Consider the following 97,138-nt stretch of genomic DNA (forward strand, 5'->3'; position numbering starts at 1 on the left):
CCCCCCCCCCCCCCCCCCCCCCCCCCCCCCCCCCCCCCCCCCCCCCCCCCCCCCCCCCCCCCCCCCCCCCCCCCCCCCCCCCCCCCCCACCACGGCGGCCACCAGATAGAGCGCGCCCCAGAGGATCGTGGCGACGGTGGTGGAAGGTCGGTTCAGCGGCACCCGGGGCTTCCCTCGGTGGAAACAAAAAACCGCGCCGGCTTGGGTGCCGTGCGCGGTTGGTGATGCGATCGCAACCGGTTTGGCGGGCGCTTACACGACCGGCAGGGCCAGCACTTCCTGCGCTGCGCGTCGATCGCGCAACGCCGCCATCCAGCGCTCAAGATGGGGCCGGGCAGTGCGGTCCAGCGGCAGGCCGAGCCAGCGATGGGCGGCGCAGCCGCAGGCAATGTCGGCCATGGTAAAGCGCTGGCCTGCCACATAGGGCTGCTTGGCGAGCACGGCGTCAAGGATGGCGCTCATGCGCTCGGCCGCCTGGCGCGAGCGTTCAATGCGTGCGGCGTCGCGCTGGTCTTCTGGCGTGCGCACGAGCTGCATGAACGCATCCACCATCGACGGGCTGTATGACGTGGTCTGCCAATCCATCCAGCGGTCGGCATCGGCGCGCTCGTGCAGTTCGAGCGGGTAGAGGGTGCCCGGGCCATAGCGCGCCGACAGGTAGCGCACGATGGCGTTGGATTCCCACAGCACGAAGCGCGTATCGGCGGAATCGTTCAGACCGTCCTCGATGACGGGGATCATGCCGTTCGGGTTCATCGCCAGGAACTCCGGTGTGTCGACGCCCCCGAAGGCGCCGCCGACGTCGATGCGCTCATGGTCCAGCGACAGCTCGCGCGCGCACCAGACCACTTTCTGTACATTGACCGAAGAGAGTCTTCCCCAGATCCGCAGCATCGACGACAGCTCCTTTCTTGAATGGCTAGATTAACGGTGATGGAATTCAGGCGGCCTTGGGCGTGAGCACGGCGATTTCCGAGCGGATCAGCTCGCCCAGCACGGCAATGCCTTGCTCGATGCGCTCCGGTGGCACCGTCACAAAGGCCAGGCGCAGCGTATTGCGACGCGGCGCATTGGCATAGAACGGCGCGCCCGGCACGAACGCCACATTGCGCGCGACGGCCTTTTCCAGCAGCGCCATCGTGTCGATGCCTTCCGGCACTTCCACCCAGATGAACATGCCGCCTTCCGGGCGGTTCCAGTGCACGCCGGCCGGCATGTGGCGCGTGAGCGAATCGAGCATCGCTTCGCATTGCTTGCCGTAGAGGGTTCGGATGCTCGGGATGTGCGTGTCGAGCAGCCCGGTCTTCAGCACCTCGTACGCCACGCGCTGCGTGAAGCTGGGCGTGTGCAGATCCGATGCCTGCTTGGCCTGTACGAGTTTGAAGTGGATGTGTTCGGGCGCGATGATGTAGCCCAGGCGCATGCCCGGTGCCAGGATCTTCGAGAACGAGCCCATGTAGATCACGCCGTCCGGATTGAGCGAGCGCAGCGACGGCAGGGCGTCGCCGGTGTAGCTGAGTTCGCCGTACGGGTCGTCTTCGACGAGCAGCACGCCGAGTTCCTTCGCGCGGGCCACCAGGGCCTGGCGGCGGTCCAGCGGCAGACGGCGGCCGGTCGGGTTCTGGAAGTTCGGGATCGTGTAGAAGAAGCGTGCGCCGGCAGCCAGTTCCGGCGTGAGCGCGTCGGGCATCAGGCCCTTGTCGTCGGTGGCGATGGACGTATAGGCCGGCTCGAACAGCGAGAACGCCTGCAGCGCGCCCAGGTACGTCGGCGTTTCGACCAGCACCTTGCTTTGCGGGTCGATGAAGATCTTGCCAAGCAGGTCCAGCCCCTGCTGCGAGCCCGTGGTGATCAGCACGCGCGAGGCGGTGGTGCCATGACGCTGGGCAATCCACTCGCGCAGCACCGACAGGCCTTCGGTTGGCGTGTACTGCAGCGAGGCCTGCGGGTTGTCGGCAAACATGCGGGCGCACGCCGCCTGAATCGCTTCGACCGGGAAGGTGACCGGCGCGGGCAGGCCGCCGGCAAACGAAATGACCTCAGGACGTTCGGTGATCTTGAGGATTTCCCGGATCGCCGAGCTGGTCAGTTTCTGAGCACGGCTGGAGAAGGTGCAGGCGGTGTGGTCCATGGTGTGGTCCTAGTGTTGCGGCGCCCACCTCGTGAGCGGGCGCCGTGGGTGGGCAAAGCGATGAGGATAGCAGGCAACGCCCCCGATTTGCAGGGTCCGAGGGGCGGTAAATGCGACGCTTACGCGACTTCAGCGATCAGCTCGATTTCGACGCAGGCGCCCATCGGGATCTGCGCGACGCCGAAGGCGCTACGGGCGTGCTTGCCGGCGTCACCGAACACTTCTGCCAACAGTTCCGAGGCGCCGTTGGTCACCAGGTGCTGCTCGGTAAAGTCCTGCGTCGAGTTGACAAGGCTCATGACCTTGACGATGCGCCTGACACGGTTCAGATCGCCACCCAGATGGGTAGACAGCGTCGCCAGCAGATCGATGGCGATCGCGCGGGCGGCGGCCTTGCCTTCTTCGGTGGTCATGTTGGCGCCCAGCTTGCCGACCCACGGCTTGCCGTCTTTCTTGGCAATGTGGCCGGAGAGGAACACCTGGTTGCCGGTCTGCGCGGCCATGACGTAAGCGGCGGCGGGGGCGCCGGCCGCAGGCAGTTCGATGCCCATTTGCTTGAGCTTGGCCTGGACGTCGTGCGAGGCGGTCATGAAGACTCCTTGATGAGGTACGGTGAACAAAACGGAACAGACGCTGCTATCGGCGTACCGATGTCCGCCGGCCGATGCCGACTACGGCAATCACAGCCAGCGCAAACAGCACGGTCGGCGCGTCGAGCGATTCGCCCAGCAGCAGCCAGCCGCCGATCAGCGTCATGAAAGGCTGCAGCAATTGTATCTGGCCGACCCGCGCCACACCGCCCGCCGCCAGCCCCGAATACCAGAACAGGAAGCCGATGAACATGGAGAAGGCCGACACGTAGGCCAGCCCGAACCACGCGCGGGACGACGCCTGCGCCAGCGCCTCGGCCTGATGTGTGGACGGCAGCCATGCCAGCGCCCCGACCAGCGGCAGCAGCACGGGCAGGGAGACGACCAGCGCCCAGGCAATCGTCTGCGTGCCGCCCAGATCGCGCGCGAGCCTGCCGCCGGTCGCATAGCCGAGGGCGCCGGTCACCATGGCGGCGAACAGTAGCCAATCGGCACGGTGCAGCGTCCCCGCTCCTTGCAGCAACGCAAATGAGACGACGAGCACACTGCCCGCCACTGCGCACAGCCAGAACCCCATGGACGGCCGCTCGCGCCCGAACCACGCGGCAAAGATGGCCGTCGCGAGCGGCAGCAGGCCGGTGATGATGGCGCCGTGGGCGGCCGGCACATCGCGCATCGCCAGCGATGAAAACAGCGGAAAGCCCACCACTACACCCATCGCCGTCACCGCGAGTTGCCACCATTGATTGCCGCGCGGGCGCTTGCCGGCCGAGAACGCGCCCGTGACCGCGAGCAGCACCAGTGCCAGCACGCTTGCCAGCACCGCGCGCGCCAGCGCCACGAAGGTGGCATCCAGTTCGGCCACGGCCATGCGCGTGAACGGCAGCGTCTGGCTGAAGATGGCCACGCCGATGAAGCCGAGCAGCAAGCCGCGGCGTTCAGCGTGGTCTGGCGCGTGGCCCAGGGGCAGTACGGCGGATTTGGTCATGGTCAACGGGTCAATCGGCAAACGCCACGGCCACGCGGCGGTTCTGGCGGCTCTTCTTTTCGATCTTGGTGACGACCATGCGGCCGATCTCGCCGGTGGCGCGTACGTGGGTGCCGCCGCACGGCTGGCGGTCGATGCCTTCGATATGGATGATGCGGATGGCCGATGCACCCGCCGGCGGTGCGGCGCCGATGGTGCGTACCAGCTCGGGCTGCGCGGCCAGCTCTTCAGGCGTGATGAGGTCGACGCGCACGGGCGTGTTGCGGCCGATGAGTTCGTTCAGTTGCGTGGCCAGCGTGTCACGTTCGAGCGTCGATTCCGGCAGGTCGAAATCGATGCGGCCCGAGTCGGGCGAGATGCCGCAGCCCGTGACGGGCACCGGGATCAGCGAGCCCAGCAGGTGCAGGCACGTATGCAGGCGCATCAGGCGGTGTCGGCGCTCCCAGTGGATGGCGGCGCTGACCGGTGTGCCGGGCGCGAGCAGCGTCAGGTCTGCGTGGTCGGCAGGCACATGGAAGACGGTCTGACGATCGGGGCCGTAGACGGTGTCGGCAATCGCAATCGTCTGGCCATCGTGCGCGCCCCGCAGGACGAGCGTGCCGGTGTCGCCGGCCTGGCCGCCGCTGCGGGCGTAGAAGACGGTCTGGTCCAGCTCGATGCCTTCCGGATGCACGGCGACGACGGTGGCGTCGCAAGCGGTGCGGTAGGCATCTTCGTCAAAGCATTTGCGCGTTGGCATGGCGGGGCTCCGGGGCAGTGGACAGGGCTGGGGGGCGGAAATCCGACCTTGATCCTACCGAAGTGTGTCTGTACAGTACCTGTACACTTCAACGTGGCGCTTTCTGTACAGTTTTCCGGCCGCTTTTCACCCGCTTGGTCATGAGTTCTTCGTCCCACATCGTCAGTCTCGACGCCCGGCGCGCTGCCGCCCGGCCAGTAGCGGAGCAATTGCCCGACCCGATTCCGTCGGCGCAGATGACGCTGGTCGACCAGCTGACGGAGTGGGCGCGCATGCGTATTGACGAGCGCGTCTTCCGGGCCGGCATGCGCATGCCGTCGATCCGGCAACTGGCGCAGGAAAAGAGCATCTCGCGGTTCACGGTGGTCGAGGCGTATGAGCGGCTGGTGGCGCAGGGCTATCTGGAATCGCGCCGTGGCTCGGGCTTCTACGTGAAGGAGCGGCATGCCCCGCTGCCCGAGGAACCGCCCGCGCCGCCGGCGACGGCCCGCAAGATCGACGTGGCCTGGCTGCTGCGCAACATGTTCCACTCCGCCGAGCCACGCAAGGCGCCGGGCATCGGCTTTCTGCCCAACGGCTGGCTGGACGGTGAACTGATCACGAACGCGCTGCGCACGCTGGGCCGCCAGAATGCCAACCAGTTCCTGGCCTGGGGTTCACCGCAGGGCTTTCTGCCGCTGCGACAGCAGTTGCAGACGCGGCTGGCGGAGCTGGAAATCGGGGCACGGCCGGACCAGATTGTCATGACCTCGGGCATCACGTCGTCGCTGGATCTCATTGCGCGCCAGTACGTGCAGCCCGGCGATACCGTGCTGGTGGGCGATCCTGCGTGGTTCCTGATGTTCGGCCGCTTTGCCGCGCAGGGCGCGCAGGTGATCGGGGTGCCTTACACCACCGAGGGGCCGGACCTTGCCGCGCTGGAAGGGCTGGTGCAGGTGCGGCGGCCCAAGCTGCTGGTCATCAATTCGATCCTGCACAACCCGACGGGCACGTCGCTGTCGGCGGCCAAGGCGTTCCAGCTGCTGCGGCTGGCAGAGCAGTACGGTTTCCTGATCGTCGAGGACGATATCTACGGCGATCTCGCGCCGCCTGGGCACCCTGGCACGCGGCTGGCGAGCCTGGACCAACTGCGTCGCGTGATCTACCTGAGCAGCTTTTCCAAGACGCTGGCGGCCAACCTGCGCGTGGGCTTCATCGCCTGTCATCCGGAGCTGGCCAAGAATCTCACCGACGGCAAACTCCTGGCGGGCCTTGCCACGCCTGAGATCAACGAGCGAGTGCTGTACAAGATCCTCACCGAAGGGCAATACCGCAAGCATGTCGAGCGCGTCCGCGCGCGCCTCGACCGCGCGCGCGACGGCGTGCAGCGCAGCCTCGAGCGCATGGGCCTGAAGCTGTTCGCCCAGCAGGGCGCAGGCATGTTCCTGTGGGCTGATACCGGGCAGGACACCAACGCCATCGCCCGGGCCGGGCACGAGCAGGGCTATGTGTTTGCGCCCGGCAGCCTGTTCTCGCCGTCGCAGATGCCGTCCACCTGGATGCGCTTCAACATCGCCACCAGCACCGATCCGGAGATGCTCCGCTTCCTGGCGAAGCAGCTCGAAAAGGCCTGACGTGGTTTAGGCGCGCCGTTGCTTCAGCCAATTCCAAGTAGTCAGCGCCAAAAATGTGGCTGAACCGATTAAGGTGAGGGAAGCCAGCCAACCAAACAAAAGACTGGCTTCAGCGATGTCTTCTGGCGTTTTGGCGCCGGAAACCGTCACTATCCATCGCCCCACAGAGTCGGGTAGCGGTGGGAAGTTATCGGGACGGTAATACCACGTATAGCCGAGGATCAATGAGGCGCCGAAGAGCCAAGCTGCTAGCAGAGATCTCTTGATGTACGTTTTCATTTGACGAGAACCTTGCCATAAGCCTGCAAGGTTTTCCCATCCGCAGCGCGCAGAGACAGGATGGCACTACTCTTCAGCGTGGCCCGTATACGAGCGAAATTGTGAGGTTCGGCAATCGTAATGCAGCCTTGGCTGATTCCGGCGCCGGTTTTGGGGTGCAGGCGGAAGTTGCCACGCAGTACTTGGTTGCAGTATGTCTGGTCGTCCATTCGACCGTCGATGGCATACAACGCGAACCAATCGGCGTGACCTCGGACCTGGTCCCATAGCCAGCCGAGCCGCCCGCCGGATTGACGGTCAATGATGTAATACGAGCCCGTCGGGATCGGACCGAGATTTGGCAGACACATCGATGCGCGTTTGTTGATATAGGCGCCGTAGCCTGAGAACGCCGGAAAACTGGCAGTCCCGACTTTGAAGGTGCTCATCGGTTGATCGTTCAGTTCAAAGCTGCACTCGAACATGGAATCGCTCCAGCGGATTGAAAGCGTCGATTCCAACAGTGCTCTGTCATACCGCACAATCAGCCGATTCTGATCGCCCCCCTTACGCGGGGCTTGAAAACTCAACCCTACACCCTATCTAGCCTCACAAATTCATGCGGGCGCACGCGCTAGGTGTAGCCCGCTTCTCTTCCCACTTTCCAGACTTTTTATGCACACCATGAGCGCACCGCACGAGAAGATGGCTTTCCAGGCAGAAGTGAAGCAGCTTCTGCATCTGATGATCCACTCGCTGTACAGCAACAAGGAAATCTTCCTGCGGGAGCTGGTTTCCAATGCGTCGGATGCGGTGGACAAGCTGCGCTTTGAGGGCATCGCCAATCCGTCGCTGCTGGAGGGCGGCGGCGAGCTTGGCATCCGCATCGGCTTTGATGCCGCCGCGCGCACCATCACGATTGCCGACAACGGTATCGGCATGAGCCGCGATGAAGCCATCCGCAACCTCGGCACCATCGCCCGCTCGGGCACGCGCGAGTTCTTCAGCCAACTGTCGGGCGACCAGCAGAAGGATGCCGCGCTGATCGGTCAGTTTGGCGTGGGCTTCTACTCGGCGTTTATCGTGGCCGACCGCGTGACGGTGGAATCGCGCCGCGCCGGCGTGGCCGCCAATGAAGGCGTGCGCTGGGAAAGCACGGGCGACGGCGAATTCACGGTCGACACCATCGAACGCGCCGAGCGCGGCACCACCATCACGCTGCACCTGCGCGAGGGTGAGGACGATTTCCTCTCTGCCTGGCGCGTCAAGTCGGTCGTGCAGAAGTACTCGGACCATATCTCCCTGCCGATCCAGATGCGCAACGAAGCGTGGGACGAAGAGAAGAAAGCGATGGTCGCCCAGGACGAATGGGAAACCATCAACCAGGGCAGCGCGCTGTGGGCCCGCCCGCGCGCAGACGTGACGGACGATCAGTACATCGCGTTCTACCAGCACATCGCCCACGAAAATGGCAAGCCGCTCGCCTGGACGCACAACCGCGTGGAAGGCCGCAGCGAGTACACGCAACTGCTGTACCTCCCGACCAACGCGCCGTTCGACCTGTGGGACCGCGAGCGCCGCAGCGGCCTGAAGCTTTACGTCAAGCGCGTCTTCATCATGGACGATGCCGAACAATTGCTGCCGGGCTACCTGCGCTTCGTGAAGGGCGTGATCGATTCGGCAGACCTGCCGCTGAACGTCTCGCGCGAAATCCTGCAGGAAAGCCGCGACGTGAAGGCCATCCGCGAGGGCTCGACCAAGCGCGTCCTGGGCATGCTCGAATCGATGGCCGAGTCGGATGACGCGGCCGAGAAGGAGAAGTACGCCACGTTCTGGCAGCACTTCGGCCAGGTGCTCAAGGAAGGCATCGGCGAAGACCACGCCAACAAGGATCGCATTGCCAAGCTGCTGCGCTTTGCTTCCACACACAACGAAGACAGCGCCCAGACCGTCTCGCTGGCGGATTACATCGGCCGCATGAAGGAAGGCCAGGACAAGATCTACTACGTGACCGCGGAAAACTGGACGGCCGCCAAGTCGAGCCCGCATCTGGAAATCTTCCGCAAGAAGGGCGTGGAAGTGCTGCTGCTGACCGACCGCGTGGACGAGTGGATGCTGTCGTTCCTGCATGAGTTCGAAGAGAAGGAACTGGTGTCGGTGGCGCGCGGCGATCTCGACCTGGGCGCCTTGGAAGACGAAGCCGAGAAGGCCGAGCACGCCAAGGTGGAAGGCGAATTCAAGCCGCTGGTCGAGCGCGCCAAGGCGGTGCTGGGCGACAAGGCCAAGGACGTGCGCATCACGCATCGCCTGACCGATTCGCCATCGTGCCTGGTGGCCGATGAAGGCGACATCAGCGGTACGCTGGCCCGTCTGCTGAAGCAGGCCGGCCAACAGGCGCCCGACAGCAAGCCGGTACTGGAGCTGAACCCGACGCATCCGCTCGTGCGCAAGCTCGCGCTGCTGGAAACCGTGACCGGCAACGAGGCGGATCGTGCGGCGTTTGAAGACCGCCTGCATGTGCTGTTCGACCAGGCGCTGCTGGCCGAGGGCGGGTCACTCGCCGATCCGGCCGCCTACGTGCAGCGCGTGAACCGTCTGCTGGCCTGATCGCTGCCCGGCTGCCGCCAGTGACGCTCAAGCGATGCTTTCCGCCCGTGGTCGATGCACATACACGTGTGCTGATCCTGGGCAGCCTTCCGGGCGAGGCGTCGCTTGCGCAAGCGCAGTACTACGCCTACCCGCACAACCAGTTCTGGCGGCTGGCCGGTGAGGTCATCGCTGAAGACCTGCCTGGCATGGCGTATCCGGAGCGTCTGCGGGCGCTGCTCGCCCATCGCATTGGCTTGTGGGATGTGGTGGCCGAGGCTCGCCGCGAGGGCAGCCTCGACAGCAAGATTCGCGACCACGCCGGCAACGACCTGGCCAGCCTGATCCACACGCTCCCCGAGCTGGCGGCGATTGCCTTCAACGGCAAGACCGCCGCGCGCATCGGCATGAAGGCACTGGGCGAGATGGGCGATCGGCATGCCGTGGTCCATCTGCCCTCCAGTAGCCCGGCCTATACCGTCGCGTATCCGCAGAAGCGCGAAGCGTGGCTGGCATTGCGTCCTTGGCTGTCGCCGCGCTAGCGGGACGGCATCTGCCAGCGGTTCTGCGGTACCGGGGCCGGCCCCTGCCTGTGCCCCGCAGCTGATCTGCCCGGATCACGTGAGCCGACAACGTGGCGGATCAACTGATCCATCTCGTGGATGATGTCTGCCAGAACCGTGGTGATCACCGAAAACTCCTTCCCGTATGGGCCGGCACGCGCCGCTGAGACGCGTGCATTCATGGCGACGATGTTGGCTTGCATGGAAATGCGGCCGAGATGTTCGGCGATTTCGGTCTGGCCTTTGCGAATTGCGATTTCGCACACGTGCATTTCGTCCTGGTAAGCCTGCGTGATGGTCTGCAGCAGTTCGAGGATGGGCGTGGCCTGCGCTACGAGGGCGTCGACGGACGCGGCTCGGCGCGCCGCGCTGGCGGTCTCGACGTCCATGGTGGCTTTGGCCAAGGCGATGAACTCGCGGATGCGCGCATCGCCGCGTGCGCTGCCGAAGTACAGTTGCTGCAGGGCATTGGAGAATGCGCCAGGCAAGCGTCCGCTGCCCTTCACCAGGTCCGTGTGCGCAGACTCGAACGCCGCGAGGCAGTTGCGCGCGATCGCGTGCGCGCCAGAGTCACCCTGCGCGGCCAGCAGCATCTGCAGCACGATCTGCTGCGAGAGCATGCGTTGCCGCCCCGAAAGGTTGATCAGCTCGCCAATCGTCTCGACGGACACGTCGGCGGGAGGGGTCGGGGAAGAGGAAGCGCTCATGTCATGCCTTGCAGGTCGTATCAACGAGGGAAGGGTGAAGCCGCGTCGCCCAAGAAAAAAGCGCCCCGAAGCGAAACGCGCAAGCCGGTCGTCCGGATTGCTGCTGCCTCGCCTCGGAGCGCCGTTGCCCCGGATGCCCCTTTCGGAGCATGTCTTCGCGATGTGCCACTGTGGCCGAAGTGAAATGGGGCCGCCGTTGGCCCGTGCCTGACCATGCAATAGCCATGCCACGCGCGTTCATTGCGCCGGGTCCTGTCGGCGCGATCTGGCTGCACCATTCCCGTGCCCCTTGCCTCATGGCGAGGCGCGACTCCGCGCAGCGATGAGCAGTGTTCGGGCCGCCGCCCTACACTGTGCGCTGCGCAAGAGCGCACCGCCCGGCGACCGGGAACCCTCAACCGATATCCAGGGGATCACGACCCATGACCACACCTTCGATGTACGCGTTTTTTGTCCCGAGCGTGAACCGCATGCTCGGCAACCTGACGGCGCTGCTCGACAAGGCCGCCGCCCACGCCGAGGCGCGGAAGTTCGACCCGGCCAACCTCCTGAACGCCCGCCTGGCGCCCGATATGCATCCGTTCACGCGGCAGGTTCAGATCGCCTGTGACCAAGCCAAGTTCGGTGCCGCCCGCCTGACGGGTAGCGAACCCCCGCCGCATCCCGATGTCGAGACGACCATCCCCGAGTTGAAGGCACGCATTGCCAAGACGCTGGAGTACGTCAACAGCTTTGGGCCGGACGCGTTTGCCGGCAGCGAAGACCGCGAGATCACGTTGAAGACGCCATCGCGCGAACTGCACTTTTCCGGCATTGATTATCTGCGCAGCTTTCTGCTGCCGAATTTCTACTTTCACGTGACGACGGCGTACGCCCTGTTGCGCCACAACGGCGTGGAGATCGGCAAGCTGGATTATCTTGGCCGCGCTTGAGCGTGTTCCCCGTCCTGGGAGCACGAGGCGGACGCTTTGAAGGGCGGCAGCGCCGTACTTGATACCCGGCCTGCGGCGGCCTGGCGCGAAAACCGTTGGGTCTCGGGCGCATCTGTCACAATCGCGCCCGTGGCCGGCGCTGGGGCGCCGGCGTTTCATTACCGGGCCCTTACATGCCGTTTCTTGGAATCGGATTTCACGTCATCGTTGCGTTGTTCTTTGCCGTGCACGTGGTGCGCAGCAACCAGAACATGTATTGGCTGCTCATCCTGTTCGCGTTTCCGCTGTTGGGCAGCGTGGTCTATTTCTTCGCCATCTACCTGCCGGAGATGCGCCACTCCCGCGGTGCCCGCGTGGCGAGTCGCGCTGTGACGCAACTCATCGATCCCAACCGCGCCGTGCGCGAAGCCCGCAACGATTTCGATCGCGCGCCGACCGTCCAGCACCGCTTGCGCCTCGGCGAGGCCCTGCTGGAAGCCGGCGATGCCAAGGAGGCGCGCCTGCATTTCGAGCAGGCTGCCACCGGGCCGTTTGCTGGCGACCAGGCAGTGCTGCTGGGGCTCGCCCGTGCCCAGTTCGCCACCGGCGATGCGGGGCTTGCCAAGGACACGCTCGACCGGCTGTTTGAAGCGCACCGCGTGACACGCCAGCAGCCTGACCCGACGCTGCTCTACGCCCGCGCGCTGGCCGCCATCCACGCGCCCAACACGCGTGAAGCGTTCGAGCAGGCGCTGACCTGCGCCAATGACGCCGCCGCCCGCTGCCTGTTTGGTGAATGGCTGCTGGCGCAGAACAACGAGGCCGACAAGCAGCGCGCCCAGGCGTTGTTTGACGATATCCTGCGCGACGCCAAGCACTGGACGCGCTATGCCAAAGACCACAATCGCGAATGGCTGCAGCGCGCACAGGCTGCCCAGTCTTCTTCCCGTTGATCCGCTTTATGACCCTGCTCAAACGCAAATCCATCGAGGCCGTGGCCTCACGCCGCCCCGCGCGCGCCAAGCGCGAAGATCGCCTGGATCGTGACGACCAGCCGAAGCGCATGACTCCGCGCTTTGCGCCCGTCACTTTCTCCGAACTGGCGGGCGTGCGCTACCTGCACTTCGGCACCGAGTGGGTGCAAGGGGCCATGCGCCTGTCCAAACCCGACGCGATCGAGCTGGAATACGCGCAGCAGATGATGGCGTGGCTGCTGTTTCTCGACCCGGCGGCACGTGCGGATTTCCATATCGTTCAACTCGGGCTCGGTGCCGCGGCGCTCACCAAGTTCTGCCATCGCCAGTTTGCCCCCGCACGGGTGACGGCGGTCGAGCTGAACCCCTCGGTCATCGTCGCGGCGCACAGCATGTTCAACATGCCATTCAACGATGCCCGCCTTACCGTGCTCGAACAGGACGCCTATGACTGGGTGACGGACGCCGCTCACCATGGCACGGTCGATGCCTTGCAGATCGACCTGTACGATGCCACCGCGCGCGGGCCCGTGCTCGATACGCCGGCGTTCTACAAGGCTTGCCGACAGGTCCTGCGCTCGCCGGGTGTGATGACGATCAACCTGTTTGGCGACCACACCAGCTTCCCGCGCAATATCGAGCGCATTTGCGACGCGTTCGACAACCGCGTGCTCGTCTTCCCCGAAGTGCACGATGGCAACGTGATCGCGCTGGCGTTCAACGGGCCGCCGCTGTATGTGAGCTGGGACGCCGTGCAGGCGCGTGCCGCTGCGCTGCAGGCCTCGCTCAAGCTGCCGACCAAAGGCTGGGCAGAAGGACTGCGCAGTGCCAATGCCGGCCAGGAAGACGCGCTGTCCATCTGATCTTTGCATGCCTCAATGCAAAACGCCCCGGCATTGCGGGGCGTTTGCTTTTTGTGCAGAGGCGCGCTCAGGCGGCGTCGCCCATGCCGGGCATCTGGTCGATGAAGCCGATCACCGCGTGCATGCGGGCATCTTCAATGCGCACAAAGTCGGTGCCCTTGACCAGCGCCTGGCCCTCGGGGCCGAGCGTCCAGCGGAAGCGGATCGTGTCCTGCACAACATCCACGCCGCCGTCGCGCGCAAAGCGGAAACCGGGGAACTTGGCCTGCACGCCGGCAATGAGGGCATCGATGCCATCATGTCCGGCGCCTTGCATGAGCGGATCGACATACGTGGCGCCTTCTGTCCAGGTCTGCGCGACGAGCGTGCGGCGCCGGGTGGCGTCCGTCGCGTTCCACGCGGCGATGTAGCGGTCGACCAGCGTATCGGCAAGGGTTTCGTTGGCAGCGAGCCGGGAGGCAGTCATGGCGTTTCTCCGTTCGAAGAGGGGTAGCGAAATCGGGAAGCTCTGCGGCACGGTGATGCGCTTCCGTGCGGCAAGGCTTCATCTTCGGTGTCGGCGTGGATGGTGTCGATTACGCGGCAGGTAATCACCACTTCCATGCCCGGAGAAACGAGAGGCGGGATCGTTATTTGGACAAGAGCCGCATTGCCGATTCCAACCCGGCGATGGTCACCGGATACATCCGCGTCTTCACGATCTGGTTGATGACCGAGATCGACTGCCGGTATTGCCACAGCCCCTCCGGTTCAGGATTGAGCCAGACGAACTTCGGGAATTGCTCGATCAGCCGCTGGAGCCAGACTGCCCCGGCTTCGGCGTTGTTGTATTCGACCGAGCCACCGGCCTGCAGGATCTCGTACGGGCTCATGGTCGCGTCACCCACGAAGATGAGCTTGTAGTCGGGCGGGTACTTGCGGATGACATCCCAGGTGGAGAAGCGCTCGGCGTGGCGGCGCCGGTTGTTCTTCCACAGCCATTCGTACACGCAGTTGTGGAAGTAGTAATACTCGAGGTGCTTGAACTCGGTCTTGGCGGCGGAAAAGAGTTCTTCCACGCGTTTGATGTGGTCGTCCATCGAGCCGCCCACGTCCATCAGCATCAGCACCTTGACGTTGTTGTGCCGCTCGGGGCGCATCTTGATGTCGAGCAGGCCGGCGTTGGCGGCGGTGGAGTGGATCGTGTCGTCCAGGTCCAGCTCGATATCGGCCCCGTCACGCGCGAACTTGCGCAGGCGGCGCAGCGCCACCTTGATGTTGCGCGTGCCGAGTTCGACGGTGTCGTCGTAGTCCTTGTAGGCACGTGCTTCCCACACCTTGACTGCTGTGCGGTTGCCCTTCGATGGCCCGCCGATGCGAATCCCTTCCGGGTTATAGCCGCCGTGCCCGAACGGCGATGTCCCGCCCGTACCGATCCACTTGCTGCCGCCTTCATGCCGCTCGTGTTGTTCGTTGAGTAGTTCCTTCAGGCGCTCCATCAGCTTGTCGAGGCCGCCCATGGCTTCGATCTTGGCCTTCTCTTCCGCTGAAAGCTCGCGCTCCAGCTTTTTGATGAGCCAATCCAGCGGGATGTCCGCGCGCCAGTCGACCGCGCCCTCTACACCCTTGAAGTAGGCGCCGAACGCCTGATCGAACTTGTCGAAGTGCTTCTCGTCCTTCACCAGCGTCATGCGCGCCAGGAAGTAGAACTCGTCGAGCGACGGCGCGATGACTTGTTGCTTGAGCCCTTCGAGCAGCGTCAGGTATTCCTTGACCGAGACCGGCACCTTGGCGTGCCGCAGCGTGAAGAAGAAATCGATGAGCATGGTGGTCCTCCGGCGCTCAGGCGCGCGGTTGCTCGAGCTTGTATTGCAGATGGCGTTTCACGGTCAGCCATTCCGATTCGATGATCGAAAACACGACCGTGTCGCGGAAGCTGCCATCCGGCATGCGTTGGTGATTGCGCAACACGCCGTCCTGCTTGGCGCCGAGCCGGGCGATGGCCGCACGGCTCTGGTGGTTCATCCAGTGCGTGCGGAATTCGACCGCAATGCAGCGCAGTGTTTCGAACGCGTGCGTGAGCAGCAACAGCTTGCTTTCCGTGTTGACAGCCGTGCGCTGGACGGATTTTGCGTACCACGTATGGCCAATTTCCAGCCGGCGGTTGGCCTCGTCCACGTTGAAAAAGCGCGTTGCTCCGACCACCTTGCCGGGCTGCCCATCGTGCATCTCGCGAACGACGAAGGGCATGGCGCCCAGCCGCTCCCGCATGTCCAGTGCGACGGCCAACCAGTCACCAGTCTTGTCGGGCGAGGGCACGGACGTGTACCAGAGCTTCCACAGCTCGCCGTCGGCGGCCGCGGCGCGCACGTCATCCAGATGCTCTGGCCCGAGCGGTTCCAGCCAGGCGTGCTGGCCGGACAGCGTGACGGGCTCGATCAGGCGCGGCATGGTGTGGGCTTGCTCAGCGATTGGCGCGGTTCATGAACACCAGGCGCTCGAACAGGTGCACGTCCTGTTCGTTCTTGAGCAGTGCCCCGTGCAGCGGCGGAATCGCGGCGCTCTTGTCCTGGCTGCGCAGCGATTCCGGCGGAATGTCTTCGGCCAGCAGCAGCTTGAGCCAGTCGATCAGCTCAGATGTCGACGGCTTTTTCTTCAGCCCCGGCAGGTTGCGCATCTCGTAGAACGCATCGAGCGCAGCCTTGACCAGCGCGGGCTTGATGCCCGGGTAGTGCACGTCGACGATGGCCTGCATTGTCTCGGCATCCGGGAACTTGATGTAGTGGAAGAAGCAGCGGCGCAGAAAGGCGTCAGGCAATTCCTTCTCGTTGTTCGAGGTGATGATCACCAGCGGGCGGTGCTTGGCGCGGATGGTTTCGCGCGTTTCGTACACGTAGAACTCCATGCGATCCAGCTCGCGCAGCAGGTCGTTCGGGAATTCGATGTCGGCCTTGTCGATCTCGTCGATCAGCAGCACGACAGGCTTATCCGCCTCGAAGGCCTGCCACAGCACGCCCTTGACGATGTAATTGCGGATGTCGTGGACCCGGTTGCTACTTTCCTTGTCGCCCAGTTGCGAGTCGCGCAGACGGGAGACCGCGTCATATTCGTACAGGCCCTGCTGCGCCTTGGTGGTCGATTTCACGTGCCACTGCAGTAGCGGCATGCCCAGTGCGGCAGCCACTTCCTCGGCCAGCATGGTCTTGCCGGTGCCCGGCTCGCCCTTGATGAGCAGCGGGCGCTGGAGCGTCATGGACGCATTGACGGCGAGCTTGAGATCGTCGGTGGCGACGTACTGGTCAGAGCCTTCAAAGCGCGAGCGCTGGTCGGATGTGGCAGGCGAGGTGGTGGTCTTCATCGTGCAAGCCTACTGGGCGGTAAAAGAATCGGAAACGGCCAGTATAAGAGAGTTTGACCGTTTGCCGCCGAGCGTTCCCCGGTACGCCGTTCCTCCCTGTCAAGTCACGGGAGCCCTAACTGGACTGGCAAAAAACCGGTGCGGTACAATGCGCCGGTTTGACGCATCTCAAACGACCGTCTTATGGCACCTTGCCAGCAGCCGGTGGAAGGCGCCCAGAGAGACAGCCGGCGGACAGTGAAGCGGGCAGGGCGAGCAGGATTCTGAAACTCCACGCTTAAGAACGAGATGAAAAAGATCCTCACCATGGTGGCCGCGTTTGGCGCTTTCGGCGCGCTGGCCGCGTCAGCCGCCGCAGCCGACGTTCAGGGCAACGCGGCTGCGGCCGAGAACAAGGTTGCCATGTGCATCGGCTGCCATGCCATTCCCGACTACAAGACGTCGTTCCCCGAGGTGTACCGCGTGCCCTATCTGGGCGGCCAAAACGCCAAGTACATCGAAAGCGCACTGCATGCATACCAGAAGGGTGATCGCAAGCACCCGACCATGCGCGCCATCGCCGGTTCGCTGAACGATCAGGACATCGCCAACCTGGCGGCGTACTACTCGCAGCAGACCGCTGCCACTCCCAACAATCCCCAGAAGTGACGAGGACGAACATGAAGAAGATCTCGCTCGCAATCTCGTCTGGCCTGGGCGTGCTGATTCTCGGTGCCGCAGTGTCGGTGCAGGCTGCCGATCTCGAAAAGGGCAAGCAACTCGTCGAGAAGGGTGGCTGCGTGGCGTGCCACGGTGTCGGTCTGAATGCCCCCATCTCGCCGGACTATCCGAAGCTCGCCGGCCAGCACGGCGACTACATCTATCACGCGCTGCTTGCCTACCAGACCAGCAACAACCCGTTGGTCGGCCGTAGCAACGCCATCATGGCGGGGCAGGTCAACGGTAGCCCGGCCACCATCGGCGCCGATGGCAAGCCGCGTCCGTTCACGCAGGCGGAGCTGATGGACATTGCTGCGTACATCGAATCGCTGCCGGGCTCGCTGGTGCTCAAGAAGTAACCGGCGGTCTGCGGGCCTGCAGGCTAAGAAATACCGCTCTTCGGAGCGGTTTTTTGTTGGCGTCGGATTCAGCGGGCAGTGGCGCGCTTGCGCACGCATTCAATATAGGCCTCGCCGTCGGGCGGCAGGCCGGTGCGTTGCGACGTCCACAGCATCTGGCCGAGGCACTCCATCACCTGATGCTGAGCCTCGTGCGGTGAATCGAGCCGCCGGGCGAGCGCTTCATACGCGGCGCGGATGCCGCGAGGCTGGTCCACCGACACCTGCTCGCTGATCGACAGGTGCATCGAGAGATGCAGGAACGGATTGCTCTGCCCGCTTTCAGGCGTGTAGTCGCGGACGAGGGCCTCTTCGCCAGCTTCCAGGGTGTCGTGGTATTCGGGATGCTGCTGCATCCAGTCGACCGCCATGGCTTCGAGCGGCGTGAGGATGTCTGCCTGACGGTGCTTGCGCCAGGCGCCGCAAAAGAACTGGCGGACTTCGTCGCGGGAGGGATTGAACATGATCCCGCGATTGTACCGGCCTACCCGATGGTTCGCTGGCCTGCGCAAGCGATGCCGACGCTACAATGACGCCCCATCCCGCAGACGGCGGCCGAACAAGAACGCCGCACATCATGAGACAAGCCGCCGATCCCTCCCTCGCTGCGCGCGCTGCCGACAAGCTGCTCGGCGTGCTGTTGATCGCCATCTCAGCCGCGTCATTCGGCGCGATGGCGATCTTCACGCACTACGCCTATGCAAGCGGCGCCAATGTGGTCGGCCTGTTGACGGTGCGCTTCGTGATCGCGGCCGCGGCGCTGATGGTGGTGATGCGTGTTCGCCGCATCGGCATACCGCCTTGGTCGCGCGTGGCGGGGCTGGCGGCCATGGGCGGCATCGGCTATGCCGGGCAGTCGTTCGCGTTTTTTACTGCGTTGAACTACGCGCCGGCCAGCCTGGTGGCGCTGCTGCTGTATCTGTATCCGATGTTCGTGACGGTGCTGGCGGCGATTTTCCTGCGCGAGCAGTTGACCACCACGGCGATCATCGCGCTGGTGCTGTGCTCGGTCGGGGCGGGGCTGACGGTGGGTGGAGCAGGCCTGTCGGGTGGCAGCCTCCTCGGCATTGGGCTGGGTGTGGCCTCCGCGGTCATTTACTCGATCTACATCACGGTCGGTGCACGGGTCACGCGCGGGCTGGATCCACTGGCGTGTACGACCGTCATCTGTACTGCGGCGGCCGTCGTGTATACGGGGATGGCGTTGCTCGGCGCGCCGGCGCATCTGCCCGGCACGTTTGGTGGCTGGGTAGCGGCACTGGCAATCGCCGGCTTGTCGACGGTGGTGGCAATCCTGACGTTCTTCGCCGGCTTGCAGAAGTTGGGGGCCGCGCAGGCTTCGATGCTGTCGACGCTGGAGCCGGTGGTGACGGTGCTCCTGGCGGCATTGCTGCTCGGCGAGTCGATCGCGCCCATGCAGATGACCGGCGGCGCGCTGATCCTGGCGGGCGTGCTGTGGCTCACGCGTGCGGACGCGAAGCCTGCCGGTCACGGCGTGGATGACATGGCCTGAAGCCGAATCCTCGCTCCAACAAAAAACCGCCCAGCGTGAACTGGGCGGTTTTGCTTTCTGCCTTGAGGCGATTACTTCTTCTGCCCCGCCGGAAGGCGTTGCAGGCTCTGCACCCGCATCAGGGCCGGACGATCAGCCATCACGCCATCGTAGAACGAAGCCAGGTCACCCTTGAGCGCGGTGCGTGACGCATCGTTCAGATAGATCATGTGGCCCGACGGGTAATTCCTGATCGTCAGGTTCTTCGCCTTGATCGTCGGGTCGAGCGGCATTTGCGCCAGCGTCAGCTCGGTCTGGTGGAACGGCGTGACCGCGTCGAAGTAACCGCTGGCCTGCAGCACTTTCAGGTCGGGGTTCAGGCTCATCGTCGAGGCGAGGTCGCCGGCGGTGTACAGCGTGTTGCCGCCGCCCTTGTTGGCGCCCGTCGGGTCGATGTGGCTGAAGTCCCAGTTGTTGAACACGGCGTCGTTCAGGTCCACGAACGACGAGGTCGACGTGTACTTGAGCTGGGTGTTCAGGTAGCTGTTCCACAGCACCGTATACGCGCCGCCGATGTTCGAGATCGACGGATCGTTGCTGCCCGAGTTCGGCAGGATGAACGGCGCGATGCCCTGGCCCGTGTAGTTGGCGCGGCCGTCATACTGGCCGATCTGGATGCCTGGGTTCAGCGTCAGGAAGAACGTGTACGGCGGATTGTTGTTCTGCGACGGCACGTTGCCCAGCGCCGCCGGATTGCCAAACGTCTGGATCAGAGAGACCGGATCGGTGCCGATGTACGAGCCCATCGTCTGTGCCGTCGCCAGATTCAGGTTCAGGCGCACGTTGACGAAGCCGCCGTCCGCGGCGCTTGGCGCTTGTGCCAGCGGTGCGAGCGTGTTGTCGGCGTAGTTGCGGGCCTGGACCATGTAGCTGTCGAGGTCGGTCGGCGCAGGGTTGAGCGTCGTCTTCTTCCAGTAGAAGGCGTCTGCCGCCAGGGTCGGGAAGGTGCCCACGGCCGAGAGCGCATTCGCATAGTCGAGGATCGACGATTGCAGCGTGATCCCGTTCAGCTCGATGCCGTCTTCGTGGAGCAGCCACGAGAGCACCGCGCTGCGGGCTGTGCCATACGACTCGCCGTACAGGAACTTGGGCGAGTTCCAGCGCGAGTTCTTCGTCAGGTAGCGCTGGATGAAGCGGTCGATGGAGCGCGCGTCCTGGTCGGTGCCCCAGAAGTCCTTGTTCTTGGCCGGTGCAATGGCGGCCGAATAGCCGGTGCCCACCGGGTTGATGAACACGAGATCGGAGCGGTCGAGCAGGCTGTCCGGGTTGTCGGGCAGTTTGTACGGCGCCGGCGGCGTGAAGTTGGGGAACGACGACTGCAGGCGCTTAGGCCCGAACGAGCCCAGCAGCAGGAACACCGACGACGAGCCCGGCCCGCCGTTATAGAAGAACGTCACCGGACGCGGCTTTGTCGGATCGGGATTGTCCTGCGTGTACGCCACGTAGAACATCGTCGCGTTCGATTGCGACGTAACCGGGTCGATGGTTGTCAGGTGGCCGGCGGTGGCCGTGTAGGCGATGCTCTTGCCACCGATCGTCACCGTGTGGTGCGTGATGGCCGCGCTTTCGCCCGGATCGGCGGCCAGAGCGTCGTTGGGCCCGGTGCCGTAGACGTTCGGATCGACGTAAGGTTGGTCGGGCGGCACGGCGGCCGTCACCGGTTGCGTGGTTGCGTTGCCGGCGTTGGTGGCAACGCCGCTGGGGTTGTTGGCCGCGGCGGACGAGTCGCCGCCGCCGCAACCCACCAGCAGCACGGCGGACAGCGCTGCGGCCGCAAACGATACACCAAGGGTCCGGGACAATCCTGCAAAATCACTGGTCGATAACCTGGATTTTTTCATCGCGATAATGGCCTTCTTCAGGGTGACGAACGCCATCACTTAAAACGAATGGTTTTAAGTGGGCTCCATATTCGATTTGCGTTTTGTAATTTCGGTGCGACGCGAACCAAATATTATGATTTCCCGCCGTGTCAGCGGAAGCTAATTCAACTGGTTTTTATTTGGTAAAAGAAGCCCCTGAAATCCGATTGGATTTCAAAAAGAAACGACGTTGGGTTCAGGCCCGTAGGGTGTTTGCGCAAAGTCTGGCAAGGGCTGTGCGAAAACGTGGGGATGATTGCAGTCGCGCGCCTGGTTTAAAACAAGGCGCGAATCCGATACGTCCAACCCTGCGGGTAATACAATGACGAACAAAAAAGTAGTTCGTAAGCAAACCGTTGTAAAGGGCTCTTTTTCATTGCGCGCGATGCGGTGTAAAAATGACCATGCCAATACCATGGCGTATCGCAATAGGTGCGATTAAATACAAACAAGGCATGCCGATTTTTATAAAGTCTGTGTGCGGCTGACGGGTGCCGGATGTCCATTCGGTGTGTGCAGGTGTCCCGCGCGCGCGGAACCGGCGCATTACAATGCGCTCCTCAACTCTTTCCGGAGCCCCCCGCAATGCCGATGCTTGAACCGTCCGCGCTGGACCAACTGTTCCACGAAGCCCGTACTCACAACGTGTGGCTGGACAAGCCGGTCGACGACGAACTGCTGCACACGCTGTACGACACCGTGAAGTACGGCCCGACGGCGGCCAACAGCACGCCGGCCCGCTTCGTGTTCGTCAAGAGCCCCGCGGCCAAGGATCGGCTCGTTCCCTGCATGTCGGCGGGCAACCAGGAGAAGACCCGCCAGGCACCCGTGACCGTGATCGTTGCTTACGACACGCAATTCCACGAGCAGTTGCCGAAGCTGTTTCCGCATACCGACGCGCGTTCGTGGTACGCGGGCGACCAGGCCAAGATCAATGCAGCCGCGCTGATGAACAGCTCGCTGCAGGGTGGCTACCTGGTGATCGCAGCCCGCGCGCTGGGCCTGGATTGCGGCCCGATGGCCGGTTTCGACGCCAACAAGGTCAACGAGACGTTCTTCCCCGATGGACAGTGGAAGGTCAACTTCATCATGAACATCGGCTACGGTGATGCGCAGAAGCTGCACCCGCGCAACCCGCGCCTGTCGTTCGAGGAGGCGTGCAAGATCGTTTGATCGACAACTGGTCGCGCAAAGAAAACGGGGACTCGCATCAGAAGCTGCGGTCCCCGTTTTTCATTCCTTCGGTGCCGGCGTCTTCGGCCTGAATTCGCACAGTGGCTCGATGGCGCAGTGCCAGCATTCGGGCTTGCGCGCCTTGCACACGTAGCGCCCGTGCAGAATCAGCCAGTGGTGCGCGTCCTGGCGAAACTCCTCCGGTACCACCTTCAGCAGCTTGAGCTCGACTTCGAGCACGTTCTTGCCGGGCGCCAGCCCGGTGCGGTTCGCCACGCGGAAGATGTGCGTATCCACGGCGATCGTCGGCTCGCCGAAGGCCGTGTTCATCACCACGTTGGCGGTCTTTCGGCCCACGCCGGGCAGCGCTTCGAGCGCAGCGCGGTCGCGTGGCACTTCACCGCCATACTGGTCGAGCAGGATATGGCACGTCTGCAGGATGTGCTTGCACTTGGTGCGATACAGCCCGATCGTCTTGATGTACTCGGTGATGCCTTGTTCCCCCAGCGCCAGCATCTTGGCCGGCGTGTCCGCCACGGGAAAGAGTTTGCGCGTGGCCTTGTTCACACCCACGTCGGTCGCCTGTGCGGAGAGCAGTACCGCAATCAGCAACTCGAACGGCGTCGTGTATTCCAGCTCGGTGGTGGGCGTCGGGTTGTTCTCGCGCAGGGTCTCGAAGATGGCGCGGCGCTTGGCGGGATTCATCGGCGGGGCGGGGCAGCGGACGGTGTCAGGGCGTCGGTATCGGGTTTGGCGAGATCGGCAAGACGCTTGCGGCGCGCTTCGGCCTCATCGATCTGCGCCTGCACGTCTGCCGAGACATCCGTCACATTGCGCGGACCTTGCCCGCGTGCAGCCATCTCGGCCTGCTTCTGCCGGGCGCGTTCGATGGCCGCCTGGATGATCGCCTTCTTGCGCGCCTGTGCTTCACGTTCGGCATCGCTGGCGGGTTGTTCTGCGCTCACTGCCGCCAGCTTGGCTGCGGCTTTGGCCGCCAGGCGCGCTTCGTTCTCGGCTTGTTCGCGCTTGAGCCGGGCGTTTCGGAACGTGTAGCGATCGCGGGCGAGGTCGGCCTGTTCCTGGCTCCAGGCATCCCACCCCGTGCGGTCCCCTGTTACGGGCACCATGTCGATGCAATCGACAGGGCAGGGAGGCACGCAAAGGTCGCAACCCGTGCACCAGTCTTCGAGCACCACATGCATTGCCTTGGGCGCGCCGACGATGGCGTCGACCGGGCAGGCCTGGATGCACAGCGTGCAGCCGATGCAGCGCTCCGGGTCGATGACGGCCACGGCGCGGGGTTGCTCCACGCCGTTGGAGGGATCCAGCGGCAGCAACCCGCCTGTCCGCCCCAGCGCTGCACTGAGACGGCGAATGCCTTCCTGGCCGCCAGGCGGGCAGCGGTTGGGCAGCGCCTCGCCGCAGGCCATGGCTTCTGCGTAAGGGCGGCAGCCGTTGTAGCCGCACTTCGTGCATTGCGTTTGCGGCAGCAGACGTTCGAGCCGGTCGGCCAACTCACCGGCCTGGGACGGGGCCAAGGAAGCCACGATGGGATTTGTCGTTTGAATAGTTTGCCATTATCGCCGATTTGTTGGGGGCGCAAGCGGTGCATGCCCTGACATCGCTTGCGGCAGGTCACGCGTTGACCGTATGACATAATCCTTGCGTTCCAAACGGACCGACGTGCCATGCCGTCTCACCCAGTCGCGCCGCTCGCCGACATTGATCCGGTCGAAGTCCAGGGCGATTCCGCCGCGCCCCGCGCCCGTCGCGACCCCGCTGGCACGCGCCGGCGCATCCTGGCTGCGGCCGTCGAAGAATTCTCGCGTGGGGGCTATGCGGGTGCCCGTGTCGACGCCATCGCGCGTCGCGCCGAAACCAACGAGCGGATGCTGTATTACTACTACGGCAGCAAGGAGAAGCTCTTCCTGACCGTGCTCGAACACATGTACTTCCGCTTCAAGGACGCTGAAGAGCAGGTGCAGATCGAGTCGTCGGACCCTCGTGAGGCGGTCATCCAGCTGGCGCGTTTCGTGTGGGATTTCTATTACGAGAACCCCGAATTCATCCGCCTGCTCAACAGCGAAAACCTGCACGAGGCGCGGCATCTGAAGACATCGCCGCACTTGGTCGAACTGGTCAACCCCGTCATTGAAGTGCTGCGCGGGGTGGTCGAGCGCGGCCAGCGCAGCGGCATCTTTCGCGCTGACGTCGATGTGTTGCGTCTGTACCTGACGATCTCGGCGCTGGGCTATTACGTGCTGTCCAACCGCTATACGATCAGCGCGGTCGTGGGCCGCGACATCGCCTCGGCGGACGAGCACGAGGCGTTCGCGCAACTGCATATCCAGATGCTGCTGGCCTACCTGGAGCGGCCCGAGCGTTGAAGCCAGGGCCGCATCAAACGAAAAAAAGCCTCGCGATCGCGAGGCTTTTTTCATCGGTAGCCATGGTCAGGCGACGGCCTTGATGCGCGGTGCGTTCTCGTCGTATCGGCGGATGAAATCGCGCAGCTGCGGATAGACTTGCTCGCGCCAGCGGCGGCCCGAGAAGATGCCGTAGTGACCGCACTTGGGTGCCGTCAGGTGCTGCTTGCGCGCTTTGGGGATGCCGGTGCAGAGCGCATGCGCAGCTTCGGTCTGACCGCTTCCGGAGATGTCGTCGAGCTCGCCTTCGATGGTGAAAAGCGCGGTGCCCTTGATGTCCTGCGGGCGTACGGGCTTGCCTCCCACCACCCACGTCCCGTTGGCCAGGTGGAACTCCTGAAACACGTCGCGGATGGTTTCGAGGTAGTACTCGGCCGCCATGTCGAGCACGGCGTTGTACTCGTCGTAGAACCGCACGTGGGCTTCTGCGTCTTCCGTGTCGCCTTCAATCAGGTTCAGGTAATAGTCGTAGTGCGAGGAGACGTGGCGATCAGGATTCATCGCCACGAAACCGGCATGCTGCAGAAAGCCCGGATACACGCGGCGGCCATGTCCAGGGTAATTGGCGGGCACCGTGTAGATCACGTTGTTCTCGAACCAGCTGTGCGCCTTGTTGGTTGCCAGCGAGTTGACGGCCGTCGGGCTTTTGCGCGCGTCGATGGGGCCACCCATCATCGTCATGGTGCGCGGCGTCTTTTCGCCCTCCGAGGCCATGAGCGAAATGGCGGCGAGCACCGGCACGGTCGGCTGGCAGACCGAGATCACATGCAGCTTGTCCGCCCCGATATGGTTGATGAACTCGCGGATGTAGCTGATGTAGTCCGCCAGGTGGAAGGCCCCTTGCTCGATCGGCACCATGCGCGCATCGATCCAGTCGGTTACGTACACCTTGTGGTCCTGCAGCAGCGTGCGCACGGTATCGCGCAGCAGCGTGGAGTGGTGTCCCGACAGCGGCGCGCACACCAGTACCACCGGTTCATCCTTGAGCAGCTTGATGGTCTCGGCGTCGTCCGCGTAGCGCTTGAAGCGGATCAGGCGGCAGAACGGCTTCTCGATGATGGTTTGTTCGACGATCGGAATATCGCGCCCGTTCGACTTGACGGAGCGGATGCCGAATTCCGGTTTTTCGTATTCCTTGCCCAGGCGGTACAGCAGTTCATAGCCTGCCGCATAGCGTTGTGCACCCGGCAGCAGCGACAGCGGGCTCAGCGGGTTGGTGAAAGTCTTGGCGGTTGCCTGAGCCCAGGCCGTCATCGGGCTGAGCATGGCACGCTGGAATTCATGGAGCTGATAAAGCATGGCTGGACCGGTTCGTGGTGGCGGGATCAACCCAAACGATTATGCACCTCAGTGCAGGATACTGCGATGCAGCACAAACCCTGATAAGGGTATGTAGCGAGGTTTGTATGATGCGCCTGTGTCAGCCTGGCGGCATGCAGCAAAAAAGCGGCCGAAGCCGCTTTTCTTTTTGCAATTGCACCTAAGGCGTGACGCCTACGGCACCTTACAGAACGTCGGCGATGGCATTCACCACGGCGTCGATGTTGTGCGTGTTCAGCGCGGCCACGCAGATGCGGCCGGTCGACACGGCGTAGATGCCGTGCTCGTTGCGCAGGCGATCCACTTGCGCGGAGGTCAGACCCGAATACGAGAACATGCCGCGCTGGGCCTTCACGAACGAGAAGTCGGTCTTCACGCCCTTGGCGGCCAGCTTGTCGACCAGTGCATTACGCATCGACTTGATGCGGTCACGCATTTCGCCCAGCTCCTGTTCCCACATTGCGCGCAGCTCGGGGCTCGTCAACACGCTGGCGACGATCGTGCCACCGTGCGTCGGCGGGTTCGAGTAGTTCGTGCGGATCACGCGCTTGACTTGCGACAGCACGCGGGTCGCTTCGTCCTTGCTGGTCGTCACGATCGACAGCGCCCCGACGCGCTCGCCGTACAGCGAGAACGACTTCGAGAACGAGCTGGAGACGAAGAACGGCAGGCCGGATTCGGCAAACAGGCGCACGGCCAGGCCATCTTGCTGGATGCCGTCGGCAAAGCCTTGGTAGGCCATGTCCAGGAACGGAATCAGGTTCTTGGCCTTGATGACTTCCACGACCTGCTTCCACTGCTCGGTGGTCATGTCCACGCCGGTCGGGTTGTGGCAGCAGGCGTGCAGCACGACGATCGTGTTCGGCGCGTAGCTGTTGAGCGAATCCATCATGCCGGCGAAGTTCAGGCCGTGCGACGGGGCATCGTAGTACGCGTAGTTGACCACTTCGAAGCCGGCCGACTCGAACAGCGCGCGGTGGTTTTCCCAGCTCGGGTCGGAAATGGCGACCTTGGCGTCCGGGTACAGGCGCTTGAGGAAGTCGGCACCGATCTTCAGTGCGCCGGTGCCGCCCAGGGCTTGTGCGGTGACCACGCGGCCTTCGGTGATCAGGGGCGATTCAGCGCCGAACAGCAGCTTCTGCACGGCCTGGTCGTAGGCGGCAATGCCTTCGATCGGCAGGTAGCCACGCGGGGCAGAGGCAGCCAGGCGGGCCTTCTCGGCTTCCTGCACGGCGCGCAGCACCGGGATTTTCCCTTCGTCGGTGAAGTACACGCCCACGCCCAGATTCACTTTGGTGCTGCGGGTATCGGCGTTGAAGGCTTCATTCAGGCCCAGGATGGGATCGCGCGGGGCCAGTTCGACGGCGGAGAAAAGCGACATGATGTCTCTATCGGTTGGTTCGGGATTCGGTGGGATCTTCAGGCGGTGCGGCGCGGATTCCGGGGCGGATTGCCGGGCGCGGCTGGCACGACTCCGAATTGTACCGAATACGGGCTCTAATCGCCCGAAAAATCCCTGCAGAACAGCGGCTTGAAGCGTTTGAAGGACCGCTACAGTTGGGCGAGACCCCGCGCTCAAACGATTGCCGGAGCAGCACGCTACACTACAAGGCCGGTTGCATTCGCCGCTGCCGCCCCAACTTGCAAGGAGCGTGAGCGTCACTTTGCCGAGTGCTTGCGTTGCCATCCCCTCCGCCGCCATGACCGATCTGAGCCAAGTCCCCAGCCCGTACGACGAATCGAAGTTTGTGACGTTCGAGGGCTCGCCGTTCCAGTTGTACCAGCCGTATCCGCCGGCCGGCGACCAGCCGGAGGCGATCCGCCAGCTGGTCGAGAACATTGGTGATGGCCTGTCGTACCAGACGCTACTGGGCGTGACGGGTTCGGGCAAGACGTTCACCATGGCGAATGTGATCGCGCAGGTGGGGCGGCCGGCCATTGTGTTTGCGCCGAACAAGACGCTGGCGGCGCAGTTGTATTCGGAGTTTCGCGAGTTCTTCCCGCGCAATGCGGTGGAGTACTTCGTCTCGTACTACGACTACTACCAGCCCGAAGCCTATGTGCCCCAGCGTGATCTTTTCATCGAGAAGGATTCGTCGATCAACGAGCACATCGAGCAGATGCGGCTGTCGGCCACCAAGAGCCTGCTGGAGCGCCGCGATGTGGTGATCGTGGCCACCGTGTCGGCCATCTACGGTATCGGCAACCCGAGCGAATACCACCAGATGATCCTGACGCTGCGCGCGGGCGACAAGGTCAGCCAGCGTGACGTGATCGCGCGCCTGATCGCCATGCAGTACACGCGTAACGAGACCGATTTCCAGCGGGGCACGTTCCGTGTGCGCGGCGACACGGTCGACATTTTTCCGGCTGAGCACGCAGAGATGGCCGTGCGCCTGGAACTGTTCGACGACGAGGTCGAATCGCTGCAGTTGTTCGATCCGCTGACGGGCCGCGTGCGGCAGAAGATTCCGCGCTTCACGGTGTACCCGTCGAGCCACTACGTGACGCCGCGCGAGACTGTGCTGCGCGCCATCGAGACCATCAAGGCCGAGTTGCGCGAACGGCTCGATTTCTTCTACAAGGAAAACAAGCTGGTGGAAGCGCAGCGGCTGGAGCAGCGCACGCGCTTCGACCTGGAGATGCTGCAGGAGCTGGGCTTCTGTAAGGGCATCGAGAACTATTCGCGACACTTGTCCGGCTCCGCGCCGGGCGAGCCGCCGCCGACGCTGGTCGACTACCTGCCGCCCGATGCGCTGATGTTCCTCGATGAATCGCACGTGCTGATCGGTCAGCTCAACGGCATGTACAACGGCGACCGCGCGCGCAAGGAAACGTTGGCCGAATACGGCTTCCGTCTGCCTTCCGCGCTCGATAACCGGCCGCTCAAGTTTGCCGAGTTCGAGACCAAGATGCGGCAGGTGACATTTGTCTCGGCCACGCCCGGCGATTACGAAAAACAGAAGGCGGGCACCGAGGTCGTCGAGCAGGTCGTCCGGCCAACCGGTCTGGTCGATCCAACAATCGAAGTGCGCCCGGCCACGACACAGGTCGACGATCTGCTCTCGGAAATCCACCTGCGCGTGGAAGCCGGCGAGCGTGTGCTGGTGACGACGCTGACCAAACGCATGGCCGAGCAGTTGACCGAGTTCCTGTCGGAGAACGGCATCAAGGTCCGCTACCTGCATTCGGACATCGACACCGTCGAGCGCGTCGAAATCATCCGCGACCTGCGCCTGGGCACGTTCGACGTGCTGGTCGGTATCAACCTGCTGCGTGAGGGGCTGGACATTCCCGAGGTATCGCTGGTGGCAATCCTGGATGCGGACAAGGAGGGCTTCCTGCGCGCCGAGCGCTCGCTCATCCAGACGATCGGGCGCGCGGCCCGCAATGTCAATGGTAAAGCCATTCTCTACGCCGATCGCATCACCGATTCGATGCGCAAGGCCATCGATGAGACCGAACGCCGCCGCGCCAAGCAGATCGCCCACAACGCGGCGCACGGCATCACGCCGCGCGGCGTGGTCAAGCGCATCAAGGACATCATCGACGGCGTGTACAACGTCGACGACGCACGCGCCGAACTCAAGGCGGCGCAAGAGGCCGCCAAGTACGAGGACATGAGCGAAAAGCAGGCGTCCAAGGAAATCAAGCGCCTGGAAAAGCAGATGCTCGACCACGCCAAGAATCTCGAATTCGAAAAGGCGGCAGCGGTGCGGGATCAGCTTGCGAAACTCAAGTCCCAGCTCTTTGGCGCCAGCGGGGAAGACCATATCGTTCCGGCCGCCTGAACCGCACGGCCGTCTATCGGCAAGCCATGCCGGACCTCCTGCGAGGGGGGCGGCGCTTGCTGTTGAAACACGTTCAGATCAGATTGGGGCGCAGTGCGCCGCCTGATTGGCGAACCAGGACACGGTGCCGCCCACGGGCGCGTGTGTCCGTCATCAAGGGAGTTCGATGTTTGATTTTCTGCTCAGTCCGTGGCGCAAGTGGCGCGCTTCCCGGCACGCCAGCCATCAGCTCGACGCCATCCTGGCGCAGTTCGAGCCTGCACGCAGCCTGGCCGAACGCAATGAATGGCTGATTGAACTGGCTTACTGGCTGCGCCGTACCGATCGGCCAGAGGGCGCTGCTTCGGAATCGTGGCGCTATGCGCGTCTGCGCTATCTGCTGCAGGTGCTGGAAAACAATCCCGCGCTGGCTGAACGGGTTGGTCGGACGCTGCGCAGCATTGCCGAAGATAACGATCCGGTGTCGCTGCTGTGTGATACGGGCCTGTCGTCGCGAGCCGGTTTCTGGGGCGAGCTGATCGACCGGTGGCAGGCGCGCTTCTTGCCGCCCGCGCCGAACGAACCCCAGCTGGCAACGCTGTTCGCACTGTTGTTCGTCGGCCCCCACGATGCCGCGTGGGTCGACGGCCTGGACGACGAACTGGTGATACGCCTGCGTGCCCTGTTGCGTGCCGGTCTGGGTGATACGGACGAGACCCCCGGCCAGACGCGGCTGGAGCGCAGCCTCGGCATCAGCATTCAGATCCTGGTCAGCCAGGTGCGGGCGGCGGGGCTGTCGCGCGCGATTCGCACCCGCATGGACCATGCGGATGTCACCGAGCTACCGTTCTACCGGCTTGCCGACGCGGCCAACGCGATCTTCCTCGAACGCGAGGGTGAAGGCCCTGTCAGCCCTGAGCGCTTCGCGCAGCGCCTCAATTACTTTCGCGCCATGCTGGATGAATGCCGCACGGCCACGGCAAGCGTCTATCAGCATCTCGACGAGAATGGTGTCTCGGTCGAAGTCGTGTTCCAGGTCGAGCGCATGAAGGCGTGGCTCGGCCGTATCGACCTGTTGCTCACGGCCTGGGCCGACACACGAGCCACGCGTCGCTTCACGCACCTGACGGCGGAGCTTGTCTCGGCAAGTCAGCATCGCCGCAGCGTCGGCTACCTCGTCCGTTCTACGTTTGCCGATCTGGCGCGCAAGGTGGTCGAGCGTTCCGCCGAAACCGGTGAGCACTACATCACCCGGGACCGTCAGGAATACGGCGCCATGGTGAGGGCGGCGGCTGGCGGCGGGGTCATCACGGCGGCCACGGTGTATCTGAAGTTCTTCATTACCGGCGCGCACCTGACACGCTTTACCGAAGGCCTGTTGGCGTCAATCAATTACGCAGTCAGCTTTCTCGGCATTCACTTCGCGCATTTCACGCTTGCGACCAAGCAGCCGGCCATGACCGCGCCCGCGCTGGCGCACCGGCTCGATCAGGTGGGCCGCCCGGAGGGGCTGGACCGCTTTGTCGACGATACCGTCGCCATGATCCGCTCCAACGCGGCAGCGATTGCCGGGAACCTCCTGGCGGTGGCGCCGGTGGCGTTCCTCGTGCAGTGGGCGGCGGCGCGGCTGCTGCACACGAACCTGATTACGCCCGAAAAGGCGGTAGCGACCATCGATTCGTTCACGATCCTTGGGCCGACGCCGTTGTATGCCATCTTCACAGGGGTGTTGCTGTGGGCATCGAGCCTGGCCGCAGGCTGGGCCGATAACTGGTTCGCATTACATCGCGTGCATGATGTGATCGCCTACCACCGGCGCTTGCGCTTCATGGTGGGCGGGCGGGGTGCCCAGCGCCTGGCCGCGTTCTGCAAGCGCAATCTCTCGGGCATTGTCGCCAACGTGTCGCTGGGCTTCATGCTCGGGTTGGGGCCGGAGATCGTGTCGTTTTTCGGGCCGCATGTGGAGGTGCGGCACGTCACGCTGTCGACCGGCGCCGTGGCTACCGCCGTGGGCGTGCTCGGGGCTGGCGTGATGCACACCGCTGCGTTCTGGCTGGCCGTCGCCGGCATTGCGCTGATGGGCGTGCTCAACGTGCTGGTGTCATTTGCGCTGGCGTTCAACATGGCGATGCGTTCGCGCAATCTGCGCGGGCTGGATCGCAAGCGCATCACGCGTGCGATCTGGCGACGCATCCTGCGCGATCCGCTGTGCCTGCTCGTGCCGCGTGCCGCCACCGCGGCCATGCCGCCTGGCAGCAGTTCCGCAGCCTGAGTGTGCCGGGCGGGAGGGACGCCCTGGCTCAGGGTGCGTGGGCGGCCAGCAAGCCCAATTCGCTGCGGAAGGGGATGGACGGCTGCGCACCCAGCCGCGTGACCGACACGGCCGCCGCCGCCTGCCCAAACTGGATAGCCGCGTCCGGCGTCGCCCCTTCCGCCAGTGCCGTGGCCAGCGCACCGACGAACGTGTCGCCCGCGGCGGTGGTGTCGATGGCGTGAGCGCTGGGAGCGGCCATGAGCAGCCGCCTGGTGGCGTCCACATAGGCAATGCCGCGCGCACCCAGCGTGACAATCACGCGCCGCGCGCCCTGCGCGTGCAACTCGGCGGCGGCATCCAGGGCGGCTTCGGGAGAGTCGACCGGCCGGGTCGTCAGGAGCGCGGCTTCGGTCTCATTCGGGATCAGATAATCGCAGGCGGCCAGCCACGGCGTGGGCAGCGGGCCAATGGCCGGTGCCGGATTCAGGATGACCGTCTTGCCCAGCTGCTGGCCGAGCTTGAGTGCGTACTCGACCGCGTCCGGCGGGGATTCCAACTGGCAGACGACCACGCGAGCGCGCTCGAACGCAGCGCGCTGCGCTTCGATCATGGCGGGTGTGAGCAACTGGTTGGCGCCCGCAACGATCACGATGGTGTTCTGACCGTTGTCGGATACCGTCACGCAGGCGATGCCCGTGGTGACCCCGGGATGGGCAGACACCATCGACGTATCCACGCCCTCGCGTCGCAAGCCGTCGCGCAGGGCCATGCCGTGCGCGTCATCGCCCACGCAGCCCAGCATGGCGACCCGGCCACCCAGCCGCGCCGCAGCCACCGCCTGATTGGCGCCTTTGCCGCCCGGAATGGTCTCCAGGGCAGGTGCTGAAACCGTTTGTCCGGGGCGCGGCAAGCGCGGCGTGCGGATCACGAGATCCATGTTGAGGCTGCCGACGATCAGCACGTCGGCAGCTTCGAAGGCGGAAGGGCGCTTTACCACCATGGCGGGACTACGTTGAGGAAGGATGGGCAGATCGGGGTCAGGCAGCACGTGCCGGGCGCGCCGGCTCGGCGGTCGACTCGCGCAGCGACAGCCGCGGCGGCAGCACGATACGGCGGGCCTGGCGCTCGTCGGTAGGGTGGCGCAGCGCCGCGTCGTTCAGTTGCTCGAGCAGCGTGGTGGCAGTGGTCTCGCCCAGCTGCCGGATCGACTGTCCAACGGTGGACAGGGCCGGATACACGTAGCGGCTCAGCTCGATGTCGTCAAAGCCGATGATCGATAGTGCTTTCGGCACCGGGATGCCCAGTTCGGCGGCGGCACGCAGGGCGCCGATGCCCATCAGGTCATTGCTGGCGAAGATGGCGGTAGGCTGTTCGCCTTCGGTCAGCAGTTGTCGCGCGGCGCGGTAGCCGCCGGGGCTGGTGAAGTCGCCCTCTGCCACGCGGACAGACGCCTCCGGTACACCGGCCTCACGCAGCGCGCGGTGAAAGCCGGCCAGGCGCCCTGCGGTCACGCTCAGCTCCGAGGGGCCGCTGATGCAGGCGATGCGCCGGTGGCCAAGCTCCAGCAGATGCTTGGTGGCAAGGTAGGCGCCTTCCTCGTGGTCGACCTGTACCTGGTCGGCCTGGATGCCCTCGGTAGGCCGGTCGACCATCACCACTGGCAGGGCGGATTCTCCCAGGGCCTCGATCAGCGCATTGTCCGGCCCCGCGCTGCTGACGATGATGCCGTCGACACGCTTCTCCATCAGCACGCGCAGGTAGTCACGCTGCTTGCGCGGATCGTCGTCGGAATTGCACAGGATCACGCTGTAGCCCGCTGCGGCACAGACATCCTCGATGCCGCGGGCAAGCTCGGCAAAGTACGGATTGGTGGCAGTGGGCACGAGCACGCCGATGGTGCGCGTGGTGCGGTGCTTGAGCGACCGCGCCACGGCGCTGGGCACGTAGCGCGTCGCGCGGATGGCTTCTTCCACGCGCTTACGCGTTTCGGCATTGACGGGTCGCGTGTTGTTGATGACGTGCGAGACGGTGGTGAACGAAACCCCGGCCAATGCGGCGACGTCCTTGATGGTTGCCATGCTGAACTCCTCTGTCTCGATTAATGCTGTTTGGCGCGGTTGCGCCGACTGCGATAGGTATCCATGACCACGGCCGCGACGATGACCGCGCCCGTGATGATTCGTTTGGTGGGCTCGGACGCGCCGATCTGCGCAAGGCCCGACTCCAGCACCGAGATGATGAGCACGCCGAACAGCGTGCGCGCCACCGAGCCGCGTCCGCCCATCAGGCTGGTGCCACCGATCACCACGGCAGCGATCACCTGCAGCTCCATGCCGACACCGGCGTTCGGGTCGGCGGCTTCCAGCCGCGACACCTGGAACAGCGCGGCCAGGCCCGATAGCAGGCCCATCAGCGCGAAGACGGCGATCTTGTAGGGGCGCGGGTTCACGCCCGCCAGCCGCACGGCTTCTTCATTGGTGCCAATGGCGACGAGGTAGCGTCCGAACACCGTGCGCACCAGCACGATCTGCCCGGCCACCGTGATGACAACGGCAATCAGGAATGCCGGCGCAATCCCCAGCGCAATCGGGTTGGCCAGCCAGTCGACCGCGCTGCCGATGTAGACCGTGCGCGAATCCGTCAGGCTGTAGGCCAGGCCGCGTGCCATTTCCAGCACGCCCAGCGACACGATGAACGACGGAATGCCCCAATGCACCGTCACCGTGCCGGTGAGCATGCCGGCCGCCGTGGCAAGTGCCACACCCGCCAGCGCCGCCGGCAGCAGACCCCAGCCGAACTGCGTCATGGCGACCGACAGCACCGACGCCGCGAGCGCCAGCACCGAGCCCACCGACAGATCGATGCCGCCGATCATCAGGATGAACGTCATCCCCACGGCCATCACGAGCAGGTCGGGGATCTCGTTTGCGATGGTGGTGAAGGTGGATACCGTGAGGAACGTGGACGACAGCGACCCGAACAGCACCAGCATGGCGACGAGCGCTGCGAGCAGTCCCCCGATGGCGCCGAGCGACATGCCCAGCGCCGAGCGCGCGCTGGCTACCGTCGTACCGGGTGCAGGTGGCAAGGTGGAATCAGAGCGCATCGGCGATCTCCGGGGAGGACTTGGGAGGCAGCGGATCGGATTCCCCCGATTCGCCGAACGCAGCCGCCAGCAGGGCGTCCTGGCTCCAGCCGTGGCGCGGGAAGATGTGTGTCAGGCGGCCCTCACGCATGACGCCAATGCGATCGCATAGCTGCATGAGTTCGCGCAGGTCGCTGGAGACCACCACAAGCGCCTTGCCACGTGCGGCCAGCGCGCCGAGCAGCGTGTAGATGTCGAACTTGGCGCCCACGTCAACGCCGCGTGTGGGCTCGTCGAACAGCAGGACAGGCGTGTCGCGCTCGAGCCACCGGGCGATCGCCACCTTCTGCTGATTGCCGCCCGAGAGTTCGCCCACGGGTTGATCCGGTCCGGCGCAGCGAATGCGCAGCGCGCCAATGTGGCGTTGCGCCAGCGCACGTTCGCGTGCCGGTTGCAGCCAGCCGTGGCTTGTCACAGCCGGCATGTTGCCCAGCGCCATGTTGGTCGCGATCGGCAGACCGAGCAACAGGCCCTCGTCCTTGCGGTCTTCGGTGAGCAGGCTGATCCCGTGGCGCACCGCATCGCCCGGGGATTTGATGCGTACGGGCCTCAGTGGCGAGCCCACCTCGACGGTGCCTGCGTCCGCGCGATCCGCGCCGAAGATCAGCCGCAGCAGCTCTGTGCGACCTGCGCCCACCAGTCCCGCGATACCGAAGATCTCCCCCCGCGCCACATCGAACGACACGCCGCGCACGGCGGGCACACGCGTGAGCCCTGTCACGCGCAGCGCGGGGGCGCCATCGCCTGGCGACGACTCGCGGGGGGCGCGTCGGGTCTCGGGCGAAGCGGGCACGTCTCGGCCGATCATCGCCTGGATCAACGCGTCCTGCGTGACCGTTGCCGCGGGCGCGTCCGTGATGAGCCTGCCGTCGCGCAGCACGACGATGCGGTCCGCAACGCGCGCGAGCTCGTCGAGGCGGTGAGAGATGTAGAGGATCGCCACTCCCTCGCGGCGCAGCGCGTCGATGCGCCGGAACAGCGTGGCGCTCTCGTGCGCGCTCAGCATGGCGGTCGGCTCATCGAGGATCAGCACGCGGCAGGCACTCGCCAGGGCGCGTGCAATTTCGATCATCTGCCGATGGCCGATGCCGAGTGTGTGCACGGGCGTCCACGGGTCGAGGTCCAGGCCGACGCGCGCAAGCGCTTGCTCGGCCCGGCGGCGCAGGGTGGTGCGGTCAACAAAGCCCAGCCGGCGCGGCAGCTCTCCGATCAACAGGTTTTCCGCCACGGTAAGCGTGGGCACCATGCTCAGTTCCTGCAGCACCATGCGCACACCCAACGCCTCAGCGGCATGGCGCGAGGCCGGCGCGTACGCGGTTCCGCCTAACGTCATCGAGCCGGAAGTCGGCGTCTCGAGTCCGCAGAGGATCTTGGACAGCGTGCTCTTGCCCGCGCCGTTCTCCCCGGTGAGCGCGAGCACTTCGCCCGCTTGCACGTCGAGATCGATCTCGCGCAGCACGGGAGCGGCGTAGTGCTTGCTGATGGCAGAAGCGCGCAGCAGGGGAGGGCGCGGTTCGTGGGCGGCTGGCATGGCTGGCGGCGGCTGGCCTGTCTGGGGCGTTACGTGCGCGTGACGAGGTTGACCGGCGTCTCGACGACACCCGACAGCTTCGCCTGCGGCGTCTTGGCCGCCAGCGCCCTCAGGGCGGTCTCGATGCCATAGACGGCCTGCTGGTCGGCGTGCTGGTCTGCGGTGGCTGCCACGCGCCCGTCGGCCAGCATGGCCTTGATCGCGTCGATGTTGTCGTACCCGCCGATCAGCACCTTGCCGATCTTGCCCGCCGCCCGGACGGCCGACACCGCGCCGATCGCCATGTTGTCGTTACCGCACAGCAGGGCTTTCAGGTCAGGCTGCGAACGCAGCATGGCTGCGGCGACCTTGTTGCCCTTGTCGATCTCCCATTCGCCTGATTGCACGCTCACGATCCTGAGCTTGGCCGCCTCTGCTGCATCCTTGAAGCCGGCGGTGCGCTGCTGGGCGTTGGTGGTGGTCGGAATGCCTTCGATGATGGCCACTGCGTCGCCCGGCTTGAGCGACTTCGCGATGAAATCGCCGACCAGCCGTGCGCCCTTTCGGTTGTCAGGGCCGACGAAGGGAACATGCAGCCCCTTCTCCTGGAGCGCGTCCGGGTCCAGCCGGTTGTCGATGTTGATCACGAGAATGCCTGCATCCACGGCCTTCTTGACCACCGGAACCAGCGCCTTGGAATCGGACGGCGCCAGCACCAGCGCATCGACGCGCGAGACGATCATCTGCTCGACCAGGCGGATCTGGCCACCTGTATCCGTTTCATCGCGAATGCCGTTGGCCAGCAACGTGTACTGCGCGGCATGCGCCTTCTGGTGAGCGCGGGCGCCGTTCTCCATGGTCAGGAAGAACTCGTTGGCCAGCGACTTCATCACCAGCGCGATCTTCGGCGGCTGATTGGCGGCACGGGCCAGGGAAAACGACAGGGGCAGTGCAAGTGCAGCAGCTGAGCCCGCGCCAAGTTGCAGGGCGCGGCGACGGCGGATATCCATGGTGTCTCCTCCACGAAGGGACCGATCTGGGCGGGTGAGTGCGGACGTCGTTGCCCAGAGGCATAAGGGCAATCGCGCCACGCCGTTCGCAAACGTTTGCGTATTCGACAGTCTCGTTTGCCACGTAACAAAAGTCAATGAATTTGGATCGGATTCTGCATAAGGGAAAACCCGCGGCCGTTGATTTCCATGCCGGAGACGGGCCAGGGTGCGCTGCGATACCCCTATCGGGCATGGTTGATTGAATTAGTCCACAATACGCTCTGCCGCGCGGCAGCCCGAACACTCGGGCCCGGTAAAGCCCCTTGTTGCGGCGCGGAATCTCCCGACACCTTAGTTGACCGATTTTGTCGGGTTCCTTTATACTTGAGCAAAACGATCAGGTATTTCCCCGACGCCATGAGATTGACCACGAAAGGCCGCTTTGCGGTTACCGCCATGATTGACCTGGCGCTGCGCCAGGAGCATGGGCCGGTCACGCTGGCCGGCATCAGCCAGCGCCAGAAGATTTCGCTCTCGTATCTGGAGCAGCTCTTCGGCAAACTGCGCCGCCACGAGATCGTGGAAAGCGTGCGCGGCCCCGGTGGCGGCTACAGCCTCGCGCGCCGTGCCGATGACGTCACCGTTGCCGACATCATCATCGCCGTGGACGAGCCTCTCGATGCCACGCAGTGTGGCGGCAAAGGCAATTGCGGCGGCGAGGAACACACCGGCCGCTGCATGACGCATGACCTCTGGGCCACGCTCAATCAGAAGATGGTGGAGTACCTCGATTCGGTTTCGCTGCAGAACCTGGTCGATCAGCAACGCGAGCGTCAGCCCGAAGTGCTGCAGGACATGCGCGACGCGCGTCCGGCGCGCCGGGAACGCACCCCGGCCCGTGCGCGTGGCGCCGATGTGCCGGCCGGGCCCGTGCCGGCTGAGCCGGTCAAGCGAGCGCCGCTGGTCAATTCGGTTTTCAGCCTGGCGCAGTCATGATTGCATGATGGCGCGAGCGTGAGGCCTGGCCAGACGAGCCGGTCCCGCATATGGAACATCGCCCCCACACAAGGCAGATAAGACAATGAGCACCCTGCATCTTCCCATCTACATGGATTATTCCGCGACGACGCCGGTGGATCCGCGCGTCGTCGACAAGATGATTCCGTACCTGCGCGAGCACTTCGGCAATCCGGCTTCGCGCAGTCACCCGTTCGGCTGGGAAGCTGAAAAGGCCGTCGAGACGGCGCGTGAGCAAGTTGCCGCGCTGGTGAACGCGGACCCGCGCGAAATCGTCTGGACCTCGGGTGCGACCGAGTCGAACAACCTGGCGATCAAGGGTGCGGCGCACTTCTACAGCAGTAAGGGCAAGCACATCATCACCGTCAAGACCGAGCACAAGGCTGTGCTCGACACGACGCGTGAACTGGAGCGGCAAGGCTTTGAGGTGACGTATCTGGACGTGCAGGACAACGGCCTCATCGACATCGACGCCTTCAAGCAGGCCATCCGCCCGGACACCATCCTGGCGTCGGTAATGATGGTCAACAACGAGATCGGCGTCATTCAGGACATCGAGCAGATCGGCGAGATCTGCCGCGAGAAGGGCGTGATCTTCCACGTCGATGCCGCACAGGCCACGGGCAAGGTGGTGATCGACCTGCAGAAGCTGAAGGTCGACCTGATGTCGTTCTCGGCACACAAGACGTACGGTCCGAAGGGCATTGGCGCACTGTACGTGCGTCGCAAGCCGCGTATCCGCATCGAAGCGCAGATGCACGGCGGCGGCCACGAGCGCGGCATGCGTTCGGGCACGCTGGCCACGCATCAGATCGTCGGCATGGGTGAGGCCTTCCGCATTGCCAAGGAAGAGATGGCGACCGAGAACGAGCGTATCCGCATGCTGCGCGATCGCCTCTATCGCGGTCTCAACACGATGGAAGAGGTGTACGTGAACGGCGACATGGAGCATCGTGTGCCGCACAACCTCAATATCAGCTTCAATTTCGTGGAAGGCGAGTCGCTGATCATGGCGATCAAGGATGTCGCCGTGTCGTCGGGCTCGGCCTGCACTTCGGCCTCGCTGGAGCCGTCGTATGTGCTGCGCGCCCTGGGCCGCAACGACGAACTGGCACACAGCTCGATCCGCTTCACGGTGGGCCGGTTCACCACCGAGCAGGAAGTCGACTACGTGATCGAGCTGCTCAAGAACAAGATCGGCAAGCTGCGCGACCTGTCCCCGCTGTGGGAGATGTACAAGGACGGCGTGGACCTGAACAGCATTCAATGGGCGGCGCACTGAGCGCGGCGTTTGAGAACAACGGCGCCCCCGCGCCAGCCAACGATTGAAAGAGGTGTGATATGTCTTACAGCAACAAGGTTCTGGATCATTACGAAAACCCGCGCAACGTCGGCTCGTTCGAAAAGGGCGACGATACGGTCGGTACCGGCATGGTCGGCGCGCCGGCCTGCGGCGACGTGATGAAGTTGCAGATCAAGGTCAACGAGCAGGGCGTGATCGAAGACGCAAAGTTCAAGACCTACGGCTGCGGCTCGGCCATCGCCTCGTCGTCGCTGGTGACGGAGTGGGTGAAGGGAAAGACGCTGGATCAGGCGCTGGAGATCCGCAACACGGCCATCGCTGAAGAGCTGGCCCTGCCGCCGGTCAAGATCCACTGCTCGATCCTGGCTGAAGACGCCATCAAGGCAGCGGTTGCCGACTACAAGGAAAAGCACGGCACGGCCGAGCAGAAGGCGGCCTGAGGCCGATCGACACGAGAGGACGTCGCATGATCACCCTCACAGACAAGGCTGCGCAGCACGTCTCACGTTACCTTGCCCGCCGCGGCAAGGGCCTGGGGCTGCGCGTCGGCGTAAAGACGACCGGTTGCTCCGGTTTGGCGTACAAGCTCGAGTATGTCGACGAGATCGCTTCCGAAGACCAGGTCTTCGAATCCAACGGCATCAAAGTGATCGTCGATCCGAAGAGCCTGCCCTACATCGATGGCACCGAACTGGATTACGCACGCGAAGGGCTGAACGAAGGCTTCCGCTTCAACAACCCGAACGTGAAGGACGAGTGCGGCTGCGGCGAGTCGTTCCGCGTGTGAGCGGGGCAGCTTGAAGCAGTCGATTGTCGGTTTCGAGCGGGACGAGGAGGGCCATTGGGTCGCCCGTCTCGCTTGCGGACACGGGCAGCACATGCGCCATGATCCGCCCTGGCAGTTGCGGCCCTGGACAGAAACCGAGGGCGGGCGTGCCAGCAAGATCGGCGTGGTGGTGGAATGCCTGAAGTGCGATCGGGGTGAACCCGTCGAGTAGCAACACCGAGGCGGCGCGGCCGCTTTTTTTGTTCATGAACCCCAGCGATACGCATTTTTCCCTCTTCGGCCTGCCCGAGCACTTCGAGGTCGACGACGACGCACTGAATGCTGCGTACCGCACCGTGCAGTCGCAGGCGCACCCGGATCGCCATGCGCATGCCGGCGACGCTGAACGCCGGGTCGCCATGCAATGGGCCACGCGCGCCAACGAGGCCTATCAGACGCTTCGCGACCCGCTCAAGCGCGCGACCTATCTGCTGCACCTGCGTGGCATGGATGTGCAGGCGGAAAACAATACGGCCATGCCGCCGGCCTTCCTGATGCAGCAACTGGAGTGGCGCGAGTCGCTGGGCGATGCCAGGGCTGAACGCGACGTCGATGCACTGGACGCGTTGCTCGGCATGCTGCGCAAGGAAAAGCGCGCGCGGTATGCAGCGCTGGCCGGGCTGCTCAATGGCGCAGGCAACGACGCAGCAGCCGCTGATGCCGTACGCCAATTGATGTTCATCGAGAAGATCGAACGTGATACTGCCGAGGCCATTGACCGGCTGGAAGACTGAAACCCAGATTTTGTGACAACGGCGGGCTTGCCAAGACAGGCCGTCCACCCGCGCAATCGAGACACCTCCATGGCTTTACTGCAGATTTCCGAACCCGGCGAGTCGCCAGCACCCCACCAGCGCCGACTGGCGGTCGGCATAGATTTAGGGACCACCAATTCGTTGGTGGCAGCCGTGCGCAGCAGCGTGCCGGAAGTGTTGCCTGATGACCAGGGCCGTCCGCTGTTGCCCTCGGTGGTGCGCTATCTGCCGTCCGGCGGCGCGCACATTGGCTATAAGGCCCAGGCCGAGGCCGTGCGCGATCCGAAGAACACCATCGTCTCGGTCAAGCGTTTCATGGGCCGCGGCCTGAGGGATGTCGCCCACATCGAGAACACGCCGTACGACTTTGTCGACGCCCCCGGTATGGTGCAACTCAAGACCGTGGCAGGCGTGAAGAGCCCCGTGGAAGTGTCGGCCGAGATTCTGGCCACGCTGCGCCAGCGTGCGGAAGATACGTTGGGCGACGAGTTGGTCGGCGCTGTGATTACGGTGCCGGCGTATTTTGACGATGCCCAGCGCCAGGCCACCAAGGACGCCGCCAAGCTGGCCGGCCTGAATGTGCTGCGCCTGCTGAACGAACCCACCGCCGCAGCTATCGCCTATGGCCTGGACAATGCCGCTGAAGGTATTTATGCGGTCTACGACTTGGGCGGCGGTACGTTCGACATCTCCGTGCTCAAGCTCACCAAGGGCGTGTTCGAAGTGATGTCCACGGGCGGCGACTCTGCTCTCGGCGGGGACGATTTCGACCAGCGGATCGTCTGCTGGATCGTCGAACAGGCCGGCCTGCAGCCGCTGTCGGCCGAAGACACGCGCCTGCTGCTGAACAAGGCGCGCGCGGCCAAGGAGTGGCTGTCCACTGCCGATAGCACCGAGGTGGATGCGATGCTCTCCAGCGGAGAGACCGTGCATCTCGTGCTCACCGCCGAAACCTTTGCAGACCTGACGGCAAACCTCGTGCAGAAGACGCTGGCGCCGGTGCGCCGCGCGTTGCGCGATGCGGGCGTGACGGTCGAAGAGGTCAAGGGCGTGGTGCTGGTCGGGGGGGCGACGCGCATGCCTATCATCCGCCGTGCCGTCGGCCAATTGTTTGGCCAGACGCCGCTCACGAACCTCGATCCCGACCAGGTGGTTGCCATCGGTGCGGCCATGCAGGCCAACTTGCTGGCCGGTAACCGTGCGCCGGGCGAAGACTGGCTGCTGCTCGACGTGATCCCGCTGTCGCTGGGCGTTGAGACGATGGGCGGCCTTGTCGAGAAGATCATCCCGCGCAACAGCACGATTCCTGTCGCGCGCGCGCAGGAGTTCACCACGTTCAAGGACGGCCAGACCGCCATGGCCATCCACGTGTTGCAGGGCGAACGCGAGTTGGCCGGCGATTGCCGGTCGCTCGCCCGCTTCGAGTTGCGCGGCATCCCGCCGATGGTGGCCGGCGCCGCACGCATTCGCGTGACGTATCAGGTCGATGCCGATGGCTTGCTGTCGGTCTCGGCGCGTGAAACCGTTTCCGGCGTTGAAGCGTCGATCACCGTGAAACCGTCGTACGGTCTGGGCGACGATGACATCGCGCGCATGCTGCAGGAAGGGTTCCAGTCCGCCGAAGACGACATGCGCCGGCGTGCCCTCGCCGAAGAGCGTGTGGAAGGCGAGCGCCTGCTCGAAGCACTGTCGCATGCGCTGGAAGCCGACGGTGACCTGCTCTCGGCGGAAGAGCGCAACGCCATCGACACCGAAATGGCGGCGGTGCGCTCCACCATGCAGGGTGAAGACCACCGCGCCATCAAAGACGCCGTGGACGCGCTCTCCCGCGGTACCGACGACTTCGCCGCGCGCCGCATGGATCGCAGCATTCGCAATGCGCTCGCCGGCAAACGCATCGAGGAGCTCGGCTGATCGCTGTCGCCGTGCCCATCCACCTTTCATCGAACGAGTTTTTCATGCCACAAATCGTCGTCCTTCCCCACGTCGAATACTGCCCGGAAGGGGCTGTGATCGAAGCCAAGACCGGCACGAGCATCTGCGATGCGCTGCTGGATGCCGATATCGAGATCGAGCATGCCTGCGAGAAATCGTGCGCTTGCACCACCTGCCACGTGATCGTGCGTGAGGGCTTCGACTCGCTGGAAGAGGCCTCCGAGAAGGAAGAAGATCTGCTCGACAAAGCCTGGGGCCTGGAGCCGAATTCGCGCCTGTCTTGCCAGGCCAAGGTGGCCGACGAGGACCTGACGATCGAGATTCCCAAGTACACGATCAACCACGCCAAGGAAAACCACTGACCCGGCACGGCCGTCGGTGGACAGGGAGCCCATCATGAAATGGAACGATATCCAGCAAATTGCCGAAGCGCTGTACGACAAGTACCCAGACGATGATCCGACGCGCTTGAACTTTGTCGACCTGCATAACAAGGTCGTCACGCTGGAAGGCTTTGACGACGACCACAAGCGTGGCGGCGAGAAGTTTCTCGAAGCCATCCAGCAAGCCTGGATCGACGAAGCGGAATAAACGCGTAGCCTCCAACGCGTACGCATGAAAAAACCGGCCCGAGGGCCGGTTTTTCTTTTGGGTCGAAGGCGACGGCGGATTAACCAGCCACCAGCGTACCGTTCTCGATATGGACGCGTTCGCCTGCCTGGAAGCCCGGGGCAGCCTTGTACGTGAAGCTGCGGTTCGTACCGTTGTCCATGCGCACGTTCACACGGTATTGGGTGTCGCGGCTGTAGTAGTTCTCCGCCACATGGCCGCCGTAACCGCCTGCCACCGCGCCGCCGACCGTCGCAAGCGTACGGCCATTGCCGCGGCCAATCTGGTTACCCAGCAGCCCGCCCACCACAGCGCCACCGATCATGCCCAGGCCAGTTTCCCTGCCTTGCGTGGTGATGGGGGTGACAGACGTCACATGGCCGGCATAGGGGCTGGCCGACTGACGCGGCTGGGTTTGCGCATAGCTCCGGCTCGTCGACGGTGCGCGTTCCGCGTAGTACGGCTCGCGAGCTCGCGTTGGAGCGGGCGCCACGTTCTGTGCCGGATACGGAGCCGCGTGATTTGGCTGTGTCGTTTGACCCGGTGCAGCCAGCGCCAGCGGGGCTGAAGCGCCCGGCATGGCCGCTGCCGATTGCGCGGCGACATTCGGGTCGTTGCTGCCCTGCGTTGCCTTCGAGGTCGGCAGCACGCCGGTGATGGCGGCCACAGCGGTCAGGCTGGCGATGATCACGGCCACAGCCGCCGTGGTCATCAGCGGATGCATCCGTCGTGACGACGACGGCACCTGACCCGGCGAGGTGCCACCGTATTGTTGACCTTGGTTCGGTTGGATGTTGTTCGTCATCTTCGTTCTCCTGCGGCCCGTGATTGGTTCGTTGTTCGGCCCTTCGATGATCACAGTGTGGTCCATCGCCCAAACGGATGCCGTTTTAATTTGTAAGCATCTGTACTCCAATTTTTCTATTGAAAATCAGATACTTGGCGGTATTTGATACACGTTGTCAAAGCGAGGCGATGTTACAAATGGCAGGGTAGGCGCGGGATTTGCCGATGCGCGGGCAACAAAAAACGCCCCCGAAGGGGCGTTTCTTTATAGGGGAAGCTAAGCCGATCAGTCTTCCCGGCGCAGGTGCGGGAAAAGGATCACGTCGCGGATGTTCGGGCTGTCGGTGAGCAGCATCACCAGGCGGTCGATGCCGATGCCGCAGCCGCCGGTCGGAGGCATGCCGTATTCCAATGCGCGGATGTAGTCGGCGTCATAGAACATGGCTTCTTCGTCGCCGGCGTCCTTCTGTTCGACCTGCTTGCGGAAGCGCTCGGCTTGGTCTTCCGGGTCATTCAGTTCGGAGAAGCCGTTGGCGATTTCGCGGCCGGTGATGAACAGCTCGAAGCGCTCGGTGATGCCCGGCAGCGTGTCGGAGCCGCGCGCCAGCGGCGACACTTCGACCGGGTAGTCGATGATGAACGTCGGCTCCCACAGTTGCGACTCGGCGGTTTCTTCAAACAGCACGAGCTGCAGCGTGCCAACGCCGGCGTTCAGGAATTGCGGCGCGTTCGTGTCGATCTTGAACTTCTTCAGCTCGGCGCGCAGAAAGTCGACATCGGCAAGTTGCGCGTCGGTGTATTGCGGCGCGTACTTCTGGATCGCCTGGCAGATGGTCAGGCGATGGAACGGCTTGGCCAGATCCAGCTCGCGGCCCTGGTAGGTGAGCGTGGCGGTGCCCGAGGCGTCGATCGCAGCTTGGCGGATCAACTGCTCGGTGAAGTCCATCAGCCAGCGGTAGTCCGTGTAGGCCGCGTAGAACTCCATCATCGTGAACTCGGGGTTGTGTCGCGGAGACACGCCCTCGTTACGGAAGTTGCGGTTGATCTCGTACACACGCTCGAAACCGCCCACGATCAGGCGCTTGAGGTACAGCTCCGGCGCGATGCGCAGGAACATCTGCATGTCCAGCGCATTGTGGTGCGTGATGAACGGCTTGGCTGCCGCGCCGCCCGGGATCGGATGCAGCATCGGCGTCTCGACTTCCATGAAACCGTTGCCGGCCATGAAGTTGCGCAGCGAGGCCATGGCCTTGGTGCGGGCGCGGAACGTGTCGCGCGTTTCCTTCGAGACGATGAGATCGACGTAGCGCTGGCGATACTTCTGTTCCTGATCGGCCAGGCCGTAGTAGTCGCCCGGCAGCGGACGCAGGCTCTTCGAGAGCAGGCGCAGCTCCGTCACAGCCACAGACAGTTCGCCGGTCTTCGTCTTCATCAGCGTGCCGCGCGCAGCCACGATGTCGCCCAGGTCCCACTTCTTGAAGCTGGCGTAGACGTCTTCGCCCACTGCATCGCGGCTGATGTAGAACTGGATGCGGTCGGTGCTGTCCTGCACGGTGGCAAAGCTGGCCTTGCCCATCACGCGCTTGAGCATCATGCGGCCGGCGATGGCCACTTGCACCGGTTCGGCTTCGAACGCAGCCTGTTCCAACTCGCGGTATTTCGCTTGCAGATCACCGGCATGGTGCGTCGGGCGGAAATCATTGGGAAACGCGACGCCTTGCTGGCGGATCTCGGCAAGCTTCTCGCGGCGCTCGGCGATGATCTTGTTGTCGTCCTGCGCCGGCACGGCGGCCGCGGTATTCGATTCGGCCGGGTTGTTCTGTTCGGTCATGATGGTGAGGAGAGGAATGTCGGTTCAGGCGATGTTGCGCAGGTCGTCCAGCTCGGTCGCGCCAAAGTCGGGGCGGACGAGGTAGGCGGCGATGCGCGCAGCGGCGTCTTGCGGCGAGACCAGCTCGCCATGCGCGTGCAGATCGCGGAAGCGCTGCACGCCGGCAAAGTCGGCGCCACGGATGGTGCGTTGCATGTCGGTGTCGATCACGCCTGGGGCAAGCGCCACGGCGCGCACACTGGCGTCGCCATCGGCGTTGATGGCGCGCACGAACATGTCGAGCCCCGCCTTACCCGTGCAATACGCAGCCCAACCGGCGATCGGCCGGCGTGCTGCGCCCGACGAGATCGCCAGCACGCGGCGCTGCGCGTTCCACTCGGCGGTGCCACGCAGCAGGGCAGCGGTCAGCGCCATCGGGCCGGCCAGGTTCAGCTGCAGGTGCGGCAGCAGCGTATCGGCACGCAGCGTGTCGATGGTGCCAATCGGCTCGACCGCGCCGGCGTTGAGCACCAGCGTCACGTTGGCAAAGGCGGGCAGGGCGGCAAGCGTCTTGGTCATCCACGCCTCGGCGGCATGCGCGTCGGACAGGTCGACCTGGTGCCAGTCGAGTGTCACGCCGGCGGCTGCCGCCTGCGCGCGCAATTCGGCGTTATCGCCGCGTGCCACGCAGATCAGGCGGCGACCGGGCTGCATCAGCGCCTGGGCCAGCGCGGCGCCCAGGCCGCGCGAGGCACCGGTCAGGATGAACAGGGACGTGTCGGACATGGCAGTCGCTCGGGTGTGGCTCGGATCAGACGCCCTGCTTCAGGCTGGCTTGGATAAAGGGATCCAGGTCGCCGTCCAGCACCTTCTGCGTGTTGGAGATTTCCACGTTCGTGCGCAGATCCTTGATGCGGCTTTGGTCCAGCACGTAAGAGCGGATCTGATGGCCCCAGCCCACGTCCGTCTTGGCGGCTTCCTGTGCGTCGGCAGCGGCCTGACGCTTGCGCAGTTCGTGCTCGTACAGGCGCGACTTCAGCATCGTCATCGCTTCGGCACGGTTGCGGTGCTGCGACCGGTCGTTCTGGCACTGCACGACGATGCCGGTCGGAATGTGCGTAATCCGCACGGCCGAGTCGGTCTTGTTGATGTGCTGACCGCCCGCGCCCGAAGCGCGATACGTGTCGACACGCAGATCGGCCGGGTTGACCTCGATCTCGATCGAATCATCGACTTCCGGATACACGAAGATCGACGAGAACGATGTGTGGCGGCCGCCCGCCGAGTCGAACGGCGACTTGCGCACCAGGCGGTGCACGCCGGTCTCGGTGCGCAGGAAGCCAAACGCGTATTCGCCCTCGACCTTGATCGACGCGCTCTTGATGCCGGCCACGTCACCTTCAGACTCTTCCAGCACTTCGGTCTTGAAGCCCTTGCGCTCGCAGTACTTCAGGTACTGGCGCAGCAGCATCGACGCCCAGTCGCATGCTTCGGTGCCGCCGGCGCCGGCCTGGATGTCGATGAAGCAGTTGGCAGCGTCCATCGGGCCGGAGAACATGCGGCGGAATTCCATGTCTTCGACAATGGCGCGCATGCCCGCGGTGTCAGCCTCGATGGCTTCGATGGTGTCGTCGTCACCCTCCTCGCGGGCCAGCTCGAACAGCTCGGCGCCGCCGGTGAGGTCTTCGTCGAGCTTGGTCAGGGCCAGTACGACGGTTTCAAGCGACTTCTTTTCGCGACCCAGCTCCTGGGCGCGTTTGGGATCGTTCCAGACCTCGGGGTTCTCGAGTTCCTTGTCGACTTCAACTAGACGTTCAGATTTGACGTCGTAGTCAAAGATACCTCCGAAGGTCGTCGGCGCGCGACTTCAGGTCGGCCAACGTGTTCTGGACGGCATTGAGGCGTTCTGCTTCCATGGTGCAAAAATCCGGTCGGAAACCGGAAATTATAGCGGAATCAAGGGGTTTTCCGGCTGCGCTGCCGGGCAAAAGACGGGTATCGGAAGAGATTGATGCGCCTCGTCTGGCGCGCGGCGTCGCTTCGGTTAGCATGGCGCTCCATCTCCGTGGCTTTTGGCGCCGTCCCGATGATCATTCGCTCGCTGCTCGATACCGACCTGTACAAATTCACGATGATGCAGGTGGTCTTGCATCACTTTCCCGGTGCGCACGTTGAATATCGGTTCAAGTGCCGGAACCCAGGCGTCGACCTGGTGCCGTTCATTGACGAGATTCGCGCGGAAATCCGCCACCTGTGCACCCTGCGCTTTACCGATGCCGAGCTCGATTACCTGCGCGGCATGCGCTTCATCAAGAGCGATTTCGTCGATTTTCTCGGCCTGTTCCATCTCAACGAGAAGTACATCGAAGTGCGACCGGCGCCCAGCAATGATGGCCAGATCGAGATTGTCATCGCTGGACCATGGCTGCACACGATCCTGTTTGAGGTGCCCGTACTGGCCATCGTCAACGAGGTGTACTTCAGTCGCACGCAAACGCATCCGCAGTGGAAAGAGGGCAAGCGCAGGCTGACCGAGAAGCTGCGGTCGCTGATGCGTCCGGGTCTGGAAGACTGCCGCATTGCCGATTACGGCACGCGCCGCCGTTTTTCGCACACCTGGCACGAACATGTGCTCCTGGAGGCGCGCGCGCAACTGGGCGCCCAATACGCCGGCACCAGCAATGTGTACTTCGCGATGAAGCATGGCATGACGCCGCTTGGCACCATGGCGCATGAGTATCTGCAAGCCTGTCAGGCACTCGGCCCGCGCCTGCGCGATTCCCAGACCTTTGCCCTGGAAACCTGGGCCAAGGAGTACCGCGGCGATCTCGGCATCGCGCTCTCGGACACGTACGGCTTTGACGCCTTCCTGCGGGATTTCGACATGTTCTTCTGCAAGCTCTTCGACGGCGTGCGGCACGATTCCGGCGATCCGTTCGAATCGGGCGAGCGCATGCTCAAGCATTACGAAGATTTGCGCGTCGATCCGAAGTCGAAGGCCCTTATCTTTTCTGACAGCCTGGACATGCCCAAGGTCATCGGTTTGTATGAGCGCTTCCATGATCGCTGCAAACTGGCGTTCGGCGTGGGGACCAACCTCACCAACGATCTGGGCTACACGCCGCTGCAGATCGTCATCAAGATGGTCCGTTGCAACGGCCAGCCGGTGGCCAAGCTGTCGGATGCGCCCGAAAAGACCATGTGCGACGACCCGGCCTATCTCACGTATCTGAAGCAAGTCTTCGGCGTGCAATAGCCCGGGGTGCAATTGGGCTCACGCGGGCGTCGAATAAGTTTCACCGGCGCCGGACGATGGCCGCGCAGGCGGCTCGTATAATCGACCGATCTTTCGGAGCCGCCATGGACACACGACCGGATACCCCCGCCGACCCGCTCGATACGACCCGTGCACGCGATGCGATCTTCGCGCGCATCCGCAACGCGCAGCATCGCCCAGAGCAGCCGACGCCGGGCGAACATGACGCGGTAGCGGATTACCTGAAGCGCCATCCGGCCGGCCCGCGCCCTCCGATGCCGGACGATCTTGTCGCGCACTTCGCCGAGCAGGCATTGAAGATGGCGTCCACGCTCGATACCGTGGCCACGCTCGCGGAGGTGCCCGCTGCCGCGGCCCGGTATCTGGCGGGGTTGGGCCTCAAGCCGCAGGCTGTGGCCTGGACGACGCTGCAGCCGCTCGATTGGGCGGCGGCTGGCTTGGCCGTCGAGTTCCGGCCGCCGGTGCGCGAGCCGCATGCCGATCAGGAACACGGTGACCTCGTCGGCATTACCGGCTGCTTCTGCGCCATTGCGGAGACAGGCTCGCTGATGCTGCTGTCCGGGCCGGACAACGTGGCGTCCACGGCGCTGCTCCCGGAGACGCATATCGCCGTGGTGCCGCAGTCGCGCATCGTCGCCGGCCTCGAAGATGCCTACGCGCTGATGCGCGCGGAGCGAGGCGAGCTTCCCCGTGCCACCAACGTCATCAGCGGCCCGTCACGCACGGGCGATATCGAGCAGACCATCGTGCTCGGCGCGCATGGCCCATACCGTGTGCACGTGATCGTGGTGTCGGGCGCCTGACCGGCGAGCCATCGCCCGGGCCCCGGGCGTTTACACTGGCGTCTTTATCCGTGAGGCGCGCCTGGCTTCTCAGCGCGCCGATGCTAAGGAGAACGCCTGCGTGAAACGGCTCTGGCCCCTTGTCTTCCTGTTTGTCTGCGGTCTCGCACGCGCCGCCGATGTGAATGGCGCTGAGCTTCCGCTGTGGTGGGGCATGCCGTTCGCGGGCATTCTGCTGTCGATTGCCATGGCGCCGCTGGTGGTGCCGAGGCTCTGGCACGATCACTACGGCAAGATCGCGGCAGCCTGGGCACTTGCACTTCTGGTGCCCTTCGGCATCGGCTTCGGCACCGAGGCGGCTGTCGCCTCCGTCGTGCACGCCGCGCTTGCTGAATACATCCCCTTCATTGCGTTGATCGCGGCGCTGTACGTGGTGGCGGGCGGCATCTGCATTCGCGGCAACATCCATGGCACGCCCAGGCTCAACACGGGCCTGATCGCGCTGGGCACCGGCCTGGCCAGCATCATGGGGACGACGGGTGCGGCAATGCTGCTGATCCGGCCGCTGCTGCGCGCCAACGAGGCCCGGCGCCACCGGTCGCACGTCGTGGTGTTTTTCATTTTCCTGGTGGCGAATGCGGGTGGCGCGCTCACCCCGCTGGGCGATCCGCCGCTGTTCCTCGGCTTCCTGCAGGGTGTCGATTTTTTCTGGACCGCGCAGCATCTTTGGCGCCAGACGTTGACGATGTGGGTGTTGCTGCTCGTCCTCTTCTACATCCTCGACAGCTACCTCTATCACACGGGCAAGGAAGCGCTGCCCAACATCACCGACGCCACGCCCGATGAGGCAGGCCCGCTGCGCTTCGAAGGCAACGTCAACTTCGTGCTGCTCGCAGGCATCCTGGGGCTCGTGCTGATGAGCGGGCTGTGGAAGCCAGGCATCGTCTTCCACGTGATGGGTACCGAGGTGCTGCTGCAGAACGTGCTGCGCGACATCGGGCTGGTGTCGATTGCATGGCTGTCGCTCTGGGCGACGCCCGCCAGTGCGCGCGAGGGCAACGAATTCAACTGGGAGCCCATCCTGGAAGTCGGCAAGCTGTTCGCCGCCATCTTCATTACCATCGGACCCGTCATCGCCATGCTCAAGGCTGGCGTCGATGGGCCATTCGCGGCGGTTGTGCGTCTGGTCAACGATGGTGCCGGGCAGCCCAACAACGCGATGTACTTTTGGGCAACGGGGCTGCTGTCTTCCTTCCTCGATAACGCGCCCACGTATCTGGTCTTCTTCAACACGGCCGGCGGTGACGCGCGGATGCTGATGAGCGAGGGCGTCGCCACATTGGCAGCCATCTCTGCCGGCGCCGTGTTCATGGGCGCCACCACCTACATCGGCAACGCTCCCAACCTGATGGTCAAGGCAATTGCTGAAAGCCGTGGCCTGCAGATGCCGAGCTTCTTCGGCTACATGCTGTGGTCGGTGGGCATCCTTGTCCCGATCTTTGTCTTGATGACGTTTGTCTTTTTCCGCTAACTGAACGGTGTTGGAACGTATGAAACCCGGAATCCTCGTGACGCGCGCGCTGTTTCCTGAGGTGCTGGAGCGCCTGCGCGAGACCTTCGATGTGATCGACAACCAGGCCGACGTGACGTATCCACCTGAAGCGCTTGCCGAGCGTCTGCAGGGGCGCGTAGGCCTGCTGGCCAATGCAGCGGATACCATCAACGCAGACTTGATCGCCCGTGTGCCGACGCTGCGCGCGGTTGCAAACATGGCGGTCGGCTACAACAACCTGGATCTGCCGGCGATGACACGCGCTGGCATTCTGGCCACGAATACACCCGATATCCTCACCGAGACGACTGCCGACTTCGGCTGGGCGTTGCTCATGGCCGCCGCGCGCCGTGTGCCGGAATCGGAACGCTGGCTGCGCGCTGGGCAGTGGAAGCGGTGGACATACGATATGTTTCTCGGCGCCGAGGTGTATGGCAGTACGTTGGGCATCCTGGGGATGGGCCGTATCGGGCAAGCCTTGGCGCGGCGCGCGAGCGGGTTCTCGATGCGCGTGATCTATCACAACCGCAGCCGGCTCGTGCCGGAAGTCGAGCAGGAGACGCGCGCAACCTACGTCAGCAAGGAAGCGCTGCTGAAGCAGTCGGACCACCTCGTGCTGGTGCTGCCGTATTCTGCGTCCAGCCACCACGCCATTGGTGCGGCGGAGCTGGCGCAGATGAAGCCGACCGCCACATTGGTCAACCTCGCGCGCGGCGGTATCGTGGACGACGCGGCCCTGGCGCAGGCGCTGGCAGAAAAGCGTATCTTCGCAGCGGGCCTCGATGTCTATGAAGGCGAACCCCATGTGCATCCGGACTTGCTGGAAGCGGAGCATGTCGCACTGACGCCGCACATTGCGAGCGCCACGCATGGCACGCGCCTGGGCATGGCCAACCTGGCCGCCGACAACCTGATCGCTGCGCTCGGCTTTGGTCCGCATGCCGGTCAGCCGCCCAATTTGTTGAACCCAGATGCGCTGGCAGTGCGGCGCACGTCTGCCTGACCGGATTCTCTTATGGACTGGATCGCATTATTCACGCTGCTGGGCGTGGCCCTGGTGGTCGTGCTGTGTGTGTTGATCTGGCGCGGCGTGTCGCGCGGCCAGATGAATGACCTATCACCGATGCTGGCACCGCTGCGCGACGAACTGACTCGCGGCAATGAACGCATCGAGCGCGAGCTGCGCGCGGAAATCGCCGAGACGGCGCGCATCGGTCGCAGCGATGTCACACAACAGCTCGGCCAGTTTCAGCAGGTGCTGGCCACGCAGCTCACAAGTGTCGCCACGCTGCAGAACAACCAGATCGACACGTTTGCCCAGCAGCTCACCAAGCTGACGGAGACGAACACCCAGCAGCTCGAAGCCGTGCGGCAAAGCCTGCAGCAACAGGCGCAGCAGGCGCGCGAAGAGCAGGGCAACGCGCTGCGCCGGTTCGGCGAGGCGATGCAACAGCAGCTCGCCCAACTGGCCGAAGGCAACGAGCGCCGCCTGGCGGAAGTGCGCGCCACGCTCGAGCAGAAGCTCAAGGACATCGAAGCCAACAACGCCACCAAGCTCGACGAGATGCGTCGCACCGTCGATGAGAAGCTCCATGCCACGCTGGAGCAGCGGCTGGGCGAATCCTTCAAGCTGGTATCTGAGCGGCTTGAGCAGGTGCATCGCGGCCTGGGTGAAATGCAGGCGCTGGCGCAGGGCGTGGGCGATCTGAAGAAGGTGTTGACCAATGTGAAGACCCGCGGCACCTGGGGCGAGGTTCAGCTTGAGATGCTGCTGGAGCAGATGCTGATCCCCGAGCAATACGACAAGAACGTCGAGACCGTGCGCGGAACCGGCGCACGCGTTGAATTCGCTATCCGCCTGCCGGGCAAGACCGATGCCGATCACGAAGCGACGGTGTGGCTGCCGATCGATGCCAAGTTTCCGAAGGAGCAATACGAACGCCTGCTGGATGCACAGGAACGTGCGGATGCCGAAGCCGCCGCGGCCGCCAGCCGTGAACTCGAAGTCGCGGTGCGCAAGGAAGCCCAGACCATCCACGAAAAATACATCGCGCCACCTGCCACGACCGACTTCGCGATCCTCTTCCTGCCGACCGAAGGCCTTTACGCCGAGGTCCTGCGCCGCTCCGGCCTGACGGATGAGTTGCAGCGCAAATTCCGCGTGACCATCGCAGGGCCGACCACGCTCACGGCGATCCTGAACAGCCTGCAGATGGGTTTCCGCACCTTGGCGCTGGAGAAGCGTTCCAGCGAAGTGTGGCAGGTACTCGGCGCGGTGAAGAGCGAGTTCGGCAAGTTCGGCGACGTGCTGGCTGCGACCAAGAAGACGCTGGAACGCGCCGTCAGCAATATCGAGCAGGCCGAGGTGCGCACACGTCAGATGAACCGCAAGCTCAAGGCCGTGGAAGCGTTACCGAGTGAGGCTGCCCAGAGCGTGCTGGGGCTGGAAACAGCCTTGCCGCAGGAGGATGAGACCGAGGTCGAGTAGGCGGCCCGTTGGTATCCGTCAAAGAAAAGGGGCGGAAGACTCCGCCCCTGCTTCGTGGATCGCCGGTGAGCTATCAGGCTTCTTCCGGCACGTCACGCAGAACGATCTCGATTCCGCCGAAGCGCGCAGCGACCCAGTTGTATGCGCGGCACGCGAGCCACAGCGCGCCAAAGCCGACCAGCGCATTCAGGATCAGGCCGCTGAGCACGACCACTGTCGGCAGTTCGCCGTAGCGGACAAAGCCGACGAAGAAGAACAACCCTACGACCGGCAGCGAAAAACACAAATACACCAACACCAGCGCACGCGCGGTGTGGGCCGGGTGAAGATAGGCAATCTCCTTGGTCATCATGGCATTACTCAAGCTCAGGCAAATCCGAAACGATCAAACTGGCGCAAAGTGTAGCGAATCGACCGAGGCGCCGATACCCGCGCCCGGCAGGTGACGCAAAAAACCGACAGCACGCTTCCACGATGTGTCCGCAACGCGTCCGAAGGTCGCGGCGGCCATGCCGCGCCGCCGATGCGGTCACTAGATCAAGCCATCGAACAGGATCACCTGCACGGCGTCGCCCGCGTTGACCTGGCCTTGCTCATGCGCGAGCACGACAAAGCAGTTTGCCTCGCTCATGGAGCGCAGCACCCCCGAACCCTGCTGGCCGGTCAGGCGCACTTCCAACTGGCCCTGGCTGTTCAGGGTCGCGATGGCGCGCTGGTATTCCGTGCGGCCCGGGCGCTTGCGAATGGGCGCGGCGCTCACCGCCGGCACCAGCGGCGCACCGGCTTCGGCGGCACCCATCATGCGCAGCAGCGCGCCGCGCACGAAGTGATAGAACGTCACCATCACCGCCACCGGATTGCCCGGTAGGCCAAACAGGAAGGCGCTGCGGCCGTTCGACGTGATCCGGCCGAAGGCCATCGGACGGCCCGGGCGCATGGCAATCTTCCAGAATGTCACGTCGCCCAGCTTGGCCATCGTCTGCTTGGTGAAATCCGCCTCGCCGACGGAGACGCCGCCGGAGGTGATGATCGCGTCGGCGTTTTCCGCGGCGGTGCGGAAAGCCGCTTCCAGCGCGGCCGGGTCGTCGCGCACGACGCCCATGTCGATCAGTTCCACCCCCAGCCGCGAGAGCATGCCGTGCAGCGTGTAGCGGTTCGAGTCGTAGACGCAGCCGGCTTCGAGCGGCTCGCCGATGGAGCGCAGTTCATCGCCGGTGGAGAAGAACGCCACACGCAGCCTGCGGCGCACCGGCACTTCAGCGATGCCCAGGGAGGCGAGCAGCCCGATGTCCGCCGGGCGCAAGATGCGGCCCGCGGCAAGTGCCGCGCTGCCCTTGGCGAGGTCCTCGCCACGCAGGCGGCGGTTGTCGCCAGCGCGCACGGCATCACGCGCAAACCGGACCGTAGTGGTGTCGCCTTGTGTGAATTCCTGTGGGATGACGGTATCGCAGCCCGCGGGCATCACGGCACCGGTCATGACGCGTACGGTTTCGCCGGCGCCCGGTGCCCCGTCGAACGCGACGCCCGCGTATGCCGTCCCGACCACGCGCAGTGTCACATCACCCTCGCCGCGTGCGAGTTCGGCGCTTGCAAAGGCGAACCCGTCCATCGCCGAGTTGTCGTGCGAGGGAACGTCGATGGACGACAGCACGTCTTCGGCCAGCACACGGTCGAGCGCACTGCGGATGGGTACGCACGCGAAGCCGCTCACCGGTTGCACGAAGTCGCGCATGATGGCCTGGGCCTGCGCGACGGGCAGTGCGTTGGGGTCGTAGTCGGACAGGCAGGAGACGACGGAGGCGAGGGTGGTCATGTCGTGGGTGAGGGAATCGGCGGCGCGCTAGTGGCGCTTCGCCAAGTGCTGCAGTTCTTCCAGCGTGTTGATGTTGGCGAACGCGGCGCTGTCGTCAAACAGCACGTCGACCGAGGGGTGGCGTGCCGTCCAGGTTTCGATTTTGCGCCCGCCGCCTTGCAGGTAGGCGTTCAGGTCGTCGGCCAGGCGGACATCGATCAGACAGAATACCGGCTGCACCTGTCGGCGTGGTTGACCCTGCTCATCCACCGCCATCGTCACCGGCATGGCGATGCGCGCGTTCGCATCCTCCAAGGCGCGCGCAAGCCGGAGGGCAAGGTCGGTCGGTACGAACGGTGAATCGCACGGGGCGGTCAGCAGGTAGCGTGTCTGGCATTGCTCCAGCCCGGCCAGGATGCCCGCCAGCGGGCCTGCGAAATCCGGCACGGAATCGATCACCACCGGCACGCCGAACGATTCGTACGCGGCCAGATTGCGATTGGCGTTGATGAGCACGTGGTCAACCTGTGGCGAGAGGCGCATCAGCGTATGCATTGCCATCGGGGCGCCGCGAAACGTCTGCAAGCCCTTGTCGACGCCGCCCATGCGGCTGCCCCGGCCGCCGGCCAGGATCAGGCCGGTAATGTCGGATGTTGGAATCATGTGGAGTCGAGGAGGGTGGCCGTCAGCCACCGATGTAGGACATTTCGATGCGCCGTCCGACCGGCTGGGCCTGGCCGCTGGCGCGCAGTTCGGAGTAGCGGTCGGTGCGGCCCTGCCAGACGGCGCGGATCGCGTTGGAGAGTTCAAGATCGCTTGCGCCGCCGCGCAGCAGGGTACGCAGGTCAAAACCCTCGGTCGCAAAGAGGCAGAGATACAGCTTGCCTTCGGTCGACAGGCGCGCGCGCGTGCAATCGCGGCAAAATGCCTGCGTCACACTGGAGATCACGCCGATCTCGCCCGCGCCATCAAGGTAACGCCAACGCTCAGCGGTCTCGCCGCTGTAGTTGGCTGATGCGGGCTCGAGTGCGAATTCCGCCGCCAGGCGCTGAATGACCTCCGCCGACGGAATGACCGAGCGCATATCCCAATGGTTGGTCGTGCCGACATCCATGTACTCGATAAACCGCACGATGATGCCGGTGCCCCGGAAGTGGCGTGCCATCGGCACGATCTGGTCATCGTTGTCGCCTTTCTTGACGACCATGTTGACCTTCAGCGGGGCCAGGCCCACTTGTTGAGCGACCTCGATGCCATGCAGCACTTCGCTCACGGCAAAGTCGACATCGTTCATGCGGCGGAAAGTCGCGTCGTCGATCCCGTCCAAACTGACCGTAACGCGGGTGAGGCCCGCGTCTTTGAGCGATTGCGCCTTGCGGGCAAGTAGTGCGCCGTTGGTTGTCAGCGTGAGGTCCAGCGGCTTGCCTTCGGCCGTGGTCAGGCGTGCCAGCATCTCGACCAGGCGCTCGATGTCCTTGCGCAGGAGCGGTTCGCCGCCCGTCAGCCGGATCTTTTCGACACCGTGCTCGATGAACAGCCGCGCCATGCGTTCGATCTCTTCAAACGACAGCAGCTCGGAATGCCGAAGGAAGCGATAGTCCTTGTCGAACACATCCTTTGGCATGCAATAGACACAGCGGAAGTTGCAGCGGTCCGTCACCGAAATGCGGAGGTCGTGCAGGCGACGGCCGTGCGTGTCGGCGAGCCAACCCTGCGCGGGGACGAGCGTGTCCGGCACGGTCGGCACCGTGGCGCGGTGGTGTTGGCCATCGCGCAGGTCGTAGAGGGGGATCACGGTTTCGGTCATGGCGTGGTGCGGTGCGTCAATCCACAGAGCCGGACTGTGCGGTCGATACAGCTTTGAGTGTAACGCAGCCCCCGATCCTTACGGGCAGCATGGTTTCAGCCACGCTCTCGCGCGCACAGGAAAAAGGGCGGCCGAAGCCGCCCTCCTGAACTGCATCGGCGGCAACCCGCCCGTGTATTACTTACTGCTGGTCGGCGCCACCTGACGGCCGGCCGGTTTCAACCAGGATCATCGGACCCTGCTGAATCGGCGGCAACGGCTTGCGCTCGCGCGGCACGCGCTGCGGCGTGATGGTACGGGCAGCCTCTTCCTGCGCGGCTTGCAGTTTCTGTGCGTCCGTGTGGACCCACGTCATGCCGGCCTCGTTCAGCACGCCCTGCAACGTCTCCATCGGCAGCGGCGAAGCCTTGGCAACCGCGCTGACGGGTGCCGGCACTTCGGCCAAGGCTGTCACGACCGCTTCTTGTGCCACTTCCTCGGCGGGCGCTGTGGCCAGCGCCGGCTCGGTCTGCTGCACGGTCGGCATGGCAGAAACCGGCGCCACAGCTTCGGCTGCGTGTACCGGCTCATGGATGACCGGTGCCGGGCTTTCGACAGGCACCTGCGGGGTAGCCTGCACCGGTTCGGTCACGGAGGCAGTCATCTCGGGCTCTGCATGCACGTCGGCGACGGCTTCGTCTGCACTTTCGATGGCTTCAGTGGCTTCGGCCTCGCCTTCCGCACGCACGCCTTCCGCACCTTCACGGTCACGGCGATAGCGGTTACGACCGCGGCGGCCACGACGACGGCGTTCTTCGCCTTCGCCATTGCCTTCTGCGCTGGGGGCAATGCCTTCCACAACCGCTGTTTCCGACGGGGCGGCCGTATCAAGCAGCGTCGGCTGCGGCACTTGCGTTGCGGCGGTTTGATCAATCAGGCCCTCTGCAGCGACTGACGCAGCTTCCTTGCCTTGCTGATCGCGCTCGCGAGCTTCGCGTGGTTCACGATTCTCGCGTGGCTCGCGGCTCTCGCGCGGCTGGCGCTCACGGCGTTGTTCCGGGTTACGCTCGCGGCGGCCTTGGCCTTCGCCGCGGGCTTCCTGGCCTTGCTGGGGCAGACGAGCCTCTGCGGTTTCGCGTGCAGCACCCTCCACCTGGGCCGGCTGGCGGTTGCGATCACGGTTGCCGCGCTGACCGTCACGTTGACCTTCGCGCTGGCCCTGTTGCTGACCTTCGCGGATTTCGTTGCGCTCACGGCCCTGGCGGTTGCCATCCCGGCCGTTCTGACCCTGACCTTGGCGCTCGCCGCGTTCACCGCGCTGGCCACGGCCACCACGATCCTGACGATTGCCTCGGCCTTGGCGGCTGCCTTCTTCAGCACGTTGCTTCGGCGTTTCGACAGGCGCTGCCACCACTGGCTCGGCCGGCTTGGCGCCAAACAGCGATTTCAGCCACGAAACAAAACCACGTTGTGCGGGTACTGGAGCGGGTGCCTGCGCAGCCGGTACGGCTTCCGTGCGGGCCGGACGCTCAGCACGCGGCACCGACACCGGCGCCGGTTGGTCCGGCGTGATGCCCTTGACGGCGGCTTCCTGGCGCGGCTTGGCAGCTTCCTTGCGGGTGCTGTACGCGGTGTCGGCTTCCAGTTCCTTGGCGGCCTCTTCGGCCATCTTGTAGCTGGCCTTGTCGTCGTCCAGGCGCGGATCGTCGTGGCGCAGGCGCTCCAGCTTGTAGTGCGGCGTCTCCAGATGCTTGTTCGGGATCAGCAGCACGTTGACCTTGAAGCGCGTCTCGATCAGGTTGATGTCCGGGCGCTTCTCGTTGAGCAGGAACGCAGCCACTTCCACCGGCACCTGGCAGTGGATCGCGGCGGTGTTTTCCTTCATCGCCTCTTCCTGGATGATGCGCAGCACCTGCAGGGCAGACGATTCGGTATCGCGAATGTGGCCCGTGCCGTTACAGCGCGGGCAAGTGACGTGCGAGCCTTCCGACAGCGACGGACGCAGGCGCTGGCGCGACAACTCCATCAGGCCGAAACGGCTGATCTTGCCCATCTGCACGCGGGCGCGGTCGTGGCGCAGCGCGTCTTTCAGGCGGGTTTCGACGTCCTTCTGGGCCTTGCTCGACTCCATGTCGATGAAGTCGATCACGATCAGACCGCCCAAGTCACGCAGGCGGAGCTGACGAGCGATTTCATCGGCAGCCTCAAGGTTGGTGCGCGCTGCGGTTTCCTCGATATCGGCGCCCTTGGTGGCGCGCGCCGAGTTCACGTCAATGGCGACGAGCGCCTCGGTGTGGTCGATCACGATGGCGCCACCCGAGGGCAGCATGACCATACGCGAGTACGCCGATTCAATCTGGTGTTCGATCTGGAAGCGCGAGAACAGGGGAACGTCGTCGCGGTACTTTTTCACCCGATTCATGTTGTCGGGCATCACCACGCTCATGAAAGCGCGGGCCTGATCGTAGATGTCGTCCGTATCGATCAGGATTTCGCCGATATCCGGCTGGAAGTAATCGCGAATCGCGCGAATCACCAGGCTGGATTCGAGATAGATCAGCAGCGGAGCCTTGTTGTCGACGGCAGCGCCATCAACGGCCTTCCACAGCTGCATCAGGTAGTTCAAGTCCCACTGCAGCTCTTCGGCCGAGCGGCCGATGCCGGCGGTGCGGGCGATGATGCTCATGCCGTCCGGCACTTCCAGTTGCGCCATCGTCTCGCGCAGTTCCTGGCGGTCTTCACCCTCGATACGCCGCGACACGCCACCGCCTCGCGGGTTGTTCGGCATCAGCACCAGGTAGCGGCCGGCCAGCGAGATGAACGTGGTCAGGGCCGCGCCCTTGTTGCCGCGCTCTTCCTTCTCAACCTGAACGATCAGTTCCTGGCCTTCGGACAGAGCGTCCTGGATGCGTGCGGTGCGCACGTCCACGCCGTTCTTGAAGTAGGCGCGGGCGACTTCCTTGAAGGGGAGAAAACCGTGCCGCTCTTCGCCGTAGTTGACGAAGCAGGCTTCCAGCGACGGTTCGATGCGGGTGATGACACCCTTGTAGATATTGCCTTTGCGCTGTTCGCGCCCGGCGGTTTCGATGTCGATGTCGATGAGTTTCTGACCATCGACAATGGCGACGCGCAGTTCTTCTTGCTGCGTCGCATTGAACAACATGCGTTTCATTGCAACCTCACTCCAATGCCGTGCAAGCACGGCGCTTCATGGAGCACGCAAAGGCGGAGCGGGTGGTCAACGAATTGCCGAGGTGTCGGCCAGCAAAAAAGGCGCGACGGGGCACGGGCGAAAGAAATGAGGGCATTCCACGCGTCATCATGGATGGCAGGGCGGAGTCCGCGGACGCGGTTGGCGTCCAGTTGCGCGTCCTGTCACTCGTGCCACGGGCCCGATGCATGTGCAGGCGGGCCGGCGGCGGCGAGTCGCGTGAAGCGACCACAAAGAGCGAATTGACGGACGGCCTGTCCGGACGAAACCCGCGGCGGGCGAATCGGGCGGCATGCTGCTTGTTAGAGTTTTGCCGCCGGACCGCCATGGCAACGCGGTAACCGGATACTGAGCCGGCCGGCACCAGCTTTGGTGCGGCAAGGGCTTCTTTCACCAAGCGGGCGCCGTATGGAAACCATTGGCGCCCGCTTTTGAATTCTGTTCTACCAGCTGCTCGTTCCACGCTGACCGACGTTGCCGATGTGATCTTTGGTCCACATCTTGCGCAGTGAGACAGCGGTGCGTGCTGCTATCGTGCCGATCAGACCGGCCACGTGATTAGCTTTGTAACACAAGTGGGCGGGAGAGCGGCACGTTCCGGACGGAAACGGTGGCTGTGTACAATAGCTGTTGTTTCGTCCCGACCGGCTTTGCTGGCGCCTAAACGACTGTCCAGCGAGAAAATTATATTGAAAATGAATGAGTTACGCCATCCATTTGATGGCCGCATTCAACAAGCGGTACGTGACGCACTCGACGGCAAATCCGTTGCCTATGTTGAGATCGGCGACGACGCCGAAGGTCAGCGCATCGACAATTTCCTGATGCGGCTCGCCAAGGGCGTGCCCAAAAGCCATCTCTACCGCATCCTGCGCTCCGGGGAGGTGCGGGTCAACAAAGGCCGCGTCGACGCGGAATACCGCCTGAAGCTGGGGGACATCGTGCGGATTCCGCCGCTGCGGATCGCCCAGCAGGTGGAGGCGCCGCGTGCGGTGCCTGCCGCGGAATTCACCATCCTCCACGAAGACGCGCACTTGTTGGTGATCGACAAGCCGGCCGGTGTTGCCGTGCATGGTGGCTCGGGCGTCGCGTTCGGAGTCATCGAACAGTTGCGCCAATCACGGCCAGAGGCCAAGTTTCTCGAGCTCGTGCATCGGCTGGATCGAGAAACGTCGGGTGTATTGCTGCTGGCCAAGAAGCGCTCGGCGCTGGTCGCGCTGCACGAGCAGATTCGCGAGGGGCGGCTGGATAAGCGATATTTCGCGGCCGTCAAGGGCGTCTGGCCGCATCAGCGCCAGCACATCAAGGCCCCGCTGCATAAGTTCACCACCCCTGAGGGCGAACGGCGCGTGCGCGTTCAGGCGGATGGGCAGCCATCGCATACCATCTTCAACAAGCTCGGTGTGTTCGGGCCATACACGCTGCTTGAAGCCGAATTGAAAACCGGTCGCACGCACCAGATCCGCGTGCATCTTGCCCATGCCGGGTTTCCTATCCTCGGCGACGAAAAATACGGTGATTTCGCACTGAACAAGGCGCTGTCGCGCGCAAATGCCGTTCCGCGGCTTGCGCGGATGTTCCTGCATGCGCATCGCCTGCAACTCACGCATCCGCATAGCGGTGAAACCGTCACCTTCAATGCGCCGTTGCCACGCGAATGCGCCGATTTCCTGAAAGCCCTCCACTCCGACAATTCCGATGCCGCAGCAGCGCTTTGATCTGATCGTGTTCGACTGGGATGGCACGTTGATGGACTCGACGCCGGCGATTACGCGCTCGATCCAGCTCGCGTGTCGTGACCTTGGCCTGCCTGTGCCAGACGATACGCGCGCCAGCCATGTCATCGGCCTGGGTTTGAGGGATGCACTGGAGTACGCTGTCCCGACGCTGGATCCGGCGGATTACGGCAAGCTCGCCGAGCGCTATCGCTTTCATTACCTCAGTCGCGACGCGCATCTCGTCCTGTTCCCGGGGGTGCGCGAGATGCTGGACACGTTGCGGCGCGAGAACTATCTGCTCGCGGTGGCGACGGGCAAGTCGCGCGTGGGCCTGCAGCGTGCGATGGAAGCGACCGGCCTGACTGGCGTGTTCGACAACACCCGCTGCGCCGACGAGACGTTCTCCAAGCCGCACCCGGCCATGCTGCTCGAGCTCACGCGTGACCTCGGGATGGACGTTGAGCGCACGTTGATGATCGGCGATACCACGCATGATCTGCAGATGGCTGCCAATGCGGGCGCCGCCGGCGTCGCCGTTGCCTATGGTGCGCATCCCGCCGACGTGCTGCACACGCTTGCACCGCTGTACTGCGCGCAGTCGGTGTCCGATCTGCACCGCTGGTTGGCCGACCATGCCTGAGGTTGGCGGGCCGGTCCGCGTTTGCGAGAGCGCCGCGCTGGAAGATGGCGGCCTGGGTGTGCGTTTTTCCGTGGAGGTACGGGGGCGTGCGATGAGTGCCTTTGTCGTGCGCTACGCAGGCGGAGTGCACGGGTATCTGAACCAGTGCGCGCACGTACCGATGGAAATGGATTGGCAGGAAGGGCAGTTTTTTGAAAGCTCAGGGCTGTACCTGATGTGCGCTACGCATGGCGCCATTTACGAACCCGATACTGGCCGATGCGTTGGCGGGCCATGCCGCGGCGCGCACCTGTCGAAGCTCGACGTTGCCGAGCGCGATGGCGCAGTCTGGTGGCAGCCCGATGCGTTGTTCCGCGCACCCAACGCCGTGCCGCCGGCGAACTGACGTGATCCAGATCTTCGATTTTTCCGACTCCTCCCTATCTCGCCCATGACCGATTCGAACCCGCCGAAATCGCCTGAAGAGCGCGCCGGCAAGCCTGAAGCCCTGGAAGTCACGCAGCAAGCCGATCATCCGCTGGAAGCCGAGTTGCGTGATCCGGCCGCCGGCCGGCCGGCATCGGGGCAGGCAGCCGCATCGGCCGAGGCTGGCGGGTGGGAGCGGGCAATGCTCGAGAAGGTGCTGATGGCGAGCCTCCGGGAGCAGCGTGCCGCGCGTCGCTGGCGCATCTTCTTCCGCTTTGTGTCACTGGCCCTCGTCGCCCTGATGATCTACGTGTTTGCCAGCTTTGAAGGCGAGACGGTCAGTACCGGGCGTCACACCGCGCTGGTCTCGCTCGACGGCGAAATCGCCGCGAAGACGAACGCCAGCGCCGAGAACATCAACGCTTCCCTGCAGGCCGCGTTTGCGGATGACAACACGGTCGGCGTGATTCTCAAGATCAATTCCCCGGGCGGCTCACCGGTGCAGGCGGGCATGATCAACGACGAAATTCGTCGCCTGCGAGCCAAGCACAAGAACATCCCGCTGTACGTGGTGGTCGAGGAGATGTGTGCCTCGGGCGGTTACTACGTGGCCGCTGCCGCGGACAAGATCTATGTCGACAAGGCGAGCATCGTCGGCTCGATCGGAGTGCTGATGGACGGCTTCGGCTTTACTGGCCTGATGGACAAGGTGGGTGTGGAGCGTCGTCTGCTCACTGCGGGGTCGAACAAGGGAATGCTCGATCCGTTTTCCCCGGTATCACCGCAGCAGAAGCAGTACGCGCAGGAAATGCTTGACCAGGTGCATCAGCAATTCATCGATGTGGTCAAGCAGGGCCGCGGCAATCGGTTGAAGGATGATCCAACGTTGTTCACGGGGCTCTTCTGGACGGGCGCCAAGGCCGTGGATCTGGGCTTGGCGGATGCGATCGGCAGCTCGGATTTCGTCGCGCGCAACGTGATCAAGGCGCCGGATGTGGTCGATTACACCATCAAGGAAAATTTCGCCTCGCGCGTGGCACGCAAGCTGGGCACGGCGATGGGGGCAGGTGCGATCGAGGCGCTCGCTGCTACCGGCCAGCTCAAGCTGCTGATGAAGGAATAGCGCTCATCGCGCCAAGATCGAGAAGATGGCGGGCCGTTTGTGCAAGTCCAGCCGGCCTGCGCCCCAATCACTGACGGGCAGCGTGACAATCTGCTCGCTCGGCAGTGTCAGGTCCACCGCAATGGACAGCAGCGTGCCTGGCGCACAGGCGGCCTGGATGGCGTCGAGCAAAGCGCCATTGCGGTAGGGCGTCTCGATGAAGACCTGCGTTTGTCCCGCTGCGCGCGAGTGCTGCTCCAGAGCGCGCAGCTTGGTCTTGCGTTCTGCCGTGTCGACCGGCAGGTAGCCGTTGAACGCGAAGCTCTGGCCGTTCAGGCCAGAACCCATCACGGCCAACAGGATCGAACTTGGCCCCACAAGCGGCTTAACGCGCACGCCGTGTCGGTGTGCCAAGCGAACGAGGTTCGCACCCGGGTCAGCCACCGCTGGCACGCCGGCCTCTGACATCAGCCCGGCATCTTGGCCGGCAAGCACGGGTGCCAGCAGGGCTTCCAGTTCAGATTCCGGCGTCTTGACGTTCAACTCGCGAATGGTGATTTCCTGGAGCGATCGCGCAAGCGGGGTCGTCTCAGCCAGTTTCTTGAGGAGGGCGCGGGCGGTCTTGGCGTGCTCCGCAACAAAATAATCGAGCCGGGCCGCGATATGCTGGACGCCCGCCGGAATCACGTCGGGCAGCGGGTCGTCTGCGTCGCGCAGGCCCAGCGTATTCGGAATGAGGTAGAGCGTACCGGTCATGGCTTACGCAAACAGAGGGTAATGCACGTTACGCAGCATGCTCGTCAGCGCAATGAGTGGAAGGCCCACCAGCGCGGTCGGGTCCGACGACTCCACGCGCTCGAGCAGCGCAATGCCCAGACCCTCGGATTTCGCGCTGCCGGCCACATCGTACGGGTGTTCCAGATGGAGATAGGCATCCAGTTCCTCGTCGGTCAGGTCGCGGAAGGTGGCGAGTGTACGAACGTCCTCGCTTTGGTGCCCCCCGGTGCGGCCGTCATACAGGCACAAGGCCGAGTGGAATGTGACGGTGCGGCCGCGCATCCAATGAAGCTGGGCCAGTGCGCGGGCGTGGTCGCCCGGTTTGCCGACCTGCTTGCCGTCGAGTGTGGCCACTTGGTCGGAGCCGATCACCAATGCGCCTGGATGGGCCGACGCGACTTTCTCCGCCTTCTGCCGCGCCAGACGCAGCGCAGTCTGTTCAGGCGACTCGCCTGCGGCAGGCGTCTCGTCGATATCCGGTACCACGATCTCGAACGGCAGGCGCAGGCGCTCAAGCAGTTCACGCCGATAGGGGGAGCTGGACGCGAGAATCAATGGCGGACGCGAGGCAGAAGTCATAAGTGCTTGAAGATGCAGTGGATTTTGAGCGAAAACCTTTTGACGTCTGAGGTTTCTGCCCGCTATAATCCCGCGTTTCGCGGTTTGGCCGCGCAGTGTCGCAAACCGGGCGCCCAGGCGCAAGGTGCTGTGAGCGCTGCAAGTTGCCTTTCGGTTTCGCGCATCAACGGCTCGCGTTCAGCAGGTTCGATCAGTGGATTTTCGTGCATTCGATCTTTTCGCGTTCATCCGCGCTGGCGAACAGGCGAGCGGCTCTATCGGTTTGAACGATATGCCCCGTCTGCGGGCCGAACAGGCCGCCGATGCCCCGGCCGATGCCAACGTGCAATTCCGTTGGCGCATGCAGGGTTCGGTGCGCGACCAGACTTTCGTCGCGGGTCAGCCAACGCATCAGCGCCTGTTTGTCGACCTGGAAGTGGATGGCGCGGTGTGGCTGCAGTGCCAGCGCTGCCTCAAGGGGTACGAGCAGGCATTGCCGGTGCGTACCCGTCTGGAGGTCATGCGCTCAGAGGCGGAAGCCGATGCGGCACCGCTGGATGATGACGAAGCGGATGTCATCGTCGGCTCGCGCAGCTTCGATTTGATCACGCAGATCGAAGACGAATTGCTGCTTGCGTTGCCCGTATCGCCGCGTCATGCAGTCTGTCCGGATGAGGTCTTGCCGGAAGCGGTTGAAGCCGAAAAGAAGCCATCGCCGTTCGCGGTGCTGGCCAATCTGAAAACCAAACATTAGGCGCACGCGCATCGTGTGCTGATGGCAGTACGTTTCACACGCCTACCGGAATGGCTACGCTCCGGCTCCGTGTGATGTGATAAAATCGATCAAATTGCTTAGGAGTCAGTCATGGCTGTTCAACAAAACAAGAAGTCGCCGTCCAAGCGCGGCATGCATCGTTCGCACGATTTTCTGACGGCGGCCCCGATCGCTGTCGAGCCGACCACCGGTGAAACCCATCTGCGCCACCACGTGAGCCCGAACGGCTATTATCGTGGCCGCAAGGTTGTCAAGACCAAGAACGACTGATGCGGATTGCCAGTCCTCTGGCAAGCGTGTCGGGTTGGTCTGAACGCACAGGTTCATGATGCAAACAAAGAAAGCGGCAAGCCAATTTGCCGCTTTTTTTGTTGAGCGGGGTCCGGTAAAGCGTGTACCGGTTTGTGTACCATACGCGCGCCAACGGCCGGAGCCGCACATGAAACCGCAACTCAGATTCGCATGACCATCAAGCTTGCCATCGACTGCATGGGTGGCGATCACGGCGTTGGCGTGACGATCCCGGCAGCGATCCAATTTCTCGCCGCGCACGCAGATGTCGAGATGCTGCTCGTGGGGCAGCCCGATGCCGTCGCGGCACAGCTCAAACGGCTTCACGCCACAGCCAACCCTCGCATCCACGTCATCGCGGCCACCGAGGTCGTGTCGATGGATGACCCGGTTGAGGTTGCATTGCGCAAGAAGAAGGACTCTTCGATGCGCGTTGCCATTAATCAGGTCAAGGAGGGCGCAGCTCAGGCGTGCGTTTCTGCCGGCAATACCGGCGCCTTGATGGCCGTGTCGCGTTACGTTCTCAAGACGCTGGACGGCATCGATCGCCCCGCCATCGCAACCGCCATCCCGAACGAAAAAGGCGCCGGCACCACGGTGCTCGATCTTGGCGCCAACGCCGATTGCGAGCCTGAGCATCTGCTCCAGTTTGCGCAGATGGCTTCGGCGATGGTCTCGGTGGTCGAGCAGAAGCCTCGCCCGACGGTGGGCCTGCTCAATATTGGCGAAGAAGTGATCAAGGGCAATGAGGTCGTCAAGCAGGCGGGTGAGTTGCTGCGCGCCTCCGATCTCAACTTTTTCGGCAACGTCGAAGGCAACGATATCTTCAAGGGCACGACCGACATCGTCGTCTGTGACGGCTTCGTCGGCAACGTCGCGCTCAAGAGCACGGAGGGACTCGCCAAGATGATCGGCGAGATGCTGCGCCAGGAGTTCAGCCGTTCGTGGTTCACCAAGTTGCTGGCGGTGGTGGCGCTGCCCGTTCTCGTGCGTTTTAAACGCCGTGTCGATCATCGGCGCTACAATGGCGCCGCGCTGCTTGGCTTGCGCGGTCTTGTGATCAAGAGCCACGGTTCGGCTGACGCCTACGCGTTTGAATGGGCGATCAAGCGTGCCTATGATGCGGCGGCCAACGGCGTGATCGCCCGCATTGCGCAGGCGTTCGAATCGCACGGCGACGCAGCGGACAGCGCGCCTGCCGTTGCGCACATATCCACCTCTACCCCGGCCGCCGACGCTGCCTGAGCGCGTTGCTCCCGAGTCAGATTTCACCCCACCGCATATGACACGTTACGCAAGGATCATCGGTACGGGCAGCTATTTGCCGCCCAAGCGGGTCACCAATGACGAACTGGCGGCGCAATTGGCCGAAAAAGGCATCGAGACGAGCGATGAATGGATCGTCTCGCGCAGCGGCATTCGTGCGCGCCATTTCGCGGAACCCAACGTCGCCTGCAGCGATCTCGCCGTGAAAGCGGCCGAGCGCGCCATCGAGGCGGCTGGTATCGACCGCAGCGAGATCGACCTGATCATGGTGGCGACGTCCACGCCGGATTTCGTCTTCCCCAGTGCGGCGTGCCTCGTGCAGCAGAAGCTCGGCATCACCAATGGTTGCCCGGCATTTGACGTGCAGGCAGTGTGTTCCGGCTTCGTCTACGCCCTCGCAACGGCCGATAAATTCATCCGTGCCGGCGGCTATCGCAACATTCTGGTGATCGGTTCGGAAGTCTTCTCCCGCATCATCGATTTCAACGATCGGACTACGTGCGTCCTGTTTGGTGACGGCGCCGGCGCTGTGGTCCTGCAGGCGTCGGATGAGCCCGGCATTCTGTCGACCGCGTTGCACGCCGACGGCAGTCATGCCGATATCCTGTGCGTGCCCGGAAACGTAGCCGCGGGTGCGATCCAGGGCAGCGCTCTCCTGTACATGGACGGCCAGGCCGTGTTCAAGCTCGCCGTGACGGTGCTCGACAAGGTCGCGCGTGAAGCCCTGGCCGCTGCGAAGCTGGAGGCCTCGCAGGTGGACTGGCTGATTCCGCACCAGGCCAATATCCGCATCATGCAAGGCACGACGAAGAAGTTGGGCCTGTCGAACGAGCGGCTCATCGTGACAGTCGACGAACACGGCAACACATCGGCCGCGTCGATTCCGCTCGCGCTCGACGCCGCGGTGCGCGACGGGCGCATCCAGCGCGGTCATCACGTGATGCTTGAAGGCGTGGGTGGTGGTTTTACCTGGGGCGCCGCATTGCTGCGCTTCTGATACACGAATCTCAGAAAACACAACACGAGCCATGACATTTGCTTTCGTCTTTCCCGGCCAGGGTTCGCAGTCGGTCGGCATGCTCAATGCATTTGCCGACCATCCTGCCGTTGCGGCCACGTTGGCCGAGGCGTCCGACGCGCTCGGTCAGGATATCGGCAAGCTGATCGCCGAGGGCCCGGCGGAAGAACTGAACCTGACCACCAACACGCAGCCGGTCATGCTGACGGCCGCTGTTGCCGTCTATCGCGCATGGCTGGCCGCGGGTGGTCCTGCACCGTCCATCGTGGCGGGCCATAGCCTGGGCGAATACTCTGCACTGGTCGCGGCGGGCGCGATCGCGTTCAAGGATGCCGTGCCGCTCGTGCGTTTCCGCGCCAAGGCGATGCAGGAGGCTGTTCCGGTGGGCGAGGGCGGTATGGCAGCGATTCTCGGGCTGTCGGACGATGACGTGCGTGCGGCATGCGCTGAGGCCTCGGCAGTCGGCGTGGTTGAAGCCGTGAATTTCAATGCGCCGGCCCAAGTGGTGATCGCTGGCGCCAAGGCGGCTGTCGAAAAAGCCTGCGAGATCGCGAAGACCAAGGGCGCCAAGCGCGCGCTGCCGCTGCCGGTGTCGGCGCCGTTCCACTCGACGCTACTCAAGCCGGCTTCGGATCGTCTGCGCGAGTACCTTGCCGGCGTTACCGTCAACACGCCGGTCATTCCGGTCATCAACAACGTGGACGTGGCAATCGTGAACGACCCGGCTGCCATCAAGGACGCATTGGTGCGTCAGGCCGCTTCGCCGGTGCGCTGGGTTGAGACCGTGCAGAAGATGAAGGCTGACGGTATCGCCCGAGTGGTCGAATGCGGCCCCGGCAAGGTGCTGGCTGGTCTGACCAAACGTATTGATACGGACATCGTGGGCGATGCCATCTTTGACCCGGCTTCGCTGGAAGCGGTGCTCGGACAACTCAAATAATCGGCGGGATTCGTATGACCGGAGCATTGAACAATCAGGTCGCGCTGGTCACCGGCGCGTCGCGTGGCATCGGCCGCGCCATCGCGCTGGAACTGGCGCGACAAGGCGCAATGGTGGTCGGTACGGCCACTTCGGACGCTGGTGCGCAGGCCATCACGGCCTACTTGGCCGAGGCGGGCCTGAAAGGCGTGGGCGTGGTGCTGAACGTGAATGACGCCGCGCGCTGCGAGGCTGTCATCGACGAGACCATCAAGACCCATGGCGGCTTGAACATCCTCGTGAACAACGCCGGCATTACCCAGGACAATCTGGCGATGCGCATGAAAGACGAGGAGTGGACGTCGGTGATCGACACGAACCTCTCTGCGGTGTTCCGCCTGTCTCGCGCAGTGCTGCGTCCGATGATGAAGGCACGTGGCGGCCGCATCATCAACATCACTTCCGTGGTGGGTTCGGCTGGCAACCCGGGTCAGGCAAACTATGCTGCGGCCAAGGCGGGCGTGGAGGGCATGTCTCGCGCGTTGGCGCGCGAAATCGGCAGCCGTAACATCACGGTCAACTGCGTTGCCCCGGGCTTTATCGATACCGATATGACGAAGGTCCTGTCGGAGGAACAGCACACGGCGCTGAAGGCGCAGATCCCGTTGGGCCGTCTGGGCGCCCCTGAAGATATCGCTGGCGCCGTTGCTTTTTTGGCGTCACCGGCAGGGGGCTACATCACCGGGTCGACGTTGCACGTCAATGGCGGCATGTACATGGGATAAGAAGCCGTCCCGGCGGTGGTTGTGCGGAGTCTTGCGCATGCGCAAGAAACCGTGAAATCGCCGAACTAACTGGCTTTTAGCATCATGTTGAGCGCATTTTGTGCATGGAATTCCGCGCGGTTTTTCGCCGCGCAAACCTGCTAGAATGCGCGCACTTTTTGTCGAATACTTCCCTGGAGGGTTAAATGGACAACATCGAAGCACGCGTCAAGAAGATCGTCGCGGAACAACTCGGCGTGGCTGAGGGCGACATCAAGAACGAGTCGTCGTTCGTGAACGATCTGGGCGCGGATTCGCTCGATACGGTTGAGCTGGTGATGGCGCTGGAAGACGAATTCGGCATGGAAATCCCGGACGAAGAAGCCGAGAAGATCACCACGGTACAGCAAGCCATCGACTACGCAACCGCCCACGTCAAGGCGTAAGCGTCAATCGATCTCTTGACATCGCGGGCCACAGAAAGGGCTGTTATCCGGTTTGACCGGGTGGCGTGCTTTCTGTGGCCTTTGTCGCTGATACAGAGTTGCAGGAAAGCATAGTGAGCCGTCGTCGCGTCGTCGTAACCGGCCTGGGGCTGGTTTCTCCGGTAGGAAACTCGGTCGCCGAGGGGTGGGCCAATCTGGTCGCCGGCAAGTCCGGGATCGCCACCGTCACCAAATTCGATCATTCCAACCTGGCTGTGCACTTCGCCGGTGAAGTGAAAGGCTTCAATGTCGAGGATTACATCTCGGCCAAGGATGCCCGCCAGATGGATACGTTCATCCATTACGGCATCGCGGCCGGAGTGCAGGCGCTGAAGGACAGCGGGCTTGAAGTGACGGAGGCCAATGCTGAGCGTGTTGGCGTGCTGGTTGGCTCGGGCATTGGCGGCTTGCCGATGATCGAAGACACCCACGCCACTTACATGGAGCGCGGTCCGCGTCGCATTTCGCCGTTTTTCGTGCCGGGCTCGATCATCAACATGATCTCGGGTCACCTGAGCATCATGCACGGGTTGAAGGGCCCCAATCTGGCGGCCGTCACGGCATGTACGACCGGCCTTCATAGCATCGGCCTGGCCGCCCGCCTGATCCAGGCGGGTGACGCAGATGCGATGGTTGCTGGTGGTGCGGAATCGACCGTTTCGCCCCTTGGGATCGGCGGCTTTGCCGCGGCCCGTGCGCTGTCCACGCGCAACGAGGATCCGGCTACCGCATCCCGCCCGTGGGACAGGGATCGCGACGGCTTCGTGCTGGGCGAAGGTGCCGGGGTCATGGTGCTCGAGGAGTACGAATCGGCCAAGGCACGCGGCGCCCGCATCTACGCGGAGGTCGCTGGCTTCGGCATGAGCGGCGATGCATACCACATGACCGCGCCGAACATGGACGGTCCGCGCCGCTGCATGCTCAACGCGCTGCGCGACGCCGGCATCAACGCCGACCAGGTTCAGTACCTGAACGCGCACGGCACGTCTACGCCGCTGGGCGACAAGAATGAATCCGATGCCATCAAGGCCGCCTTCGGCGATCATGCGGGCAAAGTTGTCGTGAATTCCACCAAATCCATGACCGGTCACTTGCTGGGTGGGGCAGGGGGGCTGGAGTCGGTGTTCACGGTGCTGGCGCTGCATAACCAGGTGTCGCCGCCGACCATCAACATCTTCAATCAAGATCCCGAGTGCGATCTCGATTACTGCGCGAACACCGCGCGGGACATGAAGATCGACGTGGCCGTGAAGAATAATTTCGGCTTCGGGGGGACCAACGGCACGCTGGTCTTCAAGCGTCCGTAGGTACGAGTGGGGCGTGCCAGAGACGGCCCGCTCCGCTTGTCACTCTTACCTTGGTTGTACACCGCATCTCATTTCCCGAGCCATATCGGCGGCTATGCATGATCGGTCGCCTCGGCATCACGAGTCTTCTCTGCGTTGCCTTGTCCTGGTCGATCGCCGCGTGGGGTGCCGCATGGTCAATTGCGGCGTGGTGTGTGGTTGGCACGTTGGTGCTCGCGGCAAGTGTTCCTCTGGTGACGAATCGGTCGCCGCTTGAGATGGAACTGATGTGGCGGACGCGTCTCAAAACAGATGATGAATCCGGGCAGCCCATATGGCAGGTACGCTTGGCGATGCCCCAAGCGATCCGAAACGCGCCGCTGCTATGGTCTTGGGCGGTCGGTGAGCGTGTCCTGATTCTCGGCGTCGCGCACCGCGGCTGGTGTCCGCAGATTTTTGTGCTGATCCCACCGTGGTTCGCTCCCAAGCTGTTGCGCCGTATGCGAAGTCTGCTGCGCCTGGGGCCGCCTCCAGCGACTACCCGGGTGTCCGGTGTGTCGTAGGTAAAATGCAACATCCATAGTCACAAAAATTCAAGGCGATACACTGCAGGTGAAGAATCCGTGAGCGAACGCGAAGCCGACCAGATCCTCGTCGAACGCGTCCAGCAAGGCGACAAGCGGGCGTTTGAGCTGCTGGTGGTCAAGTACCACCGGAAGATCATTCGCCTCGTCTCCCGCTTGATCCGTGATGCGGCTGAAGTCGAGGATGTGGCACAGGATGCCTTTATCAAGGCCTACCGGGCGCTGCCTCAGTTCCGGGGTGAGTCTGCGTTCTACACGTGGCTGTATCGCATCGCGGTCAACACGGCCAAGAACTACCTCGCGACCCAGGGTCGACGCCCGGAGTCGTCCAGTGACATCGACACCGAAGAGGCTGAAACTTTTGCCGACGGTGAACAACTAAGGGATATCAATACGCCGGACTCCATGCTGCACACCAAGCAGGTGGCCGAAACAGTCAACCGCGCGATGGAAGCGCTGCCCGAAGAATTGCGTACCGCAATCACGCTTCGGGAGATCGAGGGTCTGAGCTATGAGGAAATCGCCGAAGCGATGGAATGCCCGATCGGAACGGTCCGGTCGCGGATCTTCCGGGCGCGCGAGGCGATTGCCGAGAAGTTGCGCCCCTTGCTGGGAACGGTGGAGGGCAAACGGTGGTAGCCAGCCGATATGACAAGCCGGCGGCCGGAAGCGGCTGCAAACGGTGAAACCTCGGGAAGTCTTCTCTCGGATCGTTGATTGGACGTTGGAGTTTTTGGGGTCGGGAAATGGGTCAGGCTCAATTGCAGACGGCAGAAGCGGAGTTCGCACTACGCATCTCTGCCTTGATGGACGGTGAAGTTGCTGCGCACGAAGTGTCGTCCGCGGTGGAACTCGCCAAGGACGGCGACGGTGCCACGCACTGGCGGGAGTACCAACTGATCGGCGACGCGCTTCGGTCAGAAGATCTCCTGAATATGCGTTCGTCTGAAGATTTCCTTGACAGGTTTTCCGCCCGTCTCGACGCCGAACCGCACCTGCTTGTGCCGGGTGTCGCGCAACGCTCTCAATCTCGCGATCGACACCGCTTTCTGGTGAGCCCTGCGTGGGTCCGTCGGATCATGCCGTCGACCGCAGTGGCCGCCGCGGTGGCAGCAGTCAGTTGGGTCGTCGTGCCGCAACTGCATGGCCGCGCCGATGGCAGCGATGGCTCGCCTGCGCTGGTTGCCAAGGCGACGCAGGGCCCGGGCGCCGGCGCGCAGGCTCTGACCGTGGCGGCTGCCGATGACACGCCAATGATCCGTGACGCCCGTCTGGACGAATATCTGAGTGCCCATCGCCAATCGGCGACCAACGGCATGGTGGTTCCGTATCTGCGCGCGGTGGCCAACGGGGTGGCAAACACCCAGGACTCCAATCAGGAATAATGCGGGCATCCATGTCGAAGGTGTGGCACCCCGTTGCCGGGGCAGGCGCCCGCAAGCTGCAGGCCGTTCGTCGGTCCGTCTTCATTCTCTTCTGTGCTTCGGCGTTGGCCACTGCTGCGCAGCCACAGCCGGCTCCCATGCCGCGCAAGGAGGCTGCTTCGTGGCTGACGAAGATCCACCGTGCTGCCCTGAAGCAAAACTACGTGGGCACGCTGACGTATCAGCGCGGCACCGGCATCCATTCCACGCGCATTCAGCATTATGCTGATCTCTTCAACAACGAGTACGAGCGCGTGGAAGCGCTGGATGGCAAGCAGCGCGAGATGCTGCGCCAGAACGATGTCGTCCGCAATCTGATTTACGACATCAAGCTGGTCGTCACCGAAAAGCAGGAGCACAAGGACAGCTTCCCTGCGTTGCTCGCCACGACCAATGGCGATGTGCTCGATCAGTACGACATGCGGCACCTGCCGCCCGAGCGTGTGGCTGGCATGGATTGCGAGGTCTTCCAGCTGGATCCCAAGGATGGGTTCCGCTACGCCTACCGTATCTGGGCGGAACACAACAGCGGCTTGCTGATGCGTGCGCAGACCATCGGTGAGGATGGCAAGGTGCTCGAGCAGGTCGCCTTCTCGCAAGTCGAATTGGGTGTGCCATCGGAGAAGCAGAAGATTGTTGCCGCGCTCAAAAGCTTGAGCGGCTGGAATCACTACGAAGTCGTCACGCAACCCACCAACCTTGCCGAGCAGGGCTGGACGATCGGAATACCCGTCAAGGGCTTCCAGAAGATTCGGGAAGTCCGCCGACCGCTCGGCGATATCGCGCCGGCAGGCAAGGGTGGCCACGCTTTCGAGGTGCAGCAGGTCGTGTTCAGCGATGGGCTTGCCGGGCTGTCGCTCTTCATCGAGCCGGTCTCCGAAAAACGCATGCGTCGTGAGGGCTTCATATCCCAGGGTGCTACGCATGTGATGGTGCGCCGCGTCGCCGATTTCTGGCTGACGGTCGTGGGCGAAGTGCCGTTTGCTACCATCAAGCAGTTTGGAGCAGCGGTGGACTATAAGCCGACCGCTGCCAACGCCGTGAACGGGGCCAGCCGGCCGGCTACCAGCGCTTCCCAATAAGCTGGCACTTGCCGCTTCGGCTGCCGTTCGGCCTCGCCTCGTCAGCGCGATTTCTCTAGTTGTTTCTATTTCGGGGAGCTTTCATGCGTACCGCTCGATCCCTCCATGCCTTGCGTTTGCTGTGTGTTGCCGCCGTTGTGGCGGTGGGAGGGGCACTGGTGCCGGCCCACGCGCAGAATCCCGTTGGTGGCGGGGCCGCGGGTACTTACGGTCTGCCCGACTTCGCCGATCTGGTGGAGAAGGTCAGTCCTGCCGTCGTCAATATTCGCACCACCGAAAAGGTGCGCATGCGGAACGGCCCGAGCGATGACGACATGGCCGAGTTCTTTCGCCGGTTCTTTGGTGTGCCCATGCCGGGCGTGCCGGGGCAGGGGCAGGGGCAGAAGCGGCGCAACGCACCACCCCAACAGGAAGAGGAGCAGAGCCGCGGCGTCGGCTCCGGATTCATCATTTCGGGCGACGGTTATATCCTGACCAACGCACACGTGGTCGAGGGTGCCGAGACGATCTACGTTACGCTGCTCGACAAGCGCGAATTCAAGGCCAAGGTCATCGGCCTGGACAAGCGGACCGACGTCGCGCTGGTCAAGGTGGACGCGTCAGCGCTGCCAAGCCTGAAGCTAGGCGATTCTGACAGGGTTCGCGTGGGCGAGTGGGTTCTCGCCATTGGATCGCCGTTCGGGCTGGATAACACGGTCACCGCCGGCATCGTGTCTGCCAAGGGGCGGGATACCGGTGACTACCTGCCGTTCATCCAGTCCGATGTGGCGGTCAATCCGGGCAACTCTGGCGGCCCGCTGATCAACCTGCGTGGCGAGGTGATCGGGATCAACAACCAGATCTACAGCCAGAGCGGCGGTTACATGGGCATTTCGTTTTCGATCCCGATCGATGAGGCGATGCGTGTGGCTGAGCAGCTCAAGACGCAAGGCCGGGTGACGCGCGGCCGCATTGGTGTGGCGATTGACAATGTGCCGAAGGACGCCGCCGAGTCACTCGGCCTGGGCCGTGCGCGCGGGGCATATGTGGGCAACGTCGAATCGGGCGGTCCTGCCGACAAGGCAGGCATTGAGGCGGGTGACATCGTCCTGAAGTTCAATGGCCGAGACATTGAAAAGGCAGGCGATCTGCAGCGTCAGGTTGGCGAATCCAAGCCGGGCACGCGTGCAGCCGTGCAAGTCTGGCGCAAGGGTACGACGCGCGATCTGGCGGTGACCGTGGCAGAGCTGCCGTCCGATGCCAAGGTTGCGCAGCGCAGTAAGGGGCCGCAGCCAGACAGCAGCCAGCAAGGTCCGGGCAAGCCGAATGCGCTGGGTCTGGTGGTGGCGGATCTGTCTGAAGGCGCCCAGCGCGAGTTCAAAACAAAGTCGGGTGTCGAGGTGCTGGTGGCCGAAGGGCCGGCCGCACGCGTTGGTATCCGCCCCGGCGACCTGATTCTGCGGGTAGGGGATACCGATATCGCGAGCGCCAAGCAGTTCAACGAAGTGGTCGGTCGGCTTGACAAGAATCGCATGGTGGCGGTGTTTGTCCGCAGGGGCGATGCCACCCAGGTGGTGACGATGCGCCCTAGCACGGCGCGTTCGGGTGGCGGGCAGTGATCGAACTGACGCTGTACGGTCGCTCTTACTGCCACCTATGCGATGACATGAAACTCGCGCTGGAGCCACTCCGGCATGGCTTTCGTTTTGTCTTGCATGAGGTGGATGTCGACAGCGATCCTGCGCTCGAGGACCGCTTTGGCGAGCTGGTGCCGGTGCTGATGACGGGCGCGCCACACATGTCTGTTGATGGAGCCATTGAGTTGTGTCACTACTTCCTTGATGTGGCCGTCGTGCGGAAATGGCTTGCGGCGCAGACGCCCAGCCTTTGACGTGACACTGCCGCAAAAAGAGGCGCAGGAAGCCCCCTGAAATCCGGTAAAATCGCCTGTTAGCGCCGATTTTTGCGTCGCATGATTTTTGTGCGTGACCTCGGCATCGACTCCAATACCTCCCGCCGGCGCCGTCCACCGCGCGCCGGCCATGCCGGAGCCGCTTCGCGTCCCGGCAGACGCGCCCGGGATGGGCGCGCTTTTCGACGCATTCGATGGACAATATCCGCAATTTTTCGATCATCGCCCACATCGACCACGGCAAATCGACGCTGGCCGATCGCATCATCCAGTTGTGCGGCGGGCTCTCCGACCGCGAGATGGAGGCCCAGGTGCTGGACTCGATGGACATCGAGAAGGAACGCGGCATCACCATCAAGGCGCAGACGGCGGCGCTGACCTACAAGGCACGCGACGGCAAGGTCTACAACCTCAATCTGATCGACACCCCGGGGCACGTCGACTTCAGCTATGAAGTCAGCCGATCGCTGTCTGCTTGCGAGGGCGCGCTGCTGGTAGTGGACGCCTCGCAGGGCGTGGAAGCGCAGACGGTTGCGAACTGCTACACCGCCATTGAGCTGGGCGTGGAAGTCGTCCCGGTCCTGAATAAGATCGACCTGCCCGCAGCCGACCCGGACAATGCGATCCAGGAAATCGAAGACGTCATTGGCATCGACGCGCAGGACGCCACCCGTTGCTCAGCCAAGACCGGCGTGGGCGTGGCCGACGTGCTGGAGGCCCTTATCGCCAGGGTGCCGGCGCCGAAGGGCGACCCAGACGCTCCCCTGCAGGCACTCATCATCGACTCGTGGTTCGACAATTACGTCGGCGTGGTGATGCTGGTACGTGTCGTGAACGGCACGCTGCGCGCAAAAGACAAGGTCCTGCTGATGGCCACGGGCTCGCAGCATCTCGTGGAGGAGGTCGGCGTATTCTCGCCAAAGTCCGTCACGCGCGAGTCGCTGTCTGCGGGGCAGGTGGGTTTCGTCATCGCGGGTATCAAGGAGTTGAAGGCCGCCAAGGTTGGCGACACCATCACCCATGTGGCGCCGCGCAAGGCCGAGGCACCGTTGCCTGGTTTCAAGGAAGTCAAGCCGCAGGTGTTTGCCGGTCTGTACCCGGTCGAAGCCAACCAGTATGAAGCGCTGCGTGAATCGTTGGAGAAGCTGCAGCTGAACGATGCCTCGCTGCAGTTCGAGCCGGAGGTGTCGCAGGCGCTCGGCTTCGGCTTCCGCTGCGGTTTCCTGGGCTTGCTGCACATGGAGATCGTGCAGGAGCGCCTCGAGCGCGAATTCGACATGGACCTGATCACCACGGCGCCGACGGTGGTCTACCAGGTCGTGCAGCGCGACGGCACGACGGTGCAGGTTGAGAACCCGGCCAAGATGCCGGATCCGAGCAAGATCGAGTCGATCCTTGAGCCGATCGTCACCGTGAACCTGTACATGCCGCAGGAATATGTGGGTGCCGTCATCACGCTCTGCGAACAGAAGCGCGGCTCACAGATCAACATGAGCTACCACGGCCGCCAGGTCCAGCTGACGTACGAAATTCCCATGGGCGAGATCGTGCTGGATTTCTTCGATCGGCTGAAGTCCGTTTCGCGTGGTTATGCGTCGATGGATTACGAGTTCAAGGAGTACCGCCCCTCGGACGTCGTCAAGGTCGACATGCTGATCAACGGCGACAAGGTGGATGCGCTCTCCATCATCGTCCACCGTTCCAACAGCGCGTACCGGGGCCGCGAAGTCGCTGCCAAGATGCGCGAGATCATCCCTCGCCAGATGTACGACGTGGCCATCCAGGCCGCCATCGGCAGCAACGTCATCGCGCGTGAGAACGTCAAGGCGCTGCGCAAGAACGTGCTTGCCAAGTGCTATGGCGGTGACATTTCGCGCAAGAAGAAGCTCCTCGAGAAGCAGAAAGAGGGCAAGAAGCGCATGAAGCAGGTCGGCACGGTTGAAATTCCGCAGGAGGCATTCCTTGCCATCCTGCGTGTCGAAGAAAAATAACCCGGACGAATCGCGCAACGGCGCCTCTCTCATTCATGAACTTCGCCCTGATTCTGTTTGTTCTCGTCGTCATCACCGGCATCGCCTGGGTTGCCGACAAGCTCGTGTTTCAACGTCAGCGCCAGACGGCAGCCGCGGCTGCACTAGCCGAATTCGATGCGCGCGCCCAGGCGCAGGCACAGTACGCAGGTGGTGCCGATATCGGTGCCGCGCGTCTGCAGCTGGCTGAAGAGAAGCTGCGCCAGCCATGGTGGCTCGAATACACGGCGAGCTTCTTTCCGGTGATCGCGGCAGTGTTTCTGCTGCGGTCCTTCGTGATCGAACCGTTCAAGATTCCGTCAGGCTCGATGATCCCGACACTGCAGATCGGCGATTTCATCCTCGTCAACAAATTCACGTACGGCATCCGCCTGCCGATCGTGAATCAGAAAATCGTCGAGCTGAATCAGCCGAAGCGCGGCGACGTGATGGTCTTCCGCTACCCGAAAGATGAGTCGATGGACTACATCAAGCGCGTGATCGGCGTGCCGGGTGATGTTGTGAAGTATGAGAATAAGCGACTGACCATCAACGGTCAGCCCGCGACCTACGCGCCACAATCCGATTATCTGGATGGGGAGCGCCTGACGTATTCCAAGCAATATCAGGAAACCCTCGGGAACGTCACGCACAATATCTTGAATGACGCTGACCGCCCGGCGTATGTGTCCGGCCCGGACGATTTTCCGTTCCGCGAGAACTGCACTTACAATCAGTCTGGCTTCACCTGCAAGGTACCTCCGGATCACTATTTCATGATGGGCGATAATCGTGACAACAGCGCGGACTCACGTTATTGGGGCTTCGTGCCGGACAAGAACATCGTCGGGAAGGCGTTCTTCATCTGGATGAACCTGGGCGACCTGAAGCGGATCGGCGGCTTCCATTGATCCGCTAAGTGACACAAAGACATCTTATTAGCGTTCGCCAATTGCAAAACGGGGGAAATGCAATGCGGAATCGTCAGACCGGTCTGAAACGCCCGTCGCATGGGATTACCATGTTTGGCATTCTGATCGGCATCATCGTGCTGATCACGGCTGTGTTGCCCGCCATCCGAGCCATTCCGAGCCTGATGGAATACCAGGCGATCACGCGGGCCGTGAAGCAGGCACGCGATCGCGGCACGAGCCGGCAAGATGTCGTGGGCGCCTTCGACAAGCAAGCCGCCATTGACGACATCACGTCGCTGAAGGGTGACGACCTGGAGGTGCTTGATGCCGGCGGTTCCATCCAGGCGGTGCATTTTTCATACAAGCGCGAGATTCCGCTGTATGGCCCGATCAGCATGGTGATCACCTATTCGGGGACCCTGCATTGACATGAGTCTGGATGCATTGCAGCAACGTCTTGGCTACCGCTTCAGCAAACCGGAGTTGCTGCAGCAGGCGCTCACCCATCGCAGTCACAGCGCGATGCACAACGAGCGCCTGGAATTTCTTGGCGATTCGATTCTGAATTGCGCGGTCGCCGACATGCTCTACGGCATGTTCGGCAAGCTCGATGAAGGCGACCTCTCTCGCGTGCGTGCGAATCTGGTCAAGCAGCAAGCCCTTTACGAGATCGCGCAAATGCTGCTGTTGCCCGATGCGTTGCGCCTGGGCGAGGGCGAATTGAAGAGCGGCGGCTTCCGTCGGCCGTCTATCCTGGCTGATGCACTGGAAGCGATCTTCGGCGCGGTTTTCCTTGACGGCGGCTTCGACGCTGCCCGCACGCTGATCCGCAAGCTGTACATCCCGATCCTGGAGCAGGTCGACCCGCGGACGTTGGGCAAGGATGCCAAAACGCTGCTGCAGGAGTATCTCCAGGGGCACAAGATCGCGCTGCCACTCTATACGGTGGTGGCAACCCATGGCGCGGCGCATAATCAGCAATTCGAGGTCGAGTGCGCGATCCCCAAGCTGGAAGTTCGAGTCTCCGGTAATGGCGCGTCGCGGCGCGCGGCCGAACAATCGGCAGCCAAGCTTGCGTTGGACGAAGCGCATCGCCTGGTGCCGCAACTCGTCAAGCGCAGTCGCGCGGAGCGCACCGGCAAGACGCGCAAGCAGGCGACGCCGCCTGACCCACAGTTGTCTCTTAGGTTGAAGGAATAATCAGGTAAATGAGCGACACCCCATTGCAGCCTCCGCAACCCACCCCGGGTGGGCCGGAAGGGTTCCGCTGCGGCATGGTCGCCATTGTCGGGCGGCCGAACGTCGGCAAATCCACGCTGATGAACGCCCTGGTTGGCCAGAAAGTCAGTATCACGTCGCGCAAGGCCCAGACCACGCGCCACCGCATCACCGGCATCCAGACGACCGAGGATGCGCAGTTCGTTTTTGTCGATACGCCGGGCTTTCAGACGCGCCATGCCACGGCGCTGAACCGTTCGCTGAATCGGGCGGTGACCTCCACGCTGACATCGGTCGACGCCGTGCTGTTCGTGGTCGAGGCTGGCCGCTACGGTCCGGACGACGAGAAGGTGCTGTCGCTGTTGCCGCGCGAGACGCCCGTGATCCTGATCGTCAACAAGGTCGACCGGCTCGATGCCTATACGCGTGCCGAAATGGTGGCTGTGTTCCTGCAGGAAATGGCACAGGTGTTTCCGTTCAAGGAAATCGTGCCCATGTCGGCCAAGAATCGTGACGACATCGTGCGCCTGCTTGGCATCGTGCGTCCGTACTTGCCGGAAGGTGAGCCGATGTATGACCCGGAAGCGCTCACCGACCGCAGCGAACGCTTCCTGGCCGCAGAGATCGTCCGCGAAAAGGTTTTCCGCTGGACCGGCGACGAATTGCCCTATTCGAGCACCGTCGTGGTCGACAAGTTTGAGACCGAGGGTCGCCTGCGACGCGTATTCGTCACCATCCTGGTTGACCGCGACGCGCACAAGGCGATGATCATCGGCGCCAAGGGCGCCAAGCTGAAGCAGATCTCCACCGAAGCCCGCATGGACATGGAAAAGCTGTTCGACGGCAAGGTCTATCTGGAAGTCTGGATCAAGGTCAAGAGCGGCTGGGCCGACAACGAAGCCGGCCTGCGCGCCTACGGCTACGAGTAACCTGGCTCGGCAAGACGACACACGTTCGATGGCGGGACGATCCGATCCGATTCCGGACGAGGCCGCGGAATGGCTGGCCGAGGAGAGCGTTGCCGGGGCCGCGCCGCGCAAGAGCTTTCCGGCCGCTCGTTCCGAGACGCGTGTCGCCGCGCAACCGGCTTTCGTGCTGCACAGCTATCCGTACCGCGAAACGAGCCTGATCGTTGACGTTTTTACACCGGACTACGGCCGGATGGCGCTGGTCGCGAAGGGCGCCAAGCGGCCCCATTCGGCTCTGCGAGGGGTGCTGCAGACCTTCCAGCCGCTGTCGTTGTCGTGGAGCGGGCGAGGTGACGTGCGGACGCTGACACGCGCTGAATGGGTCGGCGGCATGGTCCCGCTGGGCGGTGAGGGGCTGCTTTCCGGCTTCTACCTGAACGAGCTGCTTGTCAAGTTCGTCGCCCGCGAGGATGGGCACCCGGTCCTGTTCGCGCATTACGTCGAAACGCTGAACAAGCTTGCCCACGGTGAGCCGGCGGCCTTTACGCTGCGGGCATTCGAGCGCGTGCTCTTGCGCGAAACGGGCTTCGCGGTTCAACTCGATCGCTGCATCGACGGCGAGCCCGTGATGCCGGAGGGGGAGTATGTCTATCACCCCGAGCGCGGAGTGCGACGCGCCTTGCCGAGCGACCCATCCTCGTGGCCGGTGTTGCGTGGCCAGACATTGATCGACATGGAGTGCGATGATTACGCTTCGCGCCCGACCACCGCGCAGCAGAGCCGCAGCCTGATGCGTTTCCTGCTGCATTATCATTTGCATGGCACGCCGCTTTCGACGCGCCAGATCCTGATCGACTTGCAGAAACTATGATCTTTCATGCCTCGCCGGGAGTCATCGACCTGGGCGTCAACATCGACCACGTCGCCACGCTGCGCAATGCGCGCGGCACTTCCTATCCGGACCCGATTGCCGCGGCACTCCTGGCCGAAGAGGCGGGGGCTGATCTCATTACGCTGCATTTGCGGGAAGACCGCCGCCATATCAAGGACGCCGATGTGCGCGCATTGCGCCCACAACTGCGCACGCGCATGAACTTGGAGTGCGCCGTCACGCAGGAGATGCTGGACATCGCCTGCGACATCGGCCCGCAGGACGTTTGCCTCGTGCCCGAGCGCCGCCAGGAAGTGACGACCGAAGGCGGCCTGGACGTGGTCGGTGGTTTCGCCAAGGTACAAGCCGCCTGCAAGCAGCTTGCGGATGCCGGGATTCGCGTGTCGTTGTTCATTGATCCGGATGCCGCACAGATCGAAGCCGCCGCCGCCGCCGGCGCACCCGTGATCGAACTGCACACCGGCCGCTACGCCGATGCCACCGACGATGCCGAAGTGAAGTCGGAACTGGTGCGCATTGAAACCGCCGTGGAAGAGGGTATCCGCTGGGGCCTTCGCGTGAACGCTGGACATGGCCTGCACTATACGAACGTGCAGCCGATTGCTGCCCTCGCGGGCATTCATGAGCTGAACATTGGCCATGCCATCGTGGCCCACGCCGTCTTTGCCGGCTGGCAGAACGCGGTGCGTGAGATGAAGGCAATCATGGTCGCGGCGCGCTTGTCATCGACGACCCCGGCGGCCGCGCATCCGGGCGTGCCCGCATGAGTCAGCCGGAAGCCGCTGCACCCCGGGCCGGCGCCATCTATGGCATCGGCACCGACATCATCCAGATCGAACGCGTCGAAGGCGTGATGCAGCGGACCAATGGCCGCTTCGCCGAGAAGGTGCTTGGGCCGGATGAGCTGCGCGTCTACCTTGCCCGCAAGGCGCGCTCTGAGCGGCGCGGTCTGGCTTTTCTGGCGACGCGCTTTGCTGCCAAGGAAGCTGTGTCGAAAGCCATTAGTTTGGGGATGCATTGGCCGATGACATGGCGCGCGGTGCAGACACTCAACCTGCCATCAGGGCAACCCGTGGTGCGCTACAGCGGTGAACTGGCCGACTGGATTGCGCAGCACGGCCTCCACATCCAGATCAGCGTGACGGACGAGCGCGACTACGCAGTCGCCTTCGCCGTCGCCGAGTTGCAAACGAAACCCTCCGCATGAATTCCACCGCCAAGCAGCAAAAACGCCCCGGCCCGATCGTCCTCGATGTGGCCGGACTTGAACTCGGTCCGGACGATGTTCGTCGCATCGCTCACCCGCTGACGGGCGGCGTCATCCTGTTCGCGCGCAATTTCGAGTCGCGCGCGCAATTGACGGCGCTGACGCGTGCCATCCGCGCCGTGCGCGACGATGTGCTCATTTGCATCGATCACGAGGGTGGCCGTGTCCAGCGCGCAAAGGCTGACGGTTTCACCCATCTGCCTGCAATGGGCGCTCTGGGCAAGCTGTGGGATCGCGACGTGCTGGCCGCGACGCGCGCCGCCACTGCATGCGGGTACGTACTGGCCGCGGAACTACGCGCATGCGACATCGACCTCAGCTTCACGCCGGTGCTCGACCTCGACTACGGCACGAGCAGCGTGATCGGCGATCGTGCGTTCCACCGTGACCCACGCGTGGTGACGATGCTCGCCAACCACCTGACGCTCGGACTGCGCCTGGCTGGCATGGCGAACTGCGGCAAGCACTTCCCTGGGCATGGTTACGTTCAGGCTGATTCCCACATCGCAGTGCCGGTCGACGATCGCCCGCTGGAGGCCATCCTCGCCGACGACGCGCAGCCTTATGGCTGGATGGGCATCGGTCTGCAGTCGGTCATGCCGGCACATGTCATTTACGCGAAGGTCGACCCGAACCCGGCCGGTTTTTCGCGCTTCTGGCTGCAGGACATGCTGCGTGCGCATTTCAATTTTGATGGCGTGATTTTTAGCGACGACCTCAGCATGGAAGGGGCGAGCGTTGCAGGCTCCGTGGTCGATGGTGCTCGCGCGGCGCTCACGGCCGGTTGCGACATGGTGTTGATCTGCAATGCGCCTGAGAAGGCAGACCAGCTGCTCAACGAGCTGGATGCAACGATGGGCAAGGCGTCGTTGCGGCGTGTGCGCCGGCTGTTTGGCGGCAAGGCGGTGAAGGGCTGGACGAAGCTGCAACAGCAATCTGCTTATCGGCAAGCGCTGCGTACACTGCGCGAGGCCGCGCTGATTGCGTAATCGCAAGCGAGACACCCGAAAACAAAAAGGCTCCCGAGGGAGCCTTTCTGATTGGTGCTGCGCTGGTCTTACTTGGCGCGGCTGCGGTATTCGTCCGTACGCGTATCGATTTCGATCTTGTCGCCGGTGTTGCAGAACAACGGCACCTGGATCACGAAATCCTTGTTTTCGTTGATCTGGGCAGCCTTCAGAACCTTGCCCGAGGACGTGTCGCCCTTGACGGCCGGTTCCGTGTAGATGATTTCGCGGACGACCGTGGTCGGCAGTTCGACCGAGATGGCTTTCTCGTTGTAGAAGGTCACTTCAACCTTCATGCCGTCTTGCAGGTAGTTCAGCGCGTTGCCCATGCTTTCGGCTTCAACGTTGTACTGCTCGTACGTGACCGGATCCATGAAGACGTACATCGTGCCGTCGAAGTAGGAATACTCGGCTTCCTTCTTCTCGAGGATGACCTGTTCCATCTTGTCGTCGGCATTGAATACCGATTCACCGCCTGCTTCGGTCAGCAGGTTCTTGTACTTCATCTTGACGACGGCGCCCGAACGGCCGGAGCGGCTGTACTCGGTCTTGAGCACGACCATCGCGTCGTTGCCGATCATGAACACGTTGCCAGCGCGGAGTTCTTGCGCGATTTTCAAGGCCATTTCTAAATTCCTGAAAGATAAGAGGGTTCGATGCGCGCCAAGCAACGAAGCAACCGCGCGAGTCCCTCGGGTCGCGCGAACCAGGTCAAAGCCGGGGCCGCATATAGATCAGCCCGCTATTTTACCTGTTTTTCGCAGAACGCCACCAGATTCGCGGCGAGATCTCCGAGATGCAACAAGCCCTGCTCCCACGTCGCCGCGCGCGTGCGCAGGGCAGGCGAAGCAGCCACCAGTGCCGCCCAGTCGAGCGACGCCGGCTTCCCATTCCATGCGTGCCAGAACGTGGTGATGGCATCGGCATCCGCTTGGGCCAGGCCAGCGGTATAGCGTGCCAGGAAGGCGTCCAGTTTGGTGAGGTGGACGTCGTCGCTTTGCGGGTAGATGTGCCACACAAAGGGGCGTAATGCCCACTGGCCGCGCACGAAGGAATCCTCGCCGCGCACGAAGTTGATGTCGCACGCCCAGAGAAGGGCATCGTACTGCTCTTGCGGCACGAAAGGCACCACGGCCACGGTGAGCTGGTTTCGCGTCCAGCGGGCCCCCGCCCTGGCAGCACCGGCATTGCCCAGAAGTTCAGCGATCTGCGTGGCAGCCAAGCCTTCTGGCACCAGGCAAATCACCGGTTGCGCGGCGCTTTCCCATTGAGAGACCAGCGTGGGCAGCGCAGGGTTGGCATACGCAAACAGGCTGACGCGCAGGGCGTCCGGGGATTCCCGCATCAGATCGTCCACGCCAAGGCGGTGCCATAACGCCTGGCGGGCGGCTGGGCTCGCTTCGAACGTTGCGCGCTGCGCGCCCAGGTGCGACTCGCGCAATACGCCGCCGGTGTTGCGGGCAAAGCCGGGGAAGAAAAAGTACTTGACCAGCGGCAACCGAGGATGTGGCGATTGCATTGCGTGGTACTCGGATACCCAGTGCTCTGCGCTCAGATATTCCAGGTTGATCCAGACCGGCGCGGCGCTTTGCCTGGCAAGTTCAGCCATCTGCAGGAGCATCGGCTCGGGGGCGGCGCAGGCGAAGGCTTCGACCACCACGTCATGCGGTGCGGGGTGCGGATCAGCGGCGAGCAGGTCGGCCACCTGGGCGTCGTTGCCCCAGTGACGGATGTCGACGCCAGACACCCGTTGTGCCTCGGCTTGCTTGTCGACTGTCGGGCAGAGCTTTTCGAACGAGCGCAGGTCGTCCACCCACAGGCGGACGGTGTGGCCATGCTCCTGAACGAGCTGACGCGCCAGGCGCCAGCACACGCCGATGTCGCCATAGTTGTCGACGACGCGGCAGAAAATGTCCCAGGACGTGATGGTGCGCATGCGGCAGGGCTGAGTGACCAATGGGCCAATATTGTAGTCGGCCGCTTGTTCTACACTGATGGCCTCTGAGCCTGCGAACGCCATGCCGTCCAACCCAACGTCACCTGATCTCCCCGAGACGCCCGGGAACGCCGCACCAGCCGCGCCCGAATTCGATGCGAAGGCGCACATTGCCCGCTTGCCCAACCTGCCCGGTGTCTACCGCTATTTTGATGCGCAGGGGAACGTCCTCTACGTCGGCAAGGCACGCGACCTGAAGAAGCGCGTATCGAGCTACTTCAACAAGACGCTGCTGTCGCCGCGCATCGCCATGATGGTCTCGAAGATCGCGCGCATCGACACCACCGTCGTGCGCAGCGAGGCCGAGGCGCTGCTGCTGGAAAACAACCTGATCAAGGCGCTGGCGCCGCGCTACAACATCCTCTTTCGTGACGACAAGTCGTACCCCTATCTCAAGCTGACGCAGCACGCTTATCCGCGGATGGCATATTACCGGGGTGCCACCGACCGCAAGCACCAGTACTTCGGTCCGTTTCCCAGCGCGCACGCGGTGCGCGAGAGCATGCAGATCCTGCAGAAGGTGTTTCAGCTGCGCACCTGCGAGGACACCGTCTTCAACAACCGGACGCGGCCTTGCCTGCTGCACCAGATTCATCGCTGCAGCGGGCCCTGTGTCGAGGCCATCGGTCCCGAGGATTACGCTCGCGATGTCGCCAATGCCGCCGGCTTCCTTCTGGGCCGCCAGGACGAGGTCATGCAGACGCTCCAGGACAAGATGCAGCGCTATTCCGAAGCACTGCAGTTCGAACAGGCGGCCATCGTCCGGGACCAGATCGGCGCACTGTCCACCGTGCTCAAGCAGCAGTCGGTGGAGGAAGTCGGTAACGCCAGTGACATCGATATCCTGGCCGTGGCCATCAAGGGCGGTCACGCTTGCGTGAATCTGGCGATGGTGCGCGGCGGCCGGCACCTCGGCGACAAGGCGTACTTTCCCACGCACGTCGAAGAAGGCGCCGCGATCGTCGGCGAAGATGTCGAGGCCGACGCGCAATCGGCGTCCGCGCGCGATCCGGAACGCGTGGCCAGCGACATCCTCGCAGCCTTTGTCGCGCAGCATTACCTTGATCAGTTCGTGCCGCCGATATTGGTGGTGAGCCACCCGATCTACGCTACCGACCTCATCGACGCGCTTGCGGAGCAGGCGGGTCGCCGTGTCTCGGTCGTGCGTCAGCCGCAGGGCGGGCGCCGCGCCTGGCTCGAGATGGCGGAAAAGGGTGCCGAGCTATCGCTGCTCCGCCGGCTGTCCGAGCAAGGCAGCCAGCAGGCCCGCACGCGCGCGTTGGCCGAGACCATCGGCATCGATCTGGAAGACCTCGCTGCCCTGCGCGTGGAGTGCTTCGACATCAGCCACACCGCAGGCGAGGCGACGCAGGCCTCATGCGTGGTCTTCCACAGCCACACCATGCAGAACGGCGAATATCGCCGTTACAACATCCAGGACATCACGCCCGGTGACGACTACGCGGCCATGCGGCAAGTCCTCACGCGGCGCTATCAGAAGATCGTCGAGCGGGCTGGTGAAGATACGCCCAGCATGCCAAACATCGTGTTGATCGACGGCGGGAAGGGGCAGGTGGAAGTGGCGCGCCAGGTGTTTGAGGAGTTGGGTCTCGATATCGGATTGCTGGTCGGCGTGGCCAAGGGCGAAGGCCGGAAGGTTGGCTTGGAGACGCTCGTCTTCGTCGACGGTCGGCCGTCGCTCGAACTGGGGCAAGGTAGTGCCGCGCTGATGCTCGTCGCGCAGATCCGTGACGAGGCGCACCGGTTTGCCATCACGGGCATGCGCGCCAAGCGTGACAAGGCGCGCAATACGTCGCGCCTGGAAGAGATCGAGGGCATTGGCGCCAAGCGCCGCCAGCGGCTGCTGGCGCGCTTCGGGGGGTTGCGCGGCGTGATGGCCGCCAGCGTCGATGAACTCGCCACGGTGGAAGGCATCTCCCAGACTCTGGCCGAAGAAATCTACCGTCAGCTTCATTGATCGGCGACAATGCCCCATCTTGGCGCGCTGGCCAGTGCTTGCGCGGTGGTTGCCCTCTCGATTTGCCATGCCTCTCAACTTCCCGATCCTCCTGACCTGGCTGCGTGTGGCCATGATCCCGCTGGTGGTGGGCGTGTTCTACGTACCGGACGCCTGGATGGCGCTGCCCGCCAAGAATCTCACGGCTGCAGTGTTCTTCATCGTCGCAAGCCTGACCGATTGGTTCGATGGCTTCCTGGCGCGCCGCTGGAACCAGACTTCCGCTTTTGGCGCCTTCCTCGATCCCGTGGCCGACAAGCTGATGGTGGCCGCCGCGCTGCTGGTACTGCTGGCGCTGGGTCGCGTGTCGGATGTCATTGCGTTGGTCATCATTGGCCGTGAGATCACGATTTCGGCGTTGCGCGAATGGATGGCGCAGATCGGCGCATCCAAGAGCGTGGCGGTCAATTTTCTTGGCAAGCTGAAGACGACCTTCCAGATGATCGCGATCCCACTGCTTCTGTTTGAGGGACGGTTGTTCGGCATGATCGACGCGCAGGCGTGGGGTACATGGCTGATCTACGTGGCTGCGGTGCTCACGCTGTGGTCGATGGCGTACTACATGAAGCTCGCCTGGCCACAGATCCGCGAGCGCGCAAAGTGAAGCCGCAAAAACTCTTGCGCAACCTGTTGACGAGGATGATTCTTTTTTGCCATAATCTCGTTCTCGCGTTGCAGTGATGTGACGCAACGGTCTGGCAGCACAAAGGGTGTACGGCAGTGCTGGTAGCCAATATGCGGGAATAGCTCAGTTGGTAGAGCGCAACCTTGCCAAGGTTGAGGTCGCGAGTTCGAGCCTCGTTTCCCGCTCCAGTTTTAAATGTGTGGCCGTGTTGATGTGATGGCGCGGCGGCATAACCGGTTACGCGGGAATAGCTCAGTTGGTAGAGCGCAACCTTGCCAAGGTTGAGGTCGCGAGTTCGAGCCTCGTTTCCCGCTCCAATTCCGAAGGGAAGCCTTGCTTCCCTTTTTCTTTATCGGCACGGCAAACACGCGGTTCTTCGCGAATTGCTACAATGCGGTGTTGAGCCCCTGGCGGGGTAGCAAAGTGGTTATGCAGCGGCCTGCAAAGCCGTGTACGCCGGTTCGATTCCGGCCTCCGCCTCCAGAATGCAAAAAAGCCCCGACTTGTTCGGGGCTTTTTGTTTTCTGCGTTGGCCCACCGTCTTGTCGATTTCGGAATTCAATATCATCCGCTTACGCAAGTAAGCCGCACGGCACGTGTACGCATTGCTCACTTTAGCGAACCTTGTCAGTTCATCAGTCTGCGGCGGTGTTTCTTGCGAAAATGCGCGACTACAGAGTGAGGCTGCGCGAGAGTCTGCGCACAGTTACCAAAGGATGGGGGCATGGGCGATGGATCTTGTTCCTCTGCCCGCGCACAATCGCCTTGTTCAGACATCATAAAAAATGATAGAACGGCATCAATCCCCAGTAGGGCGCTTCGCTTTTCACAATTGTTTGCAGTATGGCGGGATTCGCCTTTTAGGATGACTTGGGCTCAAGTCGGTCGCAAGCCGTGGATTCGGTCGTGTGCGGGCGTCGGTGCCGTACCGGAGGCGGCGGGTGATCGGATGAAGATGCGCCGGCCTAGGATTTGATGACAACGATAAAGGGAGCGCGCCGGCGTCCCCCGGGAGCGGTGGCCAGTATTGACCATGCGGCCCGACCCGAAACGGCGAAAGGGCAGTCCAGATGGCGATACGAATTGCCTCAGTGGAAGACAATCAGGCGCAGTCGGAGTTGATTCGCGAGATCCTGACAGCGTCCGGATACGAATGCGAGTGTTTCAGTAACGGGGACGCCTTTGTGAAGGCATTGCGGGATCGGACGTTCGACCTGCTGTTGCTTGACTGGCAGTTGCCCGATATCAGCGGTATCCAGCTGGTGAGCTGGGTGCGGCAGACCGTCGGACCGGCACTGCCCGTGCTGTTTCTGACCAATCGCTCGCTGGAAGACGATGTGGTGCAAGGGCTGGCTGCCGGCGCCGACGATTACGTCATCAAGCCGGTGCGCCGCGCCGAACTGGTGGCGCGCGTGGGCGCGCTCTTGCGCCGCGCAGCGCCGCGCACGAACGAGTCGCTGGAGCGCATCTGCGTCGGCCCCTACGCGGTCGATCCGGTGGGACGCGCTCTGGCGCTGCACGGTCTGCAGGTCGAACTGTCGCCGCGCGAGTTTGATCTGGCGCTGTATCTCTTTCGCAATGTCGGCAAGCTCGTGCCGCGTGAGTTGATCGAGCACGCCGTCTGGGGCCGCAGCATCGGCCCGGATTCACGCACGCTGGCCACGCATATCTCCAAGCTTCGGCTGAAATTGGATCTCAACCAGAAGAACGGCGTGCGGCTGGTTTCGGTGTATTCGCATGGCTATCGGCTGGAAACCACCCAGGAAGACGGTGAAGCAAGCTGACGCAACAACGGGTGATCGGATGCGGCGCGCCGCGTGGTTCGGCGCGTTCGTTCTTTTTGGCGGTGCCGCACAGTTCGCGACAGCGCAGCCTTCCGGCGCCGACGGGACAGATTTTCTCTACCACGTCCAGCCGGGTGACACGCTGATCAGCCTCGCTGGCCGCTACATGGACAGCGCGGAGGGCTGGCGCCTGCTGCGGCAGCGCAACCGCGTTGCGAACCCTTATCGCCTGCAGCCTGGATCCGTGCTGCGCATTCCTTTCAACCGGATTCCCGTGGTGCCCGCGGCGGTGCGTGTCGTGTTTGCGCGCGATGCCACCACAGCGGACGGCAAGCCGCTGCAGGTTGGCATGACGCTCGCAGAAGACGCACAGATCGACACGGGCGACAAAGGCGTCGTGACGCTTGCATTTGACGATGGCACGCGCGTGAGTGTGCCTCCCGGTAGCCGTGTCGCGCTCACGCGTGTGCGTGCTTTTGCGCGAGCGGGGCTGATCGATGTGCGGCTGCACGTCAAGCAGGGCGAGGCTGAATCGGATGTGTCGCCGCGAAAGCGCGGTGTGGGCCGCTACGAGATTTCCACCCCCGCGCTCGTGACCGGCGTGCGCGGCACGCGATTCCGCGTGCAGGCGAGCGCGGGTGCATCGACGAGTTCGGTGCTGGAGGGGAGCGTTGCCGCAAGGGGAGGGGGGCAGACGCAGTCTGTCGAGGCCGGTTTCGGCGTGCAGGTGTCAGGCGGGCGCATCAGGCGTGTGGCGCTGCCGCGTGCACCCAGGCTCGACGCCGTTCCCGAGCTTGTGCAGACGCCGTGCTTCCGGGCGACCTGGCAACCGGTCAAAGGTGCCGTTTCATACCGCGCGGCAGTCGCGCGCGATGCCGCATTGACCGAACTGAGCGCCTACCAACTGGGCGCGACTCCCGGCGCGACGCTGTGTGGCAATGAGGACGGCGATTACACCCTGGTGGTGCAGAGTGTCGACGCACTCGGCTTGACCAGCGTCTCGGCCACGCGGCCCTTTACCGTGCGCTTGCACCCCGAGCCGCCGTATCCGATCCAGCCTGCCAGCGGCAAGACTTACCGCAGCGGCGGGGTGGCGTTTGCGTGGGGTGCTGTGTCCGATGCACGCAGCTATGACGTGCAGGTCGCCGGCGCGCAGAGTTTCGCGTCACCGGTCATCCAGCAGCACGGGGAGGCGGTGCGCATGACCAAGACGTTGGGCGCCGGCACCTGGTGGTGGCGCGTGCGCTCGGTGGCGGATGGCGGCAAGACCGGCCCGTGGAGCGACGCACTGCGCTTTCGCACGCTCGACATACCGGCCGACGCAGCGCCGCCAGCTACCGCCGATGGCGGCAACGACGGCATGCTGCACACCCACTGGCCCGAACTGGCGCCCGAATTGACGGCCGCCGGCGCGCGTACTCGGCTGCAACTGGCCAGCGAACCCAGCTTCGCAAAGCCCCTCGTCGACATCGTCAGCAATCGCAGCGAAGCCGCCATTCCGCAGCCGCCGGCCGGCAGGTATTACATCCGTACCGGCGTGGATCTGGGCGACGCGGCGGACGTCGTCTATTCCGGACCGCAGCGTATTGATATTGGCGCCTTCGTCGGCGATTCAGCGCGCAGCCCTGTGCAGAGCGGCGGCGGCAACCTGTTGCTTGATGATGGGTCCCAAGGACCACGCCTGCGCTGACCCGGCGCTGGCCACGCCGGCCGCCCGGCATGCCGCGCTCCGCTCGCTGGTGGAGTGGGGTGTGTTGGTGGCGCTGGCTACGCTGCTCACCATCGGCGCAGTGCGCTGGGACGTGGTGGCGCGGCTGGATGCGATGGTGTACGACACCGTCGTGACGCTGAACGGACATGCCCCGCGCGACGACATCGTCATCGTTGCGATTGACGATCAGAGCCTCGACGCAGTGGGCCGGTGGCCTTGGCCTCGTAGCCGCCTGGCTGACCTGATTGGGCGGGTGGGGCAAGCGCGGCCTCGTGGCATTGGCGTCGACATTCTGTTCATCGAACCCGATCTCGCGCACCCGGACAGCGATCGTGCGTTGGCGGCAGCCATTGCGCGAGCAGGACACGTCGTGTTGCCCGCTCTGCCGGAGCGCACGGGGCAAGGGCGCGTCTATCACTACCCGTTTCTTGGTATCGAAGCTGCCGTTGCGCACATCAATGCCGCATCCGACGCCGATAGCGTCGTACGAGGCGTCTATCTGGAGGAAGGGCCACCTGGCCACATGCTCGATCATCTGGCCGTGCAACTGGCGCGTCAGGCAGCACGGCCGCCTCGTTCATTGGCAAGCGATGGCGATGCGCAAGCCGACACCGAGGGCTGGATGCGCAGGGGATTTGTCCGCCTGGACTTCGCGGGGCCGGCAGGGACGTTCAGGCATGTGCCGGCCGTGGATGTGCTCACTGGCCGCGTGGCGCCCGACGCGTTTGCCGGCAAGCTGGTGCTGATCGGGGCGACCGCGTCGGGTGTGTCGGATATTTTCGCGACGCCCACTTCGCGCACGATGAGCGGTGTGGAAGTGCTGGCCAATGCCACGCAGACGGTGCTCGACGGGACGGCCATCCTGCCGTTGTCATCAGCGTGGTTCTGGGCAATGACGCTGCTGCCATTGCTGCTGACGGCGTACGCGGTGCGTTGGCTCACGCCGCGCATGGCGCTCGCTGTGGCGCTGGCGGGCGCGGCGTTGGTGCTGCTCGGAGCAATCGGGGCTTTGGTGCTGAGCCACCGCTGGCTGCCACCTTTCGCCGCACTGGTAGGGCCGCTGGTCCTGTACCCGCTCTGGAGCTGGCGCCAGCAGGAAACCGCGCTGCGCTTTCTGCGCGATGAGATGCAGCGCCTTGCGCGTGAACCCGGTGTGCTGGCGGACACAGCACCGCTGGCCAGTACTGGCCCGACGCTCGGCGCACACATGAATGCCGTCGCATCGCTCACCGACAGGCTACGCGGCCTGCGTCGTTTCCTGGCCGATGCGCTGGAGAGCCTGCCCGATGCCACCGTCATCTGCACGCTGGATGGCGCCATCCGGCTGGCGAACGGACGCAGCGCGGAGCTGGTGGGTCAGCAGAACACGCCTGGTCAGAATCGCGCCGCCGCCTTGCGTGACTTGCCAACGCTGCTGGCGCGCGCCTTTGCCGACCCTGCCGCGGGTGAACGCTACTGGGCACGTTGGCAGGCGGAACCTGACGCCGGGTTGGAACCGGTCGAGCTGCATGCGCGCGACGGCCGCTCGATGCTCATGCATGCCGCCGCCTTGCGCGACAACGCGGGTCGCCCCGTCGACATCATCGTCAGTTTTGCCGACATCACGGCGGTGCGCCAGGCAGAGCGGCACCGCGAGCAGGCGCTGCGCTTCATCTCCCACGACATGCGCTCGCCCCAGAGTGCGATTCTGGCGCTTATCCAATTGCAGCGGGACGCCTCGCGCACGCTGGACCGTGAGGCACTGCTCTCGCGAATCGAACAGCTGTCGTCGCGCACACTGGAGCTGGCGGATGCCTTCATCGACCTGGCACGAGCGGAATCGCAAGCGCTCAAGCTTCAGGATGTCGACTTGGTGGGGCTGGTTCTAGACGCCGCGGATGAAGTGTGGGCGCTAGCCAAACGCCACCAGGTGGAGGTGCGCATCGTGGCCGACATCGAGGCGCATGTGCAAGGAGATCCTCACTTGCTCGTGCGCGCACTGGTGAATCTGCTCAACAACGCCATCAAGTTCAGCGCCTCGGGGGCGCTGGTCAGTGTGTCGGTGGGAGTCGACGACGCGATGTTTACGGTGGCGGTAGCCGACCAGGGCCCCGGCATTGCGTTGGCAGATCAGCCACGGCTCTTCCAGCCGTTCCACCGCCTGCACGAGGGCGAGGCCAATGCACCGGCGGGAAGCGGGCTTGGGCTTGTCTTCGTGAAGACGGTGGTCGACCGGCACGGCGGACGCATTGCAGTGCAGAGCGCGCCCGGTCTGGGGTCCACATTCACTGTCTGGATGCCTCGCGGGCGGCATCACGACGACGCTTGAGCGCCGGGCCGCCGATGCGTGCGGCGCCGCGTGGCTTGCGCAGCGCTTCCTTTTCAATCATTTGCAATCGCGGGCCGTGATGGCCCTACAGTGCATTGGCCGACTGGCGCGACATACGGTAAGCACCCGGTGAACCCGTCTTGAAGGGGACCCGCGTAGCAAGGAGCATCGTGTCCATCTAGTTCTAGGTGGACACGTGGACACTAT

Annotated in this window: 95 protein-coding genes and 3 tRNA genes; 62 read left to right on the top strand and 36 right to left on the bottom strand. The window is 63.6% G+C overall.

Annotation, left to right across the window (positions count from 1 at the left end; genetic code table 11):
• Positions 1-252: 252 nt before the first annotated feature.
• The 5 genes from R2N03_RS19395 to R2N03_RS19415 form a co-directional block, all read right to left on the bottom strand.
• Positions 253-894 carry a glutathione S-transferase family protein gene (locus R2N03_RS19395; RefSeq protein ID WP_316659486.1) on the bottom strand — a complete coding sequence of 214 codons (642 nt, stop codon included), beginning with the start codon at positions 892-894 and terminating at the stop codon, positions 253-255.
• Positions 895-940: 46 nt separating this feature from the next.
• Entirely contained in the window at positions 941-2,131 is a 1,191-nt protein-coding gene (locus tag R2N03_RS19400; RefSeq protein ID WP_316659487.1) for an aminotransferase-like domain-containing protein, read from the bottom strand.
• Between the two features lie 119 nt (positions 2,132-2,250).
• Complete coding sequence (locus tag R2N03_RS19405; protein WP_316659488.1) at positions 2,251-2,721, bottom strand: RidA family protein; 471 nt, start codon at positions 2,719-2,721, stop codon at positions 2,251-2,253.
• A gap of 46 nt (positions 2,722-2,767) precedes the next feature.
• The gene (locus R2N03_RS19410) at positions 2,768-3,709 is read right to left on the bottom strand and encodes a DMT family transporter (protein ID WP_316659489.1); all 942 of its coding nucleotides are present in this window, start codon (positions 3,707-3,709) and stop codon (positions 2,768-2,770) included.
• Between the two features lie 10 nt (positions 3,710-3,719).
• Positions 3,720-4,448 carry an alanyl-tRNA editing protein gene (locus R2N03_RS19415; protein ID WP_316659491.1) on the bottom strand — a complete coding sequence of 243 codons (729 nt, stop codon included), beginning with the start codon at positions 4,446-4,448 and terminating at the stop codon, positions 3,720-3,722.
• 140 nt (positions 4,449-4,588) lie between these two features.
• Between R2N03_RS19415 and R2N03_RS19420 the strand changes: the two genes are divergently transcribed.
• Complete coding sequence (locus tag R2N03_RS19420; RefSeq protein ID WP_316659492.1) at positions 4,589-6,061, top strand: aminotransferase-like domain-containing protein; 1,473 nt, start codon at positions 4,589-4,591, stop codon at positions 6,059-6,061.
• A gap of 6 nt (positions 6,062-6,067) precedes the next feature.
• Here R2N03_RS19420 and R2N03_RS19425 read toward each other — a convergent pair whose 3' ends face one another.
• Both R2N03_RS19425 and R2N03_RS19430 read right to left on the bottom strand, forming a co-directional pair.
• Entirely contained in the window at positions 6,068-6,340 is a 273-nt protein-coding gene (locus tag R2N03_RS19425; protein WP_316659493.1) for a hypothetical protein, read from the bottom strand.
• Positions 6,337-6,804 carry a DUF2778 domain-containing protein gene (locus R2N03_RS19430; protein ID WP_316659494.1) on the bottom strand — a complete coding sequence of 156 codons (468 nt, stop codon included), beginning with the start codon at positions 6,802-6,804 and terminating at the stop codon, positions 6,337-6,339. Before R2N03_RS19430 ends, R2N03_RS19425 begins: the two co-directional genes overlap by 4 nt.
• 199 nt (positions 6,805-7,003) lie before the next feature.
• Here R2N03_RS19430 and htpG point away from each other — a divergent pair, with 199 nt between their 5' ends.
• Positions 7,004-8,926, top strand: a complete 1,923-nt coding sequence (gene htpG, locus R2N03_RS19435; RefSeq protein ID WP_316659495.1) for a molecular chaperone HtpG — start codon at positions 7,004-7,006, stop codon at positions 8,924-8,926.
• Positions 8,927-8,946: 20 nt separating this feature from the next.
• Entirely contained in the window at positions 8,947-9,447 is a 501-nt protein-coding gene (locus R2N03_RS19440) for a DNA-deoxyinosine glycosylase (protein ID WP_316659496.1), read from the top strand.
• Here R2N03_RS19440 and R2N03_RS19445 read toward each other — a convergent pair.
• The gene (locus R2N03_RS19445) at positions 9,444-10,175 is read right to left on the bottom strand and encodes a type IV pili methyl-accepting chemotaxis transducer N-terminal domain-containing protein (protein WP_316659497.1); all 732 of its coding nucleotides are present in this window, start codon (positions 10,173-10,175) and stop codon (positions 9,444-9,446) included. The two genes, R2N03_RS19440 and R2N03_RS19445, sit on opposite strands and share 4 nt — an antisense overlap.
• A gap of 422 nt (positions 10,176-10,597) precedes the next feature.
• Here R2N03_RS19445 and R2N03_RS19450 point away from each other — a divergent pair, with 422 nt between their 5' ends.
• The 3 genes from R2N03_RS19450 to R2N03_RS19460 all read left to right on the top strand — a co-directional run bounded on the left by R2N03_RS19450 (position 10,598) and on the right by R2N03_RS19460 (position 12,923).
• The gene (locus R2N03_RS19450) at positions 10,598-11,107 is read left to right on the top strand and encodes a DUF1993 domain-containing protein (protein WP_316659499.1); all 510 of its coding nucleotides are present in this window, start codon (positions 10,598-10,600) and stop codon (positions 11,105-11,107) included.
• Positions 11,108-11,280: 173 nt separating this feature from the next.
• The gene (locus tag R2N03_RS19455) at positions 11,281-12,039 is read left to right on the top strand and encodes a tetratricopeptide repeat protein (RefSeq protein WP_316659500.1); all 759 of its coding nucleotides are present in this window, start codon (positions 11,281-11,283) and stop codon (positions 12,037-12,039) included.
• 8 nt (positions 12,040-12,047) lie between these two features.
• Positions 12,048-12,923, top strand: coding sequence for a class I SAM-dependent methyltransferase (locus tag R2N03_RS19460; RefSeq protein ID WP_316659502.1), 876 nt, complete (start codon positions 12,048-12,050; stop codon positions 12,921-12,923).
• A 67-nt stretch (positions 12,924-12,990) separates the two neighbouring features.
• Here R2N03_RS19460 and R2N03_RS19465 read toward each other — a convergent pair whose 3' ends face one another.
• The 4 genes from R2N03_RS19465 to R2N03_RS19480 form a co-directional block, all read right to left on the bottom strand.
• Positions 12,991-13,389, bottom strand: coding sequence for a nuclear transport factor 2 family protein (locus R2N03_RS19465; protein ID WP_316659503.1), 399 nt, complete (start codon positions 13,387-13,389; stop codon positions 12,991-12,993).
• Positions 13,390-13,552: 163 nt separating this feature from the next.
• On the bottom strand, positions 13,553-14,728 hold the full coding sequence (locus R2N03_RS19470; RefSeq protein ID WP_316659504.1) for a vWA domain-containing protein: 1,176 nt from the start codon (positions 14,726-14,728) through the stop codon (positions 13,553-13,555).
• Positions 14,729-14,744: 16 nt separating this feature from the next.
• The gene (locus tag R2N03_RS19475; RefSeq protein WP_316659505.1) at positions 14,745-15,353 is read right to left on the bottom strand and encodes a GNAT family N-acetyltransferase; all 609 of its coding nucleotides are present in this window, start codon (positions 15,351-15,353) and stop codon (positions 14,745-14,747) included.
• A 13-nt stretch (positions 15,354-15,366) separates the two neighbouring features.
• On the bottom strand, positions 15,367-16,260 hold the full coding sequence (locus R2N03_RS19480) for an AAA family ATPase (protein WP_316659506.1): 894 nt from the start codon (positions 16,258-16,260) through the stop codon (positions 15,367-15,369).
• Positions 16,261-16,548: 288 nt separating this feature from the next.
• Here R2N03_RS19480 and R2N03_RS19485 point away from each other — a divergent pair, with 288 nt between their 5' ends.
• Together R2N03_RS19485 and R2N03_RS19490 are read left to right on the top strand one after the other, a co-directional pair.
• On the top strand, positions 16,549-16,908 hold the full coding sequence (locus R2N03_RS19485; RefSeq protein ID WP_316659507.1) for a c-type cytochrome: 360 nt from the start codon (positions 16,549-16,551) through the stop codon (positions 16,906-16,908).
• A gap of 11 nt (positions 16,909-16,919) precedes the next feature.
• Positions 16,920-17,318, top strand: a complete 399-nt coding sequence (locus R2N03_RS19490; RefSeq protein ID WP_316659508.1) for a c-type cytochrome — start codon at positions 16,920-16,922, stop codon at positions 17,316-17,318.
• Between the two features lie 68 nt (positions 17,319-17,386).
• Here R2N03_RS19490 and R2N03_RS19495 read toward each other — a convergent pair whose 3' ends face one another.
• Complete coding sequence (locus tag R2N03_RS19495) at positions 17,387-17,821, bottom strand: DUF1841 family protein (RefSeq protein ID WP_316659509.1); 435 nt, start codon at positions 17,819-17,821, stop codon at positions 17,387-17,389.
• 113 nt (positions 17,822-17,934) lie between these two features.
• Here R2N03_RS19495 and R2N03_RS19500 point away from each other — a divergent pair, with 113 nt between their 5' ends.
• The gene (locus tag R2N03_RS19500; protein WP_316659511.1) at positions 17,935-18,870 is read left to right on the top strand and encodes a DMT family transporter; all 936 of its coding nucleotides are present in this window, start codon (positions 17,935-17,937) and stop codon (positions 18,868-18,870) included.
• A 71-nt stretch (positions 18,871-18,941) separates the two neighbouring features.
• Here R2N03_RS19500 and R2N03_RS19505 read toward each other — a convergent pair whose 3' ends face one another.
• Positions 18,942-20,750 carry a S10 family peptidase gene (locus R2N03_RS19505; RefSeq protein WP_316659600.1) on the bottom strand — a complete coding sequence of 603 codons (1,809 nt, stop codon included), beginning with the start codon at positions 20,748-20,750 and terminating at the stop codon, positions 18,942-18,944.
• 606 nt (positions 20,751-21,356) lie between these two features.
• On the opposite strand from R2N03_RS19505, the gene R2N03_RS19510 reads away from it, so the two are divergent.
• A complete protein-coding gene (locus R2N03_RS19510; RefSeq protein ID WP_316659512.1) occupies positions 21,357-21,944 on the top strand; it encodes a malonic semialdehyde reductase in 588 nt (195 codons plus the stop codon).
• 60 nt (positions 21,945-22,004) lie between these two features.
• On the opposite strand, the gene nth is transcribed toward R2N03_RS19510, so the two are convergent.
• Together nth and rsxB are read right to left on the bottom strand one after the other, a co-directional pair.
• Positions 22,005-22,649: an endonuclease III gene (nth, locus tag R2N03_RS19515; RefSeq protein ID WP_316659514.1), complete on the bottom strand. Its 645-nt coding sequence runs from the start codon at positions 22,647-22,649 to the stop codon at positions 22,005-22,007.
• Entirely contained in the window at positions 22,646-23,491 is an 846-nt protein-coding gene (gene rsxB, locus R2N03_RS19520; protein ID WP_316659515.1) for an electron transport complex subunit RsxB, read from the bottom strand. Before rsxB ends, nth begins: the two co-directional genes overlap by 4 nt.
• A 141-nt stretch (positions 23,492-23,632) precedes the next feature.
• On the opposite strand from rsxB, the gene R2N03_RS19525 reads away from it, so the two are divergent.
• Positions 23,633-24,331 carry a TetR/AcrR family transcriptional regulator gene (locus tag R2N03_RS19525; protein WP_316659516.1) on the top strand — a complete coding sequence of 233 codons (699 nt, stop codon included), beginning with the start codon at positions 23,633-23,635 and terminating at the stop codon, positions 24,329-24,331.
• Between the two features lie 66 nt (positions 24,332-24,397).
• Here the strand turns inward: R2N03_RS19525 and R2N03_RS19530 are convergent, their stop codons facing one another.
• Both R2N03_RS19530 and R2N03_RS19535 read right to left on the bottom strand, forming a co-directional pair.
• The gene (locus R2N03_RS19530) at positions 24,398-25,669 is read right to left on the bottom strand and encodes a polyhydroxyalkanoate depolymerase (RefSeq protein WP_316659518.1); all 1,272 of its coding nucleotides are present in this window, start codon (positions 25,667-25,669) and stop codon (positions 24,398-24,400) included.
• 205 nt (positions 25,670-25,874) lie between these two features.
• The gene (locus tag R2N03_RS19535) at positions 25,875-27,071 is read right to left on the bottom strand and encodes an amino acid aminotransferase (protein ID WP_316659520.1); all 1,197 of its coding nucleotides are present in this window, start codon (positions 27,069-27,071) and stop codon (positions 25,875-25,877) included.
• A gap of 319 nt (positions 27,072-27,390) precedes the next feature.
• On the opposite strand from R2N03_RS19535, the gene uvrB reads away from it, so the two are divergent.
• Positions 27,391-29,481 (top strand): excinuclease ABC subunit UvrB, encoded by a 2,091-nt coding sequence (gene uvrB, locus R2N03_RS19540; protein ID WP_316659522.1) that lies wholly within the window; start codon positions 27,391-27,393, stop codon positions 29,479-29,481.
• A gap of 166 nt (positions 29,482-29,647) precedes the next feature.
• Positions 29,648-31,732 (top strand): site-specific recombinase, encoded by a 2,085-nt coding sequence (locus R2N03_RS19545; RefSeq protein ID WP_316659523.1) that lies wholly within the window; start codon positions 29,648-29,650, stop codon positions 31,730-31,732.
• 28 nt (positions 31,733-31,760) lie between these two features.
• Here R2N03_RS19545 and rbsK read toward each other — a convergent pair whose 3' ends face one another.
• Genes rbsK through R2N03_RS19570 form a run of 5 tightly spaced genes read right to left on the bottom strand, consistent with a single transcriptional unit; the run spans position 31,761 to position 37,379 of the window.
• Positions 31,761-32,714 carry a ribokinase gene (gene rbsK / locus R2N03_RS19550; RefSeq protein ID WP_316659524.1) on the bottom strand — a complete coding sequence of 318 codons (954 nt, stop codon included), beginning with the start codon at positions 32,712-32,714 and terminating at the stop codon, positions 31,761-31,763.
• Positions 32,715-32,751: 37 nt separating this feature from the next.
• Positions 32,752-33,792, bottom strand: coding sequence for a LacI family DNA-binding transcriptional regulator (locus R2N03_RS19555; protein ID WP_316659526.1), 1,041 nt, complete (start codon positions 33,790-33,792; stop codon positions 32,752-32,754).
• A gap of 20 nt (positions 33,793-33,812) precedes the next feature.
• Positions 33,813-34,820 carry an ABC transporter permease gene (locus R2N03_RS19560; protein WP_316659527.1) on the bottom strand — a complete coding sequence of 336 codons (1,008 nt, stop codon included), beginning with the start codon at positions 34,818-34,820 and terminating at the stop codon, positions 33,813-33,815.
• The gene (locus R2N03_RS19565) at positions 34,810-36,390 is read right to left on the bottom strand and encodes a sugar ABC transporter ATP-binding protein (RefSeq protein ID WP_316659528.1); all 1,581 of its coding nucleotides are present in this window, start codon (positions 36,388-36,390) and stop codon (positions 34,810-34,812) included. Before R2N03_RS19565 ends, R2N03_RS19560 begins: the two co-directional genes overlap by 11 nt.
• 29 nt (positions 36,391-36,419) lie before the next feature.
• Entirely contained in the window at positions 36,420-37,379 is a 960-nt protein-coding gene (locus tag R2N03_RS19570; protein ID WP_316659529.1) for a sugar ABC transporter substrate-binding protein, read from the bottom strand.
• Between the two features lie 399 nt (positions 37,380-37,778).
• Here R2N03_RS19570 and iscR point away from each other — a divergent pair, with 399 nt between their 5' ends.
• The 9 genes from iscR to iscX all read left to right on the top strand — a co-directional run bounded on the left by iscR (position 37,779) and on the right by iscX (position 43,788).
• Positions 37,779-38,357 (top strand): Fe-S cluster assembly transcriptional regulator IscR, encoded by a 579-nt coding sequence (gene iscR / locus R2N03_RS19575; RefSeq protein ID WP_316659530.1) that lies wholly within the window; start codon positions 37,779-37,781, stop codon positions 38,355-38,357.
• Positions 38,358-38,442: 85 nt separating this feature from the next.
• Positions 38,443-39,660 (top strand): IscS subfamily cysteine desulfurase, encoded by a 1,218-nt coding sequence (locus R2N03_RS19580; protein WP_316659531.1) that lies wholly within the window; start codon positions 38,443-38,445, stop codon positions 39,658-39,660.
• A gap of 59 nt (positions 39,661-39,719) precedes the next feature.
• Positions 39,720-40,121 carry a Fe-S cluster assembly scaffold IscU gene (gene iscU / locus R2N03_RS19585; RefSeq protein WP_316659532.1) on the top strand — a complete coding sequence of 134 codons (402 nt, stop codon included), beginning with the start codon at positions 39,720-39,722 and terminating at the stop codon, positions 40,119-40,121.
• Positions 40,122-40,147: 26 nt separating this feature from the next.
• Positions 40,148-40,468, top strand: coding sequence for an iron-sulfur cluster assembly protein IscA (iscA, locus tag R2N03_RS19590; RefSeq protein WP_316659533.1), 321 nt, complete (start codon positions 40,148-40,150; stop codon positions 40,466-40,468).
• A 10-nt stretch (positions 40,469-40,478) separates the two neighbouring features.
• The gene (locus R2N03_RS19595; RefSeq protein ID WP_316659534.1) at positions 40,479-40,679 is read left to right on the top strand and encodes a DUF3565 domain-containing protein; all 201 of its coding nucleotides are present in this window, start codon (positions 40,479-40,481) and stop codon (positions 40,677-40,679) included.
• Between the two features lie 34 nt (positions 40,680-40,713).
• Positions 40,714-41,241, top strand: a complete 528-nt coding sequence (gene hscB / locus R2N03_RS19600) for a Fe-S protein assembly co-chaperone HscB (protein WP_316659535.1) — start codon at positions 40,714-40,716, stop codon at positions 41,239-41,241.
• 69 nt (positions 41,242-41,310) lie between these two features.
• Entirely contained in the window at positions 41,311-43,176 is a 1,866-nt protein-coding gene (gene hscA, locus R2N03_RS19605; protein WP_316659537.1) for a Fe-S protein assembly chaperone HscA, read from the top strand.
• Positions 43,177-43,220: 44 nt separating this feature from the next.
• Complete coding sequence (fdx, locus tag R2N03_RS19610) at positions 43,221-43,559, top strand: ISC system 2Fe-2S type ferredoxin (RefSeq protein ID WP_316659538.1); 339 nt, start codon at positions 43,221-43,223, stop codon at positions 43,557-43,559.
• Positions 43,560-43,593: 34 nt separating this feature from the next.
• The gene (gene iscX, locus R2N03_RS19615) at positions 43,594-43,788 is read left to right on the top strand and encodes a Fe-S cluster assembly protein IscX (RefSeq protein ID WP_316659539.1); all 195 of its coding nucleotides are present in this window, start codon (positions 43,594-43,596) and stop codon (positions 43,786-43,788) included.
• A gap of 79 nt (positions 43,789-43,867) precedes the next feature.
• Here iscX and R2N03_RS19620 read toward each other — a convergent pair whose 3' ends face one another.
• The 4 genes from R2N03_RS19620 to prfB all read right to left on the bottom strand — a co-directional run bounded on the left by R2N03_RS19620 (position 43,868) and on the right by prfB (position 48,318).
• Positions 43,868-44,611: a glycine zipper 2TM domain-containing protein gene (locus tag R2N03_RS19620; RefSeq protein ID WP_316659540.1), complete on the bottom strand. Its 744-nt coding sequence runs from the start codon at positions 44,609-44,611 to the stop codon at positions 43,868-43,870.
• A gap of 267 nt (positions 44,612-44,878) precedes the next feature.
• Positions 44,879-46,423 carry a lysine--tRNA ligase gene (gene lysS / locus R2N03_RS19625; protein ID WP_316659541.1) on the bottom strand — a complete coding sequence of 515 codons (1,545 nt, stop codon included), beginning with the start codon at positions 46,421-46,423 and terminating at the stop codon, positions 44,879-44,881.
• A gap of 24 nt (positions 46,424-46,447) precedes the next feature.
• A complete protein-coding gene (locus R2N03_RS19630; protein WP_316659542.1) occupies positions 46,448-47,188 on the bottom strand; it encodes an SDR family oxidoreductase in 741 nt (246 codons plus the stop codon).
• Between the two features lie 25 nt (positions 47,189-47,213).
• Positions 47,214-48,318 (bottom strand): peptide chain release factor 2 gene (gene prfB / locus R2N03_RS19635; RefSeq protein WP_139219361.1). Its coding sequence is split into 2 segments (ribosomal slippage): positions 47,214-48,236 and positions 48,238-48,318, totalling 1,104 coding nucleotides; the frame shifts between segments, so codons are not numbered across the junction.
• 170 nt (positions 48,319-48,488) lie between these two features.
• Between prfB and pncB the strand changes: the two genes are divergently transcribed.
• The 5 genes from pncB to R2N03_RS19660 all read left to right on the top strand — a co-directional run bounded on the left by pncB (position 48,489) and on the right by R2N03_RS19660 (position 54,501).
• Positions 48,489-49,658, top strand: a complete 1,170-nt coding sequence (gene pncB / locus R2N03_RS19640) for a nicotinate phosphoribosyltransferase (RefSeq protein WP_316659545.1) — start codon at positions 48,489-48,491, stop codon at positions 49,656-49,658.
• Positions 49,659-49,762: 104 nt separating this feature from the next.
• Positions 49,763-50,482: a LutC/YkgG family protein gene (locus R2N03_RS19645; RefSeq protein ID WP_316659546.1), complete on the top strand. Its 720-nt coding sequence runs from the start codon at positions 49,763-49,765 to the stop codon at positions 50,480-50,482.
• Between the two features lie 100 nt (positions 50,483-50,582).
• A complete protein-coding gene (locus R2N03_RS19650; protein WP_316659547.1) occupies positions 50,583-51,992 on the top strand; it encodes a sodium:proton antiporter in 1,410 nt (469 codons plus the stop codon).
• A gap of 19 nt (positions 51,993-52,011) precedes the next feature.
• Entirely contained in the window at positions 52,012-53,016 is a 1,005-nt protein-coding gene (locus tag R2N03_RS19655) for a 2-hydroxyacid dehydrogenase (RefSeq protein ID WP_316659549.1), read from the top strand.
• 12 nt (positions 53,017-53,028) lie between these two features.
• Positions 53,029-54,501 (top strand): DNA recombination protein RmuC, encoded by a 1,473-nt coding sequence (locus tag R2N03_RS19660; RefSeq protein WP_316659550.1) that lies wholly within the window; start codon positions 53,029-53,031, stop codon positions 54,499-54,501.
• A 73-nt stretch (positions 54,502-54,574) separates the two neighbouring features.
• On the opposite strand, the gene R2N03_RS19665 is transcribed toward R2N03_RS19660, so the two are convergent.
• The 5 genes from R2N03_RS19665 to R2N03_RS19685 form a co-directional block, all read right to left on the bottom strand.
• Positions 54,575-54,853: a hypothetical protein gene (locus tag R2N03_RS19665; protein ID WP_045786446.1), complete on the bottom strand. Its 279-nt coding sequence runs from the start codon at positions 54,851-54,853 to the stop codon at positions 54,575-54,577.
• Positions 54,854-55,033: 180 nt separating this feature from the next.
• On the bottom strand, positions 55,034-56,314 hold the full coding sequence (gene moeA, locus R2N03_RS19670; RefSeq protein ID WP_316659554.1) for a molybdopterin molybdotransferase MoeA: 1,281 nt from the start codon (positions 56,312-56,314) through the stop codon (positions 55,034-55,036).
• 27 nt (positions 56,315-56,341) lie between these two features.
• Positions 56,342-56,956 carry a molybdenum cofactor guanylyltransferase MobA gene (gene mobA, locus R2N03_RS19675; protein WP_316659555.1) on the bottom strand — a complete coding sequence of 205 codons (615 nt, stop codon included), beginning with the start codon at positions 56,954-56,956 and terminating at the stop codon, positions 56,342-56,344.
• 22 nt (positions 56,957-56,978) lie between these two features.
• Positions 56,979-58,100, bottom strand: a complete 1,122-nt coding sequence (gene moaA / locus R2N03_RS19680) for a GTP 3',8-cyclase MoaA (RefSeq protein WP_316659556.1) — start codon at positions 58,098-58,100, stop codon at positions 56,979-56,981.
• 181 nt (positions 58,101-58,281) lie between these two features.
• Entirely contained in the window at positions 58,282-61,251 is a 2,970-nt protein-coding gene (locus R2N03_RS19685; RefSeq protein WP_316659557.1) for an Rne/Rng family ribonuclease, read from the bottom strand.
• Between the two features lie 734 nt (positions 61,252-61,985).
• Here R2N03_RS19685 and R2N03_RS19690 point away from each other — a divergent pair.
• From R2N03_RS19690 to R2N03_RS19705, 4 genes are read left to right on the top strand one after another with little or no spacing between them, the layout of a single operon-like run.
• Positions 61,986-63,008, top strand: a complete 1,023-nt coding sequence (locus R2N03_RS19690; RefSeq protein ID WP_316659602.1) for an RluA family pseudouridine synthase — start codon at positions 61,986-61,988, stop codon at positions 63,006-63,008.
• Positions 62,989-63,648 carry an HAD-IA family hydrolase gene (locus R2N03_RS19695; RefSeq protein WP_316659558.1) on the top strand — a complete coding sequence of 220 codons (660 nt, stop codon included), beginning with the start codon at positions 62,989-62,991 and terminating at the stop codon, positions 63,646-63,648. The genes R2N03_RS19690 and R2N03_RS19695 overlap by 20 nt, the downstream gene beginning before the upstream one ends.
• Entirely contained in the window at positions 63,641-64,033 is a 393-nt protein-coding gene (locus tag R2N03_RS19700) for a Rieske (2Fe-2S) protein (protein ID WP_316659560.1), read from the top strand. The genes R2N03_RS19695 and R2N03_RS19700 overlap by 8 nt, the downstream gene beginning before the upstream one ends.
• Before the next feature lie 45 nt (positions 64,034-64,078).
• A complete protein-coding gene (locus tag R2N03_RS19705) occupies positions 64,079-65,176 on the top strand; it encodes a S49 family peptidase (protein WP_316659561.1) in 1,098 nt (365 codons plus the stop codon).
• Between the two features lie 3 nt (positions 65,177-65,179).
• On the opposite strand, the gene R2N03_RS19710 is transcribed toward R2N03_RS19705, so the two are convergent.
• Entirely contained in the window at positions 65,180-65,911 is a 732-nt protein-coding gene (locus tag R2N03_RS19710; protein WP_316659562.1) for an SAM-dependent methyltransferase, read from the bottom strand.
• Between the two features lie 3 nt (positions 65,912-65,914).
• Positions 65,915-66,511 carry a Maf-like protein gene (locus R2N03_RS19715; RefSeq protein WP_316659563.1) on the bottom strand — a complete coding sequence of 199 codons (597 nt, stop codon included), beginning with the start codon at positions 66,509-66,511 and terminating at the stop codon, positions 65,915-65,917.
• A gap of 193 nt (positions 66,512-66,704) precedes the next feature.
• On the opposite strand from R2N03_RS19715, the gene R2N03_RS19720 reads away from it, so the two are divergent.
• The 23 genes from R2N03_RS19720 (at position 66,705) to nagZ (ending at position 86,472) form a co-directional block, all read left to right on the top strand.
• Positions 66,705-67,244 carry a YceD family protein gene (locus R2N03_RS19720; protein ID WP_316659564.1) on the top strand — a complete coding sequence of 180 codons (540 nt, stop codon included), beginning with the start codon at positions 66,705-66,707 and terminating at the stop codon, positions 67,242-67,244.
• Between the two features lie 111 nt (positions 67,245-67,355).
• On the top strand, positions 67,356-67,535 hold the full coding sequence (gene rpmF, locus R2N03_RS19725) for a 50S ribosomal protein L32 (protein WP_316659566.1): 180 nt from the start codon (positions 67,356-67,358) through the stop codon (positions 67,533-67,535).
• A gap of 192 nt (positions 67,536-67,727) precedes the next feature.
• A complete protein-coding gene (gene plsX / locus R2N03_RS19730; protein ID WP_316659567.1) occupies positions 67,728-68,801 on the top strand; it encodes a phosphate acyltransferase PlsX in 1,074 nt (357 codons plus the stop codon).
• Between the two features lie 37 nt (positions 68,802-68,838).
• Complete coding sequence (locus tag R2N03_RS19735; protein WP_316659568.1) at positions 68,839-69,819, top strand: beta-ketoacyl-ACP synthase III; 981 nt, start codon at positions 68,839-68,841, stop codon at positions 69,817-69,819.
• A 31-nt stretch (positions 69,820-69,850) separates the two neighbouring features.
• Positions 69,851-70,780: an ACP S-malonyltransferase gene (fabD, locus tag R2N03_RS19740; protein ID WP_316659569.1), complete on the top strand. Its 930-nt coding sequence runs from the start codon at positions 69,851-69,853 to the stop codon at positions 70,778-70,780.
• Positions 70,781-70,794: 14 nt separating this feature from the next.
• The gene (fabG, locus tag R2N03_RS19745) at positions 70,795-71,544 is read left to right on the top strand and encodes a 3-oxoacyl-ACP reductase FabG (RefSeq protein ID WP_316659570.1); all 750 of its coding nucleotides are present in this window, start codon (positions 70,795-70,797) and stop codon (positions 71,542-71,544) included.
• Between the two features lie 185 nt (positions 71,545-71,729).
• Complete coding sequence (gene acpP / locus R2N03_RS19750; protein WP_021195372.1) at positions 71,730-71,969, top strand: acyl carrier protein; 240 nt, start codon at positions 71,730-71,732, stop codon at positions 71,967-71,969.
• 113 nt (positions 71,970-72,082) lie between these two features.
• Positions 72,083-73,315 (top strand): beta-ketoacyl-ACP synthase II, encoded by a 1,233-nt coding sequence (gene fabF / locus R2N03_RS19755; protein ID WP_316659603.1) that lies wholly within the window; start codon positions 72,083-72,085, stop codon positions 73,313-73,315.
• A gap of 98 nt (positions 73,316-73,413) precedes the next feature.
• Positions 73,414-73,857, top strand: a complete 444-nt coding sequence (locus R2N03_RS19760; protein WP_316659573.1) for a hypothetical protein — start codon at positions 73,414-73,416, stop codon at positions 73,855-73,857.
• A 60-nt stretch (positions 73,858-73,917) separates the two neighbouring features.
• Positions 73,918-74,517, top strand: a complete 600-nt coding sequence (gene rpoE, locus R2N03_RS19765; protein ID WP_316659574.1) for an RNA polymerase sigma factor RpoE — start codon at positions 73,918-73,920, stop codon at positions 74,515-74,517.
• A gap of 107 nt (positions 74,518-74,624) precedes the next feature.
• Positions 74,625-75,263: a sigma-E factor negative regulatory protein gene (locus R2N03_RS19770; protein WP_316659575.1), complete on the top strand. Its 639-nt coding sequence runs from the start codon at positions 74,625-74,627 to the stop codon at positions 75,261-75,263.
• A gap of 11 nt (positions 75,264-75,274) precedes the next feature.
• Entirely contained in the window at positions 75,275-76,384 is a 1,110-nt protein-coding gene (locus tag R2N03_RS19775; RefSeq protein WP_316659576.1) for a MucB/RseB C-terminal domain-containing protein, read from the top strand.
• Positions 76,385-76,467: 83 nt separating this feature from the next.
• Positions 76,468-77,982, top strand: a complete 1,515-nt coding sequence (locus R2N03_RS19780) for a DegQ family serine endoprotease (RefSeq protein ID WP_316659577.1) — start codon at positions 76,468-76,470, stop codon at positions 77,980-77,982.
• A complete protein-coding gene (locus tag R2N03_RS19785; protein ID WP_316659578.1) occupies positions 77,979-78,254 on the top strand; it encodes a glutaredoxin family protein in 276 nt (91 codons plus the stop codon). The genes R2N03_RS19780 and R2N03_RS19785 overlap by 4 nt, the downstream gene beginning before the upstream one ends.
• A 215-nt stretch (positions 78,255-78,469) precedes the next feature.
• Entirely contained in the window at positions 78,470-80,266 is a 1,797-nt protein-coding gene (gene lepA, locus R2N03_RS19790; RefSeq protein WP_316659580.1) for a translation elongation factor 4, read from the top strand.
• Between the two features lie 35 nt (positions 80,267-80,301).
• Complete coding sequence (gene lepB / locus R2N03_RS19795) at positions 80,302-81,195, top strand: signal peptidase I (protein WP_316659582.1); 894 nt, start codon at positions 80,302-80,304, stop codon at positions 81,193-81,195.
• Positions 81,196-81,257: 62 nt separating this feature from the next.
• Positions 81,258-81,626, top strand: a complete 369-nt coding sequence (locus R2N03_RS19800) for a DUF4845 domain-containing protein (protein ID WP_316659583.1) — start codon at positions 81,258-81,260, stop codon at positions 81,624-81,626.
• A gap of 1 nt (position 81,627) precedes the next feature.
• Complete coding sequence (gene rnc / locus R2N03_RS19805) at positions 81,628-82,398, top strand: ribonuclease III (RefSeq protein ID WP_316659585.1); 771 nt, start codon at positions 81,628-81,630, stop codon at positions 82,396-82,398.
• A gap of 8 nt (positions 82,399-82,406) precedes the next feature.
• On the top strand, positions 82,407-83,345 hold the full coding sequence (era, locus tag R2N03_RS19810) for a GTPase Era (protein WP_316659586.1): 939 nt from the start codon (positions 82,407-82,409) through the stop codon (positions 83,343-83,345).
• 28 nt (positions 83,346-83,373) lie between these two features.
• Entirely contained in the window at positions 83,374-84,195 is an 822-nt protein-coding gene (gene recO, locus R2N03_RS19815) for a DNA repair protein RecO (RefSeq protein ID WP_316659587.1), read from the top strand.
• A complete protein-coding gene (pdxJ, locus tag R2N03_RS19820; RefSeq protein WP_316659588.1) occupies positions 84,192-84,983 on the top strand; it encodes a pyridoxine 5'-phosphate synthase in 792 nt (263 codons plus the stop codon). Before recO ends, pdxJ begins: the two co-directional genes overlap by 4 nt.
• The gene (acpS, locus tag R2N03_RS19825; protein WP_316659589.1) at positions 84,980-85,423 is read left to right on the top strand and encodes a holo-ACP synthase; all 444 of its coding nucleotides are present in this window, start codon (positions 84,980-84,982) and stop codon (positions 85,421-85,423) included. Before pdxJ ends, acpS begins: the two co-directional genes overlap by 4 nt.
• On the top strand, positions 85,420-86,472 hold the full coding sequence (gene nagZ / locus R2N03_RS19830) for a beta-N-acetylhexosaminidase (protein ID WP_316659590.1): 1,053 nt from the start codon (positions 85,420-85,422) through the stop codon (positions 86,470-86,472). The genes acpS and nagZ overlap by 4 nt, the downstream gene beginning before the upstream one ends.
• A 68-nt stretch (positions 86,473-86,540) precedes the next feature.
• On the opposite strand, the gene efp is transcribed toward nagZ, so the two are convergent.
• A complete protein-coding gene (efp, locus tag R2N03_RS19835) occupies positions 86,541-87,110 on the bottom strand; it encodes an elongation factor P (RefSeq protein ID WP_316659604.1) in 570 nt (189 codons plus the stop codon).
• 122 nt (positions 87,111-87,232) lie between these two features.
• Positions 87,233-88,426 (bottom strand): elongation factor P maturation arginine rhamnosyltransferase EarP, encoded by a 1,194-nt coding sequence (gene earP, locus R2N03_RS19840; RefSeq protein WP_316659591.1) that lies wholly within the window; start codon positions 88,424-88,426, stop codon positions 87,233-87,235.
• An 82-nt stretch (positions 88,427-88,508) separates the two neighbouring features.
• Here earP and uvrC point away from each other — a divergent pair, with 82 nt between their 5' ends.
• The 8 genes from uvrC (at position 88,509) to R2N03_RS19880 (ending at position 96,931) form a co-directional block, all read left to right on the top strand.
• Entirely contained in the window at positions 88,509-90,464 is a 1,956-nt protein-coding gene (gene uvrC / locus R2N03_RS19845; protein WP_316659592.1) for an excinuclease ABC subunit UvrC, read from the top strand.
• A gap of 67 nt (positions 90,465-90,531) precedes the next feature.
• Positions 90,532-91,107 carry a CDP-diacylglycerol--glycerol-3-phosphate 3-phosphatidyltransferase gene (gene pgsA / locus R2N03_RS19850; RefSeq protein WP_316659594.1) on the top strand — a complete coding sequence of 192 codons (576 nt, stop codon included), beginning with the start codon at positions 90,532-90,534 and terminating at the stop codon, positions 91,105-91,107.
• 133 nt (positions 91,108-91,240) lie between these two features.
• A tRNA-Gly gene (locus tag R2N03_RS19855) sits at positions 91,241-91,316 on the top strand.
• A 53-nt stretch (positions 91,317-91,369) separates the two neighbouring features.
• A tRNA-Gly gene (locus R2N03_RS19860) sits at positions 91,370-91,445 on the top strand.
• Positions 91,446-91,537: 92 nt separating this feature from the next.
• Positions 91,538-91,611: transfer RNA gene (locus tag R2N03_RS19865), tRNA-Cys, on the top strand.
• Between the two features lie 587 nt (positions 91,612-92,198).
• Complete coding sequence (locus R2N03_RS19870; protein WP_316659596.1) at positions 92,199-92,912, top strand: response regulator transcription factor; 714 nt, start codon at positions 92,199-92,201, stop codon at positions 92,910-92,912.
• 19 nt (positions 92,913-92,931) lie between these two features.
• The gene (locus R2N03_RS19875) at positions 92,932-94,602 is read left to right on the top strand and encodes a FecR family protein (RefSeq protein WP_316659605.1); all 1,671 of its coding nucleotides are present in this window, start codon (positions 92,932-92,934) and stop codon (positions 94,600-94,602) included.
• Entirely contained in the window at positions 94,571-96,931 is a 2,361-nt protein-coding gene (locus tag R2N03_RS19880) for a CHASE2 domain-containing protein (RefSeq protein ID WP_316659598.1), read from the top strand. The genes R2N03_RS19875 and R2N03_RS19880 overlap by 32 nt, the downstream gene beginning before the upstream one ends.
• Positions 96,932-97,138 lie beyond the last annotated feature (207 nt).

The sequence above is a fragment of the Ralstonia condita genome (assembly GCF_958405655.1).
Classification (GTDB): Bacteria; Pseudomonadota; Gammaproteobacteria; order Burkholderiales; family Burkholderiaceae; genus Ralstonia; species Ralstonia condita.

Coding starts and splice junctions, on each gene's coding strand:
- R2N03_RS19395 (WP_316659486.1), bottom strand. CDS start 894: ATGCTGCGGATCTGGGGAAGACTCTCTTCGGTCAATGTACAGAAAGTG.
- R2N03_RS19400 (WP_316659487.1), bottom strand. CDS start 2,131: ATGGACCACACCGCCTGCACCTTCTCCAGCCGTGCTCAGAAACTGACC.
- R2N03_RS19405 (WP_316659488.1), bottom strand. CDS start 2,721: ATGACCGCCTCGCACGACGTCCAGGCCAAGCTCAAGCAAATGGGCATC.
- R2N03_RS19410 (WP_316659489.1), bottom strand. CDS start 3,709: ATGACCAAATCCGCCGTACTGCCCCTGGGCCACGCGCCAGACCACGCT.
- R2N03_RS19415 (WP_316659491.1), bottom strand. CDS start 4,448: ATGCCAACGCGCAAATGCTTTGACGAAGATGCCTACCGCACCGCTTGC.
- R2N03_RS19420 (WP_316659492.1), top strand. CDS start 4,589: ATGAGTTCTTCGTCCCACATCGTCAGTCTCGACGCCCGGCGCGCTGCC.
- R2N03_RS19425 (WP_316659493.1), bottom strand. CDS start 6,340: ATGAAAACGTACATCAAGAGATCTCTGCTAGCAGCTTGGCTCTTCGGC.
- R2N03_RS19430 (WP_316659494.1), bottom strand. CDS start 6,804: ATGTTCGAGTGCAGCTTTGAACTGAACGATCAACCGATGAGCACCTTC.
- htpG (WP_316659495.1), top strand. CDS start 7,004: ATGAGCGCACCGCACGAGAAGATGGCTTTCCAGGCAGAAGTGAAGCAG.
- R2N03_RS19445 (WP_316659497.1), bottom strand. CDS start 10,175: ATGAGCGCTTCCTCTTCCCCGACCCCTCCCGCCGACGTGTCCGTCGAG.
- R2N03_RS19450 (WP_316659499.1), top strand. CDS start 10,598: ATGACCACACCTTCGATGTACGCGTTTTTTGTCCCGAGCGTGAACCGC.
- R2N03_RS19455 (WP_316659500.1), top strand. CDS start 11,281: ATGCCGTTTCTTGGAATCGGATTTCACGTCATCGTTGCGTTGTTCTTT.
- R2N03_RS19460 (WP_316659502.1), top strand. CDS start 12,048: ATGACCCTGCTCAAACGCAAATCCATCGAGGCCGTGGCCTCACGCCGC.
- R2N03_RS19465 (WP_316659503.1), bottom strand. CDS start 13,389: ATGACTGCCTCCCGGCTCGCTGCCAACGAAACCCTTGCCGATACGCTG.
- R2N03_RS19470 (WP_316659504.1), bottom strand. CDS start 14,728: ATGCTCATCGATTTCTTCTTCACGCTGCGGCACGCCAAGGTGCCGGTC.
- R2N03_RS19475 (WP_316659505.1), bottom strand. CDS start 15,353: ATGCCGCGCCTGATCGAGCCCGTCACGCTGTCCGGCCAGCACGCCTGG.
- R2N03_RS19480 (WP_316659506.1), bottom strand. CDS start 16,260: ATGAAGACCACCACCTCGCCTGCCACATCCGACCAGCGCTCGCGCTTT.
- R2N03_RS19485 (WP_316659507.1), top strand. CDS start 16,549: ATGAAAAAGATCCTCACCATGGTGGCCGCGTTTGGCGCTTTCGGCGCG.
- R2N03_RS19490 (WP_316659508.1), top strand. CDS start 16,920: ATGAAGAAGATCTCGCTCGCAATCTCGTCTGGCCTGGGCGTGCTGATT.
- R2N03_RS19495 (WP_316659509.1), bottom strand. CDS start 17,821: ATGTTCAATCCCTCCCGCGACGAAGTCCGCCAGTTCTTTTGCGGCGCC.
- R2N03_RS19500 (WP_316659511.1), top strand. CDS start 17,935: ATGAGACAAGCCGCCGATCCCTCCCTCGCTGCGCGCGCTGCCGACAAG.
- R2N03_RS19505 (WP_316659600.1), bottom strand. CDS start 20,750: ATGAAAAAATCCAGGTTATCGACCAGTGATTTTGCAGGATTGTCCCGG.
- R2N03_RS19510 (WP_316659512.1), top strand. CDS start 21,357: ATGCCGATGCTTGAACCGTCCGCGCTGGACCAACTGTTCCACGAAGCC.
- nth (WP_316659514.1), bottom strand. CDS start 22,649: ATGAATCCCGCCAAGCGCCGCGCCATCTTCGAGACCCTGCGCGAGAAC.
- R2N03_RS19525 (WP_316659516.1), top strand. CDS start 23,633: ATGCCGTCTCACCCAGTCGCGCCGCTCGCCGACATTGATCCGGTCGAA.
- R2N03_RS19530 (WP_316659518.1), bottom strand. CDS start 25,669: ATGCTTTATCAGCTCCATGAATTCCAGCGTGCCATGCTCAGCCCGATG.
- R2N03_RS19535 (WP_316659520.1), bottom strand. CDS start 27,071: ATGTCGCTTTTCTCCGCCGTCGAACTGGCCCCGCGCGATCCCATCCTG.
- uvrB (WP_316659522.1), top strand. CDS start 27,391: ATGACCGATCTGAGCCAAGTCCCCAGCCCGTACGACGAATCGAAGTTT.
- R2N03_RS19545 (WP_316659523.1), top strand. CDS start 29,648: ATGTTTGATTTTCTGCTCAGTCCGTGGCGCAAGTGGCGCGCTTCCCGG.
- rbsK (WP_316659524.1), bottom strand. CDS start 32,714: ATGGTGGTAAAGCGCCCTTCCGCCTTCGAAGCTGCCGACGTGCTGATC.
- R2N03_RS19555 (WP_316659526.1), bottom strand. CDS start 33,792: ATGGCAACCATCAAGGACGTCGCCGCATTGGCCGGGGTTTCGTTCACC.
- R2N03_RS19560 (WP_316659527.1), bottom strand. CDS start 34,820: ATGCGCTCTGATTCCACCTTGCCACCTGCACCCGGTACGACGGTAGCC.
- R2N03_RS19565 (WP_316659528.1), bottom strand. CDS start 36,390: ATGCCAGCCGCCCACGAACCGCGCCCTCCCCTGCTGCGCGCTTCTGCC.
- R2N03_RS19570 (WP_316659529.1), bottom strand. CDS start 37,379: ATGGATATCCGCCGTCGCCGCGCCCTGCAACTTGGCGCGGGCTCAGCT.
- iscR (WP_316659530.1), top strand. CDS start 37,779: ATGAGATTGACCACGAAAGGCCGCTTTGCGGTTACCGCCATGATTGAC.
- R2N03_RS19580 (WP_316659531.1), top strand. CDS start 38,443: ATGAGCACCCTGCATCTTCCCATCTACATGGATTATTCCGCGACGACG.
- iscU (WP_316659532.1), top strand. CDS start 39,720: ATGTCTTACAGCAACAAGGTTCTGGATCATTACGAAAACCCGCGCAAC.
- iscA (WP_316659533.1), top strand. CDS start 40,148: ATGATCACCCTCACAGACAAGGCTGCGCAGCACGTCTCACGTTACCTT.
- hscB (WP_316659535.1), top strand. CDS start 40,714: ATGAACCCCAGCGATACGCATTTTTCCCTCTTCGGCCTGCCCGAGCAC.
- hscA (WP_316659537.1), top strand. CDS start 41,311: ATGGCTTTACTGCAGATTTCCGAACCCGGCGAGTCGCCAGCACCCCAC.
- fdx (WP_316659538.1), top strand. CDS start 43,221: ATGCCACAAATCGTCGTCCTTCCCCACGTCGAATACTGCCCGGAAGGG.
- iscX (WP_316659539.1), top strand. CDS start 43,594: ATGAAATGGAACGATATCCAGCAAATTGCCGAAGCGCTGTACGACAAG.
- R2N03_RS19620 (WP_316659540.1), bottom strand. CDS start 44,611: ATGACGAACAACATCCAACCGAACCAAGGTCAACAATACGGTGGCACC.
- lysS (WP_316659541.1), bottom strand. CDS start 46,423: ATGACCGAACAGAACAACCCGGCCGAATCGAATACCGCGGCCGCCGTG.
- R2N03_RS19630 (WP_316659542.1), bottom strand. CDS start 47,188: ATGTCCGACACGTCCCTGTTCATCCTGACCGGTGCCTCGCGCGGCCTG.
- pncB (WP_316659545.1), top strand. CDS start 48,489: ATGATCATTCGCTCGCTGCTCGATACCGACCTGTACAAATTCACGATG.
- R2N03_RS19645 (WP_316659546.1), top strand. CDS start 49,763: ATGGACACACGACCGGATACCCCCGCCGACCCGCTCGATACGACCCGT.
- R2N03_RS19655 (WP_316659549.1), top strand. CDS start 52,012: ATGAAACCCGGAATCCTCGTGACGCGCGCGCTGTTTCCTGAGGTGCTG.
- R2N03_RS19660 (WP_316659550.1), top strand. CDS start 53,029: ATGGACTGGATCGCATTATTCACGCTGCTGGGCGTGGCCCTGGTGGTC.
- R2N03_RS19665 (WP_045786446.1), bottom strand. CDS start 54,853: ATGATGACCAAGGAGATTGCCTATCTTCACCCGGCCCACACCGCGCGT.
- moeA (WP_316659554.1), bottom strand. CDS start 56,314: ATGACCACCCTCGCCTCCGTCGTCTCCTGCCTGTCCGACTACGACCCC.
- mobA (WP_316659555.1), bottom strand. CDS start 56,956: ATGATTCCAACATCCGACATTACCGGCCTGATCCTGGCCGGCGGCCGG.
- moaA (WP_316659556.1), bottom strand. CDS start 58,100: ATGACCGAAACCGTGATCCCCCTCTACGACCTGCGCGATGGCCAACAC.
- R2N03_RS19685 (WP_316659557.1), bottom strand. CDS start 61,251: ATGAAACGCATGTTGTTCAATGCGACGCAGCAAGAAGAACTGCGCGTC.
- R2N03_RS19690 (WP_316659602.1), top strand. CDS start 61,986: ATGAATGAGTTACGCCATCCATTTGATGGCCGCATTCAACAAGCGGTA.
- R2N03_RS19695 (WP_316659558.1), top strand. CDS start 62,989: ATGCCGCAGCAGCGCTTTGATCTGATCGTGTTCGACTGGGATGGCACG.
- R2N03_RS19700 (WP_316659560.1), top strand. CDS start 63,641: ATGCCTGAGGTTGGCGGGCCGGTCCGCGTTTGCGAGAGCGCCGCGCTG.
- R2N03_RS19705 (WP_316659561.1), top strand. CDS start 64,079: ATGACCGATTCGAACCCGCCGAAATCGCCTGAAGAGCGCGCCGGCAAG.
- R2N03_RS19710 (WP_316659562.1), bottom strand. CDS start 65,911: ATGACCGGTACGCTCTACCTCATTCCGAATACGCTGGGCCTGCGCGAC.
- R2N03_RS19715 (WP_316659563.1), bottom strand. CDS start 66,511: ATGACTTCTGCCTCGCGTCCGCCATTGATTCTCGCGTCCAGCTCCCCC.
- rpmF (WP_316659566.1), top strand. CDS start 67,356: ATGGCTGTTCAACAAAACAAGAAGTCGCCGTCCAAGCGCGGCATGCAT.
- plsX (WP_316659567.1), top strand. CDS start 67,728: ATGACCATCAAGCTTGCCATCGACTGCATGGGTGGCGATCACGGCGTT.
- R2N03_RS19735 (WP_316659568.1), top strand. CDS start 68,839: ATGACACGTTACGCAAGGATCATCGGTACGGGCAGCTATTTGCCGCCC.
- fabD (WP_316659569.1), top strand. CDS start 69,851: ATGACATTTGCTTTCGTCTTTCCCGGCCAGGGTTCGCAGTCGGTCGGC.
- fabG (WP_316659570.1), top strand. CDS start 70,795: ATGACCGGAGCATTGAACAATCAGGTCGCGCTGGTCACCGGCGCGTCG.
- acpP (WP_021195372.1), top strand. CDS start 71,730: ATGGACAACATCGAAGCACGCGTCAAGAAGATCGTCGCGGAACAACTC.
- R2N03_RS19760 (WP_316659573.1), top strand. CDS start 73,414: ATGATCGGTCGCCTCGGCATCACGAGTCTTCTCTGCGTTGCCTTGTCC.
- R2N03_RS19770 (WP_316659575.1), top strand. CDS start 74,625: ATGGGTCAGGCTCAATTGCAGACGGCAGAAGCGGAGTTCGCACTACGC.
- R2N03_RS19775 (WP_316659576.1), top strand. CDS start 75,275: ATGTCGAAGGTGTGGCACCCCGTTGCCGGGGCAGGCGCCCGCAAGCTG.
- R2N03_RS19780 (WP_316659577.1), top strand. CDS start 76,468: ATGCGTACCGCTCGATCCCTCCATGCCTTGCGTTTGCTGTGTGTTGCC.
- lepA (WP_316659580.1), top strand. CDS start 78,470: ATGGACAATATCCGCAATTTTTCGATCATCGCCCACATCGACCACGGC.
- lepB (WP_316659582.1), top strand. CDS start 80,302: ATGAACTTCGCCCTGATTCTGTTTGTTCTCGTCGTCATCACCGGCATC.
- R2N03_RS19800 (WP_316659583.1), top strand. CDS start 81,258: ATGCGGAATCGTCAGACCGGTCTGAAACGCCCGTCGCATGGGATTACC.
- rnc (WP_316659585.1), top strand. CDS start 81,628: ATGAGTCTGGATGCATTGCAGCAACGTCTTGGCTACCGCTTCAGCAAA.
- era (WP_316659586.1), top strand. CDS start 82,407: ATGAGCGACACCCCATTGCAGCCTCCGCAACCCACCCCGGGTGGGCCG.
- recO (WP_316659587.1), top strand. CDS start 83,374: ATGGCGGGACGATCCGATCCGATTCCGGACGAGGCCGCGGAATGGCTG.
- pdxJ (WP_316659588.1), top strand. CDS start 84,192: ATGATCTTTCATGCCTCGCCGGGAGTCATCGACCTGGGCGTCAACATC.
- acpS (WP_316659589.1), top strand. CDS start 84,980: ATGAGTCAGCCGGAAGCCGCTGCACCCCGGGCCGGCGCCATCTATGGC.
- nagZ (WP_316659590.1), top strand. CDS start 85,420: ATGAATTCCACCGCCAAGCAGCAAAAACGCCCCGGCCCGATCGTCCTC.
- earP (WP_316659591.1), bottom strand. CDS start 88,426: ATGCGCACCATCACGTCCTGGGACATTTTCTGCCGCGTCGTCGACAAC.
- uvrC (WP_316659592.1), top strand. CDS start 88,509: ATGCCGTCCAACCCAACGTCACCTGATCTCCCCGAGACGCCCGGGAAC.
- pgsA (WP_316659594.1), top strand. CDS start 90,532: ATGCCTCTCAACTTCCCGATCCTCCTGACCTGGCTGCGTGTGGCCATG.
- R2N03_RS19870 (WP_316659596.1), top strand. CDS start 92,199: ATGGCGATACGAATTGCCTCAGTGGAAGACAATCAGGCGCAGTCGGAG.
- R2N03_RS19875 (WP_316659605.1), top strand. CDS start 92,932: ATGCGGCGCGCCGCGTGGTTCGGCGCGTTCGTTCTTTTTGGCGGTGCC.
- R2N03_RS19880 (WP_316659598.1), top strand. CDS start 94,571: ATGATGGGTCCCAAGGACCACGCCTGCGCTGACCCGGCGCTGGCCACG.